We start from the raw sequence: 113373 nt of genomic DNA on the forward strand, positions 1-113373 counted from the left end.
CGACTACGTCGAGCTGGTGAAGGGCCGCGCGTACGGCGACCTCGGCCCGGCCGAGGCAGCTTCGGCGCAGGCCGCGCTGGTGACGGCGTTGTCGGCGGTGCTGCGGCTGTTCGCGCCGTTCCTGCCGTTCGCGACCGAGGAGGTCTGGTCGTGGTGGCAGGAGGGGTCGGTGCACCGGGCCGAGTGGCCTTCGGTGGCTCCCGTCGAGGGTGACCCCGAGCTGCTTTCACTGGCGGGTGCGGTGATCGCGGCGGTGCGCCGGGCGAAGACGGACGCGAAGGTGTCGATGCGGACGGCCGTCGAGACGCTCACCGTGACCGGGCCGGCCGAGCTGCTGGCCCGGTTCGCGGCCATCGAGCCGGACATCCGCACCGCGGGCGCGATCACGTCGGTGGAGACGCGCGAAGGCGGCTTCTCGGTGGAAGCGAAGATCTGACGCCGGTGGGCCCGGCGGAATTCCTGCCGCGGAAACGGGAATTCCGCCGGGCCGGACCGTTAATCTCTCGCCATGAGTACGGATGCGCCGGGCGGGGAGCGTCCCGCGGCGACCGGAGACGAGTTCGTGTTCGCCGCCGCTGACCTGCTGCGACCGTTCCGGCCCTTGGTCCAACCGGCTGCGGCCGAGCTGTCCCCCGAGCCCACGCGGCAGCTGGCGGACTCCATCGGACGCGCGATCGACGGGTTCTGGCCCTGGGTCGAACGAACGGCCAGGGCCTCGGGCAAGAGGGTCGACGAGCTCCACCGGCGGGCCGCTCCGCCGAACTGGGTCTCCGACGGCAAGGCGGACGTCGACTACTTCGCGGCCGTCCGGCTCTCGTTGGCGCACGGCGTTCCGCTGGCCTGGGTGCCCGACCCGGAAACCGTCAAGCTGCTCCTGGCCGCCCACGACGACGAAACGGTCTCGGTCCACGCCGTTCTCGACGACCGCCGCGAGCCGATCCTCGACCACTGCGACAGCCGCCTGGACGAGGTGGACCGAGCCCCCGCGGCGGCACCGTCGGTCCGGGTCGCCCGGGAAGCGGTCCAGGCACTTCGTCTCGATCTTCCGGCACCGGCTCAGTCGGCGGCCGCGAACCTCATCGACGAGCTCGCCCGCACCGCGTTCACGATCGTCTACGGCGATCGGCACAGCCACGCCCCGGCGCCGAGCCGCGTCCAGACGTTGTCGGAACGCGCCCGCAGCGCGGGGTTGTCCTTCTTCGCTTCGCTCGGCATCTTGCGCGAACTGGCCACCGTGATGCCCTTGCTGAACGCCATGACGCCGTGGTCGCCGGGCAGCGGCGCGCCCGCCCCGGCGGGTTTCAGCCGGCCGGTGACCAGCCACCACATCACCGCGCCGGGCCAGGTCACGCGCACCAACGCGCTCGTGGCGGTGCTGACGGCCGTTTCCTTGCTCTGCCAGGAGCACGATTCGCACTGGCACACCTGGAAGATCCTGAACGCCCTCGAAACCGGCTGACGCCGTCACGAACCGGCGGCGGCCCACCAGGCTTCGTCGATCTCACCGCGCGCCACGATCTCCGCGGGGCCCGACAGCGTCGACGCGCCGCGGGACACCGTCACCGACACCCGGCCGCCCGGGATGTCCACTGTGGACGCGCCGGTGTCCGTGCCCGCCAGGTGGAACGCCGCCGCCACCGCGGCGACCGTGCCCGTTCCGCACGCCCGGGTCTCCCCCACGCCGCGCTCGTGCACGCGCATCCGCAGCGCGCCCTCGCCGAGGCGGTTGACGAACTCGAGGTTGACCCCGTGCGGGAAGACGTCGTGGTCGAAGTCGGGCTGGTCGCGCAGGTCCAGGTCCGCCACGTCGTCGTCGATCAGCGACACCAGGTGCGGGTTGCCGACGTTCACCGCGACGCCCGAGAACGGGCGGCCGGCCACCACCGTCACCGACGTGCCAGTGATCGTCGCCGGCCCCATCTGGACCGTCACCGAGCGGTCCGGGTGCACCATCAGCGGGCGGTCGCCCGCGCGGGTGCCGATGACGAACTCGCCCTCGCGCTCCAGCCCGGAGTCGACGAGGTAGCGCGCGAACACGCGGGTGCCGTTGCCGCACATCTCGGCGATCGACCCGTCGGCGTTGCGGTAGTCCATGAACCACTCGCCCGCGGACGGCTCGTCGATCGCCGCGGCGCGGACGACGCGCAGCACGCCGTCGGCGCCGAGGCCGCGGTGGCGGTCGCACAGCGCGGCGACCCGGGCTTCGGTCAGCTCGAGGCGGCCCGCCGGGTCGGGGAGCAGCACGAAGTCGTTCTGCGTGCCGTGCCCCTTGAGGAACTCGATTCCGCCCATGGGGGCAAGATTACCGGCCCCGGGTATCCAGGACGCGCGCGGCCAGCCCCGGCTCGGCGCCGTCGAACCAGTGGATCCGCTGGTCGCGCCGGAACCAGGACCGTTGCTTCCGGACGAAGCGCCGCGTCGCCTGCGCGGTCGCCGCGGCGGCCGCTTCGAAGTCGCCGTCGCCGTCCAGTTCGGCGAGCACCTGTTGGTAGCCGAGGGCCCGCGACGCCGTCTTCCCCTCGCGAAGGCCGCGCTTCTCGAGTTCGCGCACCTCGTCGACCAAGCCGGCCTCGAACATCCGCCGGACGCGCTCGTTGACGCGCTCGTCGAGCTCCTCGGGCGCGCGGTCGACGCCGATCACGACCGTGCCGTAGCGGGCCGGCCCCGGCTTGGGCAGGTTCGCCGAGAACGGCTCGCCGGTGATTTCGATGACCTCGAGGGCGCGCACGATCCGGCGGGTGTTGGTCGGCAGGATCGCCGCCGCGGCGGCGGGGTCGCGTTCACCCAGCCGGGTGTACAACGCCGGCGTGCCGAGCTGCTCGGCTTCCGCGTCGAGCCGGGCCCGGACCGCCGGGTCGGTGCCGGGGAACCGCAGGTCGTCGAGCACCGCCTGGACGTAGAGGCCGGAGCCGCCGGCCAGCACCGGCACCTTGCCCGCGGCCAGCAGCCGTTCGATCTCGGCCCGGGCGTGCCGCTGGTAGGCCGCGACGGACGCCGTCTCGGTCACGTCCAGGACGTCGAGCAGGTGGTGCGGCACGCCGCGGCGCTCGGCCTCGGTGGCCTTCGCGGTGCCGATGTCCATGCCCCGGTAGAGCTGCAGGGCGTCGGCGTTGACGACTTCGCCGCCCAGTTCCAGCGCCAGCTCGACGGCGAGCGCGGTCTTCCCGGTGGCCGTCGGCCCGACCACGGCGACCGGGGCGACGAGGCTGTTCACGGCGGCTGACGATACCGGCGGGCCGACACAGAGCGTCCACCGGAAGTAGGATCACGAGCTTCGAGTGGCTCATCCGGTACCACGGTGCGCGCTGAGCTGCTTGAATGCCGCGTGGAGGCCGTAGCATCCGAGCACGGCCCGTGACGACCGCATTACCCGGCCCCGCTTCGCGGCGGGGCGCCCGCGCGAGCGGGCGTACAGGCGATAAGGAGCCTGCGATGGCCCAGGAGAACACTTCCACCGGTACCCCGGCCCCGCACCCGGTGCCGCACGCGCTGCACGCCGGGCACGCCGCCCCGCCCGTGCCGCCCGCCGAACCCACCCCGTCGACCTGGGGCCGGATCGACGACGAGGGCACCGTCTACGTCATCACTCCCGAGGGTGAGCGCGCCGTCGGGGTCTGGCAGGCAGGCAGCCCCGACGAGGGTCTCGTGCACTACGCCCGCCGCTTCGACGACGTGCGCACCGAGGTCGAGCTGTTGGAGACCCGGCTGGTGTCCGGCGCCGGCGACCCGAAGCACGCGCTGTCGAGCGCCACGCAGATCCGCGACGGGCTGGCCGAGGCCGCCCTGGTCGGCGACCTGGCCGCGCTCGCCGCGCGGCTGGAGTACGTGATCGGCCACGCCGAGAAGGCGCTCGCGAGCGCGAAGGCGGAGCGCGAGGAGGCCCGCGCGGCCGCCGTCGCCCGGAAGCAGGAGCTGGCCGAAGAGGCCGAGAAGATCGCCGCCGACTCCACCCAGTGGAAGGCGGCGGGCGACCGGCTGCGCGCGATCCTCGACGAGTGGAAGACGGTCAAGGGCGTCGACCGCAAGACCGACGACGAGCTGTGGAAGCGGTTCTCCAAGGCCCGTGAGGCGTTCAACCGCCGCCGCGGGTCGCACTTCGCCGAGCTAGACAAGCAGCGCGCGTCGGCCAAGCAGCGCAAGGAAGAGCTCATCGCCGAGGCCGAGGCCATCAGCGAGTCCGAGGACTGGGGCGAGACGGCGGGTCGCTACAAGGACCTGATGACCGAGTGGAAGGCCGCCGGGCGCGCGCCCAAGGACAGCGACGAGGCGCTGTGGCAGCGCTTCCGCGCGGCGCAGGACAAGTTCTTCGCCCGCCGGTCGGCGGTGTTCTCCGAGCGCGACGCGGAGTTCGGCGCGAACGCGGCCCGCAAGGAGGAGCTGCTGGTCGAGGCGGAGAAGATCGACGCGGCGGCGAACCTGGAGGCGGCGAAGAGCGCGCTGCGGCGGATCCAGGAGCAGTGGGACGAGATCGGCAAGGTCCCGCGCGAGCGCATCCGGGAGCTGGACGGCCGGCTGAAGGCGGTCCAGGACGCGGTCAAGTCGGCGGAGGACACCCGGTGGCGGCGGACGGACCCGGAGGCGCAGGCTCGGGCGGCTCAGTTCCGGGAGCGGGTCGAGCAGTTCGAGTCGCAGGCGGCGAAGGCGCGGGCTGCCGGGGATGAGCGTCGGGCCAAGAAGGCCGATGAGCAGGCCGCTCAGTGGCGGGAGTGGCTGCAGGCCGCCGAGGCTGCGGTCGCGGACCGCTGAGGTCCGTCGTTCGAAGGCCCCTCGCTCCGGCGTGGGGCCTTCGTCGGTTATCGGACGGTTAACGGGTCACCCGAAGCGGTCCGGTCGCCACCACTACCGGGGGTTCCGGGGCGCTCTCCGCGGCTCCCGGTGCTCCACTTCGATCATGACCAGGACACTTCTCAGCGCCAGAAGGACCCTCTCCGCACTGGCGATCGGCATCGCCGTCGCCGGGCTCGCCCCGGCTCTCGCCGCCCCCGCGACCGCCGCGCCGGTCAGCGCCTCCGCCGAAGCCGGCAAGGGCAAGGTGAAGGTCGACGGCAAGCTCGGCAAGGACCACGTCAAGGTCAACGAAAAGGTCGACCTCAAGGGCAACCTCAAAGTGCTCGACGCGGCCCGCACCGACGGCACCCAGACCCTCGAAACCGTCATCGTGCAGCAGCTGCGGGCGGGTGTCTGGGTGAACCTCGCCGACACGACCTGCCGGCCGAACGGGGGCTTCACGTTCAGCCTCAGCTTCAGCCTGAGCGCCACGGTCTCGCTGCGGCTCTACCACCCCGAGACGACGCTGTACGCCGCCGCGTACTCGTCGAGCACGCTCACCCTGCGGGTGGGCTGAGTCCCTAGGAGCGCGAGAACGCGGTGCGCATCCACGACACCGCGAGGCAGATCATCGCGATCCAGGCGATGATCAGGCCGTAGCCGGGTCCGCCGCCCGCGGCTCCGCTGGCGTGCGACGACTGCTGCGACCAGATCGCCAGCAGCCCGTCCACCGAAGCGAACCAGCCGCCGGCGGCGCACACCCAGGCCAGCCACCACCGGCGCGTCACCAGCGCCAGCGCCGACGCCAGGATGCCGACGGCCGTCGACGTCGCCGCGAACAGCTGCGGGATGCCGCCGCCCTCGCCGGCCAGCACCTGCCAGCCCGCCTTGTCGCCGACCCACGGCAGGATCAGGCAGATCAGCAGCACGAACGTGAACACCGCGATGGTGAACCCGCGCCGGCCCAGCTCGACCGTGCGCGACGCGCGGTCGCCCACCTCGTCGATCTCGGCGGCCAGCTCGGCCAGCTCGCCGTTGCCCTTGGACTCCGTCACAGCGCACACCCGCTCACCGGCTCCGGCAGGGCGGCCGGGGCACCGAACCCCGGCAGTCCCAGCGTGACGCCGCTCGTCTTCGGCTTCAGCCCGGCCTCCGCGTTGTCGCCGGCCCGCGTGCGCCGGTGGGACAGCAGGTCGCCGTCGGCCACCAGGTGGTGCGGGGCGCCGTAGGTGACGACCGTCTCGACGACGTCGCCCGGGCGCACCGCGCCGTCGACGAGCACGCCGGTCGGCGTGAAGTGCACGAGACGGCCGTCGCGGGCGCGGCCGCTCATCCGGTTCGTCTCGGCGTCCTTGCGGCCCTCGCCCTCGGCGACGAGCAGCTCGACCCGGCGGCCGACGATCTTCTTGTTCTCCTCCCAGGAGATCGCGTTCTGCAGCTCGACCAGGCGCTCGTAGCGCTCCTGGACGACCTCCTTCGGCAGCTGGTCCGCCATCGTCGCGGCGGGCGTCCCGGGGCGCTTCGAGTACTGGAAGGTGAAGGCGCTGGAGAAGCGCGCCTGCTCGACGACGTCGAGCGTGGCCTGGAAGTCCTCTTCGGTCTCGCCGGGGAAGCCGACGATGATGTCGGTGGTGATGGCCGCGTCCGGCATCGCCGCGCGCACCTCGTCGAGGATCTTCAGGAAGCGCGCCGACCGGTAGGACCGCTTCATCTCGCGCAGCACCCGGTCGGACCCGGACTGCAGCGGCATGTGCAGCTGGTGGCAGACGTTCGGCGTCTCGGCCATCGCTTCGATGACGTCGGTGGTGAAGGACGCCGGGTGCGGCGAGGTGAAGCGCACGCGCTCCAGGCCGTCGATGGCGCCGGTGGCGCGCAGCAGCTTCCCGAAGGCGAGCCGGTCGCCGAACTCGACGCCGTAGGAGTTCACGTTCTGGCCCAGCAGCGTGACTTCGAGCACGCCCTCGGCGACGAGCGCCTCGACCTCGGCGAGGATCTCGCCGGGCCGCCGGTCGCGCTCCTTGCCGCGCAGCGCGGGCACGATGCAGAAGGTGCAGGTGTTGTTGCACCCGACGGAAACGGACACCCAGCTCGCGTAGGACGACTCGCGCTTCGCGGGCAGCGTCGAGGGGAAGGTCTCGAGCGACTCGAGGATCTCGACCTCGGCCTCGGCGTTGTGCCGCGCGCGTTCGAGCAGCGTCGGCAGCGACCCGATGTTGTGCGTCCCGAAGACGACGTCGACCCAGGGAGCGCGCTTGACGATCTCCCCCCGGTCCTTCTGCGCGAGACACCCGCCGACAGCGATCTGCAGCCCGGGATTGGCGACCTTGTCCGGGCGCAGGTGGCCCAGGGTGCCGTAGAGCTTGTTGTCGGCGTTCTCCCGCACGGCGCAGGTGTTGAACACGATCAGATCGGGCTTGGCCCCGTGGTCGACGGGGACGTACCCGGCGTCCTCGAGCTGCCCCGCGAGGCGCTCGGAGTCGTGCACGTTCATCTGGCAGCCGAAGGTGCGGATCTGGTACGCCCTGGGTGCCTGGTTCTCGGTCATCGTCCTTCAGGGTAACCCTGGCTTGACCAGGTGAAGCCGCCGCCTGCCGTGGGGTCGCTCGTGCCGGGCCGGTGACGTGGTCGTGACGCCGGGGAAGCGCTGCCGCGACGTGCCGGGTGCCATCCTGCGTCATGCCCGCGCCCCTCAAGGTTCGCGCTCCTCGGCCGGCCGCTCCGGTCGTGGCGGCCGTGCCGGGGCCGCGCCGGCCGGTCCCGGCGCCGGGACCGGCCGGGACGCCTCCCGCGGCCGGCAACGCCGCTGTAGCCGCCTCGATGACCGGCACGCCGCCCGGCTCGTCGCCCCGGCAGCTGCTCGCCGGGCAGGACCTCGTCGGCAACCAGGCCGTCGCGGCCACCGCCCGGGCCCGCGCGGCGCAGCCGCCGGCCAGGCCGGGGCCCGCGAAAACGGACGCGAAGACCGCTGACGACCGCCCCGTCCCGGGTACGAAGACCCCCGGTGCGCCGAGTGTCGACGGCGTGCGCCTGGACAGCCCGTTGCGGCTGGCGCTGCCGTCGTTCGCGCGCCGGTTCGACGCGCCGGCCGCGCTGCCGCCGGTCCGCGCTCCCGGGGCCGGCGATCGGGACGCGCTGGCCTCGGCTTCGCGCGCGTTCGCCCGGCTCGTCGACCGCGCTCGGCGCGCCCACGAGGCCCAGCGGTCGCTGCTGGAACGGCTCGGCCGGGCCGCGGCGGACCGCCACGACCGGGTGGACGGCCGGGCCCGCTCCCGGGTCGCGGCGGCCGAGCAGGAGCTGGACGACCTGCGCCTGGCCGCGCTGAGCACCGTCGACACCGCGTACGAGGAGGGCACCGCCGGGCTCGACGTCGCCGTGCGGCGGGGCCGCCGGCAGGTGGCCTCCGCCTCCGCGAGCGCGCTGCGCCGGGTGCGGGCCAACGCCGACACCGCGGGCGAGCAGATCACCGCGATCGTCAACGACCTGGCGGCGGGCTACACCGACCTGCTGGAGCAGAGCGCGGTGGCGATCACGACCGCGGCCGGGCAGGCGATCGCGGCCGTCCAGGCCTACGGCGCCGCCGCGGCCACGCTCTTCCCCGGCGGGGCGACGCCGTTGGTGGAAGCGGAAAACGAGGCCCGGCGGGCGGCCGTCCCGGGGCTGGCCAAGGCAGCGGAGGCGGCCTTGACCGAGGCGTCGACGACCCAGTCGAAGGCGTACCGCGACCAGATTCCCAAGGTTCGCGAGCAGTTCGACGCGAGCGAGCTGGCCACCGCGCTGAAGGCGCGCAAGGCCGAGATCGACACGAAGGGCCGCGCCGCGGTGCGGAAGGCCACCAGCACGGCCTACGGCGCGCTCGGCAAGCAGGCCACGAGCGGCCACGAAGCACTGCGCCGGATGGCCGGCGAGGCCCGCGAGTCGATCGCCGTGCGGCACAAGGCGGCCCGGGACCGCCTGGTCAACGACGCCAACGCGCTGCTGCACGGCTCGCACGCGCAGGCCGCCGCGGAGCTGACCGGGCTCGGGACGGCCGCGACGACCGGGTTGTCGGCGTTCGGCCAGGTGACCACGTCGGTGCGCGACGGGCTGAAGCCGGCGGCGGAGAACGGCGCGGAAAGCCTGCGCCGGACGACGGAAAAGGCCGTCGGCGACACCGGACCCAAGGTGGACCAGCTCGGCGTCGCGCAGCAGCGCCTGGTGACCCGGGCCGACGCGTCGACCGGCGCGGTGGTGAACGAGGTCGAGCGGACCGCGACGACGGCGTCCGGGCGGGCGCGCGCGGAGTCGGCGGCCGCGCTGCGCGGGACGGGAAGGGCGGCCGCACAGGGGATCGCCGGCTTCGTGGGCGGGCACGACGCGTCCTTCGCGGCCACGGCCCGCGGCATCCGGCAGGTCGCGGACGCGTGGGCCATGCCGCTGAAGCAGGTGTTCGGCACGGCCGTCCGCAAGACGAAGGCGGCGATGACCGCGCCGTTCACCGAGTGGAAGACGACGACGGACGCCGGGCGGGACAAGTACGTCGGCGAAATCTTCACGCCGTACCTCCACCCGGCCGTGAAGCTGGCCGGCGACATCGAAGCGGCCGCGGTCGGGGTGGCGTCGGACCTGGAGAAGCGCGAGTTCGCCCTGGTGGACGCGTTCGGCGGCTGGGGCACCGACGAGGCGAAGGTGTCGAGATCGCTGCGCGGCCTGACCCCGGCGCAGGCCCGCGCGCTGCGCTGGCTGTACGAATCCGCGCACGGCTCGCTCGACGCGGCGCTGACCGACGAGCTCAGCGGCGACGAGCTCGAGTCCGCGCGGGCCTACCTGCGCGGTGACCAGGCCGCGGGCGCCGCGGCCGAGCTGCGGGCGTCGACCCACTGGTACAACGACGACGAAGCGCGCATCGAGGAGCTGATGCGCAACCTCAAGCCCGAAGAGCTCGAGAAGCTCAAGGGCAGCAAGGAAGGCGCGGAGGCGCTCGCGGAGGTGCGCGACAGCCTCGGCGGCACCGACCTGAAGGTGTTCGACGCGCTCGCGGCCGGCAACCAGAACCTCGCGGACGCGTTCCGGATGAAGGACCGGATCGACGACGCGCGCCGCGCCGGCGACCTCGACGCGCTCCACGACACCCTCATCGAGTACGGCAAGGCCCCGACGGAGCGCGGCCGCGTGCAGGCCACCGCGGACGAGCGCCGGGTGGCGGTGCAGCAGGAGCTCGCGGGCGTCATCGCCGGCACGGGCCGGGTTTCGCCGCAGCAGGCCGCCGCCGCGGTCGAGAAGTACACGCTCGCGCCGATCCAGGTGACCGTCACCGACGCCGAGGGCGGCTCGACGGTCGAGACGCGGGAGATCACCGGCGCGAACCGGGACCTCGCCGTCGCGCTCATCCGCGGCGGCGAGAACAGCGTGGCGGCGCGCGCGGCCCGGCTCGGCGTCGAGACGCAGCGGCCCGGCGGGCCGAACCTGCTCAAGCTGGACGCCGCGCTCGTCGACCCGCGGCTCAAGCCCGGTGCGAAAGTGCCGGAGCAGGAACGGAAAGCCGCGCTGGACGAGCGCGACCAGGTTTTCCGGAAGTACGCCGCCGACTACGGCGGCGCCGCCCAGGCCGGGACGCCCGCGTCCGCGAAGACCTACCTGGAAGGACAGCTCAGGACCGCGGCCGGCGACGACAAGGACGCCGGCGAGCTCGCCGTCCGCCTCGCGCACGAGGACTACCCGACCCCGAAGACGGCCGCGCTCGCCCTCGAGTACGCCTCGAAGGGCGCCGGCACCGACGAAGAGCTGATGTTCCGCTTCGTCGAGCGGATGGACCGCGACGAGATCGCCGCGATGCGCGTCGAGTACAAGAACCTCACCGGCACCGCGCTCGACGACGACCTCGGCACCTTCGGCGGCCAGGGCTGGTTCACCGAGCTTTCCGGCGACGAGCGGCTGCGGATGGAACGGGCGCTGCTCGGCGTGCCGCGCAACGACCGGGAACGCGCCGAGGTCGCCGCGTTCACCATGCAGCAGCAGCGGGACGAGACGGGCTGGCTCGGTTCGTGGCTGGCCGGCGACAGCACGGCGGACCGGGATCTGGCGCTGGCACAGTCCCGGCTGACCACCTCGCTGGGTGGCGCGACCGTACGGGTCGACGACAAGGGCAACCCGGTCTGGACCGACGCGGCGGGCCGCCCGATCGCCGCGGGCGGCGGGCTGTTCGACAAGGACGGCAAGTACACCGGCGCGGATCCGCGGGAGTTCGCGTCCGCCGTGCGGGTCGGCAAGCTGGCGGCCGAGAACTACGCCGCCGCGATCGACCGCTACGCGTCGGTCCTGACCACCGCGGTCATGGTGATCGGCGCGATCGCCGCCGCCGTGGCGACGGTGGCCACCGGCGGCGCGGCCAGCCCGCTGCTGATCGCCGCCATCGCCGGGCTGACCGGCCTCGGCTCGATGGCCGTGCACAGCGCGGTCAGCGGCGGCCGGTACGGCTGGGAGCAGGCGGCGGTCGACCTGGGCATGACGGCGGTGCAGGCGCTGACCGCCGGAATCGGCCAGCACCTGTCGATCGTGGCGCGCGGCGGCGCCCAGAGCCTGGCCGCCGGGATGACGACGCTGCGGTCGGCCGAGGGCCTGGCGCCGACGATGGGCGGCCTCACCGGCAGCACGCTGGGCGACCTGCTGGTCATCGGCGGAGCCACCGGCGGCCTGGGCGGCTTCGGCGGCGCGCTCCTGGACGAAGCCACGTGGCGCAAGGGGCTCGGCGAAGGCTTCGCGGCGCTGCTGGAGGCCACGCTGACCGGCGCGCTCGCGGGCATGGCGAGCACGGTGACGTCCCAGGCGTTCGAGTCCCTCCCGGCCGGCCGCGGCACCACCCTCGGCGAGGCGCTCAACGGCTCGCTGGCGGCCCGCACGGCGTTGCGCGGAACGTCCTCGTTCCTCGGCGGCGCGACGGGCAAGGGCGTGGAGCTGGGCATCGGCGCGGCAACCGGCAAGCTCCCGGGCGACGCCGGCGACATCCTGCAGGAGATGGGCAAGGCCGGCTTGGAGTCGGCGGTCCAGGAAAGCGCGGCCGGGCCGCTGGAGAAGCCCGCCCGGTTCCGCGGGCCGGCGGAATCGGTCGAGGTGGCCCGCCGGGCGGCGAGGTCGACGCGGACGGACACCGGCGACGTGGCCCCCGGTGCGGTGGCGAACCTGCTCCGGAAACTGCCCAGCCTGCCGGACGATTCGCCGGCGTCGATCCGCGCGCTGGTCGTGACGGTCGTCGACGGCGACGTCGTGCTGGAGCCGGTCGGCGGGCACGACGGCCGGGCGCGGACCACGCGCCCGGTGTACCGGGTGACGGTGGACGGCGAGCCGGCCGGCTACGTCAAGATCGTGCCGGACGGCGCCGAGTTCGCCCAGGAGCTGTCGGCCGCGGACCGGCTCGGCCAGGCCGAGCTGACCGCGTTCGGCGTGCCGGACGTCCTCGCCGTCGCCTCGGTGCCCGGGCCGGAGGGCACCCGCCGCGGCGCGCTGTTTTCCGCGGCCGCCCCCGGTGTGTCGGTGGACGCCCTGCTCCGCCGGGTCCCGCTGGCCTGGGACCGCGACCACGCGATGGACGACCTGCGCCGGGCGGTCGCCGGCGTCGCCGAAGGCATGGCCGAACTGCACCGGGGCGGCGACCGGCAGGCCTCCCCGGCCTACCTCGCGCCGCACGCCGCCGCGATCCGCGAACACCTCGCGGAGCTGGCGGCCCGCCGCCCGCTCCTCGAAGAGCTCGGCATCGACCTCGACGGGATCCAGGCCGCGCTGGAGACGACGTTGGCGCGGGCCGCGGCCGACCCCGGCCCGGCCGCCCTGGTGCACGGCGACGCCCACCTGGGCAACTTCCTCTGGGACGCCGACGCCGGGGTGTCGATGATCGACGCCCCCACCCTGCACCAGTCGATGAACGCCGCCGGCGACCCCATCGGTTCGCCGGCCCGGGACGTCTCACTGTTCACCCAGCGCATCGGCCACTTCGGCCGCGAGTTCGGGCTCACCCCGCAGGACATCGGCCTGCTTCGCCAGGACTTCGCCGACGCTTACGCGCGCGGCGGCGGACCGGTCGTGCCCGCGCCGGTGCAGGCCATGTTCGACGCCCGCGCGGCGGCGCACCGGCTGGCCCGGGCCATGACCCGCCTGACGGAACGGCCCGATCCCCGCCGGGCGCCCGACGTCGGCGCCGCCACCGCCGCCCTGCAGGACGCCCTGGGCCTCGACTCCACCACGGCGAACCGGCTCGCCGAGCGCTTCGCCGGCCAGCTGCCCGGAACTCCCGACTACCGCCGCACCTGGACCGCGATCGACAACGTCCGCAGCTACCTGCAGAGCACCGCCGACCCGGCCGTCCGCGCCCGCTTCGAAGCCGAGTACGGCGGCGAGATCCGCGATCTCCAGTCCGAACAGACCGAGAAGTTCAAGGCGCTGTGGGACGACCTCTTCCCGCACCAGCGGGACGAGTTCACGCTTTCCCCGGAGAAGAGCCGCAAGGCCGAAGAGGTGGTCCGCGCCTTGGCGGACGAGGCTCGCGGGCTCAGGGACCGGCTGGCGGAATTCGCGGTGACGACCGGGGATCCGGCGCTGGCCAGGGACACGGTGGCGCGGACTGCGGACCTCGAGGGCACGGCAGCCTGGGAAGCTTCGTTCCGGGCAACCCAGACCAAGATCGACGACGTCGTCGCCGGTTTCACCTACCACGGCCAGGAGATCGGGTACATCGGCAGCATGAAATCCGGCTTGCGCGGTCCGCACAAGGGGAGAACCCGCTTCGACCCGTACGACTTCGACGTCGACCTCTACGTGGTGGTCGACCGGGAAGCCTTCGCCGCGGTCGCCGCCGAGTACCCGGATCTGCTGGACACCGAGGGCACGAAGATCATGCCCGCCCGTGGGGTGCCGGCGGATCTCGTCCGGCTCGGCAGGCGGATAGGCGCGGCGCTCAAGGAGAAGTTCCCGCACGTCAACGGAATCGAGAAATCCACGATCGCACTTCGCGCGGAACAGCCCTGGTAAAGTCACCTCGATGGCGAAAGAGTCCGGATGAAACGACAGACGATCCGTTTTAGTGCCCGCGCGGATACCGACGAGGCGCCGGAGCAGGTCGCCGCACGTGTCGGGCAAGCGCTGGACTGCACTTTCGCCCGAGGCGAATTCCAACGGCGGCCCGCGCAGGTCGCGTCCGTCTTCGGGGTCGAGATCTCCGCGGTCGGCGTCGCCGGTGCCGGCGGTAAGAACGTGGTCAAACTCGTCGGCGAGGTCGCCGAGGAGGGTTTCCTGTACGCGCCGGACGGCAGCGACGAAGTCGAATACGACCGGGTCGACATCAGCGCCTACGTGGTCGACCTGCTCACCATCCGCACCGGGTTGCGGTGGTACCGGCCCACTCCCGAGGACTACGCCGCCGAACGCAAGGCAAGCCGCGGACTCGATGATTGGCTCGGCGGAGTCGGCGCCGACGAAGAACCGTGACGACCTCGAGCCCGCGGCTGCGGGCGGAGATCTCCATGGTCGCCCTGCAAGTGCAGCTCGAACCGATCCTGCGGGCGGTCGCGGCGGACCGGACCGGCGCGGCCCTGCAGGAGCTGCGGCCGCGGGATGACGACTACGCGAAAGTCTTCGTGCGCGACACCGTGGGACCGGCCCGGCAGCAGTACGCGCGAAACTGGAAAACCGGCATCGGCTTCCGCCGGCCGACAGGACGTCCGAACCTCCGCGTCCACCTCACGCCGGCCGGTGCGCTCGCCGATGACAACGCCGTGTCGCACTCCTTCCCCGGTGGCTACCGTTCGGTGGCGGGCCTCCTGGTGCCGACGCGGGTGTGGGCCGCCTGGCGGTACCTCTCCCCCGGGCAGTCCGCCGGCCTCTCCTACGACGGGCTGGTCTGGTGCGACGACCACTGGGCGTTCTTCCCGAAGCCTTACCGCGTGCTGGCAAGTGGAGTGCGGAATGGATCAGCACGGCGGAGCCCGGTGAGCTCGACCCCGCCGTGACGCGGGACCGGTGGCTCGGCTTCGCGGCCGCGACCGAGGACGAGGTCACCGCGGCCGAGACGCGCCTCGAGGTGCGGCTGCCGGATGCGCGACACGGCGACGGTCGGCTGGCTGCGCGACCTCGAGCCGTTCTGGGAAGAGTGGGAAGACCTCGACGAACAGGAGGCCGGCGAGAACCGCTTCACCCGCGGCTTGCTGCTGTCGGAGGAAGCCGACGCGGGCATCCTGTTCCTCGACCCCGGCGACGTGGACGAGTCCGGCGAGTGGGCCGCCTGCAGCCTGTTCTCCTGGCGCGCCGAACCGCCCACCCGGTTCGCCTCCTTCGCCGCGCTGATGGAGGACCTCTACGCCGAGTTCCACCAGATGCGCAAGCCGGCCGGCGAGACGCGCGACGCGTGGGACGCGGAAGTCGAACGAGCCCGGGTCGCCGCGCTGGCCGGTGACGTCGATGCCGCCGGCGAAGTGCTGGAGCGCGCCGAAGAGTTCGGCCGTGAACGGGCCACCGTGCTGCGCGCGCAGATCCTGCTGTTGTCGCGCAACTGGTACGAAGCCGGCATGCTGCTCGGCCGGCTGCTGCACCCGTCCTTCCTGCCGGCAGGATTCCTCACGGACCCGCTCTTCACCGAGGAACTGCTGCCGTACCTCTTCGACGACCACCTCCGCGGCGCGCGGCAGGGCCGGATGTCCGTGCTGCGGGGCGCGATGATCGGTGGACGACCGGAAATCATGGCGATGATCGCCGAAAACGAACCCCGGTTCTCCCGGCCCGGGGAAGGCTTCACCTACGGCAACCCGGAGTTCGACCAGCCGGTGCGCGACGCGCGGGCCGCGCACCCGGACGACCCCGACGCGCTGTGGACCGCCGTCCTGGCCGCGCTGCCGCACTGGCGGCCGCGCACACCGGACCACATCGCCCCGGTCGCCCTGCTCGCCGACCCCGTCCTGGCCGCCGCGATCACCCCCGAGCGCGGCCGCGAACTGCTCACGACGCCTCGGCTCCGGTGAACATGGCCACCAGGCTGTGCGGTGCGTCCGCGCCGAGCATGATGTCGTAGATGTCCTCCTCCCCCGCTTCGGCCGCCGCGCGGGGGAACATCGCTTCTTCGTACTCCGCCAGCGCTTTCTCCGCGTCCTCCGGGTGCGCGGCGATCGCCTGCGCGAGTGACGCGCCGTCCAGCATGGCCAAGTTGGCGCCTTCTCCGTTCGGCGGCATCAGGTGGGCCGCGTCGCCGATCAGGGTCGCACCCGGTCCCAGCGGTGCTCGGCCGGCAGGGTGAACAGGCGGCGCAGCACCGGCGGTACGTCGCTGCCGGTCAGCAACGCCGTCAGCTCCGGGGCCCAGCCGTCGAACTCCCCGGCGATGTCGCCGGCCCAGTCCTGCGGCTTCCGCAGCTGCGCGTAGGTGTGCAGCGTCCCGCCGCTTTCCCGGTGGGCCAGGATTCCCTTGCCGGGCGCCAGTGCGAACATCGATCCCGCGCCGACGGCCTTCGCGGCCGCGGGGTGGCGAGTGTCCGCGTCGAACAGGAACGTCTCGACGACGGAAACGCCGACGTACTCGGGAACGGCGGCCGACAGCAGCGGCCGCACCCGGGACCACGCGCCGTCCGCACCGACGAGCAGGTCCGAGACGACGGTGGTGCCGTCCGCGAAGCTCACCTCGTGGCGGCCTTCGCCGAGGGCCCGGACGCCGGTGGCCTTCCGTCCCCAGTGGACGGTCCCGGGCGGCAGCGAGCCGAGCAGCAGCTGCCGCAGTTCGCCGCGCTGGACCTCGGGACGCTCGCCGGTGCCGTCGTCGGGCCGGTCGAGCAGGACCGTCCCCGTCCGGTCGAGGACGCGGTAGGACTCGCGGCCCGCCAGGACGAGCCGGCGAAATCCCGCCGTCAGGCCCGCCGCTTCGAGGGCCGGCCGGCCGTTCCACGGGTGGATGTCGAGCATCCCGCCCTGCCGGCGGGCCTCCGGTGAGGCCTCCGCTTCGTAGACCGTCGCCGGGATGCCGTGGACGTGCAGGACGCGGGCCAGCACCAGGCCGCCGAGTCCGGCTCCGATGATCGTGGTGGTTCGTTGGATCGTCACTCCAACGACGCTACCACGACCTTGGAGTGACGATCCAACTGTGCGATGATTCCGTCATGACGAAGCGACGCACCGACGGGCTGTCGAAGGAGCTGATCGTCAAGGCCGCGAAAGAGCTCCTCGACGACGGCGGCGAAGCCGCGCTGACCTTCCGGGCGCTCACCACCCACCTGGCCACCGGGTACGGCGCGATCTACCACCACATCGCCAACAAGAGCGACCTGCTCGCCGCGGCCACCGACGACGTCATCGCGGACGTCATGACCGGCGCGATCGTCGACGCGGAGCCGCGCGAAGCCCTGCGCACCGTCGCGCTGGGCCTGTTCGACGCGATCGACGCCCACCCCTGGGTCGGCGCCCAGCTCTCGCGGGAGCCGTGGCGCCCCGCGCTCCTGGAGGTCTACGAGCGCATCGGCGGGCTCCTCGACGCACTCGGCGTCCCCGGGCAAGCGCTCTTCGACGCCGCGGGCGCGCTCGTCAACTACGTCCTGGGCGTCGCCGGGCAGAACGCCGCGAACGCCCGGCTCCTCACCTCCGGCGAGGAGGACCGCTCGGCTTTCCTGGGCAAGGTCGCCGCGCAGTGGGCGGACCTCGACCCGGAGCAGTACCCGTTCGTGCACAAGGCGTCGGCTCAGCTGCGCGAGCACGACGACCGCGAGCAATTCCTCGCCGGCGTCGACATCTTCCTGGCCGGGATCGCCACCCTCCGGTAGCGGCGGCCCGTTGACCGGGCCGCCGCACCGGCGAGGTCACCAGCCGACGGCGACCACCAGCCACTGCGGGTCGCCGTGGGAGACGAACGACGACTGGGCCGCCACGTCGTCGTACGGGAAGCCGTACGCGAGGTGGTTGATCGCGTGGTCGTGCCAGAACTTCGCGTAGTAGTTCGCCGGGGCCGCCTGGTAGTACCGCGCCGGGTCCTGCCACTGCGACTGCGGCAGGTGCGCCGTGTGCCGGTTCAGCGCCGCGCACATGTCCGGGTTCCCGGCCAGCGAACCGGCGCACCCGGTGATGTTCGACGTCGGCTCGTTGACGCCGACCGACTGCGCGTAGGCGGTGAAGTAGTTCGCGTACTGACCGCCGGCGCGGAAGTCCGGCGCGCTGCCCGGCGCCGGGATCCGGTACGGCGCGTTCACCGTCGCCAGGCCCTTGAACTCCGTCGGCACCTCGGACTGGAACTTGGCGAAGGTGGTCGAGCGGTCCTCCTGGAAGGTCTGGTAGTCCTCGCCCACCTGGACGTCGTAGCCGTCGTGGGCGTGCAGCCGCATGGCCAGCTTCAGCGCGAACGCGTCGACCCGGGTCGTGTTGCCGTTGAACACGTCCGGCCCGACGGTGAACTCGATGAAGTCGGCGTACTGCCCGTTCGGGGTGCCCAGGTAGAAGTACATCCGCCCGGCGGAGTTGGCGGGCATGTCGATGTAGGGCTGTTCGGCGATCGAGTGCGTCTGGCCGCCGAAGTTCCAGTACACCTGGCTGTCCGGGTACTTGCCGTTGGTGCGGTTGAGCACCTTCACCGTGAGGACGTTGCGCGCGGCCGGGATGCTCGCGGTGTCACCCCAGAACGAGTCCGGCGGGGTGCCCGCGCCGGGCTGCGTCGTCCCGCCGCCGGTGCCGAACACCTGGAACTCCCACAGCGAGACGCCGTACGGGGTGGCTCGCGCGGTCGTGGCGAGCCGGACGTACCGGCCGGACCCGGTCACGTTCAGCGTCTGCGTGCCGCCGGTGCCGGTGGTCGTCTGGTACACAGTGGACCACGCGGAACCGTTGGCGGACAGCTGGATCTGGTACGCGGTCGCGTAGGCGGCTTCCCAGCGGAGCACGACCTGGCTGACGGTCGCCGCCCCGCCGAGGTCGACCTGGATCCACTGTGGATCGCTGAACTGCGACGACCAGCGGGTGGCGGTGTTGCCGTCCACCGCGGCGCTCGCGGGGGTGCCGGCGTTCTCGACCGACGACGCCGTGGCGGGTTTGCCTTGGGAGATCAGGGGATCCGCCGCGGACGCCGACGGGGCGGCGAGCCCGAGGACGGCGACGGCGAGGGCCGCCGCGAGGGTAGCCAAGCGGGTACCGGGGCCGCGGCGACGGCGCCGCGGCAGGACGTTCGAGGGCATGGTTCCTCCCTGGCCGGGGAAGTGGGCGGACCCGCCGCCGGTCAGGGGACGGCGCGGTCCGGCTCGCCCCCTGAGCGCCGGGCGGATGCCCTCGAGGGCCGGCGGGGGACGACTGGTGAAAAGGTTCATACCACCGCACCCGACCTGTCAACCCTTGACAGTTCGGCGCCGCGGAGCGATCCTCGGAACCGGTTCCAGCTCGAACCTCTGCGTGGCGCCGCCACCCGCCCAGGGGCCTCATCCCCGGGAGTCAGCCATGCCCGTCCACTGTGGACTTACGCGACGAGGTCGGCCAGCACCGCGGCGGCCGCCCGCTGGCCGGACACCAGCGCGCCCTGCACCGACGGCGTGTCCCGGTGGTCGCCGCACACGTACCGGCCCGGGCCGATCCGCACCGGGCGCCGCAGCGGCGCACCCGGCCCGAACACCGGCAACGCGTTCGGGATCGCGTATGTCTCGAGCAGGTCCCACCCGCGGGTGTCCGTGTCGTAGATCCGGGCCAGCCGCTCCCGGACCCGCGGCTCCAGGCCCGGGTCCGCGCGGTCGGGCACCGACGCCGCGACCAGCGCCGAGCCGGCCGGGGCGTACGCCGGGGAGACCTCGCTGAGCACCGCCGTGTTCAGCAGCAGGTCGTCGAGACCGTCGACCAGCAGGGTCGGCGAGCGCAGCGGCGAGGCGTCGGCGCGGTAGTAGAACGTCGTGACCGCGTGCCAGCCCGGCGCTTCCACCTCCGGCAGCAGCCGCGCGGCCACGTCGCCGTCGGTCGCCACCACGACGGCCCGCGCCCGGATGTCTTCGCCGTCCCGCGTGCGGACGCCGTCCTCGGTGACCGCGTCGACCTCGACGCCCGTGCGGACCGCCAGCCCGGTTGCCAGCTGGCGCGGCAAAGCCTGCATCCCTTCGGCGGGCAACGCGCCCCCGCCGCGCAGGAAGCTGCGCCAGATCAGGTGGAACATCCGGCTCGACGTCGCGAGGGCCGGGTCGAGGAACACCCCCGCGAGGAACGGCCGCAGCACCTCCTCGACCGTGGCCCGGGTCAGCCCCCAGCGCCGCAGTTCCTCGGCGGTGCTGCGCCCGTTGTCCGCGCGATCGGCCGTCAGCACGTCCTTGGCCGCGAGCGCCGCCATCCGCGCGCCGTCGAGAGGCCGGCTCACCGCGAACGCCGCGACCCCGCGCACCGCGGGCAGGCCGTGCCACGGCCCGGCGAGCCACCGGCGTCCGGAGCCGGTCATCGCGATCGCGCCGCGCGTGAACGGCCGCGGCCGCAGCGCGGCGACGTCGGTCAGCCGCCGCAGCGCCGGGTAGGCGGGCAGCAGCACCTGGAACCCGCGGTCGAGCCGGAACCCGCCGACGACGTCGGTGCGCACCCGGCCGCCGACGTCGTCGCCCGCCTCCAGCACCGTGACCTCGGCGCCGGCCCGGCGCAGCCGCCGCGCCGCGCTCAGCCCCGCCAGCCCGCCACCCACGACGACGACGTCCATGCCGCCCTCCCTTCCTCCGCACCGAGAGTGCCCTGATCGCCGGAGGCCAACCACTCGAGCGCCGGATCTGGCACGATCGGGCCGTGGTCACGACGCGGCGGAGGCAGGCGCTCGCGATAGCGGCCGCCCTGGTCCTGGTGCTCTCGGCGTGCAGCTCCGGGTTCGGCGAGCTGAAGCTGCGGATCGCCGCGGGCAACCCCGGCGGCGTCTACGACAAGCTCGCCCAGACCCTTGCCACGGCGTGGGCCGCGGGCCTGGACATCGAGCGGCCCGCCGTGCTGCAGACCCAGGGCTCGCCCGACAACATCGACAAGGTGCTCGCCGGGGCCGCCGACGTCGCGTTCGTCGCCGCCGACGTCGCCGCCGACCGGTACAAGAGCGACCCGCGGCTGACCACCCTCGCCCGCATCCACGACGACTACCTGCACATCGTCGTCCGCGCCGACTCCGACATCCGCACCGTCGGGCAGCTGCGCGGCCGCCGGATCGCGACCGGCGCGAAGTCCTCGGGCGTGGAGTACATCGCCCGCCGGCTGCTGCAGGCAACCGACCTCACCGACTCGGTCACCACCAGCTCCCGCGGGCTCGACGACTCCGTCAAGGCCCTGCTCGACGGCGAGATCGACGCCTTCTTCTGGTCCGGCGGCCTGCCGACGCCCACGCTGGCCGCCTACAACGGCACGCAGTCGCTGCGCCTGCTCGACATCGCCGACGTGATGCCGAAGATGCAGGAGATCAACCAGGTCTACGGCACCGCGTCGATCCCGGCGAGCACGTACAACCAGCCGGGGCCGGTGACCACGCTGCTGGTGCCGAACTTCCTGATCGTCCCGAAGTCGATGAGCGACGACGTCGCCGAGGCGCTGGTCCGCGGCCTGTTCGACGCGCGCCAGCAGCTGGCGCTGGCCAACCCGGCGGCGCTGTCGATCGACGTCCACCCGGGCATCGAGACCCAGCCGATCCCCCTGCACCCCGGCGCGCTGCGGTACTACCGCGACAAGAAGACCTAGGCGGCCGGGAACGTCATCGTGATCCGCAGGCCGCCGCCGTCGGGGAGGTCGAGCGCCAGCTCGCCGTCGGAGTGCGCGGTCAGCTCGGACACGATCGCCAGGCCCAGCCCCGAACCCGGCACGTTCTGGTGGGCCGGGCTGCGCCAGAACCGGTCCAGCGCGCGGTCGAGCTCCTCGGGCGGCAGGCCGGGCCCGTGGTCGCGGACCGACAGCCGCACCCGGTCGCCGTCGCGTTCGACGGCGACCCGGATCTCGGTGCCGGCCGCGGTGAACTTCAGCGCGTTGTCCAGCAGTGCGTCGAGGATCGTCTCGGCACCGCGCGGCGGCATCCGGACCCGCGCGCCGTCGCCTGACGCGTCGACGACCAGCCGCACGTCCCGGGCCTCACCGACCACCGACCAGTCGGCGACGCGCTCGGCGACGGCCTCGTCCAGCACCACCGGGTCCAGCTCGCCGCCGGACGCCTCGGCGCGGGCCATCGAGAGGAGGCCGTCGAGGATCTGGTGCAGCCGTCCGGCGTCGACGCGCGCGGCTTCCAGGTCGGCGGCGGACTGGTCGTCGACGACGTGGCCGTCGAGGTTCCCGAGCCGGATCTTCAGCGCGGTCAGCGGGTTGCGCAGCTGGTGCGAGGCGTCGGCGACGAACGCCCGCTGCGCGGCCAGCGCACTCGACACGCTCTCGGCCATCCGGTCGAAGGAGCGCCCGAGCTGCCGCAGCTCCGGCGGGCCGCCGCCCTCCCCGACCGGTTCGGCCTCCCGCCCGCTGACCACGGACGCCACCAGCGCGCCGGTCGCGTCGTCGAGCCGCTTCACCGGCTTCAGGATCCACCGGACCACCGGGATCGCCACGCCCAGCGCCACCACGAAGGCCAGGATGCCGCCCGCGGCGAGCAGCAGCCACCACCACAGCACCGCGGCGCGCTCGGAATCGGTGGTGGACACCGTGAGCACCGCGCCGCGCACCTCGCCGTCGGCGAGCACCGGCTCGGCGAGCACCAGCGGCGTCGAGTCCCACGGCATCAGCACGCCGGCGGGCTGCGACCGGCGGCCGGCCAGCGCCTCGTGGACCGGGTCACTGATCCGCTCGTCCTTGAGGTCGATCCGCGCGGCGGCCGGGCCGAGCGCCGTCACGACCGGGCGGCCGTCCTGGTCGACCACGACCACCTGCACGCCGTACACCTCGGTGTAGCGGCGGACGTCGGGCTCGATCAGGTACGGCTTGTTGTCCAGCAGCGGCCGCTGCGCCAGCGACGCGAACCGGGCGGTGTCGGTGAGCCGGTCGAGGAAGAGGTCCTGCTGGGCGCCCGCGGCGATCGAGATGGCCAGCGGGATGCCGAGGCCGAACACCAGCAGCGCGACCAGCGTCAGCACGATGCCCTGCAGCCGGACGCGCACGCCCCTCAGCTCCGGGTGGCCGCGCCGCCGAGCCGGTAGCCGACCCCGCGGACCGTCTCGATCAGCGCCGGGCGGCCCAGCTTCGTCCGCAGCGTCGCGACGTGGACGTCGAGCGACCGGCTCTCCGCGGCGCCCCGGTGCCCCCACACCTCGGTCAGCACGTGCTCGCGCGAGCACACCGCGCCGCGCGCGCCGGCGACCAGCGCGAGCACCTGGAACTCCTTGCGGGACAACGCGATCGCGCGTCCGTCGACCAGCACCTCGTGCCGGGCGAGGTCGACGCTGACGTCCCCGACCTCGATGACCACCGGCTCGGTGACGGTGTGCTCCGGACGCCGCCGGCGCACCGCCTCGACCCGGGCGAGCAGCTCCTCGACGTCGTAGGGCTTGACGAGGTAGTCGTCGGCGCCCGCGCGCAGGCCCCGGATCCGGTCGTCGACCTCGCCGCGGGCCGACACGACGATGATCGAGACATCGCTGACCGCGCGGATCTGGGTGCAGAGGGTGACGCCGTCGATGTCCGGCAGCCCCAGGTCGAGCAGGACGACGTCGACCTCGTGCACGCGTTCGAGCACGCCGGCGCCGGTGGCCAGCCGCGCGATCGCCAGGCCGCGGCGGGTCAGCGCCGGGATGAGCGCGCCCGCGACCCGGTCGTCGTCCTCCACCAGCAGCACCCGCACCCGTCCGCCTCCCATGGTGACCCGCTCCACCGGCCGGTAGCGCCGAACTCTAGGACGTCGCGGCCCGCCACGCACGGGCCACCCGGACGGTGACTGTGGGTTACGCTGACGCCGATAGCCCCAAAAGGGACATCGATACGCAGTTGAAACCCTAAGTATTGCTCAAGCGGCCTTGCGGGCCGGGGCAGCAACGGTAGGTTCTCGCCATCGCGTGGTGACCCACGCCGCATTCGAACGACCCTGGAGGCCAGATGACCGCGGAGGTGGCGGCGCCGATGATCAAGGCGTCCGCCGTGAACAAGTACTTCGGCGACCTGCACGTGCTCAGGGAGATCACGCTCGAGGTGCCTCGCGGCCAGGTCGTCGTGGTGCTGGGTCCGTCGGGGTCGGGCAAGTCGACCCTGTGCCGGGCGATCAACCGGCTCGAGCCGATCAACTCGGGCGAGATCGCCGTCGACGGCGTGCCCCTGCCGGCCGAAGGCAAGGCCCTCGCGGCCCTGCGCGCCGACGTCGGCATGGTGTTCCAGTCGTTCAACCTGTTCGCGCACAAGACCATCGTCGAAAACGTGATGCTGGCGCCGACGAAGGTCCGCAAGTCCTCGAAGGAAGACGCGCGCAAGACGGCGATGGAGCTGCTGGAGCGCGTCGGCATCGCCAACCAGGCCGACAAGTACCCGGCTCAGCTGTCCGGCGGCCAGCAGCAGCGCGTGGCGATCGCGCGGGCGCTGGCGATGCGGCCGAAGGTCATGCTGTTCGACGAGCCGACCTCGGCGCTGGACCCGGAGATGGTCCAGGAGGTCCTCGACGTCATGACCGGCCTGGCCAAGGACGGCATGACGATGCTGGTCGTCACCCACGAGATGGGCTTCGCCCGGCGGGCAGCCGATCGGGTGATCTTCATGGCCGACGGCGAGATCGTCGAGGACACGACGCCGGAAGAGTTCTTCACCGCGCCCAAGAGCGAGCGCGCGAAGGACTTCCTCGGCAAGATCCTGACCCACTGAGAGAACGTTCCGCGGCGCCGTCGTGCCGCGGGTGACGACACACAGGAGAAATTCACATGAGGATCCGCACCCTCGCGGTGGGACTGCTCGCCGGGAGCCTGGCGCTGACCACGCTGACGGCCTGTGGCAAGGAAGGCACGCCGGCCACGCCGGGCTCGGGCGACCAGAGCGGCACGAACGCCGCGGCGCTGCCCACGTACCCCGTCGCGCAAGGCGTCGACCTGGCCGGCTCGCCGGTGTTCGCCAAGATGAAGTCGGCGGGCGCGCTGACCGTCGGCGCCAAGGACGACCAGCCCGGCCTCGGCCAGAAGGACCCGACGACCGGCAAGTTCGGCGGCTTCGACATCGAGATCGCGAAGCTCGTCTCGGCCGGCCTCGGCTTCGACCCGGAGAAGATCACCTTCCGCACGGTCGACTCGGGTGCCCGTGAGCAGACGATCGCGAACGGCGACGTGAACTACTACGTCGGCACCTACTCGATCACCGACAAGCGCAAGGCGCTCGTCTCCTTCGCCGGCCCGTACTTCCTCGCCGGCCAGGACCTGCTGGTGCGCAAGGACGACTCGTCGATCACCGGCAAGGACACGCTCAAGGGCAAGAAGGTCTGCTCGGTCACCGGCTCGACCCCGATCCAGAAGGTCCGCTCGGAGAACCTGACCGAGCCGGGCAACATCGTCGAGTTCCAGAAGTACTCGCAGTGCGTCGAGAAGCTGCTGTCGAAGGACGTCGACGCGGTCACGACCGACGACGCGATCCTCAAGGGCTACGCGGCCCAGGACCCGGACAACCTGAAGGTCGTCGGCCAGACGTTCTCCACGGAGAAGTACGGCATCGGCCTCAACAAGGACGACAAGGTCCTGCGCGACAAGGTCAACGAGATCCTGCAGAAGGCGCTGGACGACGGCACCTGGGACAAGATCTACGCCGCGACGCTCGGCAAGTCCGGTTCGCCGGCCAAGAAGCCGACCCTCGAGAAGTACTGACCTGAGCTCAAGGCCGGTGGACCGGGATCCCGGTCCACCGGCCTTCTCCATCCACCACCTGACCACGGACGCGGGGAAGGCTCCATGGACGTCCTGCTCAACAACCTGGACCTGTTCGGTCCGTTCTTCCTCCGCACGATCGAACTGTTCGTGCTCTCCGCCGTCGGCAGCCTGATCTGGGGCACGATCCTGGCCATGCTTCGGGTGAGCCCGGTCCCCGTCTTCCGCGCCATCGGCACGGCGTACGTGACGATCGCCCGGAACACCCCGCTCACCCTGGTGTTCGCGTTCTTCGTGTTCGCGTACCCGCTGCTGGACATCGTCAAGCTCGACTACTTCCCGGCCGCGGTGACCGCCCTGACCGTCTACACCTCCGCGTTCATCTGCGAGGTCGTGCGCTCGGGCATCAACACGGTGCCGGTGGGCCAGGCCGAGGCGGGCCGGGCGCTGGGCCTGACGTTCGGCCAGATCCTGGGGCAGGTCGTGCTGCCGCAGGCGCTGCGCTCGGTCGTGCCGCCGCTGATCAGCACCTTGATCGCGCTGTTGAAGAACACCACCATCGCCGCCGGTTTCTCCGTGGCCGAGGCCGGCGCGATCCGGTCGTACCTGTCCGAACGCGGGGAGAACCAGCTGATCGGCCTGCTGTGGGTCGCCCTAGGCTTCATCATCCTGGTCGCCGTGCTGTCGTTCGTCCAACGCAGCCTGGAGAAGCGCTGGAGTGTGGCCCGATGAGCAACGTCCTGTTCGACGTCCCGGGCCCGAAGGCCCGGCTGCGGTACCGGAGCTTCGCCGTCGTCGGCATCCTCGTGGTCCTGGCGTTCGTCGGGTACATCGGCTGGCGTTTCTACGACAGCGGCCAGTTCACCGCCCGCAAGTGGGAGTGGCTGCAGTACGCCCAGGTCCAAAGCGACCTCGCGAACGCGGTGCTCCAGACCCTCGAGGCGTTCGCGGCCGCGGCCGTGCTGGCGCTGGTCTTCGGTGCGATCTTCGCGGCCGGGCGCCTGTCGGACCACGCCTGGATCCGCGGGATCTCCGGATTCGTCGTCGAGTTCTTCCGCGCGATCCCGGCGCTGATCCTGATGTTCCTGTTCTACTTCGGCCTGCCGACGCTGGGCGTCCCGATGACGCCGTTCCTCGGTGTGGTGTTCGGCCTGACGCTGTACAACGGCTCGGTGCTCGCGGAGGTGTTCCGCGCGGGTATCCAGTCTCTGCCGAAGGGGCAGAGCGAAGCCGCGTACGCGCTCGGCATGCGCAAGACGCAGGTCATGTTCCTGGTGCTGCTGCCCCAGGCGATCCGGGCGATGCTTCCGACGATCATCAGCCAGCTCGTCGTGTTGCTCAAGGACACCGCGCTCGGCTTCATCATCACGTTCCAGGAACTGCTGTACTACGCGCGGTACATCGGTTCGCAGGGCGCCTTCGGGCGGCCGATCGTGCCGTCGACGATCGTCGCGACCGCCATCTACGTCGTGATGTGCCTGCTGCTGACGGCGCTGGCGACCTACCTGGAGCGGCGCAACCGCCGCAACAAGAAGGTCGTGGCGGCCCCGATGGCGGCCGATGACGTGGTGGCCGCGTCCGCCTGAGTCACTCGTTCGAGGCCCCCGGGATCCGTCCCGGGGGCCTTGTCGTACCCGGGGGTCTCCCCTAGCGTCGGGCGCATGGGCGTCGCACTGGTGACCGGCAGCTCCCGCGGACTCGGCCGGGTGATCGCGCGCAGACTGGCGCGCGACGGGTTCGCCGTCGCGGTCAACGGCCACCACGACGACGCCGACCTCAAGACGGCGGCGGAGGGCATCCTCGCGGAGGGCGGCAAGGCGGCGGCGTTCGCCGCGGACGTGACCGACCGCCGTCAGGTCGGCGAGCTCGTCGACGGTGTTACGGCGCTGCTGGGCCCGATCACCGTCCTGGTGCTGAACGCGACCGGCCCGCAGCCCGAGGCCCCGGTGTCCCAAGTGGACTGGCCGGACCACTTGGCGCAGCTGGACTTCTTCGTGCGGTCCCCGGTGCTCCTCGGGCACGCGGTGCTGCCGGGGATGCGGGCCCGCGGCCACGGCCGGATCGTCCACATCGACTCGGAGGTGGCGGACCGCCCGCCACCGGGCCGCTCGGCGTACGCGGCGGCGAAGAGCGCCCAGATCGGCTTGGCCCGCGCGTGGGCGCGCGAGCTGGCCCCGGACGGCATCACGGTCAACACGGTGGCCCCGGGTTTCGTCCCGGTGGAGCGTCACGCGGAGGTCGACGAGGCAGAGCGCGAGACGTACCGCGCCTCGGTCCCGGCGGGCCGCCTCGGCACCCCGGAAGACGTCGCGGCGGCGGTGAGCTTCTTCGCATCTGAGGAGGCGGGGTTCGTCACCGGCCAGCGTCTGCTGGTGGACGGCGGTCGCGCCCTCGGTTGAGCTGCAGCACCACCAGCACGCCGAGGATCAGCACCAGGGCCAGCGCCAACGCCGTCCACATCGCGACGTGCAGCTGCAGCAACCCGCCGGCCAGCGCGCCCACCAACATCGCCCCCACCGCGGCCACCTTCCGCAGCGGGTGCGCGCCCGGGCCGCCGGCCGCCTTCGAGTCCGCCGCGAAGCCCGTCAGCGTCATCGTCAAGACCGTCGTCGTCAGGTCGGGCGCGCCGATCCGGCGGACCGCGGCGTTCTGCAGGCCCATCGCCACGCCCAGCACGACGATCAGCAGCTCGCTGCCCGGCCGCGTGCCCGCCCCGAGCGTCGCCGACAGCACGACCGCCACCGCGACCAGCGCCGCCTGGACCGCCGTCGCCTGCCGGAGCGCGTCGTAGTCGTCGTCGCGGCGGGCCAGCCGGCCGCCCGCGAGCGCGCCCGCCAGGAACGCCAGCACCGCGGTCAGCGACGCGAGCACCGACAGCGTCGTCTCCCCCGCCGCCGCGAACCCGAGGAACACGACGTTGCCGGTCATGTTGGCCACGAACACGCGGCCCAGCCCGAGGAAGCTGACGGCGTCGACGACCCCGGTCACGACGGTCAGCGTCAGCAGCAGCGCGGCCAGGTCGCGGGGTTTCGGTTCAGCCATGCACGCAGTCAACCACCGCGCGGGTCAGGCCGCGGTGCCCGAGCGCGTCGGTGCTGTCGACGAACTGGTCGATCGCCCCGATCACCGGCGTGCCGCCGGCCAGGGAGCGGACGAACCGCTCGGCGTGGATCACCCGGAACGGGCGGTCGAAGAAGCAGCTCGCGCGCGGCTCGACCGGGTCGGTGAGGCCGAGCGCGTTGTGCTGCCCGGCGACGTTCTCGCAGGCCGCGACGAGGTGCCGTTCGCGCTCCCGCCAGTCCGTCGCCGCCAGGGCGCCGGTGAGGTGCGGGGTCAACGCCGCGGCCGCGGGCAGCCGCGCGAAGGCACTGCCGAGCCACTTGCCGTACGGCGGGTAGCGGCGGGCCATCAGCAGGCACAGCCGCATGAGGTCCCGCACGAGCCGCGCGGCGACGACGGCCGAGCCCAGCTCGTCGCCGACCTCGCCGCACCGGCCGACGAACGCGTCCTCCTGGCCGATGCGGTGCCACTGACCTGCGAGGACGTACCGCCAGACGTCGTCGGGGTACCAGGCGACACGCCGCCGGAGCGCCTCGAACCCGAGGTCGTCGTGGTGGACCGCCCCGCCGGTGAACTCGGCGAAGACCTGGGTCGGGGTGGCGAGCCAGTCGCGGCGGCCGGGGTGGTGCGGGTCGAAGCCGAGGAAGCCGCGCGCCCAGTCGTCGAGCGTCGCGACTTCGAGTTTCGCCGGGTGGCCCAGGAACGCGTCCGGGATCGGGACGTCCCGGACTTCCGGGAGGAAGAGGAAGACGCGGGCGGTCCAGTCGTGGTCGGTGGAGCGCGCGGTGTCGAAGCCGAGGACCTCGGAGCCGGGCCCGACCAGCGCGGCGGTGTGCGGCCCGTCGACGGCCGGCGCGACCGCTTCGGCGTAGAACCGGCGGCTCAGCTCGATTCCGGAGACGTGCACGGCCTTACCTCCAGGGGCACTTCGTCGTCACGACCTCACGCGGGGTTCCGACAGCTTTTATAGACTTCCGGATCGAGCAGCGACAAACCCTTTGTTGGGCCGCTAACGAGCGAAGCGTGCTTCGTCGAGCGAAGCTGCTTCGCGGTGCTTCGCAAACGGAATCCGTTGTCACACAGGCGGAACACTGACCTCCTTGCGGTGAATCCCTGCGCGGCTTGGGCTGTTTTGTCGGGGGTCGCCTCTAGCGTGCGGGCATGACCGAAAAGAGCACGGTGCGCACGCGTGAAATGGCCGTGGAACTGAAGGCACAACGTGAACTGAAGGAGATGACGCTGCGAGAAGTGGCCCGTCGCGCCGACTGGTCGGCATCGAAGGTGTCGGCGTGGGAGAACGGCCGCCGCATCTCGCCGATCGACGCGGCGATCTACCTCGCCCACTGCGGCACCGGGACAGCCGAGCGCACGAGGCTCCTCGAACTGACGAAACCTCCCGGCGACCTGTACTGGGTACGGCCGTACTTCGACAAGCTCGTCGACCCGATGAAATCCCTCATCATCCAGGAAAACCTGGCGGACACGGTCGTCTACTACAGCCCGGCCGCCATCCCCGGGATGCTGCAGACGGAGGAGTACGTCCGCACCTGTTTCGAACTGACCGGGCGCTACACGACCGAACGGCTGGGTGTGTTGACTCGGGCACGCGTGGATCGGCAGCAGCTGCTCCAACGCCGAGACCCGCCGCGCTGCACGTTCTTCGTGCACGAGCGGGCCCTGCGCTCGGTCGTGGGCGGTCCGGAGCTCATGCACGAACAGCTGCAGAACCTCGTCCTCACCACGAACTTGCCGCACTGCGTCATCCGCGTGGTACCGGAGTCGGACCCGACGTTCCGGGTGCTCACCACGACGTTCACCGTGATGGAGTTCCCCGAACATCCGCCGGTGGTCTACGAAGAGACCTACACAGCGGGCTTGTTCGTGGACGACCGGGTCGCCGTCGAAGCGTTCTACATCCTGGTCACACGGCTGGAACAAGCAGCGCTTCCCGAGGCACAATCGAGGGAGTGGCTCGTCCGGTTCGCGGACGAGTACGAACGCATGAGGGAGTGACCCATGGCGCCCCGCGGCCGGACCTGGTTCAAGAGCAGCTACAGCGAAGGGCAGGAACACCAGACCTGCGTGGAGATCGCGCTCGACGAGACCGCCACCGCGGTCCGGGACTCGAAGGCACCGGACGCCGGGCACCTCACTGTTCCGCACCGGGCGTGGTCCGAGCTCCTCAGTTCGCTTCGCTGACCAGCCGCCCGTCGTGCCAGACTGCCCGGACCCGACCAGGCAGATCCGACACGTCGAGCCCCACGCCGTCCAGCAACACCAGGTCCGCCCGCAACCCCGGCTCGACCCGGCCCCGATCGTCGTCCAGCCTGAGCAACCGCGCCGCTTCGGAGGTGGCCGCCTTCAGCGCGGCCGCGTCGCCCAGTACCGCGGCCAGCAACCTCAGCTCGGTCGTCAAGTCGACATGGGGACGCGGGGCCAGGTCCGACCCCGCGGCGATCCGGACGCCCGCCTCCACCGCGAGGCGCAGCGAACGCCGGTGCCGGTCGGCGAACTCGGTGTCGCTCATCGGCGCCAGCGTCGGCACGTACCAAGCGCCGGCCAGGGCCGCGACGGCGGCGTCGTCGAGGAACGTGCCGTGCTCGACGCTGCGCACGCCCGCGCGGGCTGCCGACACCACGGCCGCCGAGGTGTGCGCGTGCGCCAGGACGTCGCGGCCGCAGCGGGCGGCTTCGTCGACCACGGCGGCGAGCTCCTCGTCGGTCGGGCGGACGTCCACGCCCGCGCGGACCGCCCGCATCGAGCCGCTCGCGCCGACCTTGATCCAGTCGGCGTCCGCGCGCACCATCCTGCGGACGGCCGCGCGGGCGGCGTCCGGCCCGTCGAACAACGGGTCGGGCAGCGACGGGTCGCCGTAGTTGTCGACGGCGCCCGAGGCCGGGTCCCACACGTCGCCGAGCCCGCCGGTCGGTCCCAGCTGACGCAGGCTGATCAGCAGGTCCGGCCCGGAAATCCACCCCTGGGCCAGCGCGTGCCTGAAGCCGGCGTCGGCGCCCCACGCGTCCCGCACGGTCGTGATCCCCCGCGCCAGCAACCCCCGCAGCACCGGCACGGCCTCAAGGATCCGGGCGCTGCGCGGCAACGGCTCGGGCCGCCGGAACGCGACGTGCACGTGGCAGTCGATGAGCCCGGGGATCAGCAGCCCACCCGAGCAGTCGACGGGCGGACCGTCGAGGCCCAGTCCGACTTCGGCGATCCGCTCGCCGTCGAGCCGGACGTCCGCGCGGGTCGTCTCGCCGGTCTCGGGGTTGAACACGTGCGCCCCGGCGAGCACCGTCACGCGAGTGCCTTGCGGTAGACGAGGAAATCGCACGGCGTGGCCAGCGACGGCGCGAGGTGCGGGTAGTCCACGGCGAGGTCGGCGCGGTGCGTCACGCGGTAGCCGAGCCGGTTGTACCACTCGGCGAGGAACTGCTTGGCCGGGTGCGTCCACTCGCGCGGCACCAGCAGTTCCAGCTGCATCTCGCGGCAGCCCGCGTCCCGGCTCGTCCGCTCGGCGAAGCGGACGAGCTCCCGTCCGACGCCGAGGCCGCGCCGCGCGGGGTCGGCCGCCAGCATGCCGAACTCGCCGGTCGTCTCGTCGAGCCGCTGGACGCGCACCGACCCGGCGAGGTCACCGTCCACGAAAGCGACGGCAATCTCCCCGGCCCGCACGAAGCCGGCCATCTCGTCGGCGGCGGTCCGGTCGGTGCTGCCCAGCCACAGCCCCTTCTCGGACTCGGCGTAGACCTGGTTCACCAGCCCGGCGATCCGGGCGATCAAGGCGGGGTCGGCGGACGGCGGCAGCAGCTCGATCTCCAGCACCCCACCATCCTGCCGCGATCACGGCTCGAGCGCTCGCACGCGGGGCGCCACGGAAATGAAGACGCTCGCGAACCGGCTTGATCGCACGGTTCGCGAGCGTCGGGAGGGAAGTGCTACTTGTCGCGGCGGAAGAGCTTGTTGCCCAGCCACACGATCGGGTCGTACTTGCGGTCCGCGACGCGCTCCTTCATCGGGATGAGCGCGTTGTCGGTGATGTGGATGCCCTCCGGGCAGACCTCGCTGCAGCACTTGGTGATGTTGCAGTAGCCGAGGCCGTGCTCCTCCTGCGCCGCGTCACGTCGATCCGCGACGTCGAGCGGGTGCATCTCCAGTTCGGCGATGCGCATCAGGTACCGCGGCCCGGCGAAGGACTCCTTGTTCTCCTCGTGGTCGCGCACCACGTGGCAGGTGTTCTGGCACAGGAAGCACTCGATGCACTTCCGGAACTCCTGCGACCGCTCGACGTCCACCTGCTGCATCCGGTACTCACCGGGCTTCAGGTCCGCGGGCGGCGTGAACGACGGGATCTCCCGCGCCTTCGTGTAGTTGAACGACACGTCGGTGACGAGGTCGCGGATCACCGGGAACGTCCGCATCGGCGTCACCGTGATCACCTCTTCCTCGGTGAAGGTCGACATCCGCGTCATGCACAGCAGGCGCGGCTTGCCGTTGATCTCCGCCGAGCACGAGCCGCACTTGCCCGCCTTGCAGTTCCAGCGCACCGCGAGGTCCGACGCCTGGGTGGCCTGCAGCCGGTGGATGATGTCGAGGACGACCTCGCCCTCGTTCACCTCCACCGTGAAGTCCTGCAGCTCGCCGCCGGTGTCGTCCCCGCGCCAGACGCGGAAGCTCGCTTTGTAGCTCATGCCTTGCTCCCGGGGTGCGCCTCGAGCTCGTCGTCGGTGTAGTACTTCCCGAGTTCGCCGAATTCGAACAGCTCCAGCAGGTCCTGCCGCAGCGGCACCTGCTCCTTCACTTCGACGCCGATGTCCGGGACGACCGGGTTGTCCCCCTCCGACGCCGAGCACACCAGCAGCTTGTGCCGCCACTCGGCGTCCATGCCGGGGAAGTCGTCCCGCGTGTGCCCGCCGCGGCTTTCGGTCCGCGTCAACGCGGCCTTCGCGACGCACTCGCTGACCATCAGCATGTTGCGCAGGTCGATCGCGAGGTGCCAGCCGGGGTTGAACTGCCGGTGCCCCTCCACCGTGACGCGCAGGATCCGCTGCCGCAGCTCGGCCAGCTTCACCAGCGCCTGCTCGATCTCGCCGGCCTTGCGGATGATGCCGACCAGGTCGTTCATCGACTGCTGCAGCTCGGTGTGCAGGGTGTACGGGTTCTCCGCGGACGCACCGGAAGGCGGGTCGAACGGCGCCAGTGCCATCTTCGCCGCGGCGTCCACATCGGACTGCCCGACCGCGGGCCGCTCGGTCAGGCCGGACACGTACTCGGCCGCGCCGAGGCCCGCGCGGCGGCCGAACACCAGCAGGTCCGACAGCGAGTTGCCGCCGAGCCGGTTGGACCCGTGCATGCCGCCCGAGCACTCGCCGGCGGCGAACAGGCCGGGCACGCTCGCCGCGGCCGTGTCCGGGTCGACCTCGATGCCGCCCATGACGTAGTGGCAGGTCGGGCCGACCTCCATCGGCTCCGCGGTGATGTCGACGTCCGCCAGCTCCTTGAACTGGTGGTACATCGACGGCAGCCGCTTCTTGATCTCCTCGGTCGGCAGCCGGCTCGCGATGTCGAGGAACACGCCGCCGTGCGGGGACCCGCGCCCCTCCTTGACCTCGGAGTTGATCGCGCGCGCCACCTCGTCGCGGGGCAGCAGGTCCGGCGTGCGCCGGTTGTTGTCCGCGTCGGCGTACCAGCGGTCGGCTTCCTCTTCGCTTTCCGCGTACTGGCCCTTGAACACCTCGGGCACGTACTCGAACATGAACCGCTTGCCGTCGGAGTTCTTGAGCACGCCGCCGTCACCGCGCACGCCCTCGGTGACGAGGATGCCCTTGACGCTCGGCGGCCAGACCATGCCGGTCGGGTGGAACTGGACGAACTCCATGTTGATCAGCTTCGCGCCCGCCCGCAGGGCCAGCGCGTGGCCGTCGCCGGTGTACTCCCACGAGTTCGACGTCACCTTGAACGACTTGCCGATGCCGCCGGTGGCGAGCACGACCGCGGGCGCCTCGAAGAGGATGAACCGCCCGCTCTCGCGCCAGTACCCGAAGGCACCCGCGATACGACCGTCCGTCGTGAGCAGCTCGGTGACCGTGCACTCGGCGAAAACCTTGATCTTCGCCTCGTAGTCGCCGGTCTCGGCGAAGTCCTCCTGCTGCAGCGAAACGATCTTCTGCTGCATCGTGCGGATCAGCTCGAGGCCGGTGCGGTCACCGACGTGCGCCAGCCGCGGGTAGGTGTGCCCGCCGAAGTTGCGCTGGCTGATCCGGCCGTCGGCGGTGCGGTCGAACAGCGCGCCGTAGGTCTCCAGCTCCCAGACGCGGTCGGGCGCCTCCTTGGCGTGCAGCTCGGCCATCCGCCAGTTGTTGAGGAACTTCCCGCCGCGCATGGTGTCGCGGAAGTGGACCTGCCAGTTGTCGTTCGAGTTCGCGTTGCCCATCGACGCCGCGCACCCGCCCTCGGCCATCACCGTGTGCGCCTTGCCGAACAGGGACTTGCACACGACGGCGACGCGGAAGCCGCGTTCGCGCGCCTCGATCACAGCTCGCAGACCGGCGCCACCGGCACCGATCACCACCACGTCGTAGCTGTGCCGTTCGACCTCGGTCATGAAGAGATTCCACCTCGGAACTGGGGACGTCGTTGTCGGTGCGGGGAGACTAGTTCACGAACCTCAGGTCCGAAATCGCGCCGCTGGCGACGAGCATGACGTAGAAGTCGGTCAGCACCAGCGTGCCGAGCGTCGTCCAGGCCAGCGCCATGTGGCGGGTGTTGAGCTTCGAGACCTTGGTCCAGATCCAGTAGCGCACCGGATGCTTGGAGAAGTGCTTCAGCCTGCCGCCGGTCACGTGCCGGCACGAGTGGCAGGAAAGCGTGTACGCCCACAGCAGGATCACGTTGCCGAGCAGGATGATGTTGCCCAGCCCGAACCCGAAGCCGCCGGTCTTCCCGTGGAACGCCGTGATCGCGTCGTAGGTGTTGACCAGCGAGACGATCAGCGCGACGTAGAAGAAGTAGCGGTGGACGTTCTGGATGATGAGCGGCAGCCGCGTCTCGCCGGTGTACTTCGCGTGCGGTTCCGCGACGGCGCAGGCGGGCGGGGAGAACCACACGGCCCGGTAGTAGGCCTTGCGGTAGTAGTAGCAGGTCAGGCGGAACCCGAGCAGGAACGGCAGCACGACGAACCCGAGCGGGATGAACCCGGGCAGGTCGCCGAACCAGTGGCCGAAGTGGCTCGAGCCCTCGACGCAGGAAGTGGACAGGCAGGGCGAGTAGAACGGCGTCAGGTAGTGGTAGTCGGGCACCCAGTACGCGGTGCGCACGAACGACCGGACCGTCGCGTAGATGATGAACGCCGACAGCCCGAGCACGGTCAGCAGCGGCTGGAGCCACCACCGGTCCGTCCGGAGGGTGCGCTCGGCGATCCGGGCCCGCTTGGGGGCCCGGACGCCGGTGCCGACGCCGTTGTCAGCCGGAGCGCTCACCGCTGGTCGCGCTTGTAGCCGCCGACGCCTTCGTCATCGGCGCCGTGCCACAAGGACGGGTCGTACGGGGTGTCCGGTACGGGGACGCGTTCGGCCGCCTTCGCCTGGGCGGGCACCGCGAGCGGCGTGCCGTCGAGGTCCGCGGTGTCGATGTCGAGGCGCTCCACGTCGTTCGCGAGCCGGCGGACCGCCGACGCGTCGCCGTAACGAGAGCGCAGTGCGCCGACGCACTGCCTGAGCTGGCCGATGGTTCGCCGCAGCTCGGCGATCTCGGAGGTGGACATCAATCCTCCCGGGTGTGGTGGGGCCGGCGGAGCCGGGCGATCACTCGCCCTTACGGCTTTACCGTGCGTCGTGCAGTGTGACAACTAGCACACTAACGGTTCTGGGGGTGATCGGGGTCACGCGGGTCGATCTTCTGAATCGATTTTGATTCGGCGTTTTCCCGAGGTACTGTGGCCAGTGTCACGACCCAGAGGCGTCAGCGCTGCCGTCCCGCGGACCACCCCACACCAGTGATCCGGAGCCGGACATGAGCCCCACCCCCACCACGAAGCTGCACCGAGTCGTCGCCGACGTCACCGAGCGCATCGCCGCCCGCAGTGCCGCGACCCGCGCCGCCTACCTCGCCCGCACGGCCGCCGCGTACGAAGAAGGCCCGGTCCGCCGCGGTCTCGCGTGCAGCAACCTCGCCCACGGCTTCGCCGCCATGGACGGCGTCGACAAGGAAGCGCTGCGGGCCGCGCGCGCCCCGGGCGTCGCGATCGTCTCGTCCTACAACGACCTGCTCTCGGCGCACCAGCCGATGCAGGAGTACCCGGCGTGGCTGAAGAAGTCCGTGCGGACCGCCGGCGGGGTCGCCCAGTTCGCCGGCGGCGTGCCCGCGATGTGCGACGGGATCACCCAGGGCCGCGCGGGCATGGAGCTGTCGCTGTTCAGCCGCGAGGTCATCGCGATGTCGACGGCGATCGCGCTCTCGCACGACATGTTCGACGCGGCCCTGCTGCTGGGCGTCTGCGACAAGATCGTGCCCGGCCTGCTGATCGGCGCCCTGTCGTTCGGGCACCTGCCGGCTCTGCTGGTTCCGGCCGGGCCGATGAACTCCGGGCTGCCGAACAAGGAGAAGGCGCGCGTCCGGCAGCAGTACGCCGAGGGCCTCGCGACCCGTGAAGACCTCCTCGACGCCGAAGCGGCGTCGTACCACTCGGCCGGCACCTGCACCTTCTACGGCACGGCCAACTCCAACCAGATGGTCGTCGAGGTGATGGGCCTGCACCTGCCCGGCGCCAGCTTCGTCCAGCCGGGCTCTTCCCTGCGTCAGGCGCTCACCGAAGAAGCCGGACGCCGGATCGTCGCCATTTCGCGCGGCGAGGAGTACACGCCGGTCGCGCGGATCCTCGACGAGAAGGCGTTCGTCAACGGCGTCATCGCGCTGCTCGCCACCGGCGGCTCGACGAACCACACGATGCACCTGGTCGCGATCGCCGCGGCCGCGGGCATCCAGCTCACCTGGGACGACTTCTCCGACCTCTCGGCGGTCGTGCCGCTGCTGGCGCGGGTCTACCCGAACGGCAGCGCCGACATCAACCACTTCCACGCCGCCGGCGGCATCCAGTTCCTGGTCGGCACGCTGCTCGACGCGGGGCTGCTGCACGAGGACGTCCACACGGTCGCCGGGTTCGGGCTGCACCGCTACCGCGCCGAGCCGATCCTGTCCGACGGCGAGCTGGTCTGGCGCGACGTCCCCACCCGCAGCCTCGACGAGGACGTGCTGCGCCCGGTCTGGCGCCCCTTCGCCGCGGACGGCGGGCTGCGGATGGTCGAGGGCAACCTCGGCCGCGCGGTCGTCAAGGTGTCGGCGGTGGCGCCCGAACACCGGGTCGTCCAGGCGCCGGCGCGGGTGTTCACCACCCAGGAGGCGTTCAAGGCCGCGTTCGAGGCCGGCGAGCTGGACCGCGACGTCGTCGTGGTGGTCCGGCAGCAGGGACCGCGGGCCAACGGCATGCCGGAGCTGCACGGCCTGACGCCGGCCCTGGGCGTGCTGATGGACCGCGGGCACGCCGTGGCGTTGCTCACCGACGGCCGCATGTCGGGAGCGTCGGGCAAGATCCCGGCCGCCATCCAGGTGACGCCGGAAGCCGCGGCGGGCGGCCCGATCGCGCGCATCGCCGACGGCGACGTCATCCGGCTCGACGCGGCCACGGGCAGCCTCGACGTGCTCGTCGGTGACGAAGAACTCGCCCGCCGCGAGCTTGTGGACTCACCGCCGTCCGAAGCATCCTGGACCGGCACCGGCCGAGAGCTGTTCGCCGCGTTGCGCCGTGCCGTCGGCCCCGCTGACCAGGGCGCATCGGTGTTCGGCGGCCTGACGCCGGAGCACTTCGGAACGCCCGCTCTCACAATCCAGGAGGTCGGTCAGTGACCACCGGTCAGGACCTGCTCGAGCTGTCCCCCGTGATGCCCGTCGTGGTGATCGACGACGCCGCCGACGCCGTGCCCACGGCCCGGGCGCTGCTCGCCGGCGGGATCGGGGTCATCGAGCTGACCCTGCGCACCCCGGCGGCGTTGTCCGCGATCGAGCGCGTCGCGGCCGAGGTGCCGGACATCGTCATCGGCGCCGGCACCATCACCGCGGCGGACCACGCGAAGCAGGCGGCGGACGCGGGGGCGAAGTTCCTCGTGACGCCGGGCTGCACCGACGCGGTCGTCGACGCGTGCTTCGACACCGGGCTGCCGTTCCTGCCCGGCGCGAGCACCGTGTCCGAGGCGATGCGGCTGGCCGAGCGCGGCATCACGGCGCTGAAGTTCTTCCCGGCCGAGGCGTCCGGCGGGGTCGCGTACCTGAAGTCGATCGCGGGCCCGTTGCCGTCGTTGAAGTTCTGCCCGACGGGCGGGATCACGGTCGCTTCGGCGCCTTCTTACCTGGCCTTGGACAACGTCGGCTGCATCGGCGGTTCGTGGCTGACGGCCTCGCTCGACCCCGCCACGATCGAGAAGCTGGCCGCGGAAGCCGCGCAGCTGTAGCGGAGATCACCCCGCGTCATCGCCGCGCCCGAACGGCGGAATGCGCGTCCGCATTCCGGGAGCACCGTTCCAGCTTTCTGGAACGGTGCTCCGAGCGGGTGTGGCGGCAGTCATGAATCCCGCTGAATGGAGCAATCGCGGCCTCGGTGGGTGATTTACCGGCCTGTTATCGTTTCCCCTCGCTGTTTCGAGCGAGGAGATCCGGTGTCCCTGACCGATGTGGTCGCCCCCAGTCCTGCCCCCGAGAACGTCGCCGCACTCGTCGGTGAACGCCTTTCGCTGTCCGCCCTCCACCAGCTGGGCGGCACCCTCGGCGGCTATTCCTTCGTCAAGGTCGTGGTCGACCGCGAAAACGCGGTGATCCACTTCCTGAACGACGCCCGCCATTCCTTTCACGCGATCTATATCGGGGAAGAGATCCTCGGCGTCCCCGAAGAACGGGTGCGCGCGGAGATCGACTCCTACAACCAGGACTTCTACCACGCACCGGACCGCCGGTTCCTGCTCGGCATTCTCGCCCGCCACCCGCAGCTGCTTTCGCTCGAGACGGTCGAGGTCGACACGATGCCGGCCGCGCTGATCCGCGAGTTCCACGCGTTCGTCGCGCGGTACGTCGACCCGGCGCTGCCGCTGGTGTTCAAGCCGGCCAACCAGCTGCAGGAGCGGATCGTCCGCGAGATCCCGCCGGGCGAGCTGCCGCGGGTGTTCGCGCACGAGCTGTTCTCGACGGCGCCGTTCGTGCCCTTGAACCCCGGCACGGCGACGGGCCGGCTGCGCGCGTTCCGCACCGAGGCCGAGTACCGCGCCGCGACGCTGGAGTGGTCGGACATCATCGTGATGGACCGCGTCCCCGACGACATCCCCCGGCTGTCCGGCATCGTCAACGCCCGCCACACGACACCGTTGTCGCACACCAACGTCCTCGCCACCGGCTGGCAGATCCCGAATGCCGTCCAGGTCGGCGCGCTGGCCGACATCGACCGGCGCGACCTCGACGGCAAGTGGGTCGAGTACACAGTGGACGACCAGGGGCTGACGCTGCGGGAGGTCACCGAGCCTGCGTCGGCCGCGCCGCCGAAGTGGTACGCCCAGCGCGTCACGCTGGAGGAGCCGGAGTCCGGGGCCGGCCCGATCGTGCACCTGAACCGGCTGCGCGCGACCGACCGCTACCGGTACGGCACGAAGGCGGCCAACCTCGGCGAGCTGCACCACGTGCTGGCGCACGGTTCGCAGCGGCTGCTCGGCTTCTACCAGGTGCCGCGCCCGCCGCGGGAGAACCTGCTGCCGTACCTGGCCCGGCTGCTGGACGTCCCCCCGGGCTCCGACCTCGCCGCGGCCGCGCACCGGCTCCTGGACGAGCACGTCCGCGTGCCCCGCGGGATCGCCTTGCCGTTCTCGCTGCAGCGGCGGTTCCTCGAGTCGTCGCCGCGGATCCAGCAGGCCATCGGCAAGCTGAAAATGGCCCTGGAGCTGGACGCCCGCGAGATCGAGCCGCTGTGCGTCGAGCTGCAGGGCCTGATCCGGTCCGCGCGGCTGCCGGGCGCGCTCGCCGGGGAGATCGACTCCGCGCTGGTGTCGCAGCTGGCCGGGGTCCGGACGTTCGTCGTGCGCAGCTCGTCGAACGCCGAAGACCTGGCCGGGTTCTCCGCGGCCGGGATCTACGAGTCGCTCAACCACGTCACCACGGCCGAGCGGATCTTCGCCAGCGTCAAGGAGGTGTGGGCGTCGCTGGTGTCGGTGCGCAGCGTCCGGCTGCGGCACCAGGCCGGGATCTCCCTCGACGAGTGCTACATGGGCGTGGTGATCCAGGAGCAGGTCGCGGCCGACTTCGGCGGTGTGCTCGTGACGACGAACCCGATGAACCGCGCGGACTTCCGCACGGTGTACGTCAACGTGTCGCCGCGCGTGACCGACGTCGTCGAGGGTTCGGCGTTGCCCATGCAGTACCTGTACTCGACGGTCGAAGGCGGCGGCCGCACGGTGTCGCTCGGCGACGCCCCCGCGGACCTCGACCCGCGGGCGCACGACCAGCTGCAGCGGCTCGCGATCGCCGGCCGCCTGCTGCAGGGGCACTTCTCGCCCGACTACACGTTCGACTCGCCGGTGGACGTCGAGTGGCTCGCCGACGGCGAGCACCTCCACCTCGTGCAGCTGCGTCCGTATTCCGTTTGAGTTCCGGGAGAAACCGTCATGCTGGGCCTTGGCCTGCCCGCGAACCCCGCCGTGCGACGCACCGTCCGGCTGACCTACGGGTTCCAGTTCTTCTTCGGCCTGCTGCTGTGGGTGCCGATCTTCTACCAGTACCAGAAGCTCGTCGGCCTGTCCGACGGCGAGATCTTCGGCATCCAGAGCATCTACTACGTCGTGTTCTGCCTGCTGGAGATCCCGACCGGGCTGCTCGCCGACCGGTTCGACTACCGCACCTCGCTGACGGCCGGCGCCGGCGTGCTCGTGGCGGCGAACCTGGTGCCGGTGTTCCTCGGCTCGTACCCCGGGTTCCTGGTGCACTTCATCCTGATCGCCTTGGCGCGGTCACTGGTGTCCGGCGCGCAGAGCGCGTACCTGTACGAGTACCTGCACGCTTCCGGCGCCGGTGAGCACTACTTGCGCGTGGAAGGCGTCGGCCGCGCGTACAGCCTGGTCGGCAAGATCGTGTACTGGCCGGTGATCGGCCTGCTGATGACGTGGAACCTCCCTTCCCCGTACTGGCTGACGGCGATCAACGCCGGCGTGGCCCTGCTGTTCGCGCTGAAGCTCCCGCCGATTCCCGGCGGCCGCCGGGTCACGGGCAAGACGGCCTCCCTGGTGGCCGGTGTCGGGGGCGCGCTGTCGGCGCTGCGGTCGTCGCGGTGGCTGGTGCTGCTGATGGTGCAGGGCATCGCGATGTTCACGCTGGTCCGGATCTGCCAGGTGAACCTGTTCCAGCCGATCCTGGAGTCGAAGTCGCTGTCGGTGAACTGGTACGGCGCGATACTGGCCGCCATGACGGTCTTCGAGGCCCTGGGCGCGGCCCGCCCCCACCGCCTCCGCCGCGCGATCGGCCCGGTGGGGTCGGTGTTCACGCTGACGATCGTGATGGCGTTGTGCCTCGGGGTGGTCGTGTTCGTGGGTTCCTTCCCGGCAGTGGTCTTGTTGTGCGTCTTCGCGGTGGCGACGGGGATTTCGTTCCCGGTGCAGAAGCAGCTGCTGAACGACTCGATCCCGGACTCCCGCTACCGCGCGACGCTCCTGTCGATGGAGTCCATTGTGGACCGCGCGGTGTGCGCCCTGGTGGCGGTGGCGCTGGGCGCGTACCTGGCGGCCGGTCAGCTCGACGAGTTCCTGGTGCTGTCGGCGGTGGTCACGTGCGTGGTGATGGGGTTGCTCGCGGTGCTGCTGCTGGCGGTCCGCAAGCACCGCTCGGACCGCCGGGTGCCGACCGCCCGCCGCCCCGGCGCGACTCTCCCGCCGGCCGACCTGGAAGGTCGGGTGCAGCACCAGGTGGGAGAAGCCCGCCGCTGACCCAGCGGCCGGCGCCACCGCCGGTGCTCGCTCGCCCAAGCCGCCACGCGGTCTGCGGGTTCCAGGCCGCCCACAGCGGGTTCCGGGCACTCGACCACCTTTGCCGGCCGCCCAGGCCCAGGCCGCCCGCACGCAGCCCGTACACCCCGCCCACGCTCGCCGACCGCCCCAGGCCGCCCGGGCACCCGCCCGCGCTTGCCAGCCGCCCCGCCCCAGGCCGCCCGCAGGCAGCCCGTGCACCCGCCCACGCTCGCCGACCGCCCCAGGCCGCCCGCAGGCAGCCCGTGCACCCGTCCACGCTCGCCAGCCGCCCCACCCCAGGCCGCCCAGGCACCCGCAAGCAGTCCGAGCACCCGCCCACGCTCGCCAGCCCACCCCGCCCCAAGCCGCCATCGCTTGCCGGGCCGCCCGACCGCCGTGCTGGGCCGGCGGGCGCCGGTCAGTCGATGACGGCGTCGTCGAGCAGGGTGGACTCCGCGCCGTACTCGCGGAGTTCCTCCCTGATCACGGTGTACGCCAGCCCCTGCGGATAGCCCTTGCGGGCGAGGAAGCCGAGCAGCCGCCGCAGTGCGGTCTGCTCGTCGACGTTGCCGAGCGACCCGAGCCGCTTGCGGACCAGTTCCCTGGCCATCTGCTCTTCGGACTCGCGGTCGACCTCGCCCGCCGCCTGCGCGGCGACCTCACCGTCGACGCCTTTGCGCCGCAGCTCGGCCACCAGCGCGGTGCGGGACAGCCCCTGGTTCGCGTGCCGGGACTTCACCCACAGCTGGGCGAACTCCTCGTCGTTGACCAGCCCCGCCCGGTCGAGCTTGCCGAGCAGGGTCTCGCTGGTCTCCTCGTCGAACCCCTTGCGGTGCAACGCCTGCCGCAGCTCCTCCTGGGTGCGCGGCCGGGCGGCCAGGAGATCGAAGCAGATCTCCTTGGCCTTCTTGTACCGCTCCTCGGGAGGCAGCTCGGCCGGCGGAACCTTGGGCGCCCTCGCCACCTACGTCACTCCTCGTCTTCACAAACCCGCGCCCGAAGTCGAAACGCGACCACGGCCGGGGTCCAGGGGGCTTGCCCCCTGGCGGGGGTCCGGGGGTTCGACACCCGGGAAACACGGCAAAGGGATGAGGGCGAGCGCACTCCGCGAGCACACCGGCCCAATCCCGAGCCCCCTTCGCTCAGAAGTCCACCGGCGCCGGGACCGCCTCGACGGCGTCCGCGTCGAGCTGCGGGCCGATGCCGAGCTTCTCCTTGATCCGCTTCTCGATCTCGTTGGCGATGTCCGGGTTGTCGCGCAGGAACCGGCGCGCGTTCTCCTTGCCCTGGCCGAGCTGGTCACCCTCGTAGGTGTACCAAGCGCCCGACTTGCGCACGATGGACTGGTCGACACCCATGTCGATCAGCGAGCCCTCGCGGGAGATGCCCTGGCCGTACAGGATGTCGAACTCCGCCTGCTTGAAGGGCGGGGCCACCTTGTTCTTGACGACCTTGACGCGGGTGCGGTTACCGACCGCCTCGCCGGCGTCCTTCATCGTCTCGATGCGGCGCACGTCCAGGCGGACCGACGCGTAGAACTTCAGCGCCTTACCACCGGTCGTCGTCTCCGGGGAGCCGAACATGACGCCGACCTTCTCGCGGAGCTGGTTGATGAAGATCGCCGTGGTGCCCGAGTTGGAGAGCGCACCGGTGATCTTCCGCAGCGCCTGGCTCATCAGGCGGGCCTGGAGGCCGACGTGCGAGTCACCCATCTCGCCCTCGATCTCGGCGCGCGGCACGAGCGCGGCGACGGAGTCGATGACCAGGATGTCGAGCGCGCCGGAGCGGATCAGCATGTCCGCGATCTCGAGCGCCTGCTCACCGGTGTCCGGCTGGGACACGAGCAGCGCGTCGGTGTCGACGCCGAGGTTCTTCGCGTACTCCGGGTCGAGCGCGTGCTCCGCGTCGATGAACGCCGCGATGCCGCCGGCGCGCTGTGCGTTCGCCACGGCGTGCAGGGCGACCGTCGTCTTACCGGAGGACTCCGGGCCGTAGATCTCGACGACCCGGCCGCGGGGCAGCCCGCCGATGCCGAGCGCGACGTCGAGGGCGATCGAGCCGGTGGGGATCACGGCGATGGGCGGCCGGGTGTCCTCGCCCAGGCGCATCACCGAGCCCTTGCCGTACTGCTTGTCGATCTGCGCGAGCGCGAGCTCGAGCGCCTTGTCCTTGTCGGGTGCTGCAGGCATGGAAGTCCACCTCGCTGGTCGAAGCCCCGGCTCTCCGGGGGCTCTGTGTCGGTTCTTCAGCTGTCCGGTCCGACGCTAGCGGCGGGGACCGACAATTCCAGGCGCGGCGCCCAATCTGTGGATCGCTGGACCCGATGTGGACAACACCTTAGACGAACACCTGTTCGAGGTCGGCAGCGACACACCCTTGCGCTAGGATTTTTCGCCCACCCGGGTCGAGCACCCGGGGATATGCCCAGGTCAGCGCCGTTCGCGGGGGACGTCGAAGGCGTCGCAGACCTCTCGCCAGACGTCTTTGGCCGGGATTCCCGCGGTCAGCGCCTGGTCGACGGTCCGGCCGCCGAGCCCGCTGAGCACGTGGTCCCTGGCCAGCACCTGGGCCCGCCCGGGGCCGAACTCCTCGGCCATCAGCCGCCGGAAAACCGTGATCCGCATCGAACCCACTCTAACCGGCGGGCGCGAACGGTCCGTTCGCGCCGTCCGCCCCCGGACCTCAGGGGCCTGGCAAAGCCGGCGTCCCGGGTCGCCCCAAGCGAAGCCTGAGCGTCTTGAATGAGTCATTCAGGACCTCCCAAGACCTGAATGACTCATTCAAGACAGCCGAGGTCGCTGTCGGCGAAAGGCCCGCCGTCTACTCCCCCGGCTGGACGCTCGCCTCGAAGTAGTCGGCCAGCGTGCCCGGCGTGGTCGCCGCGGCCTGGTCACTCGAGTTCAGCTGGTAGATGAACCCCACGAGCGGCCGGTCCGACACCGTGAACACGAGCACCGCCGACGTCTTGCCCGCGGCCGACGAGTAGTGCCCCTTGAGGCCGTTTCCGCCCCAGTCGGCCTCGGTGCGGTCACCGCCCGCCGAGGTGAGCAGGCCGTCGGTGTACTGCTTGAGCGTGTCGGCGTTGTCGCCCTGGACGTAGGTCACCTGCGTGCCCGCCCGGCCCGGCGCGGAGCAGGTCGAGGACACGCCGAGGCTCTCCGCCGGCGCCGCCGGGCCGTTGCCCATGCCCGGCTTGCAGTCGCCGGTGTCGGCGATCTTCCCGGCGAGCTGGCGCAGGCAGCCGGTGAGGCCCTTGTCGTCGGCCTGGCCCGGCGTCTTGCACTGCTCGGCGGTGTAGGTCGTCGCCGAGGACGACGACGTCAGGAAGTACGTCAGCCCCGCCGCGAGCACCACCACGACCGCGGCCGCGATCCCGATGAGCAGCTTCTTCTTCCCGCCGGGCTTCGGCTCCGGTTTCTCCGGGGAGGAGTACGCGGGGAAGTTCGACGGCATCGGCTGCGGCCCGCTCGGCGGGAAGTTCGCCGGCGCGTACCCCGGGTACTGCGGCGGAGGTGGCGGAGACTGAGGGGGCGCGTACTGCGGGCGGTGCGGGGCGCCCGCGGCCACCGCGCCTTCGACGTTCTGCGTCCGCGCGCCCATGCCGTCGCGCGCGACGTGCTGCGCCCCGAGCGCGACGGCGGTCTCCGGCTGGTCGAGGCTGCCCGGCACGACACCGAGCTTCTCCGCGATCATCGTGCCGACCAGCGGCAGCCGGCTCGACCCGCCGACGAGGTAGATGCCGGCCAGCCGGTCCGGCGTCAGCCCGGACGAGCGCAACGTCCGCGAGAGCAGTTCGACACTGCGCAGCATCGCCGGCCGGACCAGGCCCTCCAGTTCGCCGCGCGTGACGAGGACGTCCTTGAACGGCTCGGGCATCGGCACCTCGGTCTGCGGGTGCCGCGACAGCGCCTCCTTGGCCGCCTTGACGTCCTCCTGCAGCGCGCGCCGGGTGCGCCGGTCGCCGGTGGACTCGGGGCGCAGGAGCCGTTGCCAGCGCTGCGGGTCCGAGTGCGAGACCTCGCGTCCGACGTGCACCATCAGCGCCTGGTCGACGTCGAGGCCGCCGAGGTCGGGCAGGCCGTCCTCGGCGAGCACGGTGAAGCCGTTCTGCGTGGCGCCGACGACGGCGACGTCGAAGGTGCCCGCGCCGAGGTCGTAGACGGCGAGCGCCTGGCCGGGGGCGAGGGACTTGCCGGGGAACGACGCGAAGTGCGCGGCCGCGGCGACGGGTTCGGGCACCAGCAGGATGTTCTGGCCCATCCCGGCGAGCCGGGCGGCGGACATCAGCACGTTGCGGCGGGTCTGGCCCCACTGCGCGGGGTGGGTCAGCCGGACCTCGTCGGGCTGCTCGCCGCCGAGCTGACGGGACGTTTCTTCGAGGACGCGGCGCAGGATGGCGGCCAGCGCGTCGGTCACCGGGACGACGTCGGTGCCGAGCAGCAGGGTCTGCTCGTCGATGCGGCGCTTGGGGTTCGGTTCGAAGCGCGTCGGGTCGAGGCGGGCGCGGCGCTCGGCGTCGCGGCCGACCATGATCGTGCCCTCTTCGGTGGCGAACACCGCCGACGGCATGTTGGCCGAGCCGTCGACCTCGACGACCCGGGGCGGCCTGCCGTGCGCCGACAGGACGGCGACGGTGTTGGACGTCCCGAGGTCCACGGACAGGATCCGCACAGCACTCCCCTTCGCGAAACACGCCGTGACGGCGTTCGCGGTGATGCTGCCATGCGCGCGGTCACCGTGCGTGCGGACCCGCGAAAGTCACCGCGGCTTGACGGAGAGGTGGATCACGGTGCACGATAGTTGCGCAGTTCGGTCATCCGAGTTGCCCGAACCGCGCAAAGGAGCGATCCGCGATGCCGAAGCTGCTCGTCCTCGGGGACGACCTGACCGGCAGCAACGCGACCGGAGCGCTGTACGCCCGCTTCGGGCTGCGCGCGGTTTCGGTCAACGCACCGCTCGAACCGGACGCGCCCTGCTTCCGCGCGGAAAGCGGAATCGACGCGCTGGTGGTGAACCTGGGTACCCGGCACGCCTCGCCACCACACGCCGGGCGGGCGGTGCGGGACGTGGTCGGGCTGGCCGGGCCCGTCGAGCTCACGGTGAAGCGTGTGGACACGACCCTGCGGGGCAACGTCGGCGTGGAGACCGAGGCCGTCCTGGCGTCGGCACCGGGGGCCCGTGCCCTGGTCGTGCCGGCGTTCCCGGACGCCGGCCGGGTCACCCTCGGCGGCCTGCACCTGGTCGACGGCGTGCCGCTGGCCGAAAGCCCGGCCGCCCGCGACCCGCTCGCCCCGGTCCGGACTTCGCGGATCCGGACACTCCTGCGGCCGACCGACCGGGAGATCGCCGAACTGCCGCTGGACGTCGTCGAGGACGGCGTGGATGCGGTCGAGGCCGCCTTGCGCGGCCCGGCCGGGATCGTCGTCTGCGACGCCACGACGAACCGGCACCTCACCACCGTCGCCAAGGCCGCCGCCCGGCTCGCGGCCGAAGGCACCCGCTGGATCTCCGTGGACTCCGGGCCGTTCGGGGTCCGGCTGGCGGCCGCGCTGGGCCTCGCCCCCGGCCACGGCACCATCCCGCCGGTCCTGGCCGTCATCGGCAGCATCACCGGGCAGACCCGGGACCAGGTGCTGGAAACCGAGCTGGTGCTGGACGCGCGGTACGTCGACGTCGACCCGGAGCGGCCCGACCCGGCCGTGATCGCCGCCGCGGCCGGGAAGCTGCTCGACGCCGGGCACCGCGTGACCGGCATCCGGACCCGGGCACCGGCACCGGGCGTCCCGATCGACGCGAGCGTGGCGGCGCGGATCGCGCCGGCGCTCGGCGAAGCGACCCGGCTGGTGCTCGCCGCCCACCGGATCGGCGGGCTCTACGCCACCGGCGGCGACATCGCCGTCGAAGTCACCAAGGCCCTCGGGGCCGACGGCTTCGAGATCGACACCGAAGTGCTGCCGCTGGCGGTCGCCGGGCGGCTCTCCGGCGGCCCGCACGCCGGGCTGCCCTTCGCCACGAAGGGCGGGCTGATCGGCGGCCGGGACGCCGCCGTCGCCTGCCTGGAACACCTCAACCACGTGCTGGCCACCGGAAGGAAGAACCCGTGAGCGACCTCCCGATCCTCGCCGTCACCCTCGGCGACCCCGTCGGCATCGGCCCGGAGATCACCCTCAAGACCCTCGCCGAGCCCGAATCCCTGCAGCTGGCCCGCGGGGTGGCGGTCGGCGACGCGATCGTGCTGGAACGCCTGGTCCGGCACCTCGGCCTGCACCTGGAGATCAACCCGATCGCCACGGTCGCCGACGCGCGCTTCACCACCGGCGTGATCGACATCCTGAACCTCGGCGTGGTCCGGGAAGACCTGCCGTGGGGCGAAGTCAACGCGACCGCGGGCGCCGCCGCCGTCGGCGCGATCGAAGTGGCCACCCGGCTCGCGCTGGCCGGCGAGGTCGACGCGGTCGTGACCGCGCCGATCAACAAGGAGGCGATCTGGGCGGCCGGTTCCCGGCACCTCGGGCACACCGAGATGCTCGGCGAGCTGACCGGGTCGACCCGGTTCAACACGATGTTCTGGGTGTCCGGGCTGAAGATCTTCTTCGCCACCCGGCACCTTTCGCTGCGCGAAGCGATCAACCAGATCACGCGGGAGAACATCGAGCACGCGATCCGCGAGGCCTACACCGCGCTCGAAGTGTTCGGCACCGAGAAACCGAGACTGGCGGTGGCGGCGCTGAACCCGCACGGCGGCGAGAACGGCAAGTTCGGCGACGAGGAGATCGTCGCGATCGCGCCCGCGGTGGCCGCCGCGCGCGCCGCGGGGCTCGACGTCGTCGGCCCCATCCCCGCGGATTCCGTGTTCCACCAAGGAATCCAGGGCCGGTTCGACGGCGTGCTCTCGCTCTACCACGACCAGGGACACATCGCGTCGAAGACGTACGACTTCGACGGCACGGTGTCGGTGACCGTCGGCCTGCCGATCCTGCGCACGTCGGTCGACCACGGCACGGCGTTCGACATCGCCGGCACCGGCCGGGCCTCGCACGGCACGATGGTCGCGGCGTTCAAGGCGGCCGCGACGCTGGCGCCGTACGCCCGCAAGCTGCCGTCGATCTACCCGCCGGGTGTCCGGTGATCCCCCGCAAGCGCTGGGCGTACGTCATCCCGGTCGCGGTGGTCATGTACATGCTGGCCTACCTCGACCGCACGAACGTCGCGGTGATCCTGCCCTACATCGGCGACGACTTCCCGTTGTCCGCCAGCGCGAAGGGGCTGGCGAGCGGCATCTTCTTCGTCGGCTACCTCGTGCTGCAGATCCCGGCCGCGGTGCTGGCGGTGAAGTGGAGCGCCCGCAAGACGGTGCTGATCCTGATGGTCGCGTGGGCGTTCGCGGCGGTGCTCTGCGGGCTCGTGCAGAACGAAACGCAACTGCACCTCGCACGGCTGCTGCTCGGGCTGTTCGAGGGCGGCGTGTGGCCCGCGGTGCTGATCCTGCTGGCGTCCTGGTTCCCGCAGGCCGAACGGGCCCGGGCGAACGCGCTGTGGATGACGTGCCTGCCGATCTCGGCGATCGTCATGTCCCCGCTGTCCGGGCTGATGCTCGACCACATGTCGTGGCGCTGGGTGTTCGTGCTGCAGGGCCTGCCGCCGCTGCTGTGGGCGGTCGTCTGGTGGTTCGCGGTGGCCGACCGGCCGGCGAAGGCCCGCTGGATCTCCGCCGAAGAGCGCGACTACCTCGAGACCACGTTGCAGGCCGAGGAAGAGGCGAAGCCCGCGTTCGTCAAGCAGGGCTACCGGCAAGCACTGGCGAACCGGCAGGTGCTGCTGCTGATCGGCATCTACTTCTTCTGGATCACCGGCTTCTACGGGTTCAGCCTGTGGCTGCCGTCGGTCGTGAAGACGATGACCGGCGGCTCGGCCACCGCCGTCGGGTTCCTGTCGGCGGTGCCGTACGTCCTCGCCCTGGCCGGGATGGTCGTGTGCGCGCACTGGTCGGACCGCACCGGCAACCGGCGGCTCGCCGTCGCGGTACCGCTGGTCGTGGCCATCGCCGGGCTGCTGCTCGGAAACCTCGTGCACTGGCCGGCGGCGGTGCAGCTGGTGCTGCTCTGCGTCGTCGCGACCGGCGTCTACATGCCGTACGGGCCGTTCTGGGCCATCCCCAGCCGGATCCTCGGCATCGAGGTCGTCGCCGTGGCGATGGGCCTGATCAACGCCCTCGGCAACCTCGGCGGGTTCGCCGGGCCCTACCTGGTCGGCTGGCTCACCGACGTCACCGGCAGCGCGACCACCGGGTTCGTCGTCCTGGCGGCGTTCCTCGCCGTGGCCGCGAGCCTGGCGTTCTTCGGGCTGAAACCCGCGACTGTGGAAGAGTCGGTGCATGTCCCAGCCGCGACCAGGCACCCGTGACCGGCGCGCGATGCTCCTGGAAGCCGTCCGCGACGGCTCGGGCGGCATCGCGGAGCTCGCCGAGGAGTTCGGCGTCTCGGAGTCGACGATCCGCCGCGACCTCGCCTCCCTCGCCGGGGCCGGGCACGTCGTCCGCACCTACGGCGGCGCGCTCGACACCGAACGCAGTCCCCGCGAGAAGGACCGCGAAAACGCGACGGCGAAGGACGCCATCGCCCGGAAAGCCGCCGCGCTGGTGCGTGACGGCGAGGTAGTGCTGCTCGACGCCGGCACGACCACCGGCAGGCTCGCCCGCCACCTCGCCCACCGCGAGGGGCTGACCATCGTCACGAACGGCGTCACCGCCATCCGCGAGCTGGCCGGCTTCGCCGGGATCGACCTGATCGTCCTCGGCGGCCGGCTGCGGCACCCCAACGAGGCCATCCTCGGCGAGAGCGTCCTCGCCCAGCTGCGGCACATCTCACCCGATCGGGTGTTCCTGGGGGCGGACGGCCTGGTGCCCGGCCGCGGGCTGTGCTGCCCGTCACTGGAGCAGTCGGTCGTCAAGCACGCGATGCTGCACGCGGGCGCCGAGGCCTACGTGCTGGCCGACCGCTCCAAGCTGGACCAGGCCCCTTTTTCCTACTGGACGCCGCTCGACCGCGAGTACCGGCTGATCACCGACGAGCCGACGATCGACGCCGTGTACCCGGCGTTCGCCGACAGCGTGATCGTCGCCGATGCCTCCGAAATTGTCGGTGGTGCCGCGCATCATGGACGACGTGGCAGTTGACGTGCTCGACCTCTTCTCCCCCGCGACCCGGGACTGGTTCGCGGGGGCCTTCGCCGCGCCCACCGCGGCCCAGGACGGCGCCTGGCGGGCGGCGCACGCGGGCGAGCACGCCCTCGTCGTCGCGCCGACCGGGTCCGGCAAGACCCTGTCCGCGTTCCTCTGGGCGCTGGACCGGCTATCGGTGGAACCACCGCCGGCCGAGGCCACCAAGCGCTGCCGGATCCTCTACGTCTCCCCGCTGAAGGCCCTCGCGGTCGACGTCCAGCGGAACCTGCGCGCCCCGCTCGCCGGCATCTCGCAGGCTTCGCGGCGGCTCGGGCTCCCGGTGCCCGACATCGAGGTCGGCATGCGCACCGGCGACACCACCGCGGCCGAGCGCCGCTCGTTCGGCAAAACTCCGCCGGACGTGCTGGTGACCACGCCGGAGTCGCTGTTCCTGATCCTCACGTCGTCGGCGCGGGAGTCGTTGCGCGGCGTCGAAACGGTGATCGTCGACGAGGTGCACGCGGTCGCCGGCGGCAAGCGCGGCGCGCACCTGGCGTTGTCGCTGGAGCGGCTGGACTCCCTGCTGCCGAAGCCGGCGCAGCGGATCGGCCTGTCGGCGACGGTCCGCCCGATCGACGAGGTGAGCGCGTTCCTCGCCGGCGGCCGCCCGGTGCGCGTGGTCCAGCCGAAGCTGGCGAAGACCATCGAGGTGCGCGTCGAGGTCCCGGTCGACGACATGAGCAACCTCGACGCACCGCGAAGCGGCCCGGCGCCGAGCCCGCTCGACGAACTGGAGTCGCTGACCGAGGCGTTTCCGCCGGGAGACATCGCCCCGGGCGGCCTGGGCACGCTGGAGGAGATCGCCGGCAACCCCGTGCAGCGGCCGTCGATCTGGCCGGCGGTCGAGGAGCGGGTGCTGAGCCTGATCCGCGACCACCGCTCCACGATCGTCTTCGCCAACTCGCGCCGGCTGACCGAGCGGCTCACCGCCCGGCTCAACGAGCTGGCCGCGGAACAGACGGAGCTGACCCCGGCGGACTCGTTCCCGGCCGAGGCGGTCGGGCAGTCCGGCGTGAGCACCGGCGCGCCGCCGGTGATCGCCCGGGCGCACCACGGGTCGATGTCGCGGGAGCAGCGCACGCACGTCGAGGAGGACCTCAAGTCCGGGCGGCTGCCGTGCGTGGTGGCGACGTCGTCGCTGGAGCTGGGCATCGACATGGGCGCGGTCGACTTGGTCGTCCAGATCGAGGCGCCGCCGACGGTGGCGTCCGGTCTGCAGCGCGTCGGCCGCGCCGGGCACCAGGTCGGCGCGGTCTCCTCCGGCGTGATGTTCCCGAAGTTCCGCGGCGACCTCGTCTCCTGCGCAGTGGTCGCGGAACGGATGGCGACCGGCGCGATCGAGGCGGTCCGCTACCCGCGCAACCCCCTCGACGTGCTGGCGCAGCACGTCGTCGCGATGGTGGCGCTGGAGCCGTGGACGGTGCCGGACCTGGCTTCGCTGGTGCGGCGGGCGGCGCCGTTCGCGTCGCTGCCGGACGACGCGCTGCACGCGGTGCTCGACATGCTCGCCGGCCGCTACCCGAGCGAGGAGTTCGGCGAGCTGCGGGCGCGGATCACCTGGGACCGCATCGGCGGCGAGCTGCGCGGGCGGCCCGGCTCGCAGCGGCTGGCCGTCACCTCCGGCGGCACCATCCCGGACCGCGGCCTGTTCACCGTGATGACACCGGGCGGGGACGACAAGCCCGGTTCGCGCGTCGGCGAGTTCGACGAAGAGATGGTGTACGAGTCGCGCGTCGGCGACACGATCCTGCTCGGCACGTCGTCGTGGCGGATCACCGACATCACGCACGACCGGGTCATCGTGGTGCCCGCGCCGGGCGAACCGGCGCGGATGCCGTTCTGGAAGGGCGACGCGCCGGGCCGTCCGCTCGAACTCGGCCGGGCGCTGGGGAAGTTCGTCCGCGAACTGTCCACATCGGACGACGAGAAGGCGCGCGAGCGGGCCGCCGCGGCGGGGCTGGACCAGCGGGCGTGCGACAACCTGCTGAACTACCTGGCCGAGCAGAAGTCCGCCACCCGGCACGTGCCGAACGACCGGACGATCCTCCTGGAGCGCTACCGCGACGAGCTGGGCGACTGGCGGATCATCGTGCACTCGCCGTTCGGCGCGCAGGTGAACGCGCCGTGGGCCCTCGCGATCGCCGCGCGGCTGCGGGAGAACCGCGGGGTCGACGCGCAGGTGGCGCACTCCGACGACGGCATCGTGCTGCGGCTGCCCGACGCCCTCGACGCCGACGGCGGCGACGTCACGATCGGCGCGGACGACATCCTGCTCGACCCCGAAGAGGTGGAACAGCTGATCGTCGCGGAGGTCGGCGGTTCGGCCGTGTTCGCGGCGCGGTTCCGGGAGTGCGCCGCGCGGTCGCTGCTGCTGCCGCGCCGGGACCCGCGGCGCCGCACTCCCCTGTGGCAGCAACGGCAACGCGCGTCGCAGCTGCTGTCGGTCGCGGCGAAGTACGAGCGGTTCCCGGTCGTGCTGGAGGCGATGCGCGAGGTCCTGCAGGACGTCTACGACGTGGGCGGCCTGCGGGAGCTGATGACCGACGTCCGGGCCCGCAAGGTCCGGCTGGTGGAGGTCGAGACGCCGGCCGCGTCGCCGTTCGCGCGCAGCCTGCTCTTCGGTTACGTCGGGATGTTCCTGTACGAGACCGACGCGCCGCTGGCCGAGCGGCGGGCGGCGGCGCTGTCGCTGGATTCGGCGCTGCTGGCCGAGCTCCTGGGCACCGAGGCGATCCGCGAGCTGCTGGATCCCGAGGCCGTCGCGGAGGTGACCCGGTCGCTGCAGCGGCTCGACCCCGACCGCCACGCGCGCTCGGCGGAGGACGCCGCCGACCTGCTGCGCTTCCTCGGCGACCTGACCGTCGAAGAAGCCGCGGAGCGCGGGATCCGGGCGGAGTGGCTCACCGAGCTGGAAGCGGCGCGGCGGGCGATCCGGGTACGGATCGGCGGCACCGAACGGTTCCTGGCGATCGAAGACTCCGGCCGCGTCCGGGACGCACTGGGCACCGCCCTGCCGGTGGGCGTCCCCGAGGCGTTCACCGAACCGGTCGCGGACCCGCTCGGCGACCTGCTTTCGCGCTACGCCCGCAGCCGGGGACCGTTCGCCGCTTCGGACGTGGCCAAGCGGTTCGGGCTCGGACTGGCCGTCGTCACCGGGGTCCTCGACCGGATGACCGGCGAAGGCCGCCTGGTGCGCGGCGAGCTGAGCCCGGTCGGACATCCGGACACCCACTCCCCGGGCGTGGGCAGTTCGGTCAGTACTGAGTACTGCGACTCCGCGGTGTTGCGGCGGCTGCGGCGGGCGTCGCTGGCGAAGCTGCGGGCCGAGGTGGAGCCGGTCGAACCGGCGGCGCTGGGCCGGTTCCTGCCGTCGTGGCACGGGTTCGGCGGCCGCGTCCGGGCGGCGCCGACGGCGGACGACGTGCTGTCGGTGGTCGAGCAGCTCGCCGGGGCGCCGTTGCCGGCGAGCGCCGTCGAGTCGCTGATCCTGCCCGGGCGGCTGCCGGGCTACTCCCCCGCGCTGCTGGACGAGCTGACGACCGCCGGCGAGGTCACGTGGGCGGGCTGCGGCGCGTTGTCCGGCGGGGACGGCTGGATCGCCCTCGCCCCGACCGATGTCGCCGACCTGCTGCTGCCGGAAGTCGTCGAGGACATCCCGACCGGGCCGCTGCACGACGCGCTCGTGTCCACTTTGGAGGGTGGTGCGCTGTTCTTCCGCCAGCTGGTGGACCGCGCGAGCGTCCTGGTGGACAAGGCGCCGAACGATGCCGAAATCGTGGCCGCGCTGTGGGACCTGGTGTGGGCCGGGCTGGTCACCGGCGACACGCTGGGGCCGCTGCGGGCCCAGGTGGCGGGGCACGGTGCGCACAAGCCGCGGCGCCAGGCACCCCGTGGCCGGTACGCGCGACTGCGGGCGGGGCGGCCGCAGATGCCGTCGCGGTCAGGGCCACCGACGGTCGCCGGCCGCTGGGCGCTGACGCCGAACCGTGAAACCGACGCGACCCGGCGCGCCCACGCGCGGACGGAGGCGTTCCTCGAACGCCACGGCGTCCTGACCCGCGGGGCGCTCGACACCGAACGCGTCACCGGCGGGTTCTCCGGGATCTACAAGGTGCTGCGCGGCATGGAGGACACCGGCCAGGTGATCCGCGGCTACGTCGTGGAAGGGCTGGGCGCGGCCCAGTTCGCGGCGAAGGGCGCGGTGGACCGGCTGCGCGCGCTGTCGGGCCCGGGCCGTCCGGCGCCCGGCCGCGCGGTGGTGCTGGCGGCGGCGGACCCGGCCCAGCCGTACGGCGCGGCGCTCCCGTGGCCGGCCGCGACGGGCGACACGAAGCACCGTCCGGCCCGCAAGGCCGGCGCGCTGGCGGTGCTGGTGGACGGCGTGCCGGCGCTGTACGTCGAGCGAGGGGGCAAGTCACTGCTGAGTTTCACGGACGAGCGGCAACCGCTGGTGGACGCGGCGCAGGCGTTGTCGGCGGCGGTGCGGGAGGGCTGGCTGGGTCAGCTGTCGGTCCAGCGCGCGGACGGCGAGCAGGCCCTGACGTCGGAACTGGCGGAAGTCCTCCGCGAAGCCGGTTTCCGGGCCACGCCGTCCGGGCTGCGACTGCGGGCCTAAGCTGCCAGTTCGACACCGCACGAAGGATGTTCTGCTCATGGCGATGCGCGAACTGCGCTATTTCGGCGACCCGATCCTCAAGACCGTCTGCGACCCGGTCACCGTGTTCGACGAAAAGCTCGAGGCGCTCGTGCGCGACCTGGTCGACTCGGTGAAACCCGGGGGCCGCGCCGGGCTGGCGGCCCCGCAGATCGGGGTGGGGCTGCGCATCTTCAGCTACGACGTCGCCGGGCTCACGGGGTACGTGATCAACCCGGAGATAGCCGAGCTGTCCGAGGAGACGCACGAAATCGACGAGGGCTGCCTGTCGGTCCCGGAGCTGTGGTTCCCCACGAAGAGGGCGAAGCACGCGAAGGTCCGCGGCGTCGACATCCACAATGAGCCGATCGAGGTCGAGGGCGAAGACGTACTGGCCCAGTGCCTCCAGCACGAAACCGACCACCTGGACGGCATCCTGTACCTGGACCGCCTGACGGCCGACCGCAAGAAAACGGCCCTCCGCCAAGCGCGCGACAAGGACTGGTTCTGGAAGCGCTGACCACCCGACCAAGCCGGCGCCACCGGCCGCGGCTCGATCGGGGCGCGCTCCCGGCTGGCCGCTCCGGCTCGCGCGGCTGACCCACCTCTGCGGCCCACCCAGCTCGCGCGGCCGCCGCGGAGCGGCTCGACCACCCCCGAACCTCTGTAGCCAACCGTCTCGCGGGCTGCTGTCCCGTGCGGTCAGGCCACCGCGGCCCGGTCGCCAACCCCGGCCCTGCGAGCCACCACAAGCGGCCATGCGCCTCGCGCGTGCCGCCTGACCACCGCAGGCCGGTAGCCATTCCCGGGTCCCGCGGGCATCACAAGCGGCCACCTTCGCGCGCGCCGCCCTCCCTTGCCGCCGGACCGGTCAGTCGCGCAGGAACATCCTCAGCTGCGTGCTCTCCTCCGCCGAGTGTTCCGCGCGCAGACCCGCCCGGGCCGCCGTGCGTGGGAGCACGTCGTCGCCCGCCAGGCAGTCCGCTCGCAGCTCCGTGATCCCCTTCGCCTCCGCGAGCGCCGCCAGGCGGGACAGCAGTGCTGTGCCGATGCCCTGGTTCTGCCAGTCGTCCTCCACCAGCAACGAGATCTCGGCGCCGCCCGCGGCCGAGGGGATCAGCTGGCCCAGCCCGATCACCTCGCGGCCGAAGACGGCCAGCACGCTCGTCCCGCGCGGCGGCACCAGCAACCGGTGCAGCCAGCGGCGCGGGACCGTGCGGACGCCCGTGTGGTAGCGCCGGAAGAGCGTCGCCGTCGAGCAGCGGCGGTGCAGTTCGGAGACCGCTTCGGCGTCGGCGGGCACGCCCTTGCGCAGGACGATCGCCGCGCCGTCCGGGCGGTTCAGCACCACCGGGCCCGCAAGGTTGCGGGCCGCCGCGCCCAGCAACGTCACCAGCGCTTCGGCGCGGGTGAGCTCCAGCTGCACGAACGGCGCCCACTGGCGCCGCGCCACCAGCGCTTCTCCGTCGCCCAGGGCGAACACCGCGCGGTGCCCGCTCTCGGTGCGGCCCGGGTTCGCCTCGACCTCGGGGACGCGCGTGACCACGTCCGCGGCCAGCACGTCCTTCAGCACCTCGGCGAGCCGGGCCGGGTCATCGATCGCGCGCCGGGCCGCGAGCAGCGTCGACGACGAAGGGTCGACCAGCTCGTGGACGTCGGCGTCGATGATCGCCGTGCATTCGCAGCCCTCGGCGCGGATGGCGTCGACGAGGTGGCGCCGGGGCAGGCCGGTCGCCGGGCGCAGGACGATCTCGTCGAGCACGCCGCCGGGCACGGGCAGCACCGACAGGCCGAGGATGTTGCACTCGAGGTCGGCGAGCCGGATCGCGATGCGGGCCAGGGTGCCGGGGTGGTCGTGCATCCGGACCCGCACCCGCCACGCCGACGGCGTACCCGCCGCCTCGACGTCGGCCGCCGGGTCGAGCTGGGGCAACGCTCTGGAGGTCTCCATGCCCCCACGGTCCCCCGCGTGTGTTGCCGACCCGGGACGCGGGTGTTTCGCGCAGATCAGCGTTCGGGACGGCTCGGCAACGCGGCCGAAACGCCTCAGCGCGGGGTCAGCACGCAGAACTCGTTGCCTTCCGGATCCATCAGCACGCGCCACGGCAGGTCCGGGCCGCCGAGGTCGGCCGGCGCCGCGCCCGTCGCCACGACCTCCGTCACCACCGCGGCGTGGTCGGCGCCCGCCGGTGGCGCGATGTCGAGGTGGACGCGGTTCTTGACCCGCTTGACGTCGTCGTTGCGGAGGAACTCCAGCCACGGCCCCCGCCCCGCCGGCGCGCTCAGCCCCACCAGGCCTCCTTCGTCGCGGGCGCCGACCGATCGGCCGGTGAGCCGCGCCCAGAAAGCGGCCATGCGCTCCGGGTCGTGAGCGTCGACCACGATCGAGGCGACCGCCCCCGTACCCGCGTACCGGTCGCGGGGCTCGAGGACGCAGAACTCGTTGCCTTCGGGGTCCGCCAGCACCACCCACGGCACGTCGCCCTGCCCGACGTCGACGCGGCGGCCGCCCAGTTCCAAGGCGCGCGCCACCAGCTCCGCCTGGTGCTCGGGCGTCGTGCTGGCCAGGTCCAGGTGGATCCGGTTCTTGACCTCCTTGGGCTCGGGCACCGGGACGAACACGAGGTCCAGGTCCCAGCCGTCGGTCTCCGGGGCGCGCACGTCGACCTCGTCCGGCTCCTCGACGGCGACGCGCCAGCCGAGCAGCGCGGCCCAGAAGTCCGCCAGGACCCTCGGCCGCGCCGCGTCGATCACCAGGTTCACCAGCCGCGTGTTCATGCGCCGCAGGTTAGCCGTCACCCCCGACAGTTCCGGTTCGGCTTCCCCACCTACCGGAGTCATCGGGTCGCGAGCCGCAGCAGCGCCCAGAGCTGGGCCGCCTGGTCGTGCACGCCCCGAACGGTCACCGAGGTCAGGGACGACCGGCCCCACAACCACAGGTAGACGCGCTCGGGCTCGCCGGCCGTGACGACGTCGTCCGCGGCCTCGGCTTCCTCGGCCGAACAGCGCCAGGCCTCCGTGACGTCGGGCCCGGCACGCGCGATCCAGCTGTGCGCGCCGACGCGCACGCCGACCGAGCCCGCTTTCGTGCCGGTCAGGCCCAGCATCGGCAGCTTCTGGCCGAACCACAGCGTGAGCGCCTCGTCGATGCCGTCGATCGCGAGGTCTTCGTCGACGCCGCGCGACTCCGCGCCCGCGGCCTGCTCGACGTCGACGCGGTGCACCAGGGTTTCGTGCAGCATCCGCCGGCGCCAGAAGCCGTACGTCGGGTCCGCCGGCCACCACGTGTCGGCGTGGTCCTCCGGATCGTGCGCGGCGAGCTCGTCGAGCAGCTCCGTCAGGCCGGTTTCCAGGTACTCGCCCAGGCTCTGGCCGGGTTCGGGGTCGCGCTGCCAGTCGTCCGGGCCGCGGCCGTCGGCCAGCCGGCGCCGGACCATCCGGTAGAGGCTCCCGACGTGCCGGGCGACCTCGCCGAGCGACCACCCGGGGCAGGCGGGCACCGGCGCTTCGAGCGGCGCCGCGCGGACGGCTTCGGCCAGCACCCGGCCTTCGATTCCCAACGCCGTGAGCAACCGCCCCTGGTCGACCGGGCCGTGCTCACGCGACATGGGCTTCCCCGGTGATCGGCAGGCCGTGCACGAGACGGCGGACGAGTTCGAGGAACGGCGTGGCGGCGTGCACCAACCCATCGGCCGACTCGGCGGTGACCTTCCCGGTGATCCCGGCCTGCGCGGCGGCGCGCGCGGCCGAGTTGCTCGCGAAGAAGGCGGACCATTCCCGCAGTTCGGGGGCCACGGAGTCGAGCAGCACCCAGGTACTGGCCGGCCGGGCACGCCCCCGGTGCGGACGGCCGCGGGCGGCGAGCACGGCAGCGGCCCCGCGCAGGGCGGCGAGGTAGGCGCCGACGAACCGTTCGACGGAGTCGGTTTCGCGCTCGGCTTCGGCCAGTCCGCGCCGGGCTTGGGCGAGCAGACCGGCGGCCACGGGCGGAGCGGGCGGGCGAAGGGACATGGGCAGCTGGGACTGCTCGCGATCGCCATCGGCGGCCGGCGGGCGCAGGGGCAGTTCAGGCGCGGCGGCCGGACGCGACGACGGCTCGGCAGCGGCGGCAGGCTGGCGCACGGACATCGACAGCTCAGGCTTGGCGGAACCGGTGGCCGACGGGCGCGATTCAGTCGATCGAGGCTGCTCGGGCGCCGAACCCGCTCCCGCGGGCAAGTCGGAATCAGGCAGCCGAGCCTCCGCACCGGCGGCGGGCAACCTCGGCAGCTCAGGCGCGGCGGCCGGGCGCGACGGCTCGATCCGCGGCTCCGCGGCCTCAGCACCGGCGACCGGCGCAGCAGGCGGGCGCACCGGCTCCGGCGTCATCGGCAACTCCGGCTGGCCGGCGTCCACCGAACGCCGCCGGGGCTTGCGGGGCTCCACGCAACCCGGGACCGGCGGGGCCGACGACACCGACGGGCGCAGCGGGGACCGCCCGGTGTGCGGGCGCAGCGACATGGGCAGCTGCGGCTGCCCGGACTCCGTGGGGGACACGACCTTGACGGACATGACGACCCTCCTCCTGCGCTGGGTGAGCCCGATCATGTGCCCGGCGCCGAGACGCTTCCCCCGCCCCGGAGCCGGGCACCTGACCGGTGCGCGCTCACCGATGTCGAACGTCTGTTCGAACAAAATCCAGAGTAACCCTCCACCCGGCGTCCGCTCAACCCCAGGGGTGGAATCCCGCGGGACACCAGGTCGGTGGCGTGATCTCATAGGCTCATGAGTTCGCTGGACCACCCCGCCGTCGCCAAGGTGGCGGCCGCGCTGGCCGAAGCCGGGCAGCACGCCGCCGCCGAGGGCATCCGCGTGCTGCCCGCCGAAGTCCGGACCGCCGCTCAAGCGGCCGAAGCGCTCGGCGTGCCCACCGGCGCCATCGCCAACAGCCTCATCTTCCGCCTGGGGTCCGACAAAAAAGCGCTCCTCGCGCTGACCTCGGGTGCCCACCGCGCCGATCCGGCCACCCTCGAACGCCTGGCCGGGGGCGAAATCGGCAAGGCCGACGCCGATTTCGTGAGGGCGTACACAGGGCAGCCGATCGGCGGGGTCGCGCCCACCGGGCACCCGGCCAAGCTGCCGACGCTCGTCGACACCGCGCTGCGCGCCCACGACGTCGTGTGGGCCGCCGCCGGACACCCGAAGACCGTCTACCCGACCACCTTCGCCGAGCTGGTGGCCTTGACCGGGGGCACCCCCGGCGCGCTCGACGGCGCGGAGGAAGATGGATCGCTGTGACCGCGATGCCCGCCGGCTGCTCCCGCTACGTCCAGCTCTCGACGGACGAGTTCCGCGCACGCCTGCCCGAAGCCCTGGACATCTACGTCCGGGCGATGCGGTACCCGGCGGGCACCGCCGAGCAGCGCGCGCCGATGTGGCTCACCCACGCGCTGCGTGAGGGCTGGCGCTGCATGGCCGCGCTCGACGCCGACGACGTCCTGCTCGGGCTCGCCTACGGCTACCGCGGCCGGGCCGGCCAGTGGTGGCACGAGCAGGTCCGCCACGGCCTGAGCCGCCGGTTCGGGCCCGAGGCGGCCGAGCGCTGGCTGTCGGACTACTTCGAGCTGACCGAGATCCACGTCAAGCCGGAGAACCAGGGCCACCAGATCGGCGAGGACCTGCTGCGCGGCCTGCTGGACGGCGTGCCGAGCGCGAACGTCCTGCTGTCGACGCCCGAGGGCACCAGCCGGGCGTGGAAGCTCTACCGCCGCACCGGGTTCGTCGACGTCCTGCGCGACTACCACTTCGCCGGCGACCCGCGGCCGTTCGCGATCCTCGGGCGGGCACTGCCCCTCGACGCGCGCTGAGCCGAGGGGCAGCGTCCTCTACCGGGGTTCGGGCCGCCAGTACCCGATCACCAGCGCCGCGACCAGCACGGCGGCGCCGCACCAGGCCGTGCCGCTCAGCCGTTCACCGAACAGCAGCGCGGCCAGGATGGTGGCGGTCAGCGGCTCGAGCACCGCCGACAACGCACCCAGGACGGGATGCGCCGTCGCCAGGCCGCGCAGGTACGCGGCGTAGGCGAGCGCGGTCGGCACCGCGCCGAGGTAGCAGACCACCGCGAGGACGTCGGCGTGCAGCGGGAGCGCCATCCCCGTCCAGCTCGCCACGGGGGTGAGCAGGAGACCGCCGGTCAGGCAGCCGAACGCCGTCGTGGCCAGCGGGTCCATGACCGGTTTCGCCGTGAGCAGCGTCAGTGCCGCGAACCCGGCCGCCGCGAGCAGCGCGAAGCCGAGGCCGCCGAGGAGGTGGGCGGGTTCCTCCGGTGACCACCGCAGCAGGACGAGGCCGGCGAGGGTGCCGGCGACCGAGACGAGCGTCCAGCGGCCCGGTTTCCGCACCGAGGCGAGGGTGACGAAGACCGGGGCGGCGCCGATCGTGGTCATCGTCGCGATGCTGACGGAGCTGAACGCGACGGCGGCGAAGTAGCTCGCCTGGAAGAGCGCGAAGAGCCCGCCGACGGCGAGGAGCCGTTTCGCGGCTTCGGCGGTTCGCGGGAAGGTGCCGCCTTTGAGGAGGACGGCCAGGGTGGCGATCCCCCCGCCGACGAGCAGCCGGTAGGTGGCGACGGCGAGCGGGTGGAGGCCGGCGAGCTGGGCGAGCAGCGAGCCGGCGAGACCACCGGTGCCCCAGAGGACCCCGGCGAGAACGAGCGCGGCCGAGGAACGGGCGCGAAGGGGAAGAACGAGCAAGGGAACGCTCCTGCGTCGAAGGAAAAGGGAGTTCGACGACGCGGGGCGGTTGTGCACGACAGATCAGCCGCGGGCCGTGGCGGCCACGCGGCGGAGGACCACCCCGCTCAGGCGCGGGGCGGCGGGGTGACGAAGAGAATTCGGCGCACGAGAGGGAACGTAGCGGCGGGCCAGCGGTTAGCGCGATGGGTTTTCCACAGGGCGGCGCAGTTGTGGACAGCCGAGCCGCGAGCTGGCTTTCCGGGCGGTTTTGTCGGGCAGGGCCGATAAACTGGACGTGGGACGCCCCCCAGGGAAGGGCGGGGGCCCGGCAAAGTCGGGTGGGGCGATGCTCCGCCCGGCACCACCGCCCGCGGAACGCTGGACCGAAGAGGCGCTTCGGCGGGACGCCGAGCTTCGGTGGTCATCAACGACTCGTTCATCGCATCCGGCGAGGCGAACGACTCGTTCATGCCAACCGCCAATCCCGCCTGAACGACTGACTACCCACCGCCTCGCCACGCCACAAAAAGCCGACGCCAAAGGCGAGAGGCCCCCGAGAACAGACACCGACGAGAACCCAGACTCCCCCGCACCCCGATCCGAAGCCACAACACGGCCGGCAACGCCGGGTCAAGGCATCTTTCCCGCCTTGACGCGGTGTTGCCGGCCGTAGTCACCATGACAGCTTCGGGGTGCCGGAAGAGCCTTGACAGAACAGCTGCCCCCACCCCACCTCACGCGACCCGAATGCACATCCCCAAGCCCCACCCCACACGCCATGAATGACCCATTCACGTCACTGACGCCAGGGCTCCAGCAAAGCCGGCCGGGACGATGCTCCGCCGGGCGCCACCGCCCGCGGAACGCTGGACCGAAGAGGCGCTTCAGCGGAATCCCGAGCTTCGACGGTCATCAACGACGCGTTCATCACATCCGACGAGATGAACGACTCGTTCATGACGTCACCGGCCGCACCGATCCGACTTTGCCGGGACCTGCCAGGGAAAGGCGGGGGCCGCCCGTTGTGCCGGACGCCCCCGCACACCTCAGTCCAGGTGGGCCAGCTGCTCCCGCAGCGTGTCCAGCCCCATCCCGCCCATCCGCAGGGCCTCCGTGTGGAACCGCTTGATGTCGAACCCGGCCCCCGCACGTCCCTGCGCGTCGGCCCGCGCGGCCAGCCACAGCCGCTCGCCGATCTTGTACGCCGGGGCCTGCCCGGGCCAGCCCAGGTACCGGTCGATCTCGTCGCGCACGTGTGCCTGGTCCGTGATCGTCCGGGTCAGCATGAACTCCAGGCCCAGCTCCGGGGTCCACCGCGCGCCTTCGTGGAAGCCGGTGCCCGACGGGATCACCAGTTCCAGGTGCATCCCCAGGTCCACCACGACCCGCGCCGCGCGGAACAGCTGCTCCGACAGCATCCCCAGCAGATCGCCGTCGTCGGCCAGGTAGCCCAGTTCCTCCATCAGGCGCTCCGCGTACAGCGCCCAGCCCTCCGCGTGGCCCGACGTGAACGCCATCAGGCGCTGGTACTTGTTCAGCCCCTCGGACTGGTCCACCGCCGTCGCGATCTGCAAGTGGTGGCCCGGGGCTCCCTCGTGGTACACCGTGCTCGTTTCGCGCCACGTCGAGAACTCGTCGCGGCCGCTCGGGAGGGACCACCACATGCGGCCCGGGCGGCTGAAGTCCTCGCTCGGGCCCGTGTAGTACGCGCCGACGCCGCCGCCCGGCGGGGCGATCTTGCACTCCAACGCCATCACCCGGTCGGAGATGTCGAAGTGCTTGCCGCGCAACGACTTCATCGCCTCGTCCGACAGGTGCTGCATCCACGCCTCGAACTCCGCGCGGCCGCGGACGCGGTAGCGCGGGTCGGCGTCCAGGACCGCCGCCGCCTCCGCGAGGGACGCGCCCGGCTTGATCCGGTTCGCGACCGCGCGCATCTCCGCCTCGATGCGCGCGAACTCCGCCCAGCCCCACTCGTACGCTTCGCGCAGGTCCAGCGCCGCACCCACGAAATACCGCGACCACAGGCGGTAGACGTCCTCGCCGACGGCGTCCTTCACCGGGGCCTTCGGGGCCAGCTCGGCCCGCAGGAACCCGGCGAACTCCGCGAACGCCTCCTCGGCCGCCCGCGCGCGGTGCGTCAGGTCCGCCGCAAGCGCCGAACCAGGCGCGCCGCTGACCAGCTGGGTGAAGTAGCCCGTCTCGTCCTTCAGCCCGGCCCACGTCTCGCACTGCTCCGCGACCTTGGCGACCTGGCGCAACGCCGCGACGTGCCCCGCGTCGGACGCCGTCAGCAGGCCGCTTCGCACCTTCGCCAGCGCCTGCGGAACCTCGCCGAGGCGGGCCGAGACGACCGACCAGTCCTCTTCGGTCTCCAAGGGCATCAGGTCGAACGCCATCCGCAGCTCCTGCACCGGGCTGGAGATGACGTTCAGGCTCGCCACGTCGAGGCCGGCCTCGTGGATCTCCAGCTCCAGGCCGACGCGCTCGGTGAACACGGCCTTGGCGGCGCGCTCGGCGGCGTCGCGCGGCTCGGCGGCGGTGACGGCGGCGTGCGCCCGCGCGGCCAGCTCGGCGCGCTCGGCGAAGCCGGCCGCCGAGAAGTCGGTCAGCCGGTCGTCGTGACCCTTGATGCCGTAGGAGGTCGCGGCGACCGGGTCCACGGCCGCGTAGTCGTCGACGTAGCGGTCACAGATGCCGTGCACGCCGTCGGAAGCAGTAGAAGCCATGCGCCGCACGCTACCGGGCCACCAGGACCCGGTGGTACGTACTTAAGCACGGGCCGGGACGAGCCCCAGCCGCGCGATCACCTCGCGCGTCGCCTTCGACCGGTTGAACGTGTAGAAGTGCAGGTTCGGCACGCCTTCCGCGATCAGCTTCTCGCACAGCTCGGTGGTGACGTCGATGCCCGCCGCGCGGAACGCCTTGGGGTCGTCGGCCAGCGGTTCGAGCCGGTCCAGGACCTTGCGGGGCGCCGGCGCGCCGGACAGCTTGATCGTCGTCTGCAGGGTCCGCATGGTCGTCAGCGGCATGACGCCCGGCAGCACCGGGACGTCGCAGCCGGTCGCCGCGACCCGGTCGCGCAGCCGCAGGAAGTCCTCGGGGTCGTGGAACAGCTGCGCGATCGCGAAGTCCGCGCCCGCGCGCAGCTTGCGGACCAGGTACTTCGTGTCCGACTCCAGGTCGGACGAGCGCGGGTGGCCGTAGGTGTAGGCCGAGACGCCGACGCAGAAGTCGCCCAGCTCACGGACCAGCTGCACCAGCTCTTCGGCGTAGGTGAGGCCCTCGGGGTGCGGGATCCACTCGCCGTAGACGTCGCCGGGCGGGTCACCGCGCAGCGCGAGGATGTTGCGGACGCCGACCGAGGCGTACCAGCCGATCACGTTCCGCAGCTCGGCGACGGAGTGGTTGACCGCGGTCAGGTGCGCCATCGGCACCAGCGTCGTCTCGGTCGCGACGCGGGCGATGCTGCGGACCGTGCCGTCGCGGCTGGAGCCGCCGGCGCCGTAGGTGATCGACATGTACGCCGGGTCGTACGGCTCGAGCTCCCGGATCGCCTTCCACAGGACGGCCTCGTCCGCCGCGTCCCGGGGTGGGAAGAACTCGATGGAGAACTTCGGCCCGTCTCCGCGCAACCGCTCGATCACCGACGTCATACCTCGAATGTTAAGGGCCCCGGCTTTAGACTCGATACAGGAGTGAGCGATGAGGTACGACGACGCCAGCTGGGACGAGGACGTGCGCCTCGCCGTTTACCACGCCTTCGCCGACCACGGCCGCGCGCCGACCGGGCCGGAGCTGGCCGACGCGGCGGGCGGGTCGCTGGCCGTCGCCAAGCAGGCGCTGCACCGCCTCGCCGACGCTCACCACCTGGTGCTCGACGACTCCGAGCACGTCGTGCTGGCCCACCCGTTCGCGGCGAAGTCGCTCGGGTTCTCCGTGATGGGCTCGCACACGCTCTGGTGGGGCGGCTGCGCGTGGGACTCGTTCGCCGTCCCCCACCTGGTCGAGGACGAGCCCGAGGTGCTCGTCGCGACCCGCTGCCCCGGCTGCGCCCAGCCACACGCCCTGGTCGTGAACCGCGCGGAACCGCCGGAGGGCGCCCAAGTGGCCCACTTCCTGGTGCCCGCCGCGCGGATGTGGGACGACGTGCTGCACACCTGCGGGAACCAGCGGCTGTTCTGCTGCGAGTCCTGTGTGGACGCCTGGCTCGCGGCGACCGGGCAGGCCAAGGGGTACGTCATGGACCTCGTCACGCTCTGGCGGCTCGCGCGCGGCTGGTACGCGGGCCGGCTCGAGCGCGGCTACCGGCGGCGCGAGCCGGACAGCGCGGTCGCCTACTTCGCCGAAGCGGGCCTCACCGGGCCGTTCTGGGCCCCCGCCACGGCCGGAGTCTGATTCGCCACATCCGGGTGCCCCGGCGGCCCGCGGCCCCGCCGGTTCCGCGAGGATGGCGGGATGAACGCGCCCGTCTCCGACGCCGACCTGCCCGCCCACGTCGAGCGCGCGCTGGCCGGGTTCCTCGATCGGGCGGGCACCGAAATCCTGAGCACCGAGCCGACCGTGGCGGCGGGGATCGACGCGCTGCGCGGGTTCGTGCTGAACGGTGGCAAGCGGCTGCGCCCGACCTTCGCCTGGTGGGGCTGGCGCGGCGCGGGCGGCGACCCGGCGGGCCCGGACGCCGAGGGCGTGCTGCAGGCGGTGGCCAGCCTCGAGCTGATCCAGGCCTGCGCGCTGATCCACGACGACCTGATCGACTCCTCCGACTCCCGCCGCGGCTTCCCGACGGTGCACATCGCGGGCGCGAAGCTGCACGCCGACCGGGGCTGGCTCGGCTCCCCCGCGACGTTCGGCCTGGCGACCGCGGTGCTCGTCGGCGACCTGGCCCTGGCCTGGGCGGACGACATGTTCGCCGACGCAGCCCTGCCCGCGGAGACGCTCGCCGCGGCGCGCCCGGCCTGGCGTGCGATGCGCACCGAAGTCCTCGCCGGGCAGTACCTCGACGTCCGCACGCAGGCCACCGGCGACGCCTCCGTCGAGGCCGCGCTCAAGATCGACCGGCTCAAGACCGCCGCCTACACCGTCCAGCGGCCGCTGCACCTGGGCGCCGCGCTCGGCGGCGCCTCCCCCGAACTGATCGCCACGCTGCTGGAGTTCGGCGGCGAGGTCGGCGTCGCGTTCCAGCTGCGGGACGACCTGCTCGGCGTGTTCGGCGACCCGTCGATCACCGGCAAGCCCGCCGGCGACGACCTGCGCGAGGGCAAGCGCACGCTGCTCGTCGCGCTCGGCCTGCAGCTCGCCGCCGAGAAGGGCGAGACGGCCGCGGCCACCGTGATCGCCGACGCGATCGGGGACGCGGACCTCTCCGACGAGGGCGTCGAGACCGTCCGGATGGCGTTGCAGCAGGTCGGCGCGGTGGACGCCGTGGAGCGCCGGATCGACGAGCTGACGACCGCGGCGATGGCCGCGCTGGACCGCGCGCACCTGGCCGAGCCCGCGCCCGAGGCGCTGACCGGGCTGGTCGTCAAGGCCACCCAGCGGACGTACTGACGTGCGGACGATCGACGGGCAGGCCGACCACGTCGTCGTGATCGGCGCCGGGCTCGCCGGGCTTTCGGCGACCCTGCACCTGCTCGGCGCCGGCCGGCGCGTCACGCTGCTGGAACAGGCGGCCACCCCGGGCGGGCGGGCCGGGCAGGAGAACTTCGACGGCAACGCCGTGGACACCGGCGCGAGCGTGCTGACCATGCCGGAGCTGCTGGAAGAGGCGTTCGCCGCCGTCGGCGAGCCGCTGGCCAAGAACCTGCGGCTGACCAGGCTCGACCCCGCGTACCGGGCGCGGTTCGCCGACGGCAGCTCCCTCGCGTTGCACACCGACGGCGACGCGATGGAAGCCGAGATCCGCGAGTTCTCCGGTGCCCGCGAAGCGGCGGGCTACCGGGCGCTGCGGCGCTGGCTGAGCGAGCTGTACGCGGTGCAGAAGGACCGGTTCATCGGGACGAACTTCGATTCACCGTTCGACCTGGCCCACCCCGCGCTGGCGAAGCTCGCCGCGCTGGGCGGGTTCGGCCGGCTCGGCCCGCGCGTCGGCCGCTACCTGCTCGACGAGCGCGTCCGGCGGCTGTTCACCTTCCAGGCCCTCTACGCCGGTCTCGACCCGGCGAGCGCGATCGGCGCGTACGGCGTCATCGCCTACATGGACACCGTCGGCGGCGTCTACTACCCCGAAGGCGGGATGGGCGAGATCGGCCGCGCGATGACCGGCGCGGCCGCGCGGACGGGCGCCGACGTCCGGTTCGGCACCGAAGCCGCCTGGCTCGAACGGGTGAATTCGCGGGTGCGCGCGGTGCGGACGCGCTCGGGTGAGCGGATCGCGTGCGACGCCGTGGTGCTGGCCACCGAGCTGACCGCGGCCTACCGGCTCATCGGCGCGCGGCCCCGGCGGCCGGTCCCGCTGCGCTACTCGCCGTCGGCCGTCGTCCTGCACGGGCGGACCACCGCGAAGTGGGACCTCGGGCACCACACGATCTTCTTCGGCGACGCCTGGGAGCGGACGTTCGCCGAGATCATCCGCGAGGGCAAGCTGATGAGCGACCCGTCGCTGCTGGTCACGCGGCCGACGGCGACCGACCCGGGGCTGGCCGGGCGCGGCGGCGAGATCGTCTCGGTGCTCGCGCCCGCGCCGAACCTGCGGCGCGGCCCGATCGACTGGGACCGCGTCCGCGGGCCGTACCGCGAAGAGCTCCTTCGCACGCTCGAAGCGCGCGGGCTGACCGGGTTCGGCGACGAGTTCACCGTCGACGAGACGATCACCCCGGCGGACTGGGCGGCGCGCGGGCTCGCGGCCGGGACGCCGTTTTCGCTGGCGCACACGTTCGCGCAGACCGGCCCGTTCCGGCCGGCGAACCTGGTGCGCGCGGCGGGCAACGTCGTGCTGGCCGGCTGCGGCACCACGCCCGGCGTCGGCATCCCGCCCGTGCTCATCTCCGGACGACTGGCAGCGGAAAGGATCACCGGGCAGTGAGGGAACTGGACGCCGCGGGCATCACCGGGCCCGCGCTGCGGGCCGCGTACACGGAGTGCCGCCGCATCAACGCCCACCACGGGCGCACGTTCTTCCTGGCCACCCGGCTGCTGCCGGCGCGGGCCCGGCCGGCGGCGCACACGCTGTACGGCTTCGCGCGGATGGCCGACGAGCTGGTCGACAACCCCGAGCCGGGCAGCGACCCGGCCGAGTCCCTGGACCGCGTCGCGGCGATGGTGGACGTCGTCTACGACGGCGGGACCCCGGCGGACCCGGTGCTCGTGGCGCTGGCCGACACGGTGCGGCGCTACGGCATCGCGCGCGACCTGTTCGACGCGTTCCTGAAGTCCATGCGGATGGACCTTTCGCCGGTCGAGTACCGGACGTTCGCCGAGCTGGGCGAGTACATGTACGGCTCGGCCGCGGTGATCGGGCTGCAGATGCTGCCGGTGTTCGGCACGGTGGGCCCGTTGTCGGACGCCGAGCCGGGCGCGATCGCGCTGGGTGAGGCGTTCCAGCTGACGAACTTCCTGCGCGACATCGGCGAAGATCTCGACCGCGGCCGGCTGTACCTGCCTTCGGCGGAACTGGCGGCGTTCGGTGTCACGCGCGCGTTGCTGGAGGAGAGGCGGCCGGACCCGCGGATCCGCGCGGCGCTGGCGTACTTCGTCGCGCGGACGCGGGCGGTGTACCGGCGGGCCGAAGCCGGGGTTTCGCAGCTGCGCCCGGAATCGCGGCCGTGCGTGCGGACGGCGTTGACGTTGTACGAGGGCATCCTGGACGAGATCGTGGCCCTGGACTACGACATCCTCACGCGGCGGGCGGTGGTCCCGAACTCGCGCAGGCTGGTGGTGGCACTACCACCGTTGGCCACGGTCTGGGCGCGCGAGACGTTCGGAAGCGGTCGTAGGCTGCGATCATGACCGAACGACGCATCCGGATCGGCCTGCAGCTCCAGCCGCAGCACGCCGACTACGACACCATCCGGCGCACCGCGTCGGCCGCCGAGGACCTCGGGGCCGACATCGTCTTCAACTGGGACCACTTCTACCCGCTGTACGGCGATCCCGACGGCCTGCACTTCGAGTGCTGGACGATGCTGGGGGCGTGGGCGGAGTCGACGTCCCGGGTGGAGATCGGCGCGCTGGTGACCTGCAACAGCTACCGCAACCCCGAGCTGCTGGCGGACATGGCGCGGACCGTCGACCACATCTCCGGTGGCCGGCTCATCCTCGGCATCGGCTCGGGCTGGTTCGAGAAGGACTACGACGAGTACGGCTACGAGTTCGGCACCGCGGGCGGCCGCCTCGACGACCTGGCGGAGTCGCTCCCCCGCATCGAATCCCGCCTCGGCAAGCTGAACCCGGCCCCGACGCGCAAGATCCCGGTCCTGATCGGCGGCGGCGGCGAGAAGAAGACGCTCAAGCTGGTCGCCAAGCACGGCGACATCTGGCACGGCTTCGGCGACCCGGAGGTCGTCGAGCGCAAGGTGAAGATCCTCGACCAGCACTGCGCGGACGTCGGCCGCGACCCGGGCGAGATCGAGCGCTCGTGCGGCGTCCAGGGCGAGCCGGACGAGCTGGGCCCGAAGCTGCTGGACCTGGGCGTCACGACGTTCACGGTCGGCGTCGGCGGCCCGGACTACGACCTGGACGCTCTCAAGAAGTGGATCGCCTGGCGCGACAAGACCAACGGCTGATCATGCTCGCGCCCGGTGCGCGGCGACGCGTTCGCGTGTCGCGCACCGGGTCGAGCAGAACTTCCTGGGACTGCCGCCGCCCGTGTGGGCGAACGGCTTCCCGCACGACGGCGAAGCGCACAACCCTCCCGGCACGTCCTGGCGCTCCGCCAGCAGCGAGGCCAACCCGAGCGCCGACGACGTCACCAGCCACGCTCCCCACGGCCCGTCGTCCGCCGCGTCCACGTGCAGGTGCCAGCCGTAGCCCTCTTCGTGGTCCGTCAAGCGCGGCGGCCCCGCGTACGCCGCGAACAACGCGTTGAGCACCGAAGCCGCCGAAGCCACGTCCGGTGCCGCGAACACCTCACGCAGTTCACGAGCCGCAGCCTGCAACGAGGAGACGTCCGAGGCCGACAGCCGGACGTCCGGTTCGCCGTGGGCACGCAGCACCTGCGCGACGGCCGCCGGATCAGGGGCCGGAGCCAGCAGCACACCCAGCAGGTCGACCGCGCGCTGCACGGAATCCCGGTGCGGAAAGGCCATGCCCCACTGTAACGTCTCCACCATGCTAAGGCGTTACCTGGCCGGCGCGACACTCGCGCGGACCGGCGACGAGCTGTCCGGCCCCGCCCTCCTCCTGCTCGGGCTCGCCGCGGGGCCGCACGCCGGGTCGGCGCTGCTCGCCGGGCTGACCGCGGCCGCCGCCGTGGGCGGGCCCGTCTTCGGCGCCTTCCTCGACCGCAGCCCCGCGCCCGGCCGGCTGCTCGCCACCGCACTCGCCGGGTACGCCGGCGGGCTCGCCGTCATCGCCACGGCGTTCGGGCACCTGCCGCTCGCGAGCGTGGTCGCCATCGCCGTCGTGACCGGCCTGCTGAACCCGGCCATCGCCGGGGGCTGGACGGCTCAGCTGCCTGCCGTGGCCGAGGAAAAGCTCCCGAAAGCCAGCCGCCTCGACGCCCTGACCTTCACCGCCGCCGCCCTCGCCAGTCCCGGGCTCGCCGGGCTCCTCGGCGGCCCGATCGGCCTCGGCACGGCCGTCGTCCTGGTCGCGGCGGCCACGCCGGTCGCCTGGCTCCTCCCGAGGCAACGTCCCCAGCGGAAGACCCGCCTCCGGGACGGCTTCACGGTCCTCGCGCGCAACGCCCCGCTGAGACGCGCGACGACGGCGTCGGCGATCTCCTGCGCCGGCATCGGCATGGTCACCGTCTGTTACCCCCTGCTCGGGGCGGCTCACCTGCGCGGCCCACAGGACGGCGCTCTCCTGCTGACCGTCCTCGCGGTCACGTCCCTGCTGGCCAACGCGGTCTTCACGCGGAAACCGCTGCCGTGGCCACCGGACCGGACCGTCTGGCTGAGCACCCTGGTCCTGGCCGCGAGCGCCGCGCTCGCGGCCATCGGCCACGGCGCCACAGCGCTCATCACGGCCGCCGCGCTCGCCGGGATCGCCGAAGGACCGCAGCTCACGGCCTTGTTCGCGATCCGCCACCGGGAAGCGCCGGCGCACGTGCGGGCTCAGGTGTTCACGACGGCGGCGAGCCTGAAGATCACCGGCCTGGCGGCGGGAGCGGCGCTGGCCGGTCCGCTGGCGGCGTGGTCGCTCCCGGCGTGCCTGAGCGTCGCAGTGGCCGTCCAACTGGGCGCCGCGGCGAGCTGTTTGCGCAGGTCAGAACGCCATCGCCTGCGCGCGCCGCTTCACCTCGGTGCCGTGGCTGGTGCGCAGGGCGTTGACCGGGGTCCGGCCCGGCAGGCTCTCGTCGGTCTCGAAGAGCCACCGCAGCATCTCGGTGCGCGAGAACCCGGAGTCGGCGAGCACCGTGATCGTGCCGGCGAGGCCCTTGACCACGCCGTCCTTGACGAAGAAGTCGCTGGGCACGCACAGGTCACCGCCGCGCTTGAAGGCGATCAGCTGCCCGTCGCGCAGCATCTGGCGGACCTTGTTGGCGGAGGTCCCGAGGACGTTCGCCACTTCCGCCAGCGGAAGAACCGCGATGGCGGTGTCGAGGACGTCGTCGGCGACAGGAATCCCACTCACACGTGACACTCTGCCACATTCCGCACTCACTCCCGCTAGTGCGCACGGGTGACCCGCGAGGTCTCCTCCACGAACCGTGTGCGGTTCCGTACGATCCATACTCGTGACTCGCACCCACCCCAGCCTGGTCGGCACGCTCCTCGAGCGCCGCTACCGGGTGGACCGGCTGCTCGCGCACGGGGGGATGTCTTCCGTCTACCGGGGGACGGACACCCGGCTGGACCGTCCGGTCGCGATCAAGATCATGGACCCGCGGTTCGCCGACGACCGGTCGTTCGTGGACCGCTTCGTGCGGGAGGCGCAGTCGGCGGCGCAGCTGCACCACCCGCACGTGGTGGCGGTGCACGACCAGGGCTTCGACCTGCCCCAGGGCGCCGAGTCGGGCCTCGCGTTCCTGGTGATGGAGCTGGTGGACGGCGGGACCCTGCGGGACCTGCTGGACGAGAAGGGCCCGCTGGACGTCGCGTTGGCGCTGAGCGTCGCCGAGCCGGTGCTGTCGGCGCTGGCCGCCGCGCACCGGTCCGGGCTGGTGCACCGGGACGTCAAGCCGGAGAACGTGCTGATCGGCCGGACCGGGCCGCACACCGGCGGCGCGGTCAAGGTCGCCGACTTCGGCCTGGTGCGGGCCGTGGCCAGCGCGGGCACGACGAGTTCGAGCGTCATCCTCGGCACCGTCGCCTACCTCTCGCCGGAGCAGGTCGAGACCGGCGCGGCGACCGCGCGCGGCGACGTCTACTCGGCGGGCATCCTGCTCTACGAAATGCTGACCGGGCAGGTGCCCTACACCGGCGACACCGCGATCTCGGTGGCCTACCGGCACGTGAACGACGACGTCCCGCGGCCGAGCGCGCTGCGCCCGGACCTGCCGCCGGAGCTCGACGAGCTGATCACCCGCGCGACCCGGCGGGACCCCGAGCTGCGTCCCGCCGACGCCGGGGAGTTCCTGACCGAGCTGACCGCGGTGCGCGCGAAGCTGGGCCTGCTGCCGGTGACCGTCCCGGTTCCCGTGTCGCACGGCCAGGGCGACCTCGCCGACACCGAGCGCACGCTCCCCCGGATCCCGCAGGTGGCGCCGGACAGCGAGAAGACGATGCCGGTGCACCGCCCGAACGCGACGCGGGCGCTGAGCCACCCCGGCACCCCGCCCCCGGGCATCACCCAGCAGATCCCGCCCGTGCGGCCGCCGGTCGCCCGGCGCCGGAGCGAGCCGGAGCCGGAGAAGCCGGCCGACAACCGGAAGCGGATCGCCATCATCGCCGGCGCGGTGCTGCTGTTCGGCGGCCTGATCACGGCATTCGTCTTCATGCTCACCGACACCGGCGGCGACAAGACCGCGACGGTGCCGAAGCTCGTCGGGCTGAACCAGGCCGCGGCGGGCGACGCGCTGCGGGCGGTGAAGCTGACCCCGCAGTTCAGCCAGGAGTACGACAACTCGGTGCCGTCGAACACCGTGCTGCGCGCCGAGCCCGCCGAGGGCACGCCGCTGGCGTCGAACTCGACGGTGTCGGTCGTGCTGTCGAAGGGCCGCCCGGTCGTCCCGGACATCCGGCCCGGCACCGCGCTGCCCGACGCCGAGCAGGCGATCAAGACCGCGCAGCTGACCCCGGCCCGCGGCACCGACGACTACGACGCCGAGGTCCCGCAGGGCGCGGTGATCCGCACCGAGCCGTCGTCGGGCAGCCAGCTGAACATCGGCGGCCAGGTCACGATCATCGTGTCGAAGGGCCCGCTGCCGCTGCCGCCGGTCCCGGACGTCACCGGGCGGAGCAAGGACGAGGCGTTCCAGCTGCTGCAGCAGGCCGGGTTCGAGCCGTTCCAGGCGGGCGAGGAGTTCAAGCAGGAGGTCCCGGGCGGCGCCGTCACGCGGACCGACCCGCCGGCGAACTCGCAGGCCAAGGAAAAGCGGATCGGCGTCTTCGTCAACAACGCCGTCCAGGTGCCGGACGTCCGGTTCCGCTCGTTCGACGACGCGCAGAAGATCCTCGAGCAGGCCGGGCTGAAGGCCGACCGCGACGGCAAGGGCGGCGGCCGCGGCGGCGGTGGCGGCGGGTTCGACTTCGTCTTCCAGCAGGACCCGCAGCCGGGGACGTTCGTGCAGAAGGGCTCCAAGGTCAAGCTGAAGGGCTTCGGGGGATGATCGGCAGCCGAGGCCGCGTGACCGGCACGATCGGCCCCGGCCTCATCGGCGAAGTCCTCCTGAACGTCCGGGGCGGCACGGAGGCGTTCTACGCCTACCCGGCCGATCCGGACGAGTCGTTCAGCTCCGGCACGCAGGTGCTCGTCGTGGACTTCGAACCCCCGCGGACGGTTTATGTCGAGCGGTGGCAACCGTTGAGCCGCTGACGGCGTCGAAGGGGCACCAACACACCCACAACAGAAGAGCGAGGGGGTCGGTGCCATGAGTCTCGTGGAAATCCTGCTGTATTCGGTGGGCGGGCTCGTCGTCGCGCTGGTGGTGATCTTCGGGATCCTGCGGCTGCTGTACAAGGTCGCCGAGCCGAACGAAGCCCTGATCATCTCCGGGCTGGGCGTCCGGGTCGACCGCGCGGACACCGCGGACAGCCTGGGGTTCAAGATCATCACCGGCCGCGGGGTGAACGTCCTGCCCGGCTTCCAGACCGCGCGCCGGCTGTCGCTGGACACCCGCGGCGTCAACCTGCAGGTGTCCTGCGTGACCAAGCAGGGGCTGCCGGTCACCGTGCGGGCGGTCGTCATCTACAAGGTCGGGGACGACTTCGCCTCCATCGCCAACGCCGCCCGCCGGTTCCTGGACCAGCAGAAGGGCATGAACGACACGATCCACGAGCTGTTCTCCGGGCACCTGCGCTCGATCGTGGGCGGGCTGACCATCGAGGAGATGATCCACAACCGCGACGCGCTCACCGGCGAGGTGCGCCAGTCGTCGGCCACGGAGATGATCAAGCTCGGGCTGATCGTGGACTCGCTGCAGATCCAGGAGATCGACGACGAGTCCGGCTACATCAACAACCTCGGCAAGCCGCACGCCGCCGCGATCGCCGCGTCGGCCCGCATCGCCGAGGCGCAGCGCGACCAGGAGGCCGCCGAGGTCGAGCAGGTCGCCGCGGCGAAGAAGGCGGCCGCGGTCCGCGAGAGCCAGATCCAGCAGGCCGGCTACCAGGCCGAGGTCGACCAGGCGCGGGCGAAGGCGTCGCAGTCGGGGCCGCTGGCCGAGGCGACCGCGCGCCAGGAGGTCGTCGTCCAGGAGACGCGGGCGGCCGAGCTGGAAGCGGCACTGGCCGAGCAGCGGCTGCAGTCGCAGGTCCGCAAGCCGGCCGACGCTAAGGCGTACGACACGCGGACGACGGCCGACGCGGCCCGCGACGCTTCGATCGCGAAGGCGCAGGCCGAGGCGAAGGAGACCGAGCTGCGCGCGGCCGCGGACGCGACGCGCGTGAAGACGGCCGCCGAGGCCGAGGCGCAGGCCACGAAGGCCCGCGCGGAGGCGGCGGCCGGGGCGACCCGGGCGACCGGTGAAGCGGAGGCGGCCGCGGCCAAGGCCCGCGGTCTGGCCGACGCGGAGGCCGCGAAGGCGCGCGGCCTGGCGGAAGCCGAATCGGCCCGCGCGAAGGGTCTCGCCGAGGCGGACGCGATCAAGGCGCGCGCGGCGGCGCTGGCGGAGAACCAGGAAGCCGTCGTCGCGCAGCAGCTGGCCGAGCGCTGGCCGGAGATCGTCGAGGCGGGCGCGAGCGCGTTCGGCAACGTCGACCACATGGTCGTGCTCAACGGCGCCGACGGCATGTCGGACATGTTCGCCAAGGCGCTGTCGCTCGGCGGGACCGGGCTCGGCCTGGCCCGGCAGCTGATGGACGCCATGGGCAAGCCGGCCGAGAAGGAGCTCGACGAGTCCGCGCGGAAGAACGGCGAACTCAAGCTGAGCGACTAGCCGGTCACGCTGCGTACGGCCCTTGTGTCCCGGATCACGGGAGGCAAGGGCCGTACGCCCGTTCGGGGGCGGCAATTCCGGAGCGGTTGTCCTACCGTGGGCGCATGGTGCCGGACAGCGTGTCGCGGGCCGCCCGATGAGCAGCTTCTTCACCGGCGGTCCCCGCGAGCGTCCCCTGTTCCCCGTCCCGGAACAGGAGCTGTACGCGTTCAACGGCCGGCACTGGACCGATCCCCCGCGCGAGTACATCGTGCCCGCCGTGCTGCCGCTGGCGCAGCCGCTGGGCCGGTCGGAGCGCACCATCGTGGCGTTGCGCTCGGTCGAGGTGTGGCCGCGGGCGTTCACGCTGCGCATCACGGTCTACTCCCGGGACAGCCTGGTCGACGACCCCGCCGAGGGCCTGATCGACCACCGGCGCAAGCCGGACTACAACGGGCTGCTCATCGGCGTGCTCTATGCCGACGGCAGCCGGGCGAGCTCCGAGGCGGTCTCGGTGCCGTCGGCGTCCGAACCGGAGGAGCCGGTGCTGCGGGCGCAGCCCGTCGGCGGCACGCGCTTCGCCGTCGAGCACGAAGTGTTCCTGTGGCCGCTCCCGCCGGCCGGCCCGCTGAAGCTGGTCGTCCAGTGGACCGACCGCGAGATCCCCGAGACGCGCACGACGCTCGACGGCGGCGCGATCCGGGCCGCGGCGAAGGACGCCGCGGAGATCTGGCCGGGACTGGGCAAGCGGCAGGTGAACGGCCTGCCGGTGCGCCGCGTCGGCAAGCAGGTGGCGCTCACCCCCGAATGGGGGCCCGCCGTCGTCCAGGAGCAACCGGACGCCGCCCCGGGTGAGTGAACGTTCTTGATCTGTGACCGCGGGCACCGGAGCCTGGGGTATCTCGAATGGATTAACGGGGTGAGTAGTTAGCGTCGTGGAAACACTTAGACCACCCGCCCGTCACGCCGGGCTGGTGCAGTGGGGTTTCCTCCCTTCCGACGCACGTGGCCGTGCACACCCGCGAACCCGGAAAGGTCGCCCATGGCAGGCTCGCCGCTCAGCGCACTCGACGTCGCTTTCCTGTGCCTGGAAAGCGAAAACTCCCCGATGCACATGGGTGCGGTGGTCACCTTCACCGCCCGCGGCCCGGTGGATCCCGCCGCGCTGACCGCGGTGCTCGCCGAGCGCGCCGCCCGGCTGCCGAAGCTGCGCCAGCGCGCCCGCGCGGAGCTGTTCCCGCCGGGCTCGGCCAGCTGGACCGAAGACCCGGAATTTGTTGCGGCGGACCACATTCACCACGTGACGCTCAGCTCACTGTACGAACCGGACCCCCTGGCGGCCTATGCGTCGCAGTGGATCGCCGAGCCGCTCGACACGTCCCGGCCGCTGTGGCACCTCACCCTCGTGACCGGGCTGCCGAACGGGAAGTTCGCGCTGCTGCTGAAGCTCCACCACGCGCTCACCGACGGTGCCGGCGCGTACGCGGTGGCGGCCGGCCTGCTCGACGGCGTCAAGCTGCCGGAGCGGATCTCGTCGCCGTCCCGGCCGATCCCGGCCCCGCGCTCCACTTTGGACACGGTGAAGGACGCGCTCGGCACGGTCTGGGGCCAGGCGAACGAGACGGCAGGCATCGCGTCGTCGCTCGTGCGGGCCGCGCGGCCGCCGCTGTCGCCGGTGTCGGCGCCGCAGTCGGCCGAGCGCCGGCTCGGGTTCGTCCGGCTGCCGTTGACCGAGCTGCGCCGCGTGCGCAAGGCCCACGGCGGCACGACCAACGACGTCGTGCTGGCGGTGCTTTCCGGCGCGCTGCGCGAATGGCTGGTGAACCGCGGCCACCGCGCCGACGGGCGCACGCTGCGCGCGCTGATCCCGGTGAGCGTCCGCGGCCGGGCGGCCGACCAGCTCGGCGGCAACAAGCTGTCCGGGTACCTGTGCGACCTGCCGGTCGGCGAGGACGACCCGGTCGAGCGGCTGCGGGTGGTCCGCCGCGCGATGACCCGCAACAAGGCGGCGGGCCCGAGCCGCGGCGCCGGGGCGCTCCCGCTGCTGGCCGGCCGCGTCCCGCCGCTGCTGCACCGCCTGGGCACGCGCACGGCCGGCCTGGCCGCGCCGATGCTGTTCGACCTGGTGATCACGACGGTCCCGGTGCCCCCGGCGCGGCTGTCCCTGGGCGGCGCGCGACTGGCTGAGGTGTACCCGTTCGTCCCGCTGGCCCCGCGCCACGCGGTCGGCATCGCGGTGGCGACGTACCGCGACTCGGTCCACATCGGACTGCAGGTCAACGGCGCGGCGGTCCCGGACGTGGGCTCGCTGCGGGACGCGGTCCTGAAGTCCGCGGCCCGGCTGGCCGACGCCTCCTGACCCTAGCGCCCCAATGTGGCCTTGGTTGCGTCTCACGCACCGAAGGCCGCCTTGGGTGCGTCCGACGCACCGAAGGCCACATTGGGACGCTCCTCAGGGGGCGACGCCCACCACCTCCAGGAACGCCAGCGCCTCGGCGTCGCGGGAGCCGGGCGGTGCGGTGTAGAGCACCAGGTGCTGGTCGCGGTCGGGCAGCGCGAGCGCGTCGCAGTCGACGGTCACCTCGCCCACTGCCGGGTGGCGGAAGGTCTTCGTGAGCACCGGCGTCGCCTGGACGTCGTGCCGCTCCCACAGCCGGGCGAAGTCGGCGCTGCCCGCGCGCAGCTCCTCGACCAGCCCGCGCACCGCCGGGTCGGCGGGGTAGCGGGCCAGCGTGGCGCGCAGCTCCATGACGACCGTGAGCCGGAACTCGGCGGCGTCGGACACCCCGTACAGCGCCGGCCCGAGGAACGCCTTGCGGGCGAGGTTGCGCCGCTCGGGCGGCACGGCGCCGAAGTCCTCCATGAGCGCCGCCGCGAGGTCGTTCCACGCCAGCACCTCGAACGTGGCGGAGATGACGATGGCGGCCGTCTGCGGCAGCCGCCGCAGCAGCGCGAGGATGCTGGGCCGCACGTCACGGCGGTGCGCGTCGGTCCGGATCGGCGCGGTGCCGGCCACGACGTGCAGGTGCTCGGTTTCGGCGTCGGTCAGCCGCAGCGCACCGGCGATCCCGGCCAGGACCTCGCCCGACGGCCGCGGCGCCCGGCCCTGCTCGAGGCGGACGTAGTACTCGGTGGAGATGTGCGCGAGCACCGCGACCTCCTCGCGGCGCAGACCCGGGGTCCGCCGGCGCGGCCCGGCGGGCAGGCCGACGTCCTGCGGCCGCAGCCGCTCACGACGGCTGCGGAGGAACGCCCCGAGCTCTTGCTTGTCCACCTCCCCAGTATGCGGACGCACCGCCACCGGATCCTGGTACGGCTTGTGCCTGCCTGGGCGTCGCGGATCGGGGCACGGTCGGCACCATGACGAACACCAGCGATTCCCCCTCGATCGGCCTGCTCACCGGCAAGGTCGTGCTCATCACCGGCGCCAGCCGCGGCATCGGCGCGGCCGCGGCCCGCCTCTTCGCCCGGGAAGGCGCCGCCGTCGTGCTGGCCTCGCGCGGCACCGAGTCCCTCGACCGCATCGCCGGCGAGATCCGCGCGGCGGGCGGCACTGCCGACGCCGTCGCGCTGGACCTGGCCGATCCCGCGAGCATCCGGGCCGCCATCGACCGCGTGGAGCAGCTCCACGGCCGTCTCGACGGCGCGTTCAACAACGGCGCGGCCATCCAGCGGCCCGGCCCGCTCGAGACGACCGCCGAGGAAGACATCGACGAGCAGTTCGCGGTCAACTTCCGCGCGCACTGGACCGCCATGACCGCCGAGGCCGCGCTCATGCGCCGGGGCGGCGGCGGGGCCATCGTGAACACGTCCAGCATCGGCAGCCGCCGCGCCAACCCCGCCCTGCCCGCCTACGGCGCCATGAAGCGGGCGCTGAACAGCCTCACCGAGACCGCGGCCGTGACGTGGGGCCCGCAGGGCATCCGGGTCAACGGCCTCACCCCCGGCGGCACCGCCACGGACATGATCGACGCGTGGGAAGCGGCGTCACCGGGGGTGGTCGCCCGGATCACGGCGTCGGTCCCGCTCGGCCGCATGGCGGAGCCGCGCGAGGTCGCCGAGGCGGCCGCGTGGCTGCTCAGCGACCGCGCGGCGATGGTGACCGGGGCGATCGTGCCGGTCGACGGCGGGGCCGGAGCCTAACCGCGGAGCATCTCCGCGACCAGGAACGCCAGTTCCAGGGACTGCTGCGTGTTCAGGCGCGGGTCGCAGGCGGTCTCGTAGCGGCCGGACAGGTCGATGTCCGAGATCTCCTGCGCCCCGCCGAGGCACTCCGTGACGTCCTCGCCGGTCAGCTCCACGTGGATGCCGCCCGGGTAGGTGCCCAGCTGGTTGTGGACCTCGAAGAAGCCCTGGACCTCGTCGACGATCCGGTCGAAGTGGCGGGTCTTGTAGCCCGTCGACGACTCGTGCGTGTTGCCGTGCATCGGGTCGCACTGCCAGATGATCTTGTGGCCGGAGGCCTCGACCTTCTCCACGATCGCCGGCAGGACCTCGCGGACCTTGCCGTTGCCCATCCGGGAGATGAGCGTCAGGCGGCCCGGCTCGAAGCGCGGGTCGAGCCGCTCGACGTATTCCAGCGCCTGCTCGGGCGTGGTCGTCGGGCCGATCTTCAACCCGATCGGGTTGGCCAGCAGCTCGGCGAACGCGATGTGCGCGCCGTCCAGCTGGCGGGTCCGCTCGCCGATCCAGAGGAAGTGCGACGACAGGTTGTACAGCTTCGGGTTCGCCGCGTCGGCCTTGTCCAGGCGCAGCATCGACCGCTCGTAGTCGAGCAGCAGCGCTTCGTGGCTGGCGAAGATCTCGGTGGACTGCAGCGAGGTGTCCGTGACGCCGCAGGCCGACATGAACCGCAGGCCGCGGTCGATCTCGTTGGCCAGCGCCTCGAAGCGCTGCGCCGCCGGCGACGCCGAGACGAAGTCCTTGTTCCAGTCGTGCACCTGGTGCAGGTCGGCCATGCCGGCGCCGGTGAGGGCGCGGACCAGGTTCATCGCCGCTCCCGCGTTCGCGTAGGCGCGGATCATCCGGCCGGGGTCGGGCACGCGCAGCTCGGGCTTGGCGACGAGGGAGTTGATGATGTCGCCGCGGTAGACCGGCAGGCCCAGGGCGTCCGTCGCGGCCGAGCGCGGCTTCGCGTACTGGCCGGCGATGCGGCCGACCTTGACCACCGGCAGGCTCGCGCCGTAGGTCAGCACGACCGCCATCTGCAGCAGCGTGCGCAGGTTGGCGCGGATGTGCGGCTCCGTGTTGGACTCGAACGTCTCCGCGCAGTCACCACCCTGCAGCAGGAACGCCTCGCCGCGGGCGACCATCGCCAGCCGGTCCTTGAGGCGGTCGATCTCCGGCGGGACCGTGATCGGCGGCACGCTCTCCAGCACGCCGCGGACCCGCCGGGTCGCGTCCGGGTCGGGCCACTCCGGCTGCTGCGCGGCGGGCAGGGCCAGCGCCTTGTCGAGCCGGGCGCGCAGCTCCGGCGGCAGCGGCGGCAGTTCGGGCAGGGTGTCGACGGGGACGTCCACAGTCCAGTTCACGAACACCAGGATAGGGTTCCCGCTCCTGGGCGCTTCCTCAGGTTCACCGACCCCCCGGTCGTGAGTGGGAAACAGGGTTAGAACACTGTTTCCCACTCACGACCCCGGGGCGGGTCAGCCGCGCGGGACGAGCCGGACGACCGAGCCCGTGCCCTGCGACGTGCCGTTGTTGCTGACGAACACCTCGTCACCGCGCACGGCGAGCCCGGTCGCCGCGGCCAGGCCGGCCGACGCCAGCACCGTCCGGCTGCCGTTCTTCTCCACCCGGGTCAGCACGCCGGGAGAAGGCGGTGCCGCGATCCCGTCTCGAGCGAACGTCAAGGCCAGCAGCCTGCCCTTGCGGTCGAACGCCAGGTCGGTCAACGCCGTGAAGCCGTCGGCGTGGATCTTCGGCTGCTGCCCGGGCACCACGCGCCACACGCGGGCCGCGCCCACGGCGATGCTGCTCAGCTCGGACACGTAGAGCGCGCCGTCCGGGCCGACGACCACCGACGTCGGCACGCTCTGCACCGGGATCTGCGTTCCCGGCGGCAGGCCGAGGGCGGGTGGCGCGGTGACGAGCTTCGGCGGGAACACCGCGAGCACGCTGATCCGGCCCCGGCCGTCGACGTAGAGCAGGTCGTTGCCGGCCGCGTCGGCGACCGCGAAGCCGTCGCGGTAGCGCGTCATCCCGAACGGGTTCGAGTCGATCACCGGCGTGTCCGGGCCGGCCCCGGCGCCGTGGTCGGGGTTGTTCTTCGCCTCGAACGCGGCGAAGTCCGGGCCGGGCACGACGTGCGGGCCGAACGCGAACGACAGCTTCCCGAACAGCCGACCGGCCGAGCCGAACGGGTTGGCGCCGGTCGCCGGGTCGATGAGCACGTCGCCGGCGAGCAGGGCCGGGACGCCGTGGACGAACGCGACGTCGGTCGGACCGGCGACCGCGGCTCCGCCGGGCGCGGCCGCCGACGGCAGGCCGGTCAGGATCCGGCGGACCCCGCCGTGGCCGTCGAGCTGCGCCACCGAGCCGCTGAGGCCGAAGCAGGCGGGCCCTTCCGGGCCTTCGACGCACTTGCCGGTGCCTCCCGCGCCGGCTTCGGCGACGTACACCCTGCCGTCGTGGACGGTCAGGTGCCGAGGGTTGTTCAACCCGGTGGCGACCGTCTTCAGGCCACCCTGGCCGGCATCGGCGCCGGGCGCGGCGACGACCACGGCCGCGGCCGACACGGCCACCACCGCGGCGCGCACGAGTCTGGACATGACTTGCCACCTCTCCGCCCGGCCCCGTGCTTGATCCACAGTGGACCGCGGAGGCCGGGCGGAGTGATTGTGCGCCCCGGAAACCGGAAAATCGGCGGCGATGACCGGTTGGGTGACCTGGTCAGCCCCATCGGGCAGCGGACATTTTCTCACCGGCAGAAGCGGTCCACCGCGGGGAAAACCCCATCACGCAGGTAGTCCGGCACAACCGCGTTCCCACAAGCGTTGTCCCGCGGGAAAACCCCGTGGCGGTTTCCGAACGCCGCTCGCGTTTCCCGGGCGCCGGACAGCGAGGTCGCGCTCGTTCTGCACCAGCACCACGTCGGCCGGGCCGCCGGGGTTCATCAGCAGGCGCGCGGACGTCAGCCGGCTTGCGCGCGGTTGTACAGGTTCTGCGCGTCGGTGCCGAAGTACGGCCCGAACATGTAGCCGGGCAGGAAGGTGTAGCCGAAGCTGTTCACCGAGGCCTGGACGCCGGTGCCGGTGGCCTCGTTGAACGACAGGAACCACGGCCCGCCGCTCGAGCCGCCGGTCATGTTGCACCGCATGCCGTGGTCCTGCGTCAGCAGGAAGTCGGTGAAGGTGCTGCCGCTGCAGTAGATCAGCTTCGTGCCGTCGTAGGGCGAGGCGGCCGGGTAGCCGAAGGTGTACATGCTCTGGTTCTTCGGCTGGTTGAAGGCGATGCCCTGCGCGCCGACGACGTCGGTGAGCCGCTGCCCGTTGAGCGGGTTCACGACGGCCATGCCGACGTCGTAGTTCATGTCCTCACTGGCTTCCCACTGCGGCGTGGTCAGCGTGGCCTTCGCGGCCCACTGGCCGTAGGGCGCGTTCCCGTTGTTGTAGCCGGGGACGAAGACCCATTCGGTGTGCCAGGTGCCCTGGTACTTGACGCAGTGCCCGGCGGTGACGACGACGCTGCCGTTGGTGCTGGTCACGGCGTCGCCGGAGCAGGAGGCCTTCTGGCCGTTGAAGAGGAAGAAGACGCGGCCGGCGGTCTGGGTGACCTTGCCACCGCCGGGCCAGGCGCCCCCGCCGTTGGGGATGCTCTGGATGATCGCGCTTTCCCCTTTGGCCACATCTTTCGCGCTCACGCGAGGCGCTTTGACGAGGTTGTCCATCGGGACGGCCGCCCGCATGGCATCGGGCGTCCAGAAGGGTTTCGGCGCGGCCTGGGCGGGCGCGCCGACCAGGGCGAACGCGAGGGAGAGGAGCGCGGTGACGACCGCTGCCCGGAATGTCGTGTGCTTCAAGACGCCCCACCTTCCGCGGAAGTGAATTGTCGCAAAAGCGGCACAGCTACTCGAAAGTAGTTGGCCGTGTACACACTGCACAGCCGCCATTCGGAGCAATGGGTCGAACCGGTCGAAAGCCCCTCACCAGCGGCGCCGACCGCGCACCGACGGGCCGCGAATGGCGCATTCGGGGCGGCGTAGGTCCCCCGATGGGCCATTCGCGACACTCGCCAGGAGGCCCGCACGCGCGGCGACGGGGGCGGCGAGCCGCCGAACCGGTCGAAAGCCCCCTCACCAGCGGCGAGGGGGCTTTCGAGATGTCCGGATCAGACAACCGCGAGCGGCAGCGCCGTCGGGTGCACCGGGGCCGGGAGGTCCGATGCCCCCGTCAAGAACGCGTCGACCGCGTTGGCCACCGAGCGGCCCTCCGCGATCGCCCACACCACCAGGGACGCCCCGCGGTGCGCGTCGCCGCAGACGAACACGCCTGGGGTCTCCGTCTGCCAGTCCGCGCCGCACGACAGCGTGCCGCGCTTGGTCAACGACAAGCCGAGGTCGGACAGCAGCGGCATCTCCTCGACGCCCTCGAAGCCGATCGCCAGCAGGACCAGGTCCGCCGGGAGCGTCTCGACCTCGTCGTTGACCGGGATCACCTCGCGGCGGCCCGTCGCCGGGTCCTTCTGGACGCGGACCTGCTGCAGCTCCACCGCCGTCACGCGCCCTTCGGCGGAGCCGACGAACCGCTTGACCGCCACCGCGAACTTGCGCTCGCCCGCCTCCTCGTGCGCCGGGTACGTGCGCAGGATGTACGGCCACGTCGGCCACGGCGACCGCTCGTCGTCCCTTGTGGACGGTGGCATCGGGTACTGGTCCAGCTGCGTCACCGAAAGCGCGCCCTGGCGGGTGGCCGTGCCGTAGGAGTCGGCGCCCGTGTCGCCGCCGCCGATGATCAGCACGTGCTTGCCGCGCGCGTCGATCGACGGCGGGCCGTCGCCCTCGACGAACTTGTTGGCCGGCACCAGGTGCTCCATCGCCAGGTGGATGCCGGCCAGCTCGCGGCCCGGCGTCGTCGTGTCGTCGCGGCCGCGCAGCGCGCCGACCGCCAGGACCACCGCGTCGTACTGTGCGCGCAGGTCCTCCACCGACAGGTCGACGCCGACCTCGCAGCCCGTCACGAACCGGGTGCCCTCCTTGCGCAGCTGCGCGAGGCGCCGGTCGAGGACCTTCTTCTCCATCTTGAACTCGGGGATGCCGTAGCGCAGCAGCCCGCCGAGGCGGTCATCGCGCTCGAACACCGTGACCTCGTGGCCGGCGCGGGTCAGCTGCTGGGCCGCGGCCAGGCCCGCGGGCCCCGAGCCGACGACCGCGACGCGCTGCCCACTGGCCACTTCGGACACCTGCGGCTGGACGTAGCCCGCTTCCCACGACTGGTCGGCGATCGTCTGCTCGACGCGCTTGATCGCCACCGGCCCGCCCGAGAGCGGCGAGATGGACAGCACGCAGCCGGCCTCGCACGGCGCCGGGCACAGCTTCCCGGTGAACTCGGGGAAGTTGTTGGTGGCGTGCAGCCGGTCGCTCGCCGCGGCCCAGTCGCCGCGGCGGACCAGGTCGTTCCACTCGGGAATCAGGTTGCCCAGCGGGCAGCCGGAGCCGCCGGAGTGGCAGAACGGGATGCCGCAGTCCATGCAGCGCGACGCCTGCTTGCGCACCTTTTCGTTGCGCTCGCCCGGGTCGACGTCCGCGTAGACCTCGCCCCACGAGTGCAGGCGGTCCTCTTTGGACTTCTTCTTCGGCTCTTCGCGGTCGTACTTCAGGAAACCGGTCGGGTCAGCCACGAGCGGCCTCCATGATCGCCTCGTCGACGTCGCGGCCGGCGGCCTTCGCCGCCTTCGCCGCGTCCAGAACCCGCTGGTAGTCGCGCGGCATCACCTTCGTGAACGCCGCGGACCGGCGCGGCCAGTCGCCGAGCAGCGACGCCGCCACCGCGGAGCGGGTGAGATCGTGGTGCTGCTGCACCGTTTTCTTGAGCCAGGCCAGGTCGTCCGCGGTCGGCCTGAGCAGATCCACCATGTCCTGGTTGACCTTCTTGCGGTCGACGTCGAGCACGAACGCCACGCCGCCGGACATGCCGGCCGCCAGGTTCCGCCCGGTCGGGCCGAGCACCACCGCGCGGCCGCCGGTCATGTACTCGAAGGCGTGGTCGCCGACGCCCTCGGCGACGACCGTGGCACCGGAGTTGCGGACGCAGAAGCGTTCGCCGACCTGGCCGCGCAGGAAGATTTCGCCGCCGGTCGCGCCGTAGGCGATCGTGTTGCCCGCGATCGTCTGCGCCTCGGCCGCGAACGACGCGTCCGGGTCGGGGCGGACGACGATCCGGCCGCCCGACAGGCCCTTGCCGACGTAGTCGTTCGCGTCGCCGACCATGTCGAGGGTGATGCCGCGCGGCAGGAACGCGCCGAGCGACTGGCCCGCCGAACCGGTGAGCGTGACGTTGATCGTGCCCTCGGGCAGGCCGTCCCCGCCGTAGCGGCGGGTGATCTCCGAGCCGAGCAGTGTGCCGACGGTCCGGTTGACGTTGCGCACCGGCAGCTCGATGTTCACGTGGTGCGCGTCTTCCAGCGCCGCCTCGGCGAGCTGGATGAGGGTGCGGTCCAGCGCGTGCTCGAGGCCGTGGTCCTGGCCGCGCGTGCGTCGCTTGGCGCCGCCGTACGGGGTCTCCGAGGGCATCTCGAAGATCGGCGCCAGGTCCAAACCGGACGCCTTCCAGTGGTCGACGGCCTCGTCGGTGTCGAGCAGCTCGGCGTGGCCGATGGCCTCGTCGAGCGTGCGGAAGCCCAGTGCGGCAAGGGTTTCGCGGACTTCTTCGGCCACGAACTTGAAGAAGTTGACGACGTGCTCGACCTGGCCGGTGTAGCGCTTGCGCAGCTCCGGGCTCTGCGTGGCGACGCCGACCGGGCACGTGTCGAGGTGGCAGACGCGCATCATGATGCAGCCCGCGACGACGAGGGGGGCCGTCGCGAAGCCGTACTCCTCGGCGCCGAGCAGCGCCGCGATGACGACGTCGCGCCCGGTCTTCATCGCACCGTCCACCTGCACGGTGATCCGGTCGCGCAAGCCGTTGAGCAGCAACGTCTGCTGGGTCTCGGCGAGGCCGATCTCCCACGGCGTGCCCGCGTGCTTGAGCGAGTTCATCGGGGACGCGCCGGTGCCGCCGTCGTGGCCCGAGATGAGCACGACGTCCGCGTGCGCCTTGGACACCCCCGCCGCTACCGTGCCGACGCCCAAAGAGGACACCAGCTTCACGTGGATGCGGGCGTGCTCGTTGGCGTTCTTGAGGTCGTGGATCAGCTGCGCCAGGTCCTCGATGGAGTAGATGTCGTGGTGCGGCGGCGGCGAAATGAGGCCGACGCCCGGCGTCGAGTGCCGGGTGCGCGCGATCCACGGGTACACCTTGTTCGGCGGCAGCTGGCCGCCCTCGCCGGGCTTCGCGCCCTGCGCCATCTTGATCTGGATGTCGTCGGCGTTGACGAGGTATTCGCTCGTGACGCCGAAGCGGCCCGAAGCGACCTGCTTGATCGCGCTGCGGCGCTCGGGGTCGTAGAGCCGCTCGGGGTCCTCGCCACCCTCACCGGTGTTGGAGCGGCCGCCGATCCGGTTCATCGCGATGGCCAGGGTTTCGTGCGCCTCGGCCGAAATCGAGCCGTACGACATCGCGCCGGTGTTGAAGCGCTTGAAGATCGCCTCGGCCGGCTCGACCTCGTCGAGCGGCACCGGCTCGCGGACGCCGTCCTTGAACGAGAACAGCCCGCGCAGCGTGCCGCCCTCGCGGTAGAGGCGGTGCACCTCGTCGGTGTACTTGCGGTAGACCTCGTCGCGGCCGGTCTTCGACGCGTGCTGCAGCAGGAACACCGTCTCCGGCGTGAACAGGTGCAGCTCGCCCTCGCGGCGGTAGGCGTACTCGCCGCCGGTGTCGAGTCCACGGTGGACTCGCTCGGTCGGGTTGTCCGGGTACGCGCGGCGGTGCCGGACGGCGACCTCTTCGGCGAGCACCTCGAGCCCGACGCCGCCGAGCTTCGACGACGTCCCGGTGAAGTACTCGTCGAGCAGGTCCTGGCTCAGGCCGAGGGACTCGAAGACCTGGGCGGCGGTGTACGCGCCGACCGTCGAGATGCCCATCTTGGACATGATCTTCAGGACGCCCTTGACCAGCGCCTGCACGTAGTTGCGGACCGCCTTGGCCGGCTCGATGCCGGTGACCGCGCCCTGCCCGATCATGTCCTCGATGGTCTCGAAGGCCAGGTACGGGTTGACCGCGGCGGCGCCGTAGCCGAGCAGCAGCGCGATGTGGTGCACCTCGCGCGCGTCGCCGGATTCGACGACCAGCGCGACGCGCAGGCGTTCCTTGGTGCGGACCAGGTGGTGGTGCACCGCGGAGACCAGCAGCAGCGACGGGATCGGCGCCATCCGGTGGTCGGAGTCGCGATCGGACAGCACGAGCGTGCGCGCGCCAGCCGCGATCGCCTCCGACGCCTCACGCCGGACGCGTTCGATCGCACCGGCCAGCGCCTCGGCACCACCGTCCACTTCGTACAGTCCGGAAAGGACACTGCAGGCGAAGCCGGGGAGGTCGCCGTCGTCGTTGATGTGGATGAGCTTCGCGAGCTCGTCGTTGTCGATGACGGGGTACGGCAGCTTGAGGTGACGGCAGGACGCCGGGCCGGGGGCCAGGAGGTTGCGCTCCGGGCCCATGATCCGCGCCATGCAGGTGACGAGCTCTTCGCGAATCGCGTCCAGCGGCGGGTTGGTCACCTGCGCGAAGTTCTGCTTGAAGTAGTCGTAGAGGAGCCGGGATCGCTGCGACAGCACCGCGGGCGGCGTGTCCGAGCCCATCGAACCGATCGGCTCGGCGCCCTTCTCGGCCATCGGCGCGAGCAGGATCTTGAGCTCTTCTTCGGTGTAGCCGAAGGAAAGCTGGCGGCGCAGCACCGAATCGTGGCTCTGCACGACGTGGTCGCGGTCGGGCAGCTCGGCGATCTTCAGCAGGCCCGCGTGCAGCCAGCCCTCGTACGGGAGCTTGCCGGCGAGCGCGGACTTGACCTCTTCGTCGTCCACGATCCGGCCGGCTTCGGTGTCCACCAGGAACATCCGGCCGGGCTTGAGCCGCCCCTTGGCCACGACGTCCCTGGGCGCGACGTCGAGGACGCCGGCCTCGCTGGCGAGGACGACGCGGTCGTCGGCGGTGCGCCACCATCGGGCCGGCCGCAGGCCGTTGCGGTCCAGGACCGCCCCGACCAGCGTGCCGTCGGTGAAGGTGACACAGGCCGGGCCGTCCCACGGCTCCATGAGACTGGCGTGGAACTGGTAGAACGCGCGGCGCTCGGGCTTCATCGTGGCGTGGTTTTCCCACGCCTCCGGGATCATCATCAGCACCGCGTGCGGCAGCGACCGGCCACCGAGGTGCAGCAGCTCCAGGACCTCGTCGAAGGACGCGGAGTCGGACGCGTCCGGCGAGCAGATCGGGAACAGCCGGGACAGGTCGCCGGGGAGGAGCTCGGACTCCAGCAGGGCCTCGCGGGCCCGCATGCGGTTGCGGTTGCCGCGGATGGTGTTGATCTCGCCGTTGTGGGCCACGAACCGGAACGGGTGGGCCAGGGGCCACGACGGGAAAGTGTTGGTGGAGAAGCGGGAGTGCACCAGCGCGATGGCGCTTTCCAGCCGCTCGTCGCGAAGGTCGCCGAAGAACGCCGGCAGCTGCTCCGGCGTGACCATGCCTTTGTAGACGATCGTGCGCGAGGACAGCGACGGGAAGTACGTGCCGCAGCCGGAGTTCGCGCTTTCGTGCTCGACGCGCTTGCGCAGGCAGAAGGCGAGCCGGTCCAGCTCCAGGCCGGTTTTTCCGTCCGCCGTCACGAAAAGCATGGCGAAGTGCGGCATGACCGAGCGGGCGGTCGGGCCGATGTCGGCGCGGTCGGCGTCGACGGGGACCTCGCGCCAGCCGAGGACCTCCAGTCCTTCTTCGACGGCGATGCGTCCGGCCAGCTCGACGGCCTTGCGGCGCTGCTCGGCGTCTTGGGGCAGGAACGCGATGCCGGCGGCGTAGGCGTGGTGGCCGCGGGAGTCGGGTTCGGGAAGCGCGAAGCCGGCCTCCGCGCGCAGCAGCTTGTCGGGCAGCTGCAGCAGGATTCCGGCGCCGTCGCCGCTGGTGGGTTCGGCGCCGGCGGCGCCGCGGTGGTCGAGGTTCGTCAACGCGGACAGGCCGTCGGTGACGATGCCGTGGGAGCGGCGCCCGCGGATGTCGGCCACCATGGCCACACCGCAGGAGTCCTGTTCGGTCTCCGGGTCGTAAAGACCCTGCTTGCCGGGAATGGCGGAGAAGATCATGAAGGGACCTCCTTCGTCGTCTTGTCGTGCGGGGCCGGGCTACCGGCCGGGGAGCGCACGGGACGACGATGGCCCGCTTGTTAGCGCGACTTTAACACCTGGGAAACATGCCAGCACCTGTTCAGAGCGCCCCGAGCGACGTCGGACGGTAACGATCTGGCTGCGTGGAACGACGTAGTTCCTGATGGGTTCCCGGTAGTTCGTTCTGCTAAGTATACGGCCCGGAAACTCCCGTCAAGCCTAACGTGACAGGCCCGACCCGGCAGCCTGGAATTGTGTCACCGGTCACTAGAACGTGTTACATTTCGCCGCATGATCCTCGATCGGTTCAAGCTCACCGGCCAGGTCGCGGTGGTCACCGGCGCCGGAAGGGGAATCGGCGCGGCGACGGCCGTGGCCCTCGCCGAAGCGGGCGCCGACGTGGTCATCGCGTCCCGTACGTCCGCTCAGCTCGACGAAGTCGCTTCGCGCGTCTCGGCGGCCGGCCGGCGGGCAGTGGCGGTGCCGGTGGACCTGTCCTCACCGGAGGCCGCGGGGGCGCTGGCGTCGACGGCGGTGTCGGAGTTCGGGCGGCTCGACCTGGTGGTCAACAACGTCGGCGGCACGTACCCGCGGCCCCTGCTGGAGTCTTCGGTGGACTTCATGGAGGAGGCGTTCCGCTTCAACGTGGCGACGGCGCACGCGTTGACGGTGGCGGCGGCGCCTTCGCTGCTCGAGACGGGCGGCTCGATCGTCAACATTTCGTCGGTGATGGGCCGCGTGTCCGGCCGCGGCTTCGCGGCGTACGGAACGGCGAAGGCGGCTCTGGCGCACTACACGCGCTTGGCGGCGGCGGACTTGGCGCCGAAGGTGCGGGTGAACGCGATCTCCGTGGGCTCGGTGGCGACGTCGGCGCTGGAGATCGTGGTCGGCAACCCGGAGCTGAAGGACAAGATGGAGTCGGCGACATCGCTGGGCCGCATCGGCGAGGCCGAGGACATCGCGGCGACGGTGGTGTTCTTGGCGTCGCGGGCCGGCGGGTACATCACGGGCAAGATCCTCGAGGTCGACGGCGGGTTGCAGGCGCCGAACCTGGAGCTGGGCCTGCCCGACTTGGGTTGACCTCGGGCGGCTTCGAGCGACGTGAATGACTCATTCATGTCGCCAGACGACATGAATGAGTCATTCACGTCATCCCGGCGGGCCGCCACTGGAACTCGGCCCGCTGTTGGCGATCGGCCAGCGCCCCAAGGCGGCCTTCGGTGCGTCCCACGCACCCAAGGCGGCCTTCGGTGCGTCTGACGCAACCAAGGCCACATTGGGGCGCTCTGGACCGGGACGGCACAGCACCAGGCCTCGTTTCTTGACTTCCAATCAAGAGAGCCCTAGCCTTCGCGTCCACCGGCTCTTGATCGCAAGTCAAGAGCAGTCGGCGAGCGGAGTGGGACAGGCAATGGAAACTTCGGCGGAGCAGGACAACCACACCGCGTCGGTGCGGCGGGACGTGTGGTTCGAGTCCGGCGGCGTGCGGTGCGCGGCGTGGCTGTACACGCCGGCAGCGGAAGGCGCGCCTCGGCCGTTGGTGGTCATGGCGCACGGGCTGGGCGCGGTCCGCGAGTGGCGCTTGGACGCGTTCGCGGAGCGGTTCGCCGCGCAGGGGTGGGTGGTGCTGGTGTTCGACTACCGGTACCTGGGGGCCAGTGAGGGATCGCCACGGCAGTTGCTCGACATCGGCGACCAGCTCGACGACTGGCGGGCGGCGCTGGCCTACGGCCGGTCCCTGCCGGAGGTCGACCCCGGCCGGATCGCGGTGTGGGGGACCTCGTTCGGCGGCGGGCACGTGCTGCGAATCGCGAGCAAGGACCACGATCTGGCCGCAGTGGTGGCCCAATGCCCGTTCACCGACGGACCGGCGTCGTTGCTCTCCCGGTTCCGCTCCGGCCCGATGAGCATGGCCGGGCTCGTCATCGCCGCGCTGCTCGATGTCGCCGGGTCGGTGTTCGGCGCGAAGCCGGTGCTGGCTCCGGTGGTCGGCCTGTGGTGGATGCCCGCCTTCCTGGTGTCGCCGACCGCGATCGCCGCGGCGTCCAAACTGATCCCGGCGGGGTCTCGGCTCTCGCCGCGCACCGCCGGCGTCCTCGCCCGGTTCCCGGCGGTGGGGAAGGGATTGTCCGCGACCGTCGAGACGGGTGGGCAGCCGTTCCGCCCCGGCGACACCGCTGTCGGCCGCGACACGATCTGGGGTGTCATGAGTGGCCCGGACGGTGGCGGCGACAGCGCCAACGCGATCGCGGCCCGGCTCGCGTTGCGGTTGCCGCTGTACCGGCCGGGCAAGGACCTGCGCAAGATCGCCGCGGCGACCCTGTTGTGCGTGTGCGACGACGACCGCGCCGCCCCCGCGCGCACCACGGCCCGCCTCGCGGCCGGGCAGGACCACGTCCAGGTCAACCACTACGAAGGCGACCACTTCGACATCTACGTCGGTGACCTGTTCGAGCGTGCCGTCGCAGACTAGATCGAGTTCCTCGCGGCCCGGTTCACGGCCGCGGCGACCCGCTAGCCGGCACCGCGGCGATGCCGCGGGCACTGCGCACCAGCGTCTCGACAACGGCGCGATCGCCCGCGGCGTCCCCGGAGTGGGTCAGCATCCCTTCGACGACGAACACCCCGATCCGGGTCATCGCGTCCTGCTCGGTCTCCGGCACGCCCAACGCGGCCAGGTGCCACCGCAGGATCGCCTCCACCTGCGCGTGAAAACCGTCGTGCCAGACCCGCAGTGACTCCGACGCCGCGACCCTGGCGTGCACCGTCGTGATCAGCCGATCGACCCGCCGCAACTCGGCGACAGCCCACAGCAGCTGCTCGACCGGCGGTTCGGCCGAGCGTTCCGCCACGCCGGCCAGGAACTGCGCGAACAGCGCGTCCAGAACCGCGACCAGTACCTCGTCCTTGTCCTTGAAGTACCAGTAGACGGTATTGGAGGTCACCCCCGCCTCGCGCCCGATCCGCGTCACCGTCGTCGGGTCGTAGCCTTCGTCCACGAACAACCGTGTTGCCGCGGCGACGATCTCACCGCGCTTCTCTTCCCGGTCCTGCGGGCGTCGGTTACGCGGCATCCCCCACCTGGCCTTCGGGAAAGCGGTCAGCTTTCGTCGGTCTTCTTCGGCTCCTCGGCGGCCACCTTGACGTGCTCCGGCTCGCCGGGCTCCTCCCCGGAAGCGGGTGCCGCCGTGTCCGGGGTCACGTCGGAGTCCTCCGAATCCGCGAGCGGCTTCTCCTCCGGCCCCGGAGCGTCCTTGCTGACCAGCGTCTCCGGCAGCTCCCGCGGCCCCCGGCGGCCGGCGAGTACGAAGTACACCACCGCTCCCAAGAACAGCAGGATCGACGTCCACACGTTCACCCGCAGCCCGAGGATGTGGTTCGCGGTGTCCGTCCGCATCATCTCGATCCAGCCGCGGCCCACCGTGTACCCCGCGACGTACAGCGCGAACGCCCGGCCGTGGCCCAGCTTGAACTTGCGGTCCGCCCACACCACCAGCAAGGCGACCAGCAGGTTCCAGATCAGCTCGTACAGGAACGTCGGGTGGACCGGGCTCTCCGGCAGCGGGATGTGGCCCGTCGCGACGCCGTTCAGCAGGTTGTCCGGGTCCTCCGGGTTGAAGCGCTGGTAGACCTCGAGCCCCCACGGCAGGTCCGTGTGCGCGCCGTACAGCTCCTGGTTGAAGTAGTTGCCGATGCGGCCGATGGCCTGCGCGACGACGATGCCCGGGGCGATCGCGTCCGCCATCGCCGGCAGCGGGATGCCCTTGCGCCGGCACGCGATGAGCGCGCCCACCGCGCCGAGGGCGATCGCGCCCCAGATGCCGAGGCCACCGTCCCAGATCGCGAACGCGTTCCAGGGGTTCTTGCCCTCGGTGAAGTACAGCTCGGGATCGGTGATGACGTGGTACAACCGGCCGCCGACCAGGCCGAACGGCACGGCGAACACGGCGATGTCGACGACCGTGCCCTTGGTGCCGCCGCGGGCGGCCCAGCGCCGCTCCCCCCACCAGATCGCCACGATGATGCCGGCGATGATGCACAGGGCGTACGCGCGGATCGGGATCGGTCCCAGGTGCCACACCCCGCGGTCGGGGCTCGGGATCGTCGCGAGGTAGGCGGTCATCACGCGGCCACCGTAGCGCTACTGTGCTGTTCGTTACCAACCCGGCCACAGTTACGGCCGACGGCTTGCCGACAACGGTTACGTGCCGCTGTGGGGGCGGCCTTCTTCCTGCCGGGTTGGCAACGCGGCCGGGGCTTCCAAGGCGGCCAGGTACCCCGCCACCAGCGCGTGCGCCACCTGGACGACAGCCTGGTCGCGCGGGAGGAACTGGTCGTCGTGCAGGCTGGGCACGCCCGCGGTGTCGCCGAGGCCGACGAACAGCATCAGGCCGCGGGTCGCGCCGCCGCAGTAGTGGGCGAAGTCGTCCGCGCCGAACGAGCGGAACCCGTCGTCGACGACGAAGCCGCCGTGGCTCAGCCAGCGCTGCGCGCCCACCGCGAGCGCCGGGTCGTTTTCCAGCACCGGCTCGCACGGGCTGATTTCCAGCTCGGCCGTGCAGCCGTGCGCCCGCGCCGTGCCGTGCACGATGTCCGCGAGCGCCTCCAGCGCGTTCTCGCGGTCCTTCGTGCGCATCAAGCGCAGCGAGCCGAACGCGGTCGCGGTGTTCGGGACGACGTTGGCCGCCGTGCCGGCCTGGATCCGGCCGATCGAGCAGACCGCGCCGAACACCGGGTCGATCCGGCGCGACGCGAGCTGCTGCAGGCTCACGACCAGGTGCGACAGCGCCAGGATCGGGTCGCGCAGCAGGTGCGGGTAGCCGGCGTGGCCGCCCTGGCCCTGCATCGTGACCTCGAACTCGTCGGTGGACGCGTTCACCGGGCCCGGCACCGCCGCGACGACGCCGTGCGCGATCCGCGGCTGGACGTGCGCGCCGATCACCGCGTCGACCCCGGCTTCGGCCAGCACCCCGGACTCGACGACGTCGAGCGCGCCGGGCGGCGACGTCTCCTCGCGCGGCTGCAGCAGCGCGAGGATCGGCCGCGGGACGCCGACGCGCCGCGCCGCCCGGCAGACGGCGACCAGCGCGGCGAGGTGGACGTCGTGGCCGCACGCGTGCATGAACTCGTTGCCCGACGCCCACGGCACGCCGGTGCCCTCCAGCACCGGGAGGGCGTCGAGCTCGGCCCGCAGCGCCACGGCCGGGCCCTCGCCGCCGGGCAGGAGGATCGCGCGGCCGGTCTTCGCGACGCGGACGCCGTCGCCGGCCCCGAGCGCGCCGGCGACCAGCCGGGCGGTGTCCTCTTCGTCGCCGGAACCGCGCGGGTCGGCGTGCACCGCGTGCCGCAGCTCGATCGCGGCGGGCAGCTCGTCCTCGATCGCCCCGGTCCAGGCGTCCCACAGCTCACTCACACGCGCTCCCAGCGGTAGATCCTCTTCGCGTTCTCGTGCCCCACCAAAGCACACAGCCGGACGGCGTCCACTTCGGACATCGCGCCGGCGTCGAGCCCGGCGCGCAGGAAGTCCGAAAGTCCCTGCCGGAACAGGGCCGTGCCCAGGTGGTACAGCTCGGCCAGGCCGAAGGCGTCGGTGGAGAAGAGGACCTTCCCGAAGGGCGCGATCTCCAGCAGCTCGGCCAGGATCGCCGGCGCGCGGAACCCCGCGTTGTGGGTGGCGAGCCCGACGTCCACGAACACGTGCTCGAAGACCTGCGCCAGATACGCGGCATTGCGGTGGAACGGGTAGTTGTGCAGCAGCAGGATCGGCACGCCGCGGTCGCGGGTCGCGCGCAGCAGCCCGGTCAGGTGCAGCGGGTCGCAGCGGTGCAGGTCGACGTCGGAGTCGCCGTAGCCGACGTGGAACTGCACCGGCAGCCCCAGGTCGAGGCCGGTGAAGACGAGGAAGCGGTGCAGCACCTCGTCGGCCAGCCGGGTGCCGCCCGCGGCGAGCCAGCGCCCGGCGGCGGCTTCGACCTCCGCCGGCGACGGCCGCTCCCCCGCCAGTCCCAGGCCGACGCGGTAGGCCGCGATCGACTTGAGCCCGACGGCGGTTTCGGCGCGTTTCCCCAGCTCATCGGCGAACGCGGCGGCGAACCCCGTCGCGGTGGTCCCCTGGATGACGGCCTCGGCGACCTGTTCCAGCCGGACGACGTCGTGCGCGCGGGCACCCGCCAGCTCCGCGAACTCGCCGGTCGTGGTCAGCGCGTCGGGCAGGAAGCCGCCGTCCAGCAGGAAGTCGGTCGTGCCGGTGGCGCGCAGGAAGCGCCGCGCCACCTCGGCCGCGCCCAGCTCGGCGCGGCGTTCGAGGTAGGCGTCGGCTTCCGCGTGTTCCGGCAGGTCCAGCACGGGTGCGCAGCGAGCGCGCACCGCGAGCCCGATCAGCGAGTCGAAGAGGCTGGTACCGAGCGGCGACGTCGTGTCGGCCTCGGTGAGCATCGCCTCGAAGTCCGCGCGGGCCACGTCGTGCGTGACGACGCCGTGGCAGTGGTGGTCCACCAGCGGCAGGTCCGCGACGAACGGGAGCAGGTCGGTCATGCGCCTCCGTCCACGGTGGTCAGCCTCTCCCCCACCCTACGAGCGAAGCCGGGCGCGGACAGCACCAAGAGCACCGCCAGCACCAGCACCCCGCCGGCCACCACGGGGAACCACCGCGCCGGGCCTTCGGTCGGGTACGGCACGACGTTGACGTAGACCGTGTATCCGAGCACGGCGAGCGCGCCGATCGGGAACACGAGGTGCCACGCCGGCGCGTGCATCCGGCGCTTCACGAACAGCAGCAGGATCGCGCCGACCGTCGTGAGCAGGTAGATCACCAGCAGGATCAACGTCCCGATCGAACCCGACCACGCGAAGGTGTCCGACGCCGTCGCGCCGAAGAACAGCGCGCACACTCCGATGATCAGCACCGCCGCGGCCGTGACCGCGCTGACCGCCGCCACCGGCGTGCCGCGCGAGGAGGTCCGGCCGAGGCTGCCACCTGCGTCGCGGCCCAGCGCGTAGAGCAGCCGCGAGCCTCCGACGACGCAGGCGAGGCAGCAGCCGAACGCGCTGATCGCGGCGCCGACGCTGATGACGTCGCCGACCCACGCGCCCGCGTACCGGCTGCCGAGGTCGCCGAGCAGGGACGGCGAGTCGTGGAACGCCGTCGCGTCCGCGCCGAACGCCATCATCTCGACGGCGGTGACCACGACGAAGTAGAGGCCGCCGAAGATCGCCGTGCCGAGGATCGCGCGCGGGATGTTGCGCTTGGGGTCGTGGGTCTCCTCGCCGAGCGTCGCGGCGGCCTCGAACCCGGCGAACGACAGGAAGCCGAAGACCGCGCCGAGGAACACCCCGGACAGGCCGGTTTCCGGGACGAAGACGTCCAGCGTGAACCGGCCGCCCCCGGGCGCGTTCCCGGCGAGCAGCCGGACCAGGATCACGACCGTGACCAGCAGGATGACCGCGATGGTTGCGCCTTCGACAGCGAGCAGCGTGCTCGTGCCGCGGCGCGCGGGCACCACGGACAGCAGCCACGCGCCGATCAGGGCGACGGCCGTCAGCACGAACGGCCCCCAGGACGGCGGGTCCGGCCAGATGCCCACCTGCGTCAGGAAGGCGGTGCCGAGCGTGCCCGCGGCCGAGCTCGTGACGACCGCGTAGAAGGTGTACGTGCCGAGCAGGCCGATCCCGGAGACGACGCCGGCGCGCGGACCGAGCGTCGCGCCGACGAACGCGTACACCGATCCCGCGTGCTGGTAGTACTGGCAGAGCTTGACGAAGCCGTACGCGACCAGCAGCACGCCGACCGCGGAGAGCAGGAAGGCGAGCGGGACGGCGCGGCCGGCGGCGGCCGCGGTCTGCTGGGGGTTGATGTTGGCGGCCATGCTGGGGGCCATCAACGCCACCGACAGGCCGACGGCCTGCCAGACGGAGAGGGAGCGGCGCAGCCCTGGACGGGTTTCGACGGTGTCTGACACGATCTCCACCTCTTTCTTCGAAGTACTCAGTGAACATCGACGGGAGCGGAATGAGCCAGCTCGATCGGGCAGAACTCGCACAACAGGGCGCGCTGCGGGCCGACGCCCTGCGCGCGGCCGGGGTCGAGCTCGTCGCGCTGACCTTCGTGGACAACAGCGGCATCGCGCGCGTGAAGGCCGTCCCGGTGGACCGGCTGTGGTCGGCGGCGGCGTGGGGTGTCGGCGCGTCGAACTCGTTCGACTTCTTCCTGGCCACCGACGACATCACCGACGGGACGTACTCGCGCGGCCCGGTCGGCGACCTGCGGCTGCACCCCGACCTCGACGCGCTCGTGCCGCTGGCCGCGCAGCCGGGCTGGGCGTGGGCGCCGGTCCGCAAGTTCGACACCGACGGCGAGCCGCACCCGCAGGACGCGCGGGCGCTGGCCGCGACCGCGACGGCGCAGGTGGCGGCGCTCGGCTACCAAGTGCGGACGGCGTTCGAGATCGAGTGGGTGATCACGGCGGCGGACGCGCCGGACGACCCGCGCTCGGCCACGGCAGGCCCGGCCTACGGCTTCGCGCGGCTGTCCGCGCAGGCTTCGTACCTGCGCGTGCTGGTGTCCACTTTGTCCGCCCAGGGCGTGACGGTGGAACAGATCCACCCCGAGTACGCGGCCGGGCAGTTCGAGCTGTCGGTGGCGCCGGACGACCCGGTGCGCGCGGCGGACATCGCCGTCCTGACGCGGGAAACCATCCGGATGGTGAGCGAGCAGCACGGGCTGCGGGCGTCGTTCACGCCGAAGTTCTCGCCGGACGGGGTGGGCAACGGCGGCCACGTCCACCTGAGCCTCTGGGACGGCGACCGGAACCTGTGCTCCGGCGGCGCCGGCCGGTTCGGCCTGACGCCGACGGCGGAAGCGTTCGGCGCGGGGATCTTCGCGCGGCTGCCGGCGTTGCTGGCGATCGGCGCTCCTTCGGTGGTCAGCTATCTGCGTCTTGAGCCGCACCACTGGGCCGGCGTGTTTTCGGTGTGGGGCCTGGAAAACCGCGAGGCACCGCTGCGGCTGGTGCAGGGCCCGGCCGGGCAGCGCGACCGGGCGGCGAACTTCGAGGTCAAGTGCTTCGACCTGACGGCGAACCCGTACCTGGTGGTGGCGGCGCTGCTGTTCGCGGGCCTGGCCGGGGTTTCGGCGTCGGCGTCGTTGCCGGAGCCGGTGGACGTCGACCCGGGCACGCTCCCCTCGGCGGTCCGCCTGCCGACGTCGCTGGCGGACGCGGTGACGGCGTTCGAGGCGGACTCTGAGTTGACGTCGGCGTTCGGAGCGGAGTTCGCGACGACGTTGATGGACGTGCGCCGCGGCGAGATCGCCCGGCTGGGCTCACTGCCGCCCGGCGAGCTGTGCGCGCTGATGCGCTACCTGCATTGAGACTTCTTCCCTGAGCTGGGGCAGTTTGGCGTAGAGGCGGTCGCCGGGGCACTCGGTGTTGTAGAAGTCGCGGTGGCCCTTGATCTCTTCGGCGGGAACGCCGTACTGGCGGCAGATGTAGGCGCAGAAGACGACGAGCGACGCCCACTGCGCTTCGGGCGGTTCGACGCTGGTGTAGGTGCCTTCGTTTTCGATGCCGATGGCGTTGGTGTTCTGCCCGGGACAGTGCGCGCCTTGGATCATGGTGGTGCCGCCTCGCAGGGCGTCGAGGCTGCCGTGCCGCCCTTCGAGCCGGTACCCACCGCGGCTGACGGTGAAGTGCTGCCCGGTGTCGGACCAGCCGTTGTTGTCGATGTGGTCGTGCTGGTCGTCCCGGGCGACCTGGAAGGCGTGGGCCAGGGAGTAGTCGGTGCTGTTGGGGCAGGCGATGTGGTGGATGAGGACGCGGTCGGCGGGGTGGTCGAGGGTGGTGAGGGCATCGGCCGGCGGGCGGGCGCCCCACTCGGCGCACGAGTAGATCCGCGGTTCGGTGGCAGCTTGGGCCGTTCGCGGGAGGAGAAGCCCCGCGGTTCCGGCGGCGACCAGACCGGCGGTGGCGCGGAGGAAGGTGCGCCGCGGGAGGGGTGCGATGTCCATGGGGTGGACTTTCCCGCGGGGCTGTACAGCTTTCGTACAAACGGCTCTAAAGGCGGAGGGTGGCCTCGAAGGGGCGGGTGAGGTGGAGTTCGCCGTTGTCGCTCTTGGTGACGGGCTCGTACTCGCCGCCTTCGAGGGCGAACAGCGTGGCACTGACCGGCTCTCGTGGCTCGACCAGGAGGTAGTACGGAATCAGTGCCTCGGCGTAGAGGGCCCGCTTGAGGATCCGGTCCTGGACCTTGGTCGATGGCGAGACGATTTCCGCCGCCAGCAGAACATCGCTCGCCGCGTAGGCGACGGTGTCGACTGCGGGGCAGTCGACGATGACCAGGTCGGGAGTCAGCAGCCTCCGCGCGGCGAGGCGGACGTTGACCCTGGGCAGCACCTCGGTGCCGTCCGGCGACGCGGGCGCGCAGGCGGCTTGGAGCTTTCCCAGAAGCCGCTGGTGTTCCAGTCCCGGCCACGGGCCGACGAGCAGCATCCCGTCGACGAGTTCGACCCGCTGGAGCAGGGTTTGCTCCTCGGGCAGGGCGAGAACTTCCTCCGCTGTCCAGCCGTCCGGTCTCGGAGGCAAGAGGAACGCGTTGTGGATCATCACACGAGGAGTATGCGGACCACCACCGACAGTTCTGGATCAGGTGAGGGGGTCACACCGGTGCGACACGCGTCAGGGCCGGTGCAGCCGCACCACTTCGGCGCGGGCGTGGGCCACCCGGGCCGTCTCCTGCCCACCCGCGTGGGCGATCTCCCGGGCCAGATCGCGCGCCGCCGCCAGGCGGTGCCGCGCGACCCGGCCGCTGTGGACCCTCTTGCGATATGCCTTCCGCTGCTTCCGAAGCCCACTGACCGCGTCCACCAACGCCGGGTCGAGGACGCCCGCCTCGGCTTCCGGGCCGAGCAGGTCCCGCGTCCACGCCCGCTCCCGCCGAGCCGCGTGGCGCAGCACCCAGAACAAGAACGTCAGCTCGACCGCCGCGATGACGAACGGCAGCCACACCCCGCCGCCCAGGCCCGACATGTCGTCCCACGCGAAGTGGAACACCATCGCCGTCAGCAGGGTCAGCACCCCGCGGACCACGTGCCGGTCGGCGCGGTCGCGGCCCAGCACCCACATCAGGCCGGTGCAGAAGATCGCGCTGAACAGGGCGTGCGACACGATCCCGCTCACCCCGCGCACCAGGAAGATCTGCAGCGACGAGCCCAGCTGGTCGGCACCGAAGCTCTGGGCCGCGCCGTTGTAGACGTACAGCACGTCCTCGAACACCTGGAAGCCCAACCCGAGGTACGCGCCGATGATGAACCCGTCGTACGCGCCGCGCACCAGCCGCGGGGCGAGACCGATCAGGAGCACCAACCCGAGCGCCTTCGCGAACTCCTCGTCGATCGGGGCGGTGAGGCCCGCGGCCCAGTCCGACGCGAACGCCGTGCCGCCGAGCTTGGTCCAGATCTCCAGCAGCGCGGAGTTGGCCGGGAGCGCGATCCAGAACGTCGCCGCGACGCCGCCCCACGCGAACGCCGCCGCCAGCAGGCCGCCCGGCTGCGCGGTGTAGCGGTTCTGGCGGCGCAGCAGCAGCAACCACGGCACCAGGTACAGCCCGAACAGCAGGATCCCGCCGGTCAGGGCCGGGGTGTAGAACCCGCCGCCGGCGCCGAAGTACCGGACCATCGCCAAGGCGCCGCTGCCGACGCCGGCGAGGTACACCCAGAACGCCAGGTTGTGCGGCTGGACGAACCGGAACGGCAGGCCCCAGCCCGACTCCTCGATCGCGGCCAGCTGGGCCGCCTTCGCGGTCATCGGCCCGCTCCCGGGGTGATGCTGCTGAGGACGCCGTCGATCTCGTCGCGGTGGCGTTCGAACTCGCCCGGCGCGGTGCGCACCCGCACGAGCAACGCGGGCGCGTCGTCGGCCGCCTGTCCCGGCCCGGCCATCTTGAACGCGACGTCGAGCGCGTCCCCGTTCGGCCCGGTGCCGGCGACGCCGACCCCGACCAGGCCGCCGGCGGTCCGCACCGTGCCGCGGGCGCCGTCGATGCCCGGCACGGTGCCTTCCGACCGTTCGACCTGGTCGAGGAACGCCTCCGCCGAGCCGCGGAACGGCGCGCCGCGCAGCGCGATCGTCGCGCCGCCGGTGGTCAGGTCGACCTGCAGGGTCTGCGGGCTGACGGCGGTCGCGCCGGCCAGCGTCCCGCTTTCGAGCTGCCAGCCGACCGGCGGGATGGCCGTCGCGCCGTCGCCGAGGTCGAGCCGGTCGCCGGCCTCGATTTCGTTGTGCCACGGGATCGCGGCGTTCACCGCGGGCAGCCCGTAGGCGAGCAGCAGCGCGACGACGAGCGCGATCAGCGCCGGCGGGAACGTCCGGCGGTCCAGGCCCAGAAACCGGTGTTCGACGGGCACCCACCCGTGCGGGGTCGCAGTCACCCAGTCATCAGAGCACGACGGGCGGGTTCCGGCCTCCCGGCGTTCACCCGGCCGAAGCCAGCTCCCCCGCCCCGCTGTACAGCCGGATCTTGAACTGGATGTGGTCCTGGTGCTCCCGCAGCCGCGCGATCTGGGCCGCCACCCTCGCCTCGTGCTCTCGCAGCACGTCGACCCGCTCTTCGCGCGTTGCCTCACCGGACCGCAGCAGCTCCACGAACCGCAGCATCTCCGCCACCGGCATGCCCGTGTACCGCAGGCACCGCAGCAACTGCAGGAACTCCACGTCCTGCTCGGTGAAGAACCGCCGCCCACCTGCCGTCCGGCCCACCTCGTGGAGCAAGCCGATGCGCTCGTAGTACCGCAGCGTGTCGATCGTGAAGCCGGTCTTTTCGGTCACTTGGGCCGGGGTGTAGGACGTCACCGTCCCAGGGTCGCACTTGGAGTGTGCTCCAGGTCAAGCGGTGGCGACCGCCCGGCGCACGCCCTCGGCCAGCTCCGACGACAGCGCCCGGACGCCCGAAGGACCTTCGGCCGCCGCCGTGACCAGGGCCGAGCCCACGATCACCGCGTCCGCGAACGACGCCACCTGGGCCGCCTGGTCGCCCGACCGGACGCCCAGACCCACGCCGATCGGCAGCGACGTGTGCACCCGCGTGCGGCGGACCAGCTCTTCCGCACCCGCGCCGACCTGGTCGCGCGCGCCCGTCACGCCCATCACCGCGGTCGCGTAGATGAACCCCGACGACGCCGCCGCCGTCAACGCCAGCCGCTCCTCCGACGACGATGGCGCCACCAGGAACGTGCGGTCCAAGCCGTGCGTCTCCGACGCGGAAAGCCACGCACCGGCCTCGTCCGGGATCAGGTCCGGCGTGATCAGGCCGAGCCCGCCCGCCGAAGCGAGGTCGCGCGCGAAGCGGTCCACGCCGTAGCGGTTCACCGGGTTCCAGTACGTCATGACCACCGCGCGGCCACCCCGCGAAGACACCGACTCGACGACCTCGAACACGTGCTTGAGGCGGAAGCCGTTGTCCAGCGCCGTCACCGACGCCGCCTGGATGGTCGGGCCGTCCATCACCGGGTCCGAATACGGGACGCCGACCTCGATCAGGTCCGCGCCGCCGTCGACGCACGCCGCGATCAGGTCCTTGGATCCGGAAACAGTCGGGAAGCCCGCCGGAAGGTAGCCCACCAGCGCCGCGCGACCCTCCGCGCGCGTGGCAGCGAAGAGGTCGTCCAGCCCGCTCACTCGTTCACCAGCCCGAACCACTTCGCCGCCGTGTCCATGTCCTTGTCGCCGCGCCCGGAGAGGTTGACGACGATCAGCCCGTCCGGCCCCAGCTCGCGGCCCAGCACCAGCGCGCCGGCCAGCGCGTGCGCCGACTCGATCGCCGGGATGATGCCCTCGGTCCTCGACAGCAGCTTGAACGCGTCCATCGCCTCGGCGTCGGTGACCGGCCGGTACTCGGCGCGGCCGGTGTCCTTCAGCCACGCGTGCTCCGGGCCGACGCCCGGGTAGTCCAGCCCGGCCGAGATCGAGTGCGACTCGACCGTCTGGCCGTCCTCGTCCTGCAGCAGGTACGTCATCGCGCCGTGCAGGTTGCCCGGGGTGCCCTTGGTCAACGTGGCGCCGTGGCGGTTGCCCTCGATGCCCTCGCCGCCCGGCTCCAGGCCGACCAGCCGCACGGACGGGTCGTCGTAGAAGCCGGAGAAGATGCCGATCGCGTTCGACCCGCCGCCGACGCACGCCGCGACGACGTCGGGCAGGCGGCCGGCCTGCTCGAGGATCTGCTCGCGGGCCTCGGTGCCGATGACGTGGTGGAAGTTGCGGACCATCGTCGGGAACGGCGCCGGCCCGGCGGCCGTGCCGAACAGGTAGTGCGTGGTGTCCGCGTTGGTCACCCAGTCGCGCAGGGCCTCGTTGATCGCGTCCTTCAGCGTCCGCGACCCGGTCTTGACCGGGATGACCTCGGCGCCGAGCAGCCGCATGCGGGCCACGTTCAGCGCCTGGCGCTCGGTGTCGACCTCGCCCATGTAGACGACGCAGTCGAGGTCGAGCAGCGCGCACGCGGTGGCCGTCGCGACGCCGTGCTGGCCCGCGCCGGTCTCGGCGATCACGCGCTTCTTGCCCATCCGCTTGGTGAGCAGCGCCTGGCCCAGCACGTTGTTGATCTTGTGGGAGCCGGTGTGGTTCAGGTCCTCGCGCTTGAGGAACACCCGCGCGCCGCCGGCGTGCTCGCCGAAGCGGTTGGCCTCGGTGAGCAGCGACGGACGGCCGGCGTACTCGCGCAGCAGGCGGTTGAACTCGTTCAGGAACTCCGGGTCGTGGCGGGCCTTGTCGTACTCGGTGGCGACCTCGTCGACGACGCCGATCAGCGCCTCCGGCATGAACCGCCCGCCGTACGGGCCGTAGTAGCCCCGCTCGTCCGGGTCGTGCTTGCCGTGCTCTTCGGTCACCGCGACGGCCTCGGGCAGGCGGGGTGGGAGCCGGCGGTGACCAGCTTGACCAGGGCGCCCTTCGGGTCGCCAGACGCGACGAGTCCCTCGCCCACCAGCACCGCGTCGGCGCCGTGGCCGGCGTAGGACATCAGGTCGCCCGGGCCGCGGACGCCGCTCTCGGCGACCTTGTAGACGTCCATCGGCAGGCCGGGGGCCAGCCGCGAGAAGACGTCCCGGTCCACCTCGAGGGTGTGCAGGTTGCGCGCGTTGACGCCGATGACCTTGGCGCCCGCCTCGAGGGCCTTGTCGGCCTCCTCGGCGTTGTGGATCTCCACCAGCGCGGTCATGCCCAGGGACTCGACGCGGTCGAGCAGCGCGACGAGCGCGTTCTGCTCCAGCGCGGCGACGATCAGCAGCACCATGTCGGCGCCGTGCAGGCGGGCCTCGTGCACCTGGTAGGGGCTGACGATGAAGTCCTTGCGCAGGACCGGGATGTCGACCGCCGCGCGGACCGCGTCGAGGTCGGCCAGCGAGCCGCCGAAGCGGCGCTGCTCGGTGAGCACGCTGATGACGCGCGCGCCGCCGTCTTCGTAGTCCTTTGCCAGCGCGGCCGGGTCGGGGATGTCGGCCAGGTCGCCCTTGGAGGGGCTGCGCCGCTTCACCTCGGCGATGACGCCGATGCCGGACTCGCGCAGCGCGGACATCACGTCGCGGGGCGCCGGGGCGGCCGCCGCGCGGATCTTCAGCTCGTCGAACGGCAGCACGGCCTCGCGTGCCGCGAGGTCCTCGCGCACGCCGGCGACGATGTCTTCGAGCACGGTCACCGGGCGCCCCCGCCCGGCCTGGTACTCACGGATTCACTCGCAAGGTCGCTCACAAAAACCTTCCCCTTCCCGCCGAAACGATGCTAACCCCCGCATCTGGAGCGCCCGGTTCCGGGTGCGCGCGTTACTCCGAATGCCTCCCCCGGACGTCCGTCGGGTCCTCCCCTTCCGACAGCGCTTCCCACAGCTCGGCGTCCGGATCCCGCGCCTTCTTCCGCGTGGCCGGCGCCGCGTACCTGGCCCCGAGCCGCGCGGCTTTCCCGGCGCCCTTGACGGCTGCCAACCCGCCCGCCGCGACGAGAATTCCCCCGAGCACGGCCAGGCCGCGGCCCAGCAGCATCTCGGTGACGGGCAGGCCGTCCGCGAACCCGGAGAACTTGGCCCCGGACACGCCGGCCCAGACCGCGGCGACGCCGGCCAGGGCCAGCACGACGCCGAGCACACGCCGCGCCCAGCCGCCGGTCGCGATCACCCCGGCCACGCCGGCCAGGGCGAGCAGGGCCAGCGGGACGAGCGCCGTCGCGCGCTGCTCGCCGGTCTCGCGGTAGAGCACCGTGCCGCGCACGCCGCCGTCGCGGAACTCGGCGAACCACGTCAGCCGTGACGCACCCCACAGCGCCAGCGCGCCGAGCAGGAGCGCGACCACGATCATCCACAGTGGACGGCGGGACGGCCTGGTCTCCACGGGCGCGGCTTCCTCAGACATGCGCGGAGTCCGCGGCCGGGTCGAGGGAGCCCGCCGCGACCATCGTCTGCGCGGCGGCCACGGCCGACAGCACGGTCCGGGCCTTGTTCAGCGACTCGGTGTCCTCGTAGTCCGGCACCGAGTCGGCGACCACGCCGCCGCCGGCCTGGACGTGCGCGATGCCGTCCTTGACCAGCGCGGTGCGGATCGCGATCGCCGTGTCGGCGTCGCCGGCGAAGTCGAGGTAGCCGACGACCCCGCCGTACAGCGCGCGGCGGACCGGCTCCAGCTCCTCGATCAGCTGCATCGCGCGGACCTTGGGCGCGCCCGAGAGCGTTCCGGCCGGGAAGCACGCCGTGACCGCGTCGAACGCCGTCTTGCCCTCGGCCAGCTCGCCGGTGACGGTCGACACGATGTGCATGACGTGGCTGTAGCGCTCGATCTGGAAGAAGTCGACGACGCGCACGGTGCCCGGCTTGCAGACCTTGCCGAGGTCGTTGCGCCCGAGGTCGACGAGCATCAGGTGCTCGGCGCGCTCCTTCTCGTCGGCCAGCAGGTCCTTGGCCAGCTGGGCGTCCTCCTCCGGGTCGGCGCCGCGCCAGCGCGTGCCCGCGATCGGGTGCGTGGTCGCGCGGCCGTCCCGCACGGTGACGAGCGATTCCGGGCTGGAGCCGACGATGTCGAAGCCTTCGAGCCGCAGCAGGTACATGTACGGGCTCGGGTTGGACGTCCGCAGCACGCGGTAGATGTCGAGCGCGTCGGCCGCGGTCGGGATCTCGAACCGTTGCGACGGCACGATCTGGAACGCTTCGCCGGCCTTGATCGCCTCGACGGCCTTCTCCACGGCCGCGTGGAAGTCTTCCTTGGAGCGCTTGCGGACGAACTCGGGCGCGGGCCGGTCGAACGCGGCGACGGTCGCGGGCGCGGGCACCTGCAGCTGCTCGGTCATCGCGCCCAGCCGGGCGACGGCGTCGTCGTAGGCCGCGTCCACGCGCTCGGGCGAGTCGTCCCAGTTGACGGCGTTCGCGATGAGCGTGACCGTGCCCTCGTGGTGGTCGAACGCCGCGAGGTCGGTGGCCAGCAGCATGGTCAGCTCGGGGATGTCGAGGTCGCGCTCGGCCAGCTCGGGCAGCTTTTCCAGCCAGCGCACGGAGTCGTAGCCGATGTAGCCGACCATGCCGCCGGTCAGCGGCGGCAATCCGGGCAGCGGCTCGGTGTGCAACGCTTCGATCGTTTCACGCAGCACGGTGAGCGGGTTGCCTTCCGACGGCAGGCCGACGGGCGGGGTGCCGGTCCAGACCGCATTCCCGTCGCGGACGGTCAGCGCGGCCGGGCTGCGGACGCCGATGAACGACCAGCGCGTCCAGGAGGCGCCGTTCTCCGCGGACTCGAACAGGAACGTGCCCGGCCGGTCGGCGGCGAGCTTGCGGTAGACCCCGATCGGCGTCTCGCCGTCGGCGAGGACCCGGCGCACGACCGGGATCACGCGGCGGCTTTCGGCGAGGGCGCGGAAGTCCGCACGGGACGGGCTGACCGAGCCGGGACCGGACTTGCTGCTCGAGGTGCTGACCATGACCCTCATTGTGCTGCACCCCCGGGAGGGGGTTTTCCCAGACCCCGAATTCAATGATTGTTGAATTCGGGGAGTCCGTGCGTCATGATGACGGCGTGAGCACCACCGAGCCTACTTCGCGCCGCCGCGGGCGGCGCCCCGCCGGCCAGGACACCCGCACGGCGCTGATCGAGGCCGCCCGGGCGGTGTTCGCCGAGAACGGCTACGACGGCGCGACCGTCCGCGCGATCGCCACCCGCGCGGGCGTCGACGCGGCGATGGTCAACCACTGGTTCGGCGGCAAGGAGGGCCTGTTCGCCCAAGCGGTGCTGAAGCTGCCGTTCGACCCGCTGGAGCTGCTGAAGGTCCTGCGCGACGGACCCGACGACGAGCTCGGCGAACGCATCGTCCGCACCTTCGTCACCCGCTGGGACAGTGCCGGCGGCGGGCAGTTCGTCGCGCTCATCCGCAGCATCAGCGGCAACGAGCAGGCCGGGCACGTACTGCGCGACTTCTTCCAGAAGTTCTTCACCGCGCTGATCTCGTCGATCGGCTCGGACGACGTCCCGCTGCGCATGACGCTCTGCGCGTCCCAGATGGTGGGCATGGGCATGATCCGGTACGTGGCGAAGTTCGACCCGTTCGCCACCGAGGACGTCGAGGTCCTGGTGCGCGCGGTGGCGCCGAACCTGCAGCGCTACCTCACGGGCGAGATCGCCTGACCCAGTCCCGGATCGCGTGGACGGCCAGGACGTAGGGGCGGTCCTCGGTACCCACGACCATCGCCTTGCCCCAGCCGCCGACCCAGGCCTGCTTGTTCTTCCAGCCCGCCGACGGCGACAGGCGGAGGAACGCCCACGAGCGGCGGAGCGTGGCGTCCGTCCCGTCGCGGAACTCCGTGTGCAGGTACCGCCCGCTACTTCCCAGCTCGTCGGTCACGCCGGCCCGCCGCCACCCGGTGCGTCCGACGGCCCGGATCCGGCGCCGCCAGCCGGCCGCCCGCCCGGTCCAGAACGGCAGGCCGAACAGGGCGGCCAGCATCGGCACCACGCCGAGGGCGAGCTGGGAATCGTCTTCGTTCGATTCGTCCGCGGTGCGCACGCGCGAGGGGTCGGCCGGGTCGTAGATGACGATCACCTCCTCGCCGACCGAGTAGTCGCGGTCCGAATCCCGGACGAGGACGTCGGTCCGGTTGCCGTGGCTCACCTCGATGAACGTCGTGCCTCTGCTGTAGCGGACGTCGACGACCACGCCGATCTCGTGGAAGCCGGTGTGGAGCAGGTCCTCGGCGGCCGCGTCGACCAGGGAGAGCTGGATGAGCCCGGCCGCGAACACCACCGCCCAGCCCACGGCGAAGCCCGTCGCGCGACGGGCGGACCGGCGCATGCGGGCGTCCAGTTCCGGGTGGGCACCGTCGGCGGGATCCGCCGCGGGCAGCCAGCGGCCGAAGTCCCCGGCCGCGGCCAGTTCGGTGCGGCCGAAGACCCGCAGCCCGTACCAGCCGAAAACAGCGAACGCGAGAGCACCGAACAGGAGGATCGCGTAGCCCAGCGGATTGCCGTCGCCGGTGATGAGCGAGTACGCCGCGCCCGCGGCACCGAGCCCGGAGAGGACCGAAAAGACGGCGACGATGCCCACCCGAAGTGCCCGCATGGAGTGAGGGTAGGGCTCGGGGGCCTGCGCGGCCGCTGCGAGAAACGGCACACGACGACGAGACAACCGGGCGGCCTTCTCAGGCGTGTAAGGGACCGGGCGTCACCATTCGCTGACACCGTTCGCGCATTCGGGGAATCGACGGGATTCGTATGCTTCGTCCGTGAAGCCAACGTCTTCAAGCCCGGCGGCGAGAACGCTCGCCGCTTCGCTGCGCGAAGAACGCGAAGCGCGCAAAGTCGGCCTTCGCCGGCTCGCGGAGAAATTGGGAGTCCTGCCGCAAGTGCTGTCGTTGTGGGAAAAGGGGCAGCGGTTGCCGAGCGTCGAGGACGTGTCGGCGATCCTCGCGCTGCTCGGGGTGACCGGGGAGAAACGGGACCGCATCCGGACTCTCGCGAGGCACGCACGGGAGCCCAATTGGCTCGCCTCCAGCAACACCGACACCCCTTTTGCCCTCACCACCCGGCTGAACCTGGAAAGTACGGCAACCGTCATCACCACGTGGTCGCCCCTGCTCATTCCCGGGCTGCTGCAAACCCCGGACTACATCCGCTCGATCATGGACAAGCTCTCGCTACCGATCGAACAGGCCGACAACCGGCTCCGGGTCAGGCTCGATCGGCAGCGGATCCTCACCCGCCGGGACCCGGTGCGGTTCAGCGCCCTGATCGGCGAGCAGTCCCTCCGGGAAAACTTCGGCGGCGCCGAGGTCATGTCCGACCAGATCGATCACCTGCTGGAGATGTCCGGGCACGCGAACATCAGCCTGCGCATCGTGCCGTCCGGAATCGGCTACCACCCCGGGCTGATCGGCCCGTTCGACATCTACGAGTTCGCCGACTCACCGCCGATCGCCTCGGTCGAACACGTCAGCTCGACCGCCTTCCTCCACGAGGAATCCCAGACCACAGGCCATAAGCACGATGCTAAGGTGCTACGCGGACTAGCTCTGAGCGAAGAGGCTTCCCAAGCCCTGCTTCGGGAAGCCGCCCGATAACGGAGGCGATCGTGGGCTCGACCGGGTGGCGCAAGTCTTCCTACAGCGGCCCCAACGACAACTGTGTCGAGGTGGCGCTGGGGCCGGTCGTGGGGGTGCGGGACACCAAGGCCCGGCGGGCGGGTCAGCTCACCGTTTCCGCGCAGGCGTGGCGGTCCCTGCTCGCTCACGCGTCTTCCCGCGCGGTCAGCGCGAACGCCGGCACCGCGTAGGGCTCCTCCTTCCCCGGCCGGTACGGGAACAACACCACCATGTCGCGTCCCCAGCCGCCGACCCAGGCGATGCGGTCCGGCGGGTCCTTCAGCTTCGCGGCGCCGTGGAAGGTGGACATGGCCGCGCGCAGGGCGATCGTCGAGCCGTCGGAATAGCGGACGTCGATGTCCGGCTGGAGGTAGTAGTTCGTCGAGGGGGCGGGGACCACCACCGTGACGGCGGCGCGGCGCCAGCCGGTCCGGCGGACCGCGAGGTACCGCCGTCGCCAGCTCAACGCCTGGAACAGCGCGATCGCGGCCACTTGGGCGAGCACCACGAGCACCACGACGACGAACCCCACCGGGGCCGCGCCGCGGGTAGTGCGCTCGTCGGCGAGGCGCACGTTTCGCAGGCCGGGCGGGTCGTAGACCACCGTCACGACCTGGCCGGCCGAGTAGCCGCCGACGT

The 113373-nt window shown here is 72.1% G+C and carries 99 protein-coding genes and 1 pseudogene (2 of these 100 cut by a window edge); 46 read left to right on the forward strand and 54 right to left on the reverse strand.

Annotated features, from left to right (window positions below; all coding sequences use genetic code 11):
- A protein-coding gene (gene valS, locus ACERZO_RS31255; protein ID WP_372668605.1) for a valine--tRNA ligase crosses the window boundary here: on the forward strand, nucleotides 1–436 show its final stretch. 2078 nt of this gene lie to the left of the window's left edge; 436 of the gene's 2514 nt are visible here — the last part of the coding sequence; its start codon lies off the left edge, out of view; its stop codon occupies nucleotides 434–436.
- 72 nt (nucleotides 437–508) lie between these two features.
- Nucleotides 509–1459 carry a hypothetical protein gene (locus tag ACERZO_RS31260; protein WP_372668607.1) on the forward strand — a complete coding sequence of 317 codons (951 nt, stop codon included), beginning with the start codon at nucleotides 509–511 and terminating at the stop codon, nucleotides 1457–1459.
- 5 nt (nucleotides 1460–1464) lie between these two features.
- On the opposite strand, the gene dapF is transcribed toward ACERZO_RS31260, so the two are convergent.
- Both dapF and miaA read right to left on the reverse strand, forming a co-directional pair.
- Complete coding sequence (gene dapF / locus ACERZO_RS31265) at nucleotides 1465–2292, reverse strand: diaminopimelate epimerase (protein ID WP_372668609.1); 828 nt, start codon at nucleotides 2290–2292, stop codon at nucleotides 1465–1467.
- A gap of 10 nt (nucleotides 2293–2302) precedes the next feature.
- Nucleotides 2303–3214 carry a tRNA (adenosine(37)-N6)-dimethylallyltransferase MiaA gene (miaA, locus tag ACERZO_RS31270; protein ID WP_372668611.1) on the reverse strand — a complete coding sequence of 304 codons (912 nt, stop codon included), beginning with the start codon at nucleotides 3212–3214 and terminating at the stop codon, nucleotides 2303–2305.
- Nucleotides 3215–3432: 218 nt separating this feature from the next.
- Here miaA and ACERZO_RS31275 point away from each other — a divergent pair, with 218 nt between their 5' ends.
- Nucleotides 3433–4746, forward strand: a complete 1314-nt coding sequence (locus tag ACERZO_RS31275) for a DUF349 domain-containing protein (RefSeq protein WP_372668613.1) — start codon at nucleotides 3433–3435, stop codon at nucleotides 4744–4746.
- 145 nt (nucleotides 4747–4891) lie between these two features.
- The gene (locus ACERZO_RS31280; protein WP_372668615.1) at nucleotides 4892–5344 is read left to right on the forward strand and encodes a hypothetical protein; all 453 of its coding nucleotides are present in this window, start codon (nucleotides 4892–4894) and stop codon (nucleotides 5342–5344) included.
- Nucleotides 5345–5348: 4 nt separating this feature from the next.
- Here ACERZO_RS31280 and ACERZO_RS31285 read toward each other — a convergent pair whose 3' ends face one another.
- On the reverse strand, nucleotides 5349–5822 hold the full coding sequence (locus ACERZO_RS31285; RefSeq protein ID WP_372668617.1) for an Rv2732c family membrane protein: 474 nt from the start codon (nucleotides 5820–5822) through the stop codon (nucleotides 5349–5351).
- Nucleotides 5819–7312: a tRNA (N6-isopentenyl adenosine(37)-C2)-methylthiotransferase MiaB gene (gene miaB / locus ACERZO_RS31290; RefSeq protein ID WP_372668619.1), complete on the reverse strand. Its 1494-nt coding sequence runs from the start codon at nucleotides 7310–7312 to the stop codon at nucleotides 5819–5821. Before miaB ends, ACERZO_RS31285 begins: the two co-directional genes overlap by 4 nt.
- Before the next feature lie 131 nt (nucleotides 7313–7443).
- On the opposite strand from miaB, the gene ACERZO_RS31295 reads away from it, so the two are divergent.
- The 4 genes from ACERZO_RS31295 (at nucleotide 7444) to ACERZO_RS31310 (ending at nucleotide 15746) form a co-directional block, all read left to right on the forward strand.
- Entirely contained in the window at nucleotides 7444–13764 is a 6321-nt protein-coding gene (locus ACERZO_RS31295) for a phosphotransferase (RefSeq protein ID WP_372668622.1), read from the forward strand.
- 27 nt (nucleotides 13765–13791) lie between these two features.
- A complete protein-coding gene (locus ACERZO_RS31300) occupies nucleotides 13792–14220 on the forward strand; it encodes a hypothetical protein (RefSeq protein WP_372668624.1) in 429 nt (142 codons plus the stop codon).
- Nucleotides 14217–14741 carry a hypothetical protein gene (locus tag ACERZO_RS31305; protein ID WP_372668625.1) on the forward strand — a complete coding sequence of 175 codons (525 nt, stop codon included), beginning with the start codon at nucleotides 14217–14219 and terminating at the stop codon, nucleotides 14739–14741. Before ACERZO_RS31300 ends, ACERZO_RS31305 begins: the two co-directional genes overlap by 4 nt.
- Before the next feature lie 84 nt (nucleotides 14742–14825).
- Complete coding sequence (locus tag ACERZO_RS31310) at nucleotides 14826–15746, forward strand: hypothetical protein (RefSeq protein WP_372668627.1); 921 nt, start codon at nucleotides 14826–14828, stop codon at nucleotides 15744–15746.
- Here the strand turns inward: ACERZO_RS31310 and ACERZO_RS31315 are convergent.
- Nucleotides 15724–16808: pseudogene (locus ACERZO_RS31315) on the reverse strand (FAD-dependent oxidoreductase). The gene ACERZO_RS31310 and the pseudogene ACERZO_RS31315 sit on opposite strands and share 23 nt — an antisense overlap.
- 62 nt (nucleotides 16809–16870) lie before the next feature.
- Between ACERZO_RS31315 and ACERZO_RS31320 the strand changes: the two are divergent.
- Nucleotides 16871–17527, forward strand: coding sequence for a TetR/AcrR family transcriptional regulator (locus ACERZO_RS31320; protein ID WP_372668629.1), 657 nt, complete (start codon nucleotides 16871–16873; stop codon nucleotides 17525–17527).
- A gap of 36 nt (nucleotides 17528–17563) precedes the next feature.
- On the opposite strand, the gene ACERZO_RS31325 is transcribed toward ACERZO_RS31320, so the two are convergent.
- Together ACERZO_RS31325 and ACERZO_RS31330 are read right to left on the reverse strand one after the other, a co-directional pair.
- Nucleotides 17564–18925, reverse strand: a complete 1362-nt coding sequence (locus ACERZO_RS31325) for a beta-1,3-glucanase family protein (RefSeq protein WP_372668631.1) — start codon at nucleotides 18923–18925, stop codon at nucleotides 17564–17566.
- 275 nt (nucleotides 18926–19200) lie between these two features.
- The gene (locus tag ACERZO_RS31330; protein WP_372668632.1) at nucleotides 19201–20406 is read right to left on the reverse strand and encodes an FAD-dependent oxidoreductase; all 1206 of its coding nucleotides are present in this window, start codon (nucleotides 20404–20406) and stop codon (nucleotides 19201–19203) included.
- Nucleotides 20407–20489: 83 nt separating this feature from the next.
- Between ACERZO_RS31330 and ACERZO_RS31335 the strand changes: the two genes are divergently transcribed.
- Complete coding sequence (locus tag ACERZO_RS31335) at nucleotides 20490–21416, forward strand: TAXI family TRAP transporter solute-binding subunit (protein WP_372668634.1); 927 nt, start codon at nucleotides 20490–20492, stop codon at nucleotides 21414–21416.
- Here the strand turns inward: ACERZO_RS31335 and ACERZO_RS31340 are convergent.
- Nucleotides 21413–22810: a sensor histidine kinase gene (locus tag ACERZO_RS31340; RefSeq protein WP_372668636.1), complete on the reverse strand. Its 1398-nt coding sequence runs from the start codon at nucleotides 22808–22810 to the stop codon at nucleotides 21413–21415. The genes ACERZO_RS31335 and ACERZO_RS31340 overlap by 4 nt on opposite strands.
- A gap of 5 nt (nucleotides 22811–22815) precedes the next feature.
- Nucleotides 22816–23490, reverse strand: coding sequence for a response regulator transcription factor (locus ACERZO_RS31345; RefSeq protein ID WP_372668997.1), 675 nt, complete (start codon nucleotides 23488–23490; stop codon nucleotides 22816–22818).
- Nucleotides 23491–23765: 275 nt separating this feature from the next.
- Here ACERZO_RS31345 and ACERZO_RS31350 point away from each other — a divergent pair, with 275 nt between their 5' ends.
- From ACERZO_RS31350 to ACERZO_RS31370, 5 genes are all read left to right on the forward strand, one after another.
- The gene (locus ACERZO_RS31350) at nucleotides 23766–24494 is read left to right on the forward strand and encodes an amino acid ABC transporter ATP-binding protein (protein ID WP_372668999.1); all 729 of its coding nucleotides are present in this window, start codon (nucleotides 23766–23768) and stop codon (nucleotides 24492–24494) included.
- 56 nt (nucleotides 24495–24550) lie between these two features.
- Nucleotides 24551–25477, forward strand: coding sequence for a glutamate ABC transporter substrate-binding protein (locus ACERZO_RS31355; RefSeq protein ID WP_372668639.1), 927 nt, complete (start codon nucleotides 24551–24553; stop codon nucleotides 25475–25477).
- Nucleotides 25478–25561: 84 nt separating this feature from the next.
- Entirely contained in the window at nucleotides 25562–26209 is a 648-nt protein-coding gene (locus ACERZO_RS31360; protein WP_372668641.1) for an amino acid ABC transporter permease, read from the forward strand.
- A complete protein-coding gene (locus ACERZO_RS31365) occupies nucleotides 26206–27063 on the forward strand; it encodes an amino acid ABC transporter permease (RefSeq protein ID WP_372668643.1) in 858 nt (285 codons plus the stop codon). Before ACERZO_RS31360 ends, ACERZO_RS31365 begins: the two co-directional genes overlap by 4 nt.
- Nucleotides 27064–27138: 75 nt before the next feature.
- On the forward strand, nucleotides 27139–27876 hold the full coding sequence (locus tag ACERZO_RS31370; RefSeq protein ID WP_372668645.1) for an SDR family NAD(P)-dependent oxidoreductase: 738 nt from the start codon (nucleotides 27139–27141) through the stop codon (nucleotides 27874–27876).
- On the opposite strand, the gene ACERZO_RS31375 is transcribed toward ACERZO_RS31370, so the two are convergent.
- Both ACERZO_RS31375 and ACERZO_RS31380 read right to left on the reverse strand, forming a co-directional pair.
- Nucleotides 27830–28519 (reverse strand): YoaK family protein, encoded by a 690-nt coding sequence (locus tag ACERZO_RS31375; RefSeq protein ID WP_372668647.1) that lies wholly within the window; start codon nucleotides 28517–28519, stop codon nucleotides 27830–27832. The genes ACERZO_RS31370 and ACERZO_RS31375 overlap by 47 nt on opposite strands.
- Complete coding sequence (locus ACERZO_RS31380) at nucleotides 28512–29444, reverse strand: DUF4037 domain-containing protein (protein ID WP_372668649.1); 933 nt, start codon at nucleotides 29442–29444, stop codon at nucleotides 28512–28514. Before ACERZO_RS31380 ends, ACERZO_RS31375 begins: the two co-directional genes overlap by 8 nt.
- 254 nt (nucleotides 29445–29698) lie before the next feature.
- On the opposite strand from ACERZO_RS31380, the gene ACERZO_RS31385 reads away from it, so the two are divergent.
- Both ACERZO_RS31385 and ACERZO_RS31390 read left to right on the forward strand, forming a co-directional pair.
- On the forward strand, nucleotides 29699–30550 hold the full coding sequence (locus ACERZO_RS31385) for a helix-turn-helix domain-containing protein (RefSeq protein ID WP_372668652.1): 852 nt from the start codon (nucleotides 29699–29701) through the stop codon (nucleotides 30548–30550).
- Between the two features lie 3 nt (nucleotides 30551–30553).
- Entirely contained in the window at nucleotides 30554–30736 is a 183-nt protein-coding gene (locus ACERZO_RS31390; protein WP_372668654.1) for a DUF397 domain-containing protein, read from the forward strand.
- Here ACERZO_RS31390 and ACERZO_RS31395 read toward each other — a convergent pair.
- The 6 genes from ACERZO_RS31395 to ACERZO_RS31420 form a co-directional block, all read right to left on the reverse strand.
- Nucleotides 30720–31835 carry an amidohydrolase family protein gene (locus tag ACERZO_RS31395; RefSeq protein WP_372668656.1) on the reverse strand — a complete coding sequence of 372 codons (1116 nt, stop codon included), beginning with the start codon at nucleotides 31833–31835 and terminating at the stop codon, nucleotides 30720–30722. The genes ACERZO_RS31390 and ACERZO_RS31395 overlap by 17 nt on opposite strands.
- On the reverse strand, nucleotides 31832–32359 hold the full coding sequence (locus tag ACERZO_RS31400) for a GNAT family N-acetyltransferase (RefSeq protein WP_372668658.1): 528 nt from the start codon (nucleotides 32357–32359) through the stop codon (nucleotides 31832–31834). Before ACERZO_RS31400 ends, ACERZO_RS31395 begins: the two co-directional genes overlap by 4 nt.
- A 113-nt stretch (nucleotides 32360–32472) precedes the next feature.
- Nucleotides 32473–33225 (reverse strand): succinate dehydrogenase/fumarate reductase iron-sulfur subunit, encoded by a 753-nt coding sequence (locus ACERZO_RS31405; protein WP_372668660.1) that lies wholly within the window; start codon nucleotides 33223–33225, stop codon nucleotides 32473–32475.
- Nucleotides 33222–35138 carry a fumarate reductase/succinate dehydrogenase flavoprotein subunit gene (locus ACERZO_RS31410; RefSeq protein ID WP_372668662.1) on the reverse strand — a complete coding sequence of 639 codons (1917 nt, stop codon included), beginning with the start codon at nucleotides 35136–35138 and terminating at the stop codon, nucleotides 33222–33224. The genes ACERZO_RS31405 and ACERZO_RS31410 overlap by 4 nt, the downstream gene beginning before the upstream one ends.
- A 49-nt stretch (nucleotides 35139–35187) precedes the next feature.
- Nucleotides 35188–36012 carry a hypothetical protein gene (locus ACERZO_RS31415; protein ID WP_372668664.1) on the reverse strand — a complete coding sequence of 275 codons (825 nt, stop codon included), beginning with the start codon at nucleotides 36010–36012 and terminating at the stop codon, nucleotides 35188–35190.
- Nucleotides 36009–36296 carry a hypothetical protein gene (locus ACERZO_RS31420; protein WP_167379786.1) on the reverse strand — a complete coding sequence of 96 codons (288 nt, stop codon included), beginning with the start codon at nucleotides 36294–36296 and terminating at the stop codon, nucleotides 36009–36011. Before ACERZO_RS31420 ends, ACERZO_RS31415 begins: the two co-directional genes overlap by 4 nt.
- Before the next feature lie 248 nt (nucleotides 36297–36544).
- Between ACERZO_RS31420 and edd the strand changes: the two genes are divergently transcribed.
- The 4 genes from edd (at nucleotide 36545) to ACERZO_RS31440 (ending at nucleotide 42537) form a co-directional block, all read left to right on the forward strand.
- The gene (edd, locus tag ACERZO_RS31425; protein ID WP_372668666.1) at nucleotides 36545–38434 is read left to right on the forward strand and encodes a phosphogluconate dehydratase; all 1890 of its coding nucleotides are present in this window, start codon (nucleotides 36545–36547) and stop codon (nucleotides 38432–38434) included.
- The gene (eda, locus tag ACERZO_RS31430; RefSeq protein WP_372668668.1) at nucleotides 38431–39036 is read left to right on the forward strand and encodes a bifunctional 4-hydroxy-2-oxoglutarate aldolase/2-dehydro-3-deoxy-phosphogluconate aldolase; all 606 of its coding nucleotides are present in this window, start codon (nucleotides 38431–38433) and stop codon (nucleotides 39034–39036) included. The genes edd and eda overlap by 4 nt, the downstream gene beginning before the upstream one ends.
- 204 nt (nucleotides 39037–39240) lie before the next feature.
- Nucleotides 39241–41208, forward strand: a complete 1968-nt coding sequence (locus ACERZO_RS31435; protein WP_372668670.1) for a PEP/pyruvate-binding domain-containing protein — start codon at nucleotides 39241–39243, stop codon at nucleotides 41206–41208.
- An 18-nt stretch (nucleotides 41209–41226) separates the two neighbouring features.
- Nucleotides 41227–42537, forward strand: coding sequence for an MFS transporter (locus ACERZO_RS31440; protein WP_372668672.1), 1311 nt, complete (start codon nucleotides 41227–41229; stop codon nucleotides 42535–42537).
- A gap of 439 nt (nucleotides 42538–42976) precedes the next feature.
- Here the strand turns inward: ACERZO_RS31440 and ACERZO_RS31445 are convergent, their stop codons facing one another.
- From ACERZO_RS31445 to ACERZO_RS31460, 4 genes are all read right to left on the reverse strand, one after another.
- Entirely contained in the window at nucleotides 42977–43522 is a 546-nt protein-coding gene (locus ACERZO_RS31445; protein ID WP_372668673.1) for a regulatory protein RecX, read from the reverse strand.
- Between the two features lie 178 nt (nucleotides 43523–43700).
- Complete coding sequence (gene recA / locus ACERZO_RS31450) at nucleotides 43701–44747, reverse strand: recombinase RecA (protein ID WP_372668675.1); 1047 nt, start codon at nucleotides 44745–44747, stop codon at nucleotides 43701–43703.
- Between the two features lie 240 nt (nucleotides 44748–44987).
- Nucleotides 44988–45182 carry a DUF3046 domain-containing protein gene (locus ACERZO_RS31455; protein ID WP_086680497.1) on the reverse strand — a complete coding sequence of 65 codons (195 nt, stop codon included), beginning with the start codon at nucleotides 45180–45182 and terminating at the stop codon, nucleotides 44988–44990.
- 196 nt (nucleotides 45183–45378) lie between these two features.
- Nucleotides 45379–47229 carry an Hsp70 family protein gene (locus ACERZO_RS31460; protein ID WP_372668677.1) on the reverse strand — a complete coding sequence of 617 codons (1851 nt, stop codon included), beginning with the start codon at nucleotides 47227–47229 and terminating at the stop codon, nucleotides 45379–45381.
- A 182-nt stretch (nucleotides 47230–47411) separates the two neighbouring features.
- Between ACERZO_RS31460 and ACERZO_RS31465 the strand changes: the two genes are divergently transcribed.
- The 6 genes from ACERZO_RS31465 to def are packed head-to-tail and all read left to right on the forward strand — an operon-like array spanning nucleotide 47412 to nucleotide 56931.
- Complete coding sequence (locus ACERZO_RS31465) at nucleotides 47412–48662, forward strand: four-carbon acid sugar kinase family protein (protein WP_372668679.1); 1251 nt, start codon at nucleotides 47412–47414, stop codon at nucleotides 48660–48662.
- On the forward strand, nucleotides 48659–49687 hold the full coding sequence (pdxA, locus tag ACERZO_RS31470) for a 4-hydroxythreonine-4-phosphate dehydrogenase PdxA (protein WP_372668681.1): 1029 nt from the start codon (nucleotides 48659–48661) through the stop codon (nucleotides 49685–49687). The genes ACERZO_RS31465 and pdxA overlap by 4 nt, the downstream gene beginning before the upstream one ends.
- Entirely contained in the window at nucleotides 49684–50961 is a 1278-nt protein-coding gene (locus tag ACERZO_RS31475; RefSeq protein ID WP_372668683.1) for an MFS transporter, read from the forward strand. The genes pdxA and ACERZO_RS31475 overlap by 4 nt, the downstream gene beginning before the upstream one ends.
- Entirely contained in the window at nucleotides 50933–51733 is an 801-nt protein-coding gene (locus ACERZO_RS31480; RefSeq protein ID WP_372668685.1) for a DeoR/GlpR family DNA-binding transcription regulator, read from the forward strand. The genes ACERZO_RS31475 and ACERZO_RS31480 overlap by 29 nt, the downstream gene beginning before the upstream one ends.
- Nucleotides 51714–56393: a DEAD/DEAH box helicase gene (locus tag ACERZO_RS31485; protein WP_372668686.1), complete on the forward strand. Its 4680-nt coding sequence runs from the start codon at nucleotides 51714–51716 to the stop codon at nucleotides 56391–56393. Before ACERZO_RS31480 ends, ACERZO_RS31485 begins: the two co-directional genes overlap by 20 nt.
- A 37-nt stretch (nucleotides 56394–56430) precedes the next feature.
- Nucleotides 56431–56931 carry a peptide deformylase gene (gene def, locus ACERZO_RS31490; RefSeq protein WP_372668688.1) on the forward strand — a complete coding sequence of 167 codons (501 nt, stop codon included), beginning with the start codon at nucleotides 56431–56433 and terminating at the stop codon, nucleotides 56929–56931.
- 351 nt (nucleotides 56932–57282) lie between these two features.
- Here def and ACERZO_RS31495 read toward each other — a convergent pair whose 3' ends face one another.
- The 4 genes from ACERZO_RS31495 to ACERZO_RS31510 form a co-directional block, all read right to left on the reverse strand.
- On the reverse strand, nucleotides 57283–58362 hold the full coding sequence (locus ACERZO_RS31495; RefSeq protein WP_372668690.1) for a GNAT family N-acetyltransferase: 1080 nt from the start codon (nucleotides 58360–58362) through the stop codon (nucleotides 57283–57285).
- A gap of 95 nt (nucleotides 58363–58457) precedes the next feature.
- A complete protein-coding gene (locus tag ACERZO_RS31500; RefSeq protein ID WP_372668692.1) occupies nucleotides 58458–59189 on the reverse strand; it encodes a VOC family protein in 732 nt (243 codons plus the stop codon).
- Between the two features lie 59 nt (nucleotides 59190–59248).
- Nucleotides 59249–60019 (reverse strand): maleylpyruvate isomerase family mycothiol-dependent enzyme, encoded by a 771-nt coding sequence (locus ACERZO_RS31505; RefSeq protein WP_372668694.1) that lies wholly within the window; start codon nucleotides 60017–60019, stop codon nucleotides 59249–59251.
- Nucleotides 60009–60962, reverse strand: coding sequence for an SAV_6107 family HEPN domain-containing protein (locus ACERZO_RS31510; protein ID WP_372668696.1), 954 nt, complete (start codon nucleotides 60960–60962; stop codon nucleotides 60009–60011). Before ACERZO_RS31510 ends, ACERZO_RS31505 begins: the two co-directional genes overlap by 11 nt.
- Nucleotides 60963–61175: 213 nt before the next feature.
- On the opposite strand from ACERZO_RS31510, the gene ACERZO_RS31515 reads away from it, so the two are divergent.
- Both ACERZO_RS31515 and ACERZO_RS31520 read left to right on the forward strand, forming a co-directional pair.
- A complete protein-coding gene (locus tag ACERZO_RS31515) occupies nucleotides 61176–61688 on the forward strand; it encodes a YbaK/EbsC family protein (RefSeq protein ID WP_372668698.1) in 513 nt (170 codons plus the stop codon).
- Nucleotides 61685–62257 carry a GNAT family N-acetyltransferase gene (locus ACERZO_RS31520; RefSeq protein WP_086675138.1) on the forward strand — a complete coding sequence of 191 codons (573 nt, stop codon included), beginning with the start codon at nucleotides 61685–61687 and terminating at the stop codon, nucleotides 62255–62257. The genes ACERZO_RS31515 and ACERZO_RS31520 overlap by 4 nt, the downstream gene beginning before the upstream one ends.
- A gap of 18 nt (nucleotides 62258–62275) precedes the next feature.
- Here ACERZO_RS31520 and ACERZO_RS31525 read toward each other — a convergent pair whose 3' ends face one another.
- From ACERZO_RS31525 to ACERZO_RS31535, 3 genes are all read right to left on the reverse strand, one after another.
- Complete coding sequence (locus ACERZO_RS31525) at nucleotides 62276–63142, reverse strand: DMT family transporter (protein WP_372668700.1); 867 nt, start codon at nucleotides 63140–63142, stop codon at nucleotides 62276–62278.
- A gap of 1028 nt (nucleotides 63143–64170) precedes the next feature.
- Nucleotides 64171–65853: a DUF885 domain-containing protein gene (locus ACERZO_RS31530; protein WP_372668702.1), complete on the reverse strand. Its 1683-nt coding sequence runs from the start codon at nucleotides 65851–65853 to the stop codon at nucleotides 64171–64173.
- A 42-nt stretch (nucleotides 65854–65895) separates the two neighbouring features.
- Nucleotides 65896–66780, reverse strand: a complete 885-nt coding sequence (locus ACERZO_RS31535) for a methylenetetrahydrofolate reductase (protein ID WP_372668704.1) — start codon at nucleotides 66778–66780, stop codon at nucleotides 65896–65898.
- A gap of 49 nt (nucleotides 66781–66829) precedes the next feature.
- Here ACERZO_RS31535 and merB point away from each other — a divergent pair, with 49 nt between their 5' ends.
- The 5 genes from merB to ACERZO_RS31560 are packed head-to-tail and all read left to right on the forward strand — an operon-like array spanning nucleotide 66830 to nucleotide 71847.
- Entirely contained in the window at nucleotides 66830–67522 is a 693-nt protein-coding gene (gene merB / locus ACERZO_RS31540; RefSeq protein ID WP_372668706.1) for an organomercurial lyase, read from the forward strand.
- A gap of 60 nt (nucleotides 67523–67582) precedes the next feature.
- Nucleotides 67583–68674: a polyprenyl synthetase family protein gene (locus ACERZO_RS31545; protein ID WP_372668708.1), complete on the forward strand. Its 1092-nt coding sequence runs from the start codon at nucleotides 67583–67585 to the stop codon at nucleotides 68672–68674.
- A gap of 1 nt (nucleotide 68675) precedes the next feature.
- Complete coding sequence (gene crtI, locus ACERZO_RS31550; RefSeq protein WP_372668711.1) at nucleotides 68676–70148, forward strand: phytoene desaturase family protein; 1473 nt, start codon at nucleotides 68676–68678, stop codon at nucleotides 70146–70148.
- On the forward strand, nucleotides 70145–71071 hold the full coding sequence (locus ACERZO_RS31555) for a phytoene/squalene synthase family protein (protein ID WP_372668713.1): 927 nt from the start codon (nucleotides 70145–70147) through the stop codon (nucleotides 71069–71071). The genes crtI and ACERZO_RS31555 overlap by 4 nt, the downstream gene beginning before the upstream one ends.
- On the forward strand, nucleotides 71068–71847 hold the full coding sequence (locus ACERZO_RS31560) for an LLM class F420-dependent oxidoreductase (RefSeq protein WP_372668715.1): 780 nt from the start codon (nucleotides 71068–71070) through the stop codon (nucleotides 71845–71847). Before ACERZO_RS31555 ends, ACERZO_RS31560 begins: the two co-directional genes overlap by 4 nt.
- Here the strand turns inward: ACERZO_RS31560 and ACERZO_RS31565 are convergent, their stop codons facing one another.
- From ACERZO_RS31565 to ACERZO_RS31575, 3 genes are all read right to left on the reverse strand, one after another.
- Nucleotides 71848–72369, reverse strand: coding sequence for a CGNR zinc finger domain-containing protein (locus ACERZO_RS31565; RefSeq protein ID WP_372669001.1), 522 nt, complete (start codon nucleotides 72367–72369; stop codon nucleotides 71848–71850).
- A 25-nt stretch (nucleotides 72370–72394) separates the two neighbouring features.
- Complete coding sequence (locus ACERZO_RS31570; RefSeq protein ID WP_372668717.1) at nucleotides 72395–73330, reverse strand: hypothetical protein; 936 nt, start codon at nucleotides 73328–73330, stop codon at nucleotides 72395–72397.
- A 159-nt stretch (nucleotides 73331–73489) separates the two neighbouring features.
- Nucleotides 73490–73858: an Rv2175c family DNA-binding protein gene (locus ACERZO_RS31575; RefSeq protein WP_372668720.1), complete on the reverse strand. Its 369-nt coding sequence runs from the start codon at nucleotides 73856–73858 to the stop codon at nucleotides 73490–73492.
- Between the two features lie 103 nt (nucleotides 73859–73961).
- Between ACERZO_RS31575 and pknB the strand changes: the two genes are divergently transcribed.
- From pknB to ACERZO_RS31600, 5 genes are all read left to right on the forward strand, one after another.
- Nucleotides 73962–75995 carry a Stk1 family PASTA domain-containing Ser/Thr kinase gene (pknB, locus tag ACERZO_RS31580; RefSeq protein ID WP_372668722.1) on the forward strand — a complete coding sequence of 678 codons (2034 nt, stop codon included), beginning with the start codon at nucleotides 73962–73964 and terminating at the stop codon, nucleotides 75993–75995.
- Nucleotides 75992–76201: a hypothetical protein gene (locus tag ACERZO_RS31585; protein WP_086676706.1), complete on the forward strand. Its 210-nt coding sequence runs from the start codon at nucleotides 75992–75994 to the stop codon at nucleotides 76199–76201. Before pknB ends, ACERZO_RS31585 begins: the two co-directional genes overlap by 4 nt.
- 55 nt (nucleotides 76202–76256) lie before the next feature.
- Complete coding sequence (locus tag ACERZO_RS31590) at nucleotides 76257–77762, forward strand: SPFH domain-containing protein (RefSeq protein ID WP_372668724.1); 1506 nt, start codon at nucleotides 76257–76259, stop codon at nucleotides 77760–77762.
- Between the two features lie 136 nt (nucleotides 77763–77898).
- Nucleotides 77899–78600, forward strand: coding sequence for a hypothetical protein (locus ACERZO_RS31595; RefSeq protein ID WP_372668725.1), 702 nt, complete (start codon nucleotides 77899–77901; stop codon nucleotides 78598–78600).
- Nucleotides 78601–78783: 183 nt separating this feature from the next.
- On the forward strand, nucleotides 78784–80100 hold the full coding sequence (locus ACERZO_RS31600) for a wax ester/triacylglycerol synthase family O-acyltransferase (protein WP_372668727.1): 1317 nt from the start codon (nucleotides 78784–78786) through the stop codon (nucleotides 80098–80100).
- A 93-nt stretch (nucleotides 80101–80193) separates the two neighbouring features.
- Here the strand turns inward: ACERZO_RS31600 and ACERZO_RS31605 are convergent, their stop codons facing one another.
- Complete coding sequence (locus ACERZO_RS31605) at nucleotides 80194–81015, reverse strand: helix-turn-helix transcriptional regulator (RefSeq protein ID WP_372668729.1); 822 nt, start codon at nucleotides 81013–81015, stop codon at nucleotides 80194–80196.
- 86 nt (nucleotides 81016–81101) lie between these two features.
- On the opposite strand from ACERZO_RS31605, the gene ACERZO_RS31610 reads away from it, so the two are divergent.
- The gene (locus ACERZO_RS31610; protein WP_372668731.1) at nucleotides 81102–81884 is read left to right on the forward strand and encodes an SDR family NAD(P)-dependent oxidoreductase; all 783 of its coding nucleotides are present in this window, start codon (nucleotides 81102–81104) and stop codon (nucleotides 81882–81884) included.
- Here the strand turns inward: ACERZO_RS31610 and ACERZO_RS31615 are convergent.
- The 5 genes from ACERZO_RS31615 to gltB form a co-directional block, all read right to left on the reverse strand.
- Nucleotides 81881–83272 (reverse strand): class II 3-deoxy-7-phosphoheptulonate synthase, encoded by a 1392-nt coding sequence (locus ACERZO_RS31615; RefSeq protein ID WP_372668734.1) that lies wholly within the window; start codon nucleotides 83270–83272, stop codon nucleotides 81881–81883. The genes ACERZO_RS31610 and ACERZO_RS31615 overlap by 4 nt on opposite strands.
- A 114-nt stretch (nucleotides 83273–83386) precedes the next feature.
- A complete protein-coding gene (locus ACERZO_RS31620; protein WP_372668736.1) occupies nucleotides 83387–84511 on the reverse strand; it encodes a ScyD/ScyE family protein in 1125 nt (374 codons plus the stop codon).
- Between the two features lie 362 nt (nucleotides 84512–84873).
- Nucleotides 84874–85761, reverse strand: coding sequence for a trypsin-like serine peptidase (locus tag ACERZO_RS31625; protein ID WP_372668738.1), 888 nt, complete (start codon nucleotides 85759–85761; stop codon nucleotides 84874–84876).
- 308 nt (nucleotides 85762–86069) lie between these two features.
- On the reverse strand, nucleotides 86070–87578 hold the full coding sequence (locus ACERZO_RS31630; protein WP_372668740.1) for a glutamate synthase subunit beta: 1509 nt from the start codon (nucleotides 87576–87578) through the stop codon (nucleotides 86070–86072).
- Nucleotides 87571–92124, reverse strand: coding sequence for a glutamate synthase large subunit (gene gltB / locus ACERZO_RS31635; RefSeq protein ID WP_372668742.1), 4554 nt, complete (start codon nucleotides 92122–92124; stop codon nucleotides 87571–87573). The genes ACERZO_RS31630 and gltB overlap by 8 nt, the downstream gene beginning before the upstream one ends.
- A gap of 312 nt (nucleotides 92125–92436) precedes the next feature.
- Between gltB and ACERZO_RS31640 the strand changes: the two genes are divergently transcribed.
- Entirely contained in the window at nucleotides 92437–93225 is a 789-nt protein-coding gene (locus ACERZO_RS31640; protein ID WP_372668744.1) for an SDR family oxidoreductase, read from the forward strand.
- A 331-nt stretch (nucleotides 93226–93556) separates the two neighbouring features.
- Complete coding sequence (locus tag ACERZO_RS31645; protein ID WP_372668746.1) at nucleotides 93557–94618, forward strand: alpha/beta hydrolase; 1062 nt, start codon at nucleotides 93557–93559, stop codon at nucleotides 94616–94618.
- Between the two features lie 22 nt (nucleotides 94619–94640).
- Here the strand turns inward: ACERZO_RS31645 and ACERZO_RS31650 are convergent, their stop codons facing one another.
- The 5 genes from ACERZO_RS31650 to ACERZO_RS31670 all read right to left on the reverse strand — a co-directional run bounded on the left by ACERZO_RS31650 (nucleotide 94641) and on the right by ACERZO_RS31670 (nucleotide 100103).
- Nucleotides 94641–95219: a TetR/AcrR family transcriptional regulator gene (locus ACERZO_RS31650; RefSeq protein WP_372668748.1), complete on the reverse strand. Its 579-nt coding sequence runs from the start codon at nucleotides 95217–95219 to the stop codon at nucleotides 94641–94643.
- Nucleotides 95220–95245: 26 nt separating this feature from the next.
- Entirely contained in the window at nucleotides 95246–96268 is a 1023-nt protein-coding gene (lgt, locus tag ACERZO_RS31655; RefSeq protein WP_372668750.1) for a prolipoprotein diacylglyceryl transferase, read from the reverse strand.
- Nucleotides 96269–96346: 78 nt separating this feature from the next.
- Entirely contained in the window at nucleotides 96347–97558 is a 1212-nt protein-coding gene (locus ACERZO_RS31660) for a M20 metallopeptidase family protein (protein ID WP_372668752.1), read from the reverse strand.
- On the reverse strand, nucleotides 97555–98679 hold the full coding sequence (locus ACERZO_RS31665) for an amidohydrolase family protein (protein ID WP_372668754.1): 1125 nt from the start codon (nucleotides 98677–98679) through the stop codon (nucleotides 97555–97557). Before ACERZO_RS31665 ends, ACERZO_RS31660 begins: the two co-directional genes overlap by 4 nt.
- A complete protein-coding gene (locus tag ACERZO_RS31670; protein WP_372668756.1) occupies nucleotides 98676–100103 on the reverse strand; it encodes an APC family permease in 1428 nt (475 codons plus the stop codon). The genes ACERZO_RS31665 and ACERZO_RS31670 overlap by 4 nt, the downstream gene beginning before the upstream one ends.
- 50 nt (nucleotides 100104–100153) lie before the next feature.
- Here ACERZO_RS31670 and ACERZO_RS31675 point away from each other — a divergent pair, with 50 nt between their 5' ends.
- Complete coding sequence (locus tag ACERZO_RS31675) at nucleotides 100154–101512, forward strand: glutamine synthetase (protein WP_372668758.1); 1359 nt, start codon at nucleotides 100154–100156, stop codon at nucleotides 101510–101512.
- Here ACERZO_RS31675 and ACERZO_RS31680 read toward each other — a convergent pair.
- The 10 genes from ACERZO_RS31680 to ACERZO_RS31725 all read right to left on the reverse strand — a co-directional run bounded on the left by ACERZO_RS31680 (nucleotide 101465) and on the right by ACERZO_RS31725 (nucleotide 110084).
- Complete coding sequence (locus ACERZO_RS31680) at nucleotides 101465–102148, reverse strand: peptidoglycan recognition protein family protein (RefSeq protein ID WP_372668761.1); 684 nt, start codon at nucleotides 102146–102148, stop codon at nucleotides 101465–101467. The genes ACERZO_RS31675 and ACERZO_RS31680 overlap by 48 nt on opposite strands.
- Before the next feature lie 46 nt (nucleotides 102149–102194).
- Nucleotides 102195–102743: a Uma2 family endonuclease gene (locus ACERZO_RS31685; RefSeq protein ID WP_372669002.1), complete on the reverse strand. Its 549-nt coding sequence runs from the start codon at nucleotides 102741–102743 to the stop codon at nucleotides 102195–102197.
- 72 nt (nucleotides 102744–102815) lie between these two features.
- On the reverse strand, nucleotides 102816–103943 hold the full coding sequence (locus ACERZO_RS31690; RefSeq protein WP_372668762.1) for a PrsW family intramembrane metalloprotease: 1128 nt from the start codon (nucleotides 103941–103943) through the stop codon (nucleotides 102816–102818).
- Nucleotides 103940–104566: a hypothetical protein gene (locus ACERZO_RS31695; RefSeq protein WP_372668764.1), complete on the reverse strand. Its 627-nt coding sequence runs from the start codon at nucleotides 104564–104566 to the stop codon at nucleotides 103940–103942. The genes ACERZO_RS31690 and ACERZO_RS31695 overlap by 4 nt, the downstream gene beginning before the upstream one ends.
- A gap of 43 nt (nucleotides 104567–104609) precedes the next feature.
- Nucleotides 104610–104987 carry a MerR family transcriptional regulator gene (locus tag ACERZO_RS31700; protein ID WP_372668765.1) on the reverse strand — a complete coding sequence of 126 codons (378 nt, stop codon included), beginning with the start codon at nucleotides 104985–104987 and terminating at the stop codon, nucleotides 104610–104612.
- Nucleotides 104988–105020: 33 nt separating this feature from the next.
- Nucleotides 105021–105812: a tryptophan synthase subunit alpha gene (trpA, locus tag ACERZO_RS31705; protein WP_372668767.1), complete on the reverse strand. Its 792-nt coding sequence runs from the start codon at nucleotides 105810–105812 to the stop codon at nucleotides 105021–105023.
- Entirely contained in the window at nucleotides 105809–107020 is a 1212-nt protein-coding gene (gene trpB, locus ACERZO_RS31710; protein WP_372668769.1) for a tryptophan synthase subunit beta, read from the reverse strand. Before trpB ends, trpA begins: the two co-directional genes overlap by 4 nt.
- The gene (gene trpC, locus ACERZO_RS31715) at nucleotides 107017–107826 is read right to left on the reverse strand and encodes an indole-3-glycerol phosphate synthase TrpC (protein ID WP_372668771.1); all 810 of its coding nucleotides are present in this window, start codon (nucleotides 107824–107826) and stop codon (nucleotides 107017–107019) included. The genes trpB and trpC overlap by 4 nt, the downstream gene beginning before the upstream one ends.
- Nucleotides 107827–107950: 124 nt before the next feature.
- Entirely contained in the window at nucleotides 107951–108478 is a 528-nt protein-coding gene (locus ACERZO_RS31720) for a Trp biosynthesis-associated membrane protein (RefSeq protein WP_372669004.1), read from the reverse strand.
- A gap of 46 nt (nucleotides 108479–108524) precedes the next feature.
- Nucleotides 108525–110084: an anthranilate synthase component I gene (locus ACERZO_RS31725; RefSeq protein WP_372668772.1), complete on the reverse strand. Its 1560-nt coding sequence runs from the start codon at nucleotides 110082–110084 to the stop codon at nucleotides 108525–108527.
- Nucleotides 110085–110137: 53 nt separating this feature from the next.
- Here ACERZO_RS31725 and ACERZO_RS31730 point away from each other — a divergent pair, with 53 nt between their 5' ends.
- Nucleotides 110138–110785: a TetR/AcrR family transcriptional regulator gene (locus tag ACERZO_RS31730; RefSeq protein ID WP_372668774.1), complete on the forward strand. Its 648-nt coding sequence runs from the start codon at nucleotides 110138–110140 to the stop codon at nucleotides 110783–110785.
- Here ACERZO_RS31730 and ACERZO_RS31735 read toward each other — a convergent pair.
- Nucleotides 110766–111716, reverse strand: coding sequence for a DUF3592 domain-containing protein (locus tag ACERZO_RS31735; RefSeq protein WP_372668777.1), 951 nt, complete (start codon nucleotides 111714–111716; stop codon nucleotides 110766–110768). The two genes, ACERZO_RS31730 and ACERZO_RS31735, sit on opposite strands and share 20 nt — an antisense overlap.
- Before the next feature lie 163 nt (nucleotides 111717–111879).
- On the opposite strand from ACERZO_RS31735, the gene ACERZO_RS31740 reads away from it, so the two are divergent.
- Entirely contained in the window at nucleotides 111880–112713 is an 834-nt protein-coding gene (locus ACERZO_RS31740; RefSeq protein ID WP_372668779.1) for a helix-turn-helix domain-containing protein, read from the forward strand.
- An 11-nt stretch (nucleotides 112714–112724) separates the two neighbouring features.
- Nucleotides 112725–112925 carry a DUF397 domain-containing protein gene (locus tag ACERZO_RS31745; RefSeq protein ID WP_372668780.1) on the forward strand — a complete coding sequence of 67 codons (201 nt, stop codon included), beginning with the start codon at nucleotides 112725–112727 and terminating at the stop codon, nucleotides 112923–112925.
- On the opposite strand, the gene ACERZO_RS31750 is transcribed toward ACERZO_RS31745, so the two are convergent.
- A protein-coding gene (locus tag ACERZO_RS31750; RefSeq protein WP_372668782.1) for a DUF3592 domain-containing protein crosses the window boundary here: on the reverse strand, nucleotides 112880–113373 show its 3' end. Its footprint extends 544 nt past the window's final position; only the last 494 of its 1038 coding nucleotides appear in the window; the start codon falls outside the window, past its right edge; it ends in the stop codon at nucleotides 112880–112882. The genes ACERZO_RS31745 and ACERZO_RS31750 overlap by 46 nt on opposite strands.

The sequence above is a fragment of the Amycolatopsis kentuckyensis genome (genome assembly GCF_041679295.1).
In the GTDB taxonomy this organism is placed as follows: Bacteria; Actinomycetota; Actinomycetes; order Mycobacteriales; family Pseudonocardiaceae; genus Amycolatopsis; species Amycolatopsis kentuckyensis_A.

What these genes read in the sequence shown, in the direction of transcription:
- ACERZO_RS31440 (WP_372668672.1), top strand. Translation starts at nt 41,227, where the DNA reads ATGCTGGGCCTTGGCCTGCCCGCGAACCCCGCCGTGCGACGCACCGTC.
- ACERZO_RS31590 (WP_372668724.1), top strand. Translation starts at nt 76,257, where the DNA reads ATGAGTCTCGTGGAAATCCTGCTGTATTCGGTGGGCGGGCTCGTCGTC.
- ACERZO_RS31355 (WP_372668639.1), top strand. Translation starts at nt 24,551, where the DNA reads ATGAGGATCCGCACCCTCGCGGTGGGACTGCTCGCCGGGAGCCTGGCG.
- ACERZO_RS31485 (WP_372668686.1), top strand. Translation starts at nt 51,714, where the DNA reads ATGGACGACGTGGCAGTTGACGTGCTCGACCTCTTCTCCCCCGCGACC.
- ACERZO_RS31465 (WP_372668679.1), top strand. Translation starts at nt 47,412, where the DNA reads ATGCCGAAGCTGCTCGTCCTCGGGGACGACCTGACCGGCAGCAACGCG.
- ACERZO_RS31505 (WP_372668694.1), bottom strand. Translation starts at nt 60,019, where the DNA reads ATGTCGCGTGAGCACGGCCCGGTCGACCAGGGGCGGTTGCTCACGGCG.
- ACERZO_RS31310 (WP_372668627.1), top strand. Translation starts at nt 14,826, where the DNA reads ATGCGCGACACGGCGACGGTCGGCTGGCTGCGCGACCTCGAGCCGTTC.
- ACERZO_RS31650 (WP_372668748.1), bottom strand. Translation starts at nt 95,219, where the DNA reads ATGCCGCGTAACCGACGCCCGCAGGACCGGGAAGAGAAGCGCGGTGAG.
- recA (WP_372668675.1), bottom strand. Translation starts at nt 44,747, where the DNA reads ATGCCTGCAGCACCCGACAAGGACAAGGCGCTCGAGCTCGCGCTCGCG.
- ACERZO_RS31320 (WP_372668629.1), top strand. Translation starts at nt 16,871, where the DNA reads ATGACGAAGCGACGCACCGACGGGCTGTCGAAGGAGCTGATCGTCAAG.
- ACERZO_RS31480 (WP_372668685.1), top strand. Translation starts at nt 50,933, where the DNA reads ATGTCCCAGCCGCGACCAGGCACCCGTGACCGGCGCGCGATGCTCCTG.
- ACERZO_RS31675 (WP_372668758.1), top strand. Translation starts at nt 100,154, where the DNA reads ATGAGCCAGCTCGATCGGGCAGAACTCGCACAACAGGGCGCGCTGCGG.
- ACERZO_RS31365 (WP_372668643.1), top strand. Translation starts at nt 26,206, where the DNA reads ATGAGCAACGTCCTGTTCGACGTCCCGGGCCCGAAGGCCCGGCTGCGG.
- ACERZO_RS31685 (WP_372669002.1), bottom strand. Translation starts at nt 102,743, where the DNA reads ATGATCCACAACGCGTTCCTCTTGCCTCCGAGACCGGACGGCTGGACA.
- ACERZO_RS31565 (WP_372669001.1), bottom strand. Translation starts at nt 72,369, where the DNA reads ATGGCCTTTCCGCACCGGGATTCCGTGCAGCGCGCGGTCGACCTGCTG.
- ACERZO_RS31385 (WP_372668652.1), top strand. Translation starts at nt 29,699, where the DNA reads ATGACCGAAAAGAGCACGGTGCGCACGCGTGAAATGGCCGTGGAACTG.
- merB (WP_372668706.1), top strand. Translation starts at nt 66,830, where the DNA reads ATGAGGTACGACGACGCCAGCTGGGACGAGGACGTGCGCCTCGCCGTT.
- ACERZO_RS31300 (WP_372668624.1), top strand. Translation starts at nt 13,792, where the DNA reads ATGAAACGACAGACGATCCGTTTTAGTGCCCGCGCGGATACCGACGAG.
- ACERZO_RS31545 (WP_372668708.1), top strand. Translation starts at nt 67,583, where the DNA reads ATGAACGCGCCCGTCTCCGACGCCGACCTGCCCGCCCACGTCGAGCGC.
- ACERZO_RS31690 (WP_372668762.1), bottom strand. Translation starts at nt 103,943, where the DNA reads ATGACCGCGAAGGCGGCCCAGCTGGCCGCGATCGAGGAGTCGGGCTGG.
- ACERZO_RS31330 (WP_372668632.1), bottom strand. Translation starts at nt 20,406, where the DNA reads ATGGACGTCGTCGTCGTGGGTGGCGGGCTGGCGGGGCTGAGCGCGGCG.
- ACERZO_RS31595 (WP_372668725.1), top strand. Translation starts at nt 77,899, where the DNA reads ATGAGCAGCTTCTTCACCGGCGGTCCCCGCGAGCGTCCCCTGTTCCCC.
- ACERZO_RS31260 (WP_372668607.1), top strand. Translation starts at nt 509, where the DNA reads ATGAGTACGGATGCGCCGGGCGGGGAGCGTCCCGCGGCGACCGGAGAC.
- ACERZO_RS31495 (WP_372668690.1), bottom strand. Translation starts at nt 58,362, where the DNA reads ATGGAGACCTCCAGAGCGTTGCCCCAGCTCGACCCGGCGGCCGACGTC.
- ACERZO_RS31455 (WP_086680497.1), bottom strand. Translation starts at nt 45,182, where the DNA reads ATGCGGATCACGGTTTTCCGGCGGCTGATGGCCGAGGAGTTCGGCCCC.
- ACERZO_RS31275 (WP_372668613.1), top strand. Translation starts at nt 3,433, where the DNA reads ATGGCCCAGGAGAACACTTCCACCGGTACCCCGGCCCCGCACCCGGTG.
- ACERZO_RS31535 (WP_372668704.1), bottom strand. Translation starts at nt 66,780, where the DNA reads ATGACGTCGGTGATCGAGCGGTTGCGCGGAGACGGGCCGAAGTTCTCC.
- ACERZO_RS31725 (WP_372668772.1), bottom strand. Translation starts at nt 110,084, where the DNA reads ATGGTCAGCACCTCGAGCAGCAAGTCCGGTCCCGGCTCGGTCAGCCCG.
- ACERZO_RS31325 (WP_372668631.1), bottom strand. Translation starts at nt 18,925, where the DNA reads ATGCCCTCGAACGTCCTGCCGCGGCGCCGTCGCCGCGGCCCCGGTACC.
- def (WP_372668688.1), top strand. Translation starts at nt 56,431, where the DNA reads ATGGCGATGCGCGAACTGCGCTATTTCGGCGACCCGATCCTCAAGACC.
- ACERZO_RS31530 (WP_372668702.1), bottom strand. Translation starts at nt 65,853, where the DNA reads ATGGCTTCTACTGCTTCCGACGGCGTGCACGGCATCTGTGACCGCTAC.
- ACERZO_RS31620 (WP_372668736.1), bottom strand. Translation starts at nt 84,511, where the DNA reads ATGTCCAGACTCGTGCGCGCCGCGGTGGTGGCCGTGTCGGCCGCGGCC.
- ACERZO_RS31375 (WP_372668647.1), bottom strand. Translation starts at nt 28,519, where the DNA reads ATGGCTGAACCGAAACCCCGCGACCTGGCCGCGCTGCTGCTGACGCTG.
- ACERZO_RS31295 (WP_372668622.1), top strand. Translation starts at nt 7,444, where the DNA reads ATGCCCGCGCCCCTCAAGGTTCGCGCTCCTCGGCCGGCCGCTCCGGTC.
- ACERZO_RS31500 (WP_372668692.1), bottom strand. Translation starts at nt 59,189, where the DNA reads ATGAACACGCGGCTGGTGAACCTGGTGATCGACGCGGCGCGGCCGAGG.
- ACERZO_RS31665 (WP_372668754.1), bottom strand. Translation starts at nt 98,679, where the DNA reads ATGACCGACCTGCTCCCGTTCGTCGCGGACCTGCCGCTGGTGGACCAC.
- ACERZO_RS31360 (WP_372668641.1), top strand. Translation starts at nt 25,562, where the DNA reads ATGGACGTCCTGCTCAACAACCTGGACCTGTTCGGTCCGTTCTTCCTC.
- ACERZO_RS31645 (WP_372668746.1), top strand. Translation starts at nt 93,557, where the DNA reads ATGGAAACTTCGGCGGAGCAGGACAACCACACCGCGTCGGTGCGGCGG.
- ACERZO_RS31515 (WP_372668698.1), top strand. Translation starts at nt 61,176, where the DNA reads ATGAGTTCGCTGGACCACCCCGCCGTCGCCAAGGTGGCGGCCGCGCTG.
- ACERZO_RS31405 (WP_372668660.1), bottom strand. Translation starts at nt 33,225, where the DNA reads ATGAGCTACAAAGCGAGCTTCCGCGTCTGGCGCGGGGACGACACCGGC.
- ACERZO_RS31560 (WP_372668715.1), top strand. Translation starts at nt 71,068, where the DNA reads ATGACCGAACGACGCATCCGGATCGGCCTGCAGCTCCAGCCGCAGCAC.
- ACERZO_RS31370 (WP_372668645.1), top strand. Translation starts at nt 27,139, where the DNA reads ATGGGCGTCGCACTGGTGACCGGCAGCTCCCGCGGACTCGGCCGGGTG.
- ACERZO_RS31390 (WP_372668654.1), top strand. Translation starts at nt 30,554, where the DNA reads ATGGCGCCCCGCGGCCGGACCTGGTTCAAGAGCAGCTACAGCGAAGGG.
- miaB (WP_372668619.1), bottom strand. Translation starts at nt 7,312, where the DNA reads ATGACCGAGAACCAGGCACCCAGGGCGTACCAGATCCGCACCTTCGGC.
- ACERZO_RS31680 (WP_372668761.1), bottom strand. Translation starts at nt 102,148, where the DNA reads ATGGACATCGCACCCCTCCCGCGGCGCACCTTCCTCCGCGCCACCGCC.
- dapF (WP_372668609.1), bottom strand. Translation starts at nt 2,292, where the DNA reads ATGGGCGGAATCGAGTTCCTCAAGGGGCACGGCACGCAGAACGACTTC.
- ACERZO_RS31585 (WP_086676706.1), top strand. Translation starts at nt 75,992, where the DNA reads ATGATCGGCAGCCGAGGCCGCGTGACCGGCACGATCGGCCCCGGCCTC.
- ACERZO_RS31610 (WP_372668731.1), top strand. Translation starts at nt 81,102, where the DNA reads ATGACGAACACCAGCGATTCCCCCTCGATCGGCCTGCTCACCGGCAAG.
- ACERZO_RS31735 (WP_372668777.1), bottom strand. Translation starts at nt 111,716, where the DNA reads ATGCGGGCACTTCGGGTGGGCATCGTCGCCGTCTTTTCGGTCCTCTCC.
- ACERZO_RS31640 (WP_372668744.1), top strand. Translation starts at nt 92,437, where the DNA reads ATGATCCTCGATCGGTTCAAGCTCACCGGCCAGGTCGCGGTGGTCACC.
- ACERZO_RS31350 (WP_372668999.1), top strand. Translation starts at nt 23,766, where the DNA reads ATGATCAAGGCGTCCGCCGTGAACAAGTACTTCGGCGACCTGCACGTG.
- ACERZO_RS31410 (WP_372668662.1), bottom strand. Translation starts at nt 35,138, where the DNA reads ATGACCGAGGTCGAACGGCACAGCTACGACGTGGTGGTGATCGGTGCC.
- edd (WP_372668666.1), top strand. Translation starts at nt 36,545, where the DNA reads ATGAGCCCCACCCCCACCACGAAGCTGCACCGAGTCGTCGCCGACGTC.
- ACERZO_RS31280 (WP_372668615.1), top strand. Translation starts at nt 4,892, where the DNA reads ATGACCAGGACACTTCTCAGCGCCAGAAGGACCCTCTCCGCACTGGCG.
- ACERZO_RS31510 (WP_372668696.1), bottom strand. Translation starts at nt 60,962, where the DNA reads ATGTCCGTCAAGGTCGTGTCCCCCACGGAGTCCGGGCAGCCGCAGCTG.
- gltB (WP_372668742.1), bottom strand. Translation starts at nt 92,124, where the DNA reads ATGATCTTCTCCGCCATTCCCGGCAAGCAGGGTCTTTACGACCCGGAG.
- lgt (WP_372668750.1), bottom strand. Translation starts at nt 96,268, where the DNA reads ATGACCGCCTACCTCGCGACGATCCCGAGCCCCGACCGCGGGGTGTGG.
- ACERZO_RS31420 (WP_167379786.1), bottom strand. Translation starts at nt 36,296, where the DNA reads ATGTCCACCTCCGAGATCGCCGAGCTGCGGCGAACCATCGGCCAGCTC.
- ACERZO_RS31600 (WP_372668727.1), top strand. Translation starts at nt 78,784, where the DNA reads ATGGCAGGCTCGCCGCTCAGCGCACTCGACGTCGCTTTCCTGTGCCTG.
- ACERZO_RS31720 (WP_372669004.1), bottom strand. Translation starts at nt 108,478, where the DNA reads ATGATCGTGGTCGCGCTCCTGCTCGGCGCGCTGGCGCTGTGGGGTGCG.
- ACERZO_RS31730 (WP_372668774.1), top strand. Translation starts at nt 110,138, where the DNA reads ATGATTGTTGAATTCGGGGAGTCCGTGCGTCATGATGACGGCGTGAGC.